An 81,651-nucleotide genomic window follows, 5' to 3' on the forward strand; every position below is an offset into this window, starting at 1 on the left:
CCCCCGGATCATCAACCGCAACAGGAGGGGGAAGTCATGCCGGACCCGAAGGCCGGAGGCCCCGTTGCGGAGCCACGAAAACGGTAACGGGGGGGGCGGGGGCCATCCCCGTCCTGAACTGCGGCGGAGTGGCTTGGACACCACCGCCCGGACGGGCCCGGACGGAGATGAACGAGACCAGAACCGAGACCGAGGACGACACCGCCGGGACACCCCTGCCACCACCCGGACACCGGGTGTCGGCGGTCCGTCCGGGGCGAGCGCCCGTCCACGTACAGACCTCGGTCCCGCCCGGTTCCTCGCTCCGGGCGCTGTCCCGAGCCCGAAGCGGACGGAGGAAGGCCCGGACTTTCCGAGTCGCGGAGCGACGGGACGGCCTACCATCTGGACATCCGCCGGCCGACTGCAACGGCCGGTCGAGCCGCCATCGTTGTCGAAAGCCACCACCGTGCCATGGACATCAACACCAGGCAGTTGCGCTACTTCGTCGCTGTCGCCGAGGAGCTGAACTTCACCCGTGCGGCAAGCCGGCTCCATCTCGCGCAGCAGTCGCTGAGCGCTCAGATCAGACAGCTGGAGCAGGCCGTCGGCGTGACGCTGTTCCGGCGGACGACCCGGAGCGTCGAACTGACGTCCGCGGGCGTGGCGCTCCTCGGCGACGCGAGGTCGATGCTGGCAGCGCTCGATCGCTCCGTCCGCGACGCGCGGCAGATCCAGGCCGACGAATCGCGTGTACTGACGATCGGTACCGGCGAGGGCGGGGCGCTGACGCTCACCGAGGCGGTTCTCGCCGAGTTCCGGGCGCGTCATCCGGGTGTGCGGATCGACCTCAAGGTCTACAGCTACGCCGACCCCTCCGCCGGGCTCGCGGACGGGTCCGTCGACATCGCCTACCTGCGGTTGCCGATCACCGGCGGGGACTGGCTGCGCAGCGAAACGCTGTTCGTCGAGCCCCGGGTGGTGATGCTGCCGACCTCGCACCGGCTGGCCGGGCGCAGCGTGCTGGGCGTGGCCGAGCTGGTCGCCGAGCCGATCATCGGGCATGTCTGCGCCGATCGGGCGTGGATCGACTTCTGGTCGCTGGCCGAGTACCGGAACGGAACACCGGCGGACTTCGTGGGGGCGGCAGCGTCGGTGCTGGAGGAATCACAGTGCGTCGGAGCCGGTCTGGGATGCGTCGTCACCGTGGCGTCGGCACGGTGGATGCCTTCGGTCGGCGTGACCTTCGTGCCGCTCGCCGACGCGCGCGGCAGCGAACTGGCCGTCGGCTGGCGCGCCGATCACGAGACCGACCTGATCCGCTCGTTCGCCGCCGTTGCACGGGCGGTCCGCGACACGAACCCGAAGGCCGTGAACGCGCTGGTGCATCCGGACATGAACGATCGGGCGCCGCCGACTTCCGGCCTCATTCACAGTCAGAGCGAGTGAGTCCGCGCGAACTGAGTGTTTCCGCCGACGCGTGCCGCGCTCCTACGGTCGGCACATGCGGAGACGGGTTCTTGACACAGCGTCCGTACGCCCGAGAGTCACCGACCTGATCGGAGGCGCTCCCGATGTGGCGTAACTGGGCAGGCAATCAGACGTGCCGGCCGGCGGTCATGGCCGACCCCGCGACGAGAGCGGACGTGGCGCGGGCCGTGGTGCGGGCGGCCGCGGCCGGCCATGTGGTGCGCGTCGCGGGAGCATCGCATTCGTTCACCGACGCGGTCGTCACGGACGGAGCTCTGCTGTCTCTTCGGCACTGCAACCGCGTGCTGGACATCGACCGCGCCACGCGTCGGATCAGGGTCGAGGCGGGCATCACGCTGCGCGAGCTGAACCAGGTGATGGCCGAGCACGGTCTGGCCTTCCCGAATCTCGGTGACATCGAAGCGCAGTCGATCGCGGGCGCGACGGCCACGGGCACCCACGGGACCGGCGCACGCCTGCAGAACCTCTCGGCCGCCCTGCACTCCATCGAACTGGTCACCGCCGACGGCACGCCGATCGAGGTCAACGCCGAACAGGATCCGGACATCTGGCGTGCCGCGCGGGTCGGCGTCGGCGCCCTCGGCGTCGTCACCGCGGTCACGATCCAGGCGGTACCCGCGTTCACCCTGGAGGCGGTCGACCGGCCGATGGCGGTCGAGGAGGTGCTTGCCGATCTGGACGAACTGCTCGCGACGAACGATCACTTCCAGCTGTTCACCTTCGCGCACAGCCCGCTGGCGATGACGTCGGCGCGCAACCGGACCGGCCTGGAACCGAGGCCGGTCTCCCGCACCCGCGCGTGGGTCGAGGACGAGTTCGTGCAGAACCACCTGCTGCGCACCGTGTGCGAACTCAGCAGGTTCGTTCCGGGGGCGAACGCCCCGCTGCAGCGTCTGGGTTCTCACCTCGCGGGCTACTCGCACCGGATCGACCGCTCCGACCGGATCTTCACGACGCCGCTGCGGGTGCCGTTCGTCGAGATGGAATACGCCGTACCGCGTGAGCACACCGCCGAGGCGGTGCGGGCGGTGCGGGAGCTGGCGCGGCGTCCCGAATTCCAGGTGACCTTCCCGATAGAGGTGCGGTGGGTCGCCCCCGACGACGCGTACCTGTCCCCGGCGGCCGGGCGCGAGACCTGCTACATCGCGCTGCACCAGTACCACAAGCTCGACTGGGAGCCGTATTTCCGGGCCGCGGAAGCGATCTTCGACTCCTTCGGCGGTCGGCCGCACTGGGGCAAGCAGCACTTCCAGACCGCGGAAACCCTGCGCCCGCGCTACCCCGAATGGGACAGCTTCCAGGCGGTGCGCACACGGCTCGACCCCGAGGGGCGGTTCGCGAACGCCTATGTCCGTCGCGTGCTGGGAGAGATATGAACACGGCGCTGCTGCACACGCGTTGTCCCGAGCTGGAGCGCACGCTGCCGTTCCTCCGGCTCGGGGACGGCCCGACCCCGGTGCGAAAGCTCACCGGGACCACCCGGGACGACCTGTGGTGCAAGGACGAGAGCGGATACGGCCGGGGCGGCTGGGGTGGCAACAAGGTCCGCAAGCTGGAATGGCTCCTGCCCGAGGTACGACGGCGCGGGGCGCGCACCGTCCTGACCGTCGGAGCGACGGGGACGAACTGGGGCCTGGCGGCGGCCCTGTACGCGCGCGAGCTCGGCATCGACACCGTCCTCGCCCTGATCGACCAGCCCGAGGACGAGCACGTGCGCGAGCAACTGCGCAGGCTGCGGTCGTCCGGCGCGACCATCCACCTCACCCGCACCAAGCTGTTGACGATCGCCGCCGCACCGTGGCTGTTCCTGCGGCACGCGCACGGACTGCGGCTGCCCTACTACCTGCCCGCCGGCGGCTCCGCACCGATCGGTGTGCTCGGCTACGTCGAGGCGGGACTGGAACTCGGGGAGCAAGTGGCGGCGGGCGAGCTGCCGGAGCCGCGGCACATCGTCACCGCCGTGGGCTCGGGCGGGACCGTGGCCGGCCTGGCCCTGGGTTGCGCGCTCGCCGGACTGCGGTCGCAGGTGCTCGGCGTCGTGGTCAACGACACCCTGCCGCTCGCCGCGAGCGACCTGAACCGGCTCGCCGATCAGGCCGCGACCGTGCTGCGCGAGCGCGGAGCGGCATGCGACATTCCACCGCTGAGGCTCGCCTCGACCCGCGCCTACCTGGGCAACGGTTACGGCCACCCCACCCCCGAAGCCGCCGCCGCTGCGGACGTCGCCGCGGCCGCCGGACTGCGGCTGGACCCCGTGTACACCGCCAAGGCGTTCGCCGCCGCACTGACAGCCGATCTGGACGGCCCGACGCTGTTCCTGAACACCTACGGCCCGAGGCAATGAAGGAGGCAGTTCGTTTCGAGGGGCGACGCCGACCAAGCAGCGAGGGCGGACTTCCGCGGGTCGGCGACTGCCGCACGAACTACAACCACGGAACGTCGAAGGGCCCCGCCGGTTTCCCGGCGGGGCCCTTCGACGTATTGCCCGGTGAGAGCAATGGCGGAGGATACGAGATTCGAACTCGTGAGGGGTTGCCCCCAACACGCTTTCCAAGCGTGCGCCCTAGGCCACTAGGCGAATCCTCCGCGGCAAACAATACAAGACGTTGAGGAGTGCTCGCGAACCCGTTCCCCCGGAGATCGGTTCGAGCTCGCTCAGAGGTCGTCCCGCGGTCGTCCGGGGAGGTTCCGGAGGTGGGGGGAGTGGACCGGTGGGGGTGGGGATCGGCTAAGGTGGGCGTCAGCCCCTCACGTGGCGCTATCTGACTGAACTCCCCCAGGGCCGGAAGGCAGCAAGGGTAGGTCGGCTCTGGCGGGTGCGTGGGGGGCCCTTGTGTTTCCGGGGTTTTCCGGGGGCCCAAGGCTTGCGGCCCGGGCCGTCTCGCGGTTCCGGGGCTTGCGGTTCCCAGGCGTGCGGGGCGGGGCTTCGACCGGTCCGGGGCCGGTTGTCGGTCCGCCCGGATAACCTCGTATGTGTGTCGTCCCTTGCGCTGTACCGCCGCTACCGCCCCGAGTCGTTCGCCGAGGTCATCGGGCAGGAGCATGTCACCGACCCGCTGCAGCAGGCGCTGCGGAACAACCGGGTCAATCACGCGTACCTGTTCAGCGGTCCGCGTGGCTGTGGCAAGACGACCAGCGCGCGCATCCTCGCCCGCTGCCTGAACTGCGAGCAGGGGCCGACGCCCACGCCGTGCGGGGAGTGCCAGTCCTGCCGGGACCTCGCGCGCAACGGACCGGGTTCGATCGATGTGATCGAGATCGACGCCGCATCGCACGGTGGTGTGGACGACGCCCGTGATCTGCGGGAGAAGGCGTTCTTCGGGCCCGCGTCGAGTCGTTACAAGATCTACATCATCGACGAGGCGCACATGGTCACCCCGGCGGGGTTCAACGCCCTGCTGAAGGTGGTCGAGGAGCCGCCGGAGCACCTCAAGTTCATCTTCGCGACCACCGAGCCCGAGAAGGTCATCGGCACGATCCGGTCGCGTACGCACCACTATCCGTTCCGTCTCGTGCCGCCGGGGACGCTGCGCGATTACCTCGCCGAGGTCTGCGGCAGGGAGAACAGCCCCGTAGAGGACGGCGTGCTGCCGCTCGTCGTGCGGGCCGGGGCCGGTTCCGTGCGTGACTCGATGTCGGTGATGGACCAGCTGCTGGCCGGCGCGGGCGACGACGGTGTGACATACGCCATGGCGACCTCGCTGCTCGGCTATACGGACGGCTCGCTGCTCGACTCGGTCGTGGACGCCTTCGCGGCGGGCGACGGGGCCGCGGCGTTCGAGGTCGTGGACCGGGTGATCGAGGGCGGCAACGACCCGCGCCGTTTCGTCGCGGACCTCCTGGAGCGGCTGCGCGACCTGGTGATCCTGGCCGCCGTGCCGGACGCCGGGGAGAAGGGGCTGATCGATGCCCCCGCCGATGTCGTCGAGCGGATGCAGGCCCAGGCGTCCGTCTTCGGCGCCGCCGAGCTGAGCCGCGCCGCCGACCTGGTCAACGAGGGGCTCACGGAGATGCGCGGGGCGAACTCGCCGCGGCTCCAGGTCGAGCTGATCTGTGCCCGGGTGCTGCTGCCCGCCGCCTTCGACGACGAGCGTTCGCTGCAGGCCCGGCTCGACCGGCTGGAGCGGGGCGCCTCCTTCGCGACCACGGGCCCGGGGCCCGCCATGGGGTACGTACCCGGCCCGGAGGCGCTGGCCCACGCGCCCGCGCCCGCAGCCCCCGTCGTGCAGCCCGGCACGGGGCCGGCCGTCGCGCGCGCGGCGGTACGGGGCGAGGCCCCGGCCCCGGCTCCCGCGCCGGTCCAGGCGGCGCCGCCCGCCCCCGCCCCGGCGCCGCAGGCGGTCCCCGTGGCACCGCAGCCGCCCGCCGAGGCGGCCCCGGCCGCCGCGGGCGGTCAGCGCCCCGGTGCCTGGCCCACCGCCGCCGCCCCGGAATCGGGACGGCGCCCCGGCGGCTGGCCGACCGCTTCCGCCCCGGGCCAGTCGCCCGTCCCGCAGTCCGCCCCGGCCGCCGCGCCGACCCAGGCCGCGCCCTCGGCACCGGTGCCCGGCGCCGCCGAGCCCAGCCCGGGAATGACCCAGGGCGCCGGCCAGGTGCGGAACATGTGGCCGGACATCCTGGAGGCGGTGAAGAACCGGCGCCGTTTCACCTGGATCCTGCTCAGTCAGAACGCCCAGGTCACCGGCTTCGACGGCACCACCCTCCAGATCGGCTTCCTCAACGCGGGCGCGCGTGACAACTTCGCCAGCAGCGGCAGCGAAGAGGTGCTGAGGCAGGCACTCGCCGAGCGGTTCAACGCGCAGTGGAAGATCGAGGCCGTCGTCGACCCGTCGGGCGGCGCCGGTGCACCTGTGCAGGCCGGCGGGGGCCGCCCCGCCGCGCCGCCCGCACAGCAGTACCAGGCCCCCGCGCCCCAGCAGAGCTACGAGCCCCGGCCGGCCGCTTCTCCGCACCAGCAGCACCAGCCTCAGCCGGGCCACGCGCAGCAGTCGGGTTCCGCACCTGCTGCGGAGCCCGCTCCGCAGTCGTATTCCGGGCCACCCCAGCAGCAGTACTCCGCGCCCGAGCCCCCGCGCGCGGTCGCTCCCGAGGACGACACCCCCGAGGCCGACGACCCGGACCTCGTCGACTCGGCGCTTTCCGGGCACGACCTGATCGTCCGCGAGCTGGGCGCCACGGTCGTCGAGGAGTTCACCAACGAATAGCGGCGAGCGAATAACGGCGAGCGAATGGCGGCCGGCAGCGGCGGGCGGCGGGCGGCGGCAGGAGCACGCTCCGGCGGTCCGGGGGTGTCCACGTAGCGGCGTCCGTCAAGGGCGCCGCGCCCCGGCGGCTAGGCTGCACCCCGTGAAGGTCCTCGTCATCGGCGGCGGCGCCCGCGAACACGCCCTGTGCCGCTCTCTGTCCCTCGACCCCGACGTCACCGCTCTGTACTGCGCTCCCGGCAACGCCGGTATCGCGGAGGTGGCCGAACTGCACCCGGTCGACGCCCTCGACGGCGACGCCGTCGCGCGCCTCGCCACCGACCTGGGCGCCGAGCTGGTGGTCGTCGGCCCGGAGGCGCCGCTCGTCGCCGGGGTCGCCGACGCCGTGCGCGCCGCGGGCATCCCCTGCTTCGGCCCCTCCGGCGAGGCGGCCCGGCTGGAGGGCTCCAAGGCGTTCGCCAAGGACGTGATGGCCGGGGCAGGCGTCCCGACCGCCCGTAGCTACGTCTGCACCACCCCCGCCGAGATCGACGCCGCCCTCGACGCCTTCGGCGCCCCGTACGTCGTCAAGGACGACGGTCTCGCCGCCGGCAAGGGCGTCGTCGTCACCGACGACGTCGAGGCGGCCCGCGCCCACGCCCTGGCCTGCGACCGCGTGGTCATCGAGGAGTTCCTCGACGGCCCCGAGGTGAGCCTCTTCGCGATCACGGACGGCACCACCGTGCTGCCGCTCCAGCCCGCGCAGGACTTCAAGCGCGCCCTGGACGACGACGAGGGCCCGAACACCGGCGGCATGGGCGCGTACTCCCCGCTCCCGTGGGCCGACCCCAAGCTGGTCGACGAGGTCATGGAGTCGGTGCTCCAGCCGACCGTCGACGAACTCCGCCGCCGCGGCACCCCGTTCTCCGGACTGCTGTACGCGGGCCTCGCGATCACCTCGCGCGGCGTCCGGGTGATCGAGTTCAACGCCCGCTTCGGCGACCCCGAGACCCAGGTGGTCCTGGCCCGTCTGAAGACCCCGCTGGCCGGTGTCCTGCTCGGCTCCGCCAACGGAACGCTCGACGAGCTGCCCCCGCTCAAGTGGCGCGACGACGCCGCCGTCACCGTGGTCATCGCCTCGCACAACTACCCGGGCACGCCGCGTACGGGCGACCCGATCGAGGGGCTCGACGACGTGGTGGAGCAGGACGCCCCGCACGCGTACGTCCTGCACGCGGGCACCAGGCGGGAGGGCGACACGATCGTCAGCGCGGGCGGCCGGGTGCTGTCCGTGACCGCGACCGGCAAGGACCTCGCGGGCGCCCGGGAGCGCGCCTACACGGCGGCGGCCCGCATCCGCCTCGACGGCTCGCACCTGCGTACGGACATTGCCCGGAAGGCCGCGGAGGGCTGAGCCAGCCCTCCGGGGCTCCGGAGGACCGGGGGCGGACCGTACGCCTCCCCGCAGGCACCTACCGACGTTCCTGCGACGCGCTGACAAGCACCGACGCGCCGCTGCCCCATGGACAGCGGCGCGTCAGCACCTTTACCCAAAGCCATTCCATCGAGTGACGGCTGCGCCATCCGGATGACGCCCGCCGAGGCCCCAACTAGGGTGCGGCGCAAGCATTCCGGCACTTGGCCCACTGGCATTGCGATGTCAGTGACGGGTGCCACAGTGGGGGAGTGAACAACACCGCCGCGGGGGCAGAGGGGGTGACGTCCGGCCGTGTCCGGTACCGGTACAAGTGAGGAGCTGGGTGCGCTGAGTGCGCGTGCCCGAGCTCACGCCCTGCTGCGCATCCGCGGCAGGGCAGCGGCCGTGGCGATCCTGCCGGCGGCGGTGGCCGTCGTGCTGCTTGTGGCGGGTGCCCAGGGCCTCGCCGTGGGCAGCGGCTGGGACACGGCGCGCTGGGTGGTGACGGCCTTCGCGGTCGTCGTGCTGCTCATCGCCGCAGCGGTCGCGGTCGCGATCGTACGGGCGAGGCCGGCGGTCAGCCCGACCGTCCCGCTCCCCGAGAAGGCCGCCCCCGATCTCTACCGCCTGGTCAGGGACCTGGCCGACCGGCTCGGGGTTCCCGCGCCCTCGGCGATAGCCCTGACGCCCGACTGCGACAGCTGGCTGGAGGACCGCACCCACCCCTCGGCGCAGCTCCTGGCGGGTGCCGGCGCCGATCCGGCCGCGCGTTCCGCGGCCCGGTCCCGCCGCCGGGTCCAGGCGGCTCCGGTGCTGGTCATCGGTTCGCCGTTCCTGTGGTGGATGCGGGTCGCCGAGCTACGGGCGGTGCTGGCCCCGGTCGTCGCGGGCACCGGCCCGTCCGCGCATCCCGACATAGCCGCCGCCCGCCGTTTCGTACGGGGACTCGACGGCGCGGTCGCCGACGCCGCCGCGCCCGTGCCGGGTCCGCTGGCCGGGCTGCGCAGAGTGCCCCGCGCCTTCGTCGGCCGGATCGCCCGGCTGCTGCTGCTCAGCTGCCGGGGCCACGCCGCCGAGATGGAGCGGAGCGTCGCCGCCGCCGCGTCGTTCCGTGCACAGGGTGTGGATTACGGTCTGCGGATCGTCGCCCAGGAGCAGGTCGGCCTCGCCTACGCGGGCTGGGACCGGCTGCTCACCCGGGTCGCCCTGCCCGCCTGGCGGATGGGGCGCTGGCCGTCCCGGCTGGACGCGGGCGTGGTGTCCGCCCTCACCGAGCTGTCCCGGCGCGACCGGCTCGCCGACGGATTCGCCTCGCGCCTCGGCGAGCGTCCCGCCTGCGACCTCCTGGAGGAGCCGGGCGCGGCCGACGAGGCGGCGTCGCTGCTGGCGGCCCGCCTGTTCCACGGCGGCCCGGCCTGTACGGGGCCGGACTGGTCGCCGGTCGACTGGCAGCAGTACCCGGAAGAGGTCGTCGACCGTAAATGGCGCACCGAGGCCGCCCGTCTGCACCGCGTCCTCGACGCGATGACCCCCGCGCCCACCCCGGCCTCCGCGCCCACCCCGGCCTCCGCACCCGCCCCGGCCGACGCATCCGCCCCGGCCGACGCATCTACCCCGGCCGACGCACCCACCCCGGCCGACGCATCCACCTTGCCCACGACAGGTTCCGCGGCCCCCGACCGCCCCGATGCCCCCTCCCGTCCCGTCGCCTGCTCCATCGACGCCGGGATGCCCACGCTGGCCCGCGTCGTCGAGCATCTGGCAGGCCGGGCCGGAGGCGGCGAGGAGCTTGCCGCGGGGATCAGCGCCGCAGTGGCCCGTGAGGAGGCCGTGGCCCAGCAGCACCGGACCGCTGCCGCCACCGGTCGGGCGGGCGCCCCGGCCGCCGCCGGACCGGGCGGGGACGTCCTGGACCTCTGGGGCCCCGACCCCCTCCCGCTCTTCCCGCTCCAGCCGCCCCGCACGGGTACGGAGCTGCTCGCCGACCACGTCGCGGCCATGGTCTGCTGCGCCGCGGTGGACACGGCGGGCGCGGCGCCCGGCCTCGACTGGCTCGACGGCCCCGCACTGCTGATCGACGGCGAGCGTCGGGCGGACCTGGGCAGTCCGGTCCTGAGCCTGGTCGAGGACGGGGACGCGGAACCGCTGCGGTCCTGGCTCGCTTCCATCGGTGTACGCACCGACAAGCCCGTCCGACTCGTCTGAGCCACAGACCCCGGCTGTCACGCCACAAGCACCACAAGCACCACAAGCACCACGGACACCCTCAACGTCCGGAATAGCACGTTCCGTTCACGTCAATTCGCGACGAACGGTGACGGAGTGCGTGCGTTATGTGATGTGCTGTGGATCGACGCTGACAGTCGGCGCATTGCTGTTGGCGCACTGATGACGCATGGCCACGGGCGATCGACCGCCGGAGACCGCCCGTCGGCCACCGACCATCCACTGCTGTCTCGGGGGACTTGAGGGAGGGAAACGGTATGGGGGCGGAGCAGATTCGACGATGGGAGTCGGGTGCCCTCGCGCATGCCGTCTCCGACCCCTTCGGCCAGGGTCCCCTGCCCTGGCTGCGCGGCAGCGAGAACTACTTCGACGACACCGGGCACGTCGTCCCCTGGTACGCCGACCCCGCCCTGGCCCGCTCCCCCGACGGCGGCACGCGCACGGCCGACGACGTGCACCGCCAGATCAAGGGCTTCATCTCCACGGGCGCCGCGGCCCCCGGCGAGGCGATCGACTTCCACATCACCGTGGACCCGCCCCAGCAGTTCTCCGTGGACATCTACCGCATCGGTCACTACGGCGGCGACGGCGCCGCCCAGATCACCACGAGCCCCCGGCTCTCCGGCATCGTCCAGCCCGCGCCGCTCACCGCCGACCGCACGGTCTCCTGCCACCACTGGTGGCAGTCCTGGCGGCTCCAGATCCCCACGTACTGGTCGATCGGCGCGTACGTCGCCGTGCTCACCACCGTGGACGGATACCGCTCCCACATCCCCTTCACGGTCCGCGACGACCAGCCGGCCGATCTGCTGCTTGTCCTGCCGGACATCACCTGGCAGGCGTACAACCTCTATCCGGAGGACGGCCGTACCGGTGCCAGCCTCTACCACGCCTGGGACGAGCAGGGCTGTCTCCTGGGCGAGGAGGACGCCGCGGTCACCGTCTCCTTCGACCGCCCCTACGCGGGCGCCGGCCTGCCGCTCCACGTCGGTCATGCCTACGACTTCATCCGCTGGGCCGAGCGGTACGGCTACGACCTCGCGTACGCCGACACCCGGGACCTGCACGCGGGCCGCGTCGATCCGGCCCGCTACCGGGGCCTGGTCTTCCCCGGCCACGACGAGTACTGGTCGGTGCCCATGCGCCGCACGGTCGAGAGCGCTCGCGACGGCGGCACCTCGCTGGTCTTCCTCTCCGCCAACACCATGTACTGGCAGGTCAGCCTCTCCCCGTCGCCTTCCGGCGTCCCGGACCGCCTGCTCACCTGCCGCAAGCGCCGAGGCCCCGGGAAGCCCGCCCTGTGGCGCGAGATCGACCGCCCCGAGCAGCAACTCCTCGGGATCCAGTACGCGGGCCGGGTCCCCGATCCGCACCCCCTGGTCGTACGGAACGCCGAGCACTGGCTCTGGGAGGCGACGGGCGCGGGCGAGGGCGACGAGCTCGACGGCCTGGTCGCCGGCGAGGCCGACCGCTACTTCCCCCGCACCGCGCTCCCCGAACACGAGAACCGCATCCTGCTCGCCCACTCCCCGTACCTGGACAGCGAGGGCGTCAAACGCCACCAGGAGACATCCGTGTACCGGGCACCGTCCGGGGCGATCGTCTTCGCCTCGGGCACCTTCGCCTGGTCCCCGGCACTGGACCGTCCCGGCCATGTGGACGCCCGCATCCAGCGGGCCACCGCCAACCTCCTCGACCGCATCTGCAAGCGCGACTGAACCCGGCTCGCCGCAACGTGGGCCGGGGCCACGGAAGTCGGCGCCACGGACGCCCCCGCTCCATCCCACCGCACCCCGATACGGGAGAATCGGAACGACTCCTGGATCAACCTACGCGGAGGCAGCGTGTCCGGATTTGTAGAAAAGCCCGAGCCGGTGCAGGTTCCGGGCCTCACCCACCTGCACACCGGCAAGGTGCGCGACCTGTACCGGAACGAGGCGGGCGACCTCGTCATGGTCGCCAGCGACCGCATGTCCGCGTACGACTGGGTCCTGCCGACCGAGATCCCGGACAAGGGCCGCGTGCTCACCCGGCTCTCGCTCTGGTGGTTCGACCAGCTCGCCGATCTCGTACCGAACCACGTCCTGTCCACGGAGCTCCCCGCCGGGGCCCCCGCGGACTGGGCCGGCCGCACCCTGATCTGCAAGTCGCTGCGAATGGTCCCGGTCGAGTGCGTCGCCCGCGGCTATCTCACCGGTTCCGGCCTCGCCGAGTACAACGAGTCCCGCACGGTCTGCGGTCTCGCGCTGCCCGAGGGACTCGTCGACGGCTCCGAGCTCCCGGCACCGATCTTCACCCCCGCCACCAAGGCGGCCGTCGGTGACCACGACGAGAACGTGAGCTTCGAGGAAGTGGTCCGCCAGATCGGCGCGGAGACGGCCGACCGGCTGCGCAGCGCCACGCTGGACGTCTATGGCAGGGCACGTGACATCGCGCGCGAGCGCGGCATCATCCTCGCCGACACGAAGTTCGAGTTCGGTTTCGCGCCCACCGCCGACGGCGGCGAAGAGCTGATCATCGCGGACGAGGTGCTGACCCCGGACTCCTCGCGCTTCTGGCCCGCGGCCTCCTGGGAGCCGGGCCGGGCCCAGCCCAGCTACGACAAGCAGTTCGTACGCGACTGGCTGACCTCGTCGGCCTCCGGCTGGGACCGCAGGAGCGAGCAGCCGCCGCCGGCGCTGCCCCCGGAGATCGTGGACGCGACCCGGGCGAAGTACCTGGAGGCGTACGAACTCCTCACCGGTACCCCCTGGCAGTAGGACTGCCCGGCGAACACGAAGAAGCCCCCGGCCGGAAGGCCGGGGGCTTCTTGCTGAACCGAGCGGACGACCAGGTTCGAACTGGCGACCTCAACCTTGGCAAGGTTGCGCTCTACCAACTGAGCTACGTCCGCAAGCGCCGAAGCGCGAGAACCACTATACCCATCCGCGCTGCCGTGCGAGACGCACCGCGGCATGGCGATTCTCCGCTCCGAGCTTCGAGGCGGCCGCGGAGAGGTAATTCCGGACCGTTCCCTGCGACAGCGAAGCCCGCTCCGCGATCTCCGCGACGGGCGCCCCGTCCGCCGCCAGCTCCAGAACCTGGGTCTCCCGAGCGGTCAACGGAGAGTCCCCGGCGGAGATCGCGTCGGCCGCCAACTCCGGGTCCACGTAACGGTTTCCGGCATGCACGGTGCGGATGATCCCGGCCAGCTGCCGGGCACTGACGGTCTTCGGCACGAAGGCCCGCACGCCCGCCGCGAGTGCCCGCTTGAGGTGTCCGGGCAGGCCGTGGCTGGTCACGATCATCGTCCGGCAGTCGGGCAGTTCGGCCCGCAGGGATGTGGCGACACTCACACCGTCGGCGCCCGGCATCTCCAGATCGAGGACCGCCACATCGGGCCGGTGGGCCCGAGCCATGGCCAGCGCCTCCGGGCCGGTCGCGGCCTCCGCGACCACCACGAGGTCGTCCTCCAGGGCCAGCAGCGCGGCCAGCGCGCCCCGGATCAGGTGCTCGTCGTCGGCGAGCAGCACCCGTACGGTCGTCATCGTCGTTCCTCCTGAAGGGCGGGTGCCTCCCGGGCGGCAGGCGGCTTGCCGAGGCGGGCCGGAGACGCCGCCGGGCCGAGCGGGGACGCCGCCCCCGGGCCGAGCGGGGACGCCGCCCCCGGGCCGAGCGGGATCGTAGCCGTGAGCCGGAACAGGCCGTTCCCCGCCGGGCCCGCGTCCAGCGAGCCATCGACCACCCGCAACCGCTCCCGCAGCCCCGCGAGCCCGGAACCGCCCGGTCCGGAGCCGTCGCCCGCCCCTGAGCTCCCGCCCTGCCCCGCGTCGGCCACCTTCACCCCGTCGTTCTCCACCAGCAGCACGACCTTGTCCGCCGAGGCTCTGAGCCGGATCGTGCAGTGGCGTGGATCGCCGTGCCGCAGCACATTGGTCGCCGCCTCCCGCACGACCCAGCCGAGCGCCGACTGCACGGGCGTGGGCAGCCGGTCGCCGGCGTCGCCCGTCACTTCGCACCCGATCCCGGCCGCGCTCAACACCCCTCGGGCACCGGCCAGTTCCGTACTCAGATCGGCCTCCCGGTATCCCCGTACGACATCGCGCACCTCCTGCTGCGAGGTGCGGGCTATCCGCTGCACCTCGACCATCTGGTCCGCCGCCTCCGGCCTGCCGCGCTGGGCCAGCTCCACGGCCAGCTCGCTCTTCAGCGCGATCACGGCGAGATTGCGGCCCAGTACGTCGTGCAGGTCCCGCCCGAACCGCAGCCGCTCCTCGGCGACCGCGAGCCGGGCCTGAAGATCCCGGGCCTCCTCGGCCTGCCACATCACACCCAGGCTCCAGGCACTGGGCCGTACGGAGATCAGGACGAGCACGCAGCCGAAGAGCGAGGTCGGCACCACCCCGGCCAGTGTCCCGCCCCGCACCCCGACCGCGGCGAAGATGCCGACGCCCAGCGCGGTGACGGTGAGCGACTGGATCAGGAAGGTGCGGACCGGCACCAGCAGGGTCTGCGTTATCGCGAACGCCACCGGTGCGTTCGAGATCATGAGGAGCAGCCCGGCATCCTCGATGCCGTCCACACTGGCCATCGTCGCCAGCAGCCCCAGGCTCACCATCAGCAGCACCAGGGGCGGCAGCTGCCGCCGCCGGGGGAAGACGGCGGTGCCGAGATAGTGCGCATACGACAGCTGGACGTTGCGGTTGCTCAGCAGGCACTGCACCAGGCTCACGAGCAGCAGTGCCACGCCCAGGGCGATCGGCAGCGGCGCATGGCGGATGTCCGACTTGAAGGGGGGCAGCTGCCACGACAGGGTGAAGAGCCAGGGCACCACCGAGAGGGTCACCCGCGAGTACAGATCGATCCGCTCCAGCTTGCTGCGCTTCTGCCACCTGCGGCGCCAGCCCCGCATGAGCACCGACACGGCACGTCCCCCCTCAGCGTCGCGGATCCCAGCGGAACCACCGCTGCACAGCAAACACGGCGAACCCGGTCCAGGCCAGCCCGGTCATGGCAGCCACGAGCAGGTCGGAGCCGCCGGTCCCGCCCAGCCAGCCCGTCCGGACGAGTGTCATCACCCCGGTCACCGGCAGCAGTTCGCACACGGACGCCATCGGGTCGGGCATGATCTCCAGCGGCACGAAGAGCCCCGAGCCCATCATCGATATGAAGAACAGCGGGAGGGTGGTGAGCTGCGAGGTCTGCACGGTACGGGTCACCGCGGAGGTGGCCGCGGCCAGTGCCGCCAGCAGCACCGCGCCCAGCAGCAGGCCCGCCAGGAGCAGTTCGGGCCGCTGCGGCGCGGCGAGGCCGAAGAAGGCCGTCCCCGCCACCACGATCACCACTGTCTGGGCCAGGGCCAGGGCGACCGACGGCAGGGCGGTCCCGATGAGGATCTCCCGGTCGGTGACCTCGCCGGTGCGCAGCCGCTTCAGGACGAGGTCCTCGCGCCGCGCCACATAGGACGAGACCAGGTTCATGTAGACGGCCTGCATCAGCACGATGCCGATGCCGCCGCTGAGCGCGGCCGCGGCGACGGACAGACCGGTCCCGTCGAGAACGGACTGCTTCAGCGTCGACTTCATCGCCAGGACCATGGCGGCGGGCATCAGCAGCGAGACGAACACCGCCGTCCGGTTGCGGGCGAGCAGGGCGACTTCGGCGCGCCCGAGAGCGGTCAGCCGGCCCCGGAGCGTCGTGCCGGCCGCCGCGCTCGTTCCTGACGCACCAGGCGCACCAGTCGCACCAGTCGTGCCGGTCCTGCCGGTCGTCGTGGTCGTCATCACGCAGCCACCTTTTCGGATTCCGACGCGCTCTGCGCGATGTCGAGAAACGCCTCTTCGAGCGAGGCCGAGCGGGCATCGAGGCCGAGCAGCCGGACGTCCGACTCCCTTGCCCAAGTCAGCAGTTCGTCCAGTGACTCCTGCAAGCGGTGGGTACGGATCTCGATCCGGTGGCCCTCTGCGGCGGCTCGCAGCCCCAGCGGAAGCCGGGCCGCCGGCACTCCCTGCGGCAGCTCGAACCGGATGCGGGCGGGGCGGGCGGCCGTCACCTCGGCGGTGGTGCCCGCCGTCACTATTCGCCCCTGGTGCATGATCGCCAGCCGGTCGGCGAGCGTCTCGGCCTCTTCCAGGTAATGCGTGGTGAGCAGGACGGTGGTGCCGCCGTCCCGCAGCTCGCGCACCAACTCCCAGGTGTCCCGCCGCCCTTCGGCGTCGAGCCCGGTGGTCGGCTCGTCAAGGAACAGCACCTCGGGCCGTCCGAGCAGGGCCAGCGCCAGGTCGAGACGGCGCCGCTCGCCGCCGGAGAGCTGCTTGACCCGCACCCGCGCCCGGTGGCCGAGCCCGACCAGCTCCAGCGCCTCACCGGTCGGGCGCGCGCCGCTGGTGCAGCCCGCCCACATCCGGACCGTCTCGGTGACCGTCAGGTCGGACGGGAAGCCGCCCTCCTGGAGCATCACCCCGATCCGCGGCCGGACGGCGGCGCGCTCGCGGAACGGGTCGTGGCCGAGCACCCGGACCGTGCCGGCGTCGGGCCTGGCCAGGCCCTCCAGCAGCTCGACGGTGGAGGTCTTCCCGGCGCCGTTCGTACCGAGCAGGGCGAAGAGCTCGCCGCGCGCCACCGAGAAGGAGACACCGGCCACGGCCTCGAAGCCGCCCGCATAGCGCCGCCGCACACCGGCCGCCTCGATCACCGCACCGGAGGTGGCCGCGTCGGCCCCGGACGCGGAGACGGATGCGGATGCGAGTGCGGGTGCGGGTGCGGAGACGGAATCGGGTGTGGAGATGGGGGAGGGGACGGGGGCGGGTGCGGAGGCGGAAGTGACTGCGGCGGGTGCCGCAGTCCGGTCCGCGCGGTTGCCTGGCATGTCGTCGCTGGTCATGACTACAGGTTTCCGCGCGATCGGCGACGCGATCAGTGCGAGCTGTCATCACTGCTCATGACAAACGTCATGTGAGGGCAGACACGATGAAGGCCCTGGTCGATATCGACCAGGGCCTTCAATTCGATCAAGAGCGGACGACGAGATTCGAACTCGCGACCCTCACCTTGGCAAGGTGATGCTCTACCAACTGAGCCACGTCCGCATTGCTGCCGCTCATTGTACTCCTCGAAAGGAGTTCATCGGGCGGTGCGAGCATCACTCTACCCGATCCACCGGAGTGGTCGATAAGAACGATGCAGAGCGGGTGACAGGAATTGCACACTGCGCCTTCCCCCTGGAAGGGGGATGTTCTGCTACTGAACTACACCCGCACGCTGCGTGAGGTTCGGCTTTGCGGCCTTGCCCCTCGGCGTGCTCCAGACTTTAGCCGACCTGCAGGGGTGTAGCGCAAGTCGGTGCCCGCAAGGTGTCGCCGAGGGGGGTGCCGGGGGCCCTGTCGGCCGGTCAACTCGCTTCGCGGAACGCCTCGTAGACCTTCTTGGGGATCCGGCCGCGGGCCGGTACTTCCATCTGGTGCGAGCGTGCCCAGGCGCGCACGGCCGCCGGGTCGGGAGCGAGGGAGGTGTGCCGGTACGACACGGGGGTCTTGCCACGCTTGCCGGCGTTTGTCTGCTTTCGGCCCGCCGCCATGTACGGCGCGAGGGCCTTGCGCAGTTTCTTTGCATTGGACGTATTGAGGTCGATCTCGTACGACTTCCCGTCCAGGGCGAAGGTGACCGTTTCCGCCGCTGCTCCCCCGTCGATGTCGTCGGAGAGCGTGACCACTACGCGCTGAGCCACGGATATCGGTCCTTTCCTACGGTATCGGCGCGTCCGGTGTGCGCTGATACCGGCCTTCCGGCTGGTAGGCGGATACGGCGTCGACGGTTGCCGACTGTTTAGGGTCGTTGCTGCATTCCCCGGTAATCATTTGTACAGCGATGGGTGCCGCATTGTGAAGTCCGCGCAATTACCTCCGCGTGTCAGCCTTCTATGTGTGCTGGTGGTGAGGATTTTTTTTGCAGGACTTTCCCCATGTGTTGTCGCGTCCGATATCTGGGCGTGATCAAGGTTCTTGATATCTACCCGCGTAGAATTTCTGGCCAGGTAGGCTGAGGGGACCTGCGGGGGTCTGGGGAACCCCCCGGAGAAACAGCCGCACCACACCACCACCGGGAGTGCCAGTGGCACGCGTCGTAGTCGACGTCATGCTCAAGCCCGAGATCCTCGACCCGCAGGGACAGGCGGTGCAGCGTGCACTGCCCCGTCTCGGCTTCGAGGGAATCGCGGACGTACGTCAGGGAAAGCGTTTCGAGCTGGAGGTCGAAGGGCCGGTCGACGACGCCGCCCTCGGCCGTATTCACGAGATGGCCGAGACTTTCCTCGCCAACACCGTCATCGAGGACTTCACCGTGAAGGTGGAGAAGGCCGAGGAGTCGAAGTGACTGCTCGTATCGGAGTCGTCACCTTTCCCGGCACGCTCGACGACAAGGACAGCCTGAGGGCCGTGCGGGTCGCGGGCGCCGAACCCGTATCGCTGTGGCACCGCGACAAGGACCTGCACCAGGTCGACGCGGTCATCCTGGCGGGCGGCTTCTCCTACGGCGACTATCTGCGGGCCGGAGCCATCTCCCGCTTCTCGCCGGTCATGGAGACCGTCATCGAGCAGGCGAAGGCGGGGATGCCGGTCCTCGGCATCTGCAACGGATTCCAGATCCTGACCGAGGCGCATCTGCTGCCCGGCGCGATGCTGCGCAACAACCACCTGCACTTCATCTGCCGCGACCAGAAGCTGCGCGTCGAGAACGCGGAGACCGCCTGGACCTCGGACTACTCCGCGGGCCAGGAGATCTCCGTACCGCTCAAGAACATGGACGGGCGTTACGTCGCCGACGAGCGGGTGCTCGACGAGCTGGAGGCGGAGGGCCGGGTCGCCTTCCGCTACCTGGACATGAACCCCAACGGCTCGCTGCGGGACATCGCCGGCATCACCAACGCCGCGGGCAATGTCGTCGGCCTGATGCCGCACCCGGAGCACGCCGTCGAGCCGCTGATCGGAACCGGCCGCACCGACGGTCTCGGTTTCTTCACCTCGATCATCAAGAAGCTGGTCAACGCATGAGCCTGGATACGGTCAAGCACGCGGCCGAGACCCCGGACGTCGCGCAGCCCTGGAAGGAGCTCGGCCTCAAGGAGGACGAGTACGCCCGGATCCGCGAGATCCTGGGCCGCCGTCCCACCGGCGCCGAGCTCGCCATGTACTCCGTGATGTGGTCCGAGCACTGCTCGTACAAGAGCAGCAAGGTCCACCTCAAGCAGTTCGGCGAGAAGGTCCCCGTCAACGACGCGATGCTCGTCGGCATCGGCGAGAACGCCGGTGTGGTCGACGTCGGGCAGGGGTACGCGGTCACCTTCAAGGTCGAGTCGCACAACCACCCCTCGTACATCGAGCCCTACCAGGGCGCGGCCACCGGCGTCGGCGGCATCGTCCGCGACATCCTCGCCATGGGTGCCCGCCCGGTCGCCGTCGTCGACCCGCTGCGGTTCGGCGCGGCCGACCACCCCGACACCAAGCGCGTCCTGCCGGGCGTCGTCGCGGGCATCGGCGGCTACGGCAACTGCCTGGGTCTGCCGAACATCGGCGGCGAGGTCGTCTTCGACGCCTGCTACCAGGGCAACCCGCTCGTCAACGCCGGCTGCATCGGCGTGATGAAGCACGAGGACATCCACCTGGCGAAGGCCTCGGGCCCCGGCAACAAGGTGATCCTCTACGGCGCCCGCACCGGCGGCGACGGCATCGGCGGCGTCTCCGTGCTGGCCTCGGAGACCTTCGAGTCGACCGGCCCGGCCAAGCGCCCGGCCGTCCAGGTCGGCGACCCGTTCCAGGAGAAGCTCCTCATCGAGTGCACCCTGGAGATCTTCAAGGAGAAGCTCGTCGCGGGCATCCAGGACCTCGGCGGCGCCGGGCTCTCCTGCGCCACGTCCGAGCTGGCCTCCGCCGGTTCCGGCGGCATGCGCGTCGAGCTGGACACCGTGCCGCTGCGCGACTCCTCCCTCTCGCCCGAGGAAATCCTCATGAGCGAGTCGCAGGAGCGCATGTGCGCGATCGTCGAGCCGCAGCACGTCGAGCGCTTCCTGGAGATCTGCGAGAAGTGGGACGTCATCGCCACCGTCATCGGTGAGGTGACCGAGGGCTCCCAGCTGGAGATCTTCTGGCACGGCGAGCAGATCGTCGACGTGCCGCCGCGGTCCGTCGCCCACGAGGGCCCGACGTACCACCGCCCGTACGCCCGCCCGTCCTGGCAGGACGCGCTCCAGGCCGACGACGCGGGCAAGCTGGCCCGGCCGGCGAACGGCGCGGAGCTGCGCGAGCAGGTCCTCAAGCTGGTCGCCTCGCCGAACCAGGCGTCGAAGTCCTGGATCACGGATCAGTACGACCGGTTCGTGCAGGGCAACACCGTGCTCGCGATGCCCGAGGACGCCGGCATGGTCCGGATCGACGAGAAGTCGAACCTGGGCGTGGCCATGGCGACCGACGGCAACGGCCGGTACGCCAAGCTCGACCCGTACACCGGCGCGCAGCTCGCGCTGGCGGAGTCGTACCGCAATGTCGCCGCCTCCGGCGCCAAGCCGCTGGCCATCTCGGACTGCCTGAACTTCGGCTCGCCCGAGGACCCGGACGTCATGTGGCAGTTCGCCGAGGCCACCCGTGGTCTCGCGGACGGCTGCCTGGAGCTGGGCACCCCGGTCACCGGCGGCAACGTCTCGCTGTACAACCAGACCGGTGAGACGGCGATCCACCCGACGCCGGTCGTGGCCGTGCTCGGCGTGATCGACGACGTCAACCGGCGTACGCCGGTCGCCTTCGCGGAGGAGGGCCAGCTCCTCTACCTGCTGGGCGACACGCATGAGGAGTTCGGCGGCTCGGCCTGGTCCGAGGTCGTCCACGGTCACCTCGGCGGCATGCCGCCCAAGGTCGACCTGGGCCGCGAGAAGCTGCTCGGCGAGATCCTGATCTCGGCCTCCCGCGACGGCATGATCGACGCGGCGCACGACCTCTCCGACGGCGGTCTGGTCCAGGCGGTCACCGAGTCCTGCCTGCGCGGCGGGAAGGGCGCCCGGCTGGTCGTGCCGGACGGTCTGGACACGTTCACGTTCCTCTTCTCCGAGTCGGCGGGGCGCGCGGTCGTCTCGGTGCCGCGGAGCGAGGAGCTCCGCTTCAACGACATGTGTGGTGCGCGGGGTCTGCCCGTCGCCCGGATCGGTGTCGTGGACGGCGCGCAGATCGAGGTCCAGGGTGAGTTCAGCATTCCGCTGGACGAGCTGCGCACGGCGCACGAGGCGACCATTCCGGCTCTGCTCGCCTGAGGTACCCGTTCCTGACGAGGACGGCCCCGCCCTGTTCATGGGCGGGGCCTTCCTCGTATCCCAGGGTGCGGGAATTCCGGCGGAATTCCGTTTCATCGCTGGAGCGGCGTGAGTGGCCGGGTGCATGGCTGCGGTGTGGGGAATTCGGCGGTATCGGCCGCCGCCGCAAGGTCCGGCTCCGGCTCCGGTTCCGGTTCCGGTTCGCGCCGGGACGGCAGCCGGGTCGCCAGAACGGTCGCCAGGAGCATCACTCCGGTCGCGGCCCAGAAGACCACATTCGTCGAGGCGACAAAGGCGTCCAGCGCCTCCTGGCGGGTGTGGCCGGTCAGCCGGCCCATGGTGCTGGTCGTGCCGCCGGGGCCGCGGGCCGCGTAGACCCTGCTGAGCACGGTGCCGAAGAGCGCGGCACCCACCGCGCCGCCGAGGGTCTGGAAGAACCGGACGCCCGTCGTCGCCACGCCCAACTGCCCGGCCGGCGCGGTGTCCTGGACCAGCTGGATCAGCTGGCCGATGAGCTGCCCGAAGCCGATGCCCATCAGCAGCAGCGCGGCGCGCACGGTCCACAGGCCGGTGTCGGTGGAGAGCGTGGCGAGCAGGGCCAGGGCGGCGGACGCGCAGGCGGTGCCGCTGAGGACGAAGGTCTTCTGCGACCAGCCGGCCCCGGCCAGCCTGTCGGAGAGCAGTCCGACAGCCGTCATCCCGATCGCCATCGGGATGAGACAGAGCCCGGCCGACGAGGCGGCGATCCCCCGCACGGCCTGGAGATAGATCATCACGTAGACCATCGAGCCCATCATGGCCGCGCCGACCAGGCCCTGGATGGCGAAGCCGTACCGGAGCTCGCGGATCCTGAACAGGCCGAGCGGCAGGACCGGTTCGGCGGTGGTGGCCTGGCGGCGTACGAAGAGGACGAGCGTGGCGACGGTCGCCACGAGGAGGCCGACGATCAGCGGGGACGACCAGGCGTGGTCCTTGCCTCCCCACTCGGTGACCAGCAGCAGCATGGTGGAGAAGGCGGCCGCGAGCCCGGCGCCCAGGAAGTCGATCGTGCGGCGGGTGGTCCGCACGGGCAGCTTCAGTACCTTGACCGCCGCGGCCAGGACGGCGAGGCCGATCGGCAGATTGACGTAGAAGATCCACCGCCAGTCGGCATGGTCGGCGAGGGTTCCGCCGAGCCACGGCCCGAGCGCCATCCCCGCCCCCGCGATGATCCCGCCGACGCTGCCGCCCTTGCCGCCCTTACCGCTGTCCTTCTCCTCGGGGCCCTTGAGCTCACGCAGCACGACCATGGTGACGCTCATCAGTCCGCCGCCGCCGATGCCCTGGAGCGCGCGGGCGGCGATCAGCCAGCCCATCGAACCGGCCGTTCCGCACAGCGCCGAACCGGCGAGGAAGGTGGCGACGGCCCCGATGAAGACCTTCTTGGCGCCGATCACGTCGCAGAGCTTCCCGTAGAGCGGCAGCGCGGCGGTCGCGGCGAGCTGATAGGCGGCGATCAGCCAGGGGATCTTGTCGACGCCGTGCACCGGGTCGAGATCACTGACGATCGGCACGGTCGCCGCCGAGACGATGTTCGTGTCGAGCACGGCCAGCAGGATCGTGGCGATGCAGAGCACGAACCCCATGACGCGCTGACGGTGGGTCATGGCTGCTGATCTGGCTGTGGACATGACGGGGCTCCCCCTCCGGAGCGGCATGGTGCCGCTGTGACCGGGCACCACCATGGCCCATGAAAATGTATCGAGTCAAGAATTAATCCGGGATTAACATTCATCCTGGTACAGTGATGCCATGACCGAGGGGATGAGCCTGCGCGAGCGCAAGAAGCTCCAGACGCGGCACCGCCTGCTGGCCGCGGCCACCGAACTCTTCGCCGAGCGCGGCTTCGACAAGGTCTCGGTCGCCGAGATCGCGGAGGCGGCCGAGGTGTCGAAGATGACCGTCTTCAACTACTTCGCCGGCAAGGAGGACCTGGTCCTCGCCCCCATGGAGGAGCACGTCGGCGATGTCGCGCGCACGGTACGGGACCGGGCCCCCGGCGAATCCGCCCTGGCCGCCGTGCGCGGACAGTTCCTGGCCGCCGTCGAGCGGCGCGATCCCTCGGTCGGAATGAGCGACCTGCCGGTGGTACTCGGAGTACGCCGGCTGATCCAGGAGACCCCGGCGCTGCTCATCCGGGCCCACGCGTTCTCCATGCGCTCCTTCGACCTGCTCGCCGAAGTGCTGGTCGAGGAGGGGGAGGAGCCGGCCATCGCGCGGGTCGCGGGCGCCCAGCTGATCGGCACCCGCAACGCCCTCATCCACGCGAACCAGCAGCGGCTGCTGGCGGGAGAGCCGGCGGACGCGATCGCCGCGGACGCCACCGCGCTCGCCGAGCGCGGATTCGCCCTGCTCGCCGGCGGCCTGGGCGACTTCGCGATCCGGCGCTGAGGCCGTCGGGACAGCCCTTAGGCTCGCGGACATGCCGCCGTCCCAGAAACGTGCCCGTCGCTACGACCCGGTCAAGACCCGCGCCGCGGTCCTGGCCCAGTTCGCCCATGTCCGGGAAGCCGTCCGCACCCTGACGCCCGGACAGCTCGCGCAGCCGACCCGGCTCGGCGACTGGACCGTGCGCGAACTGGCCGTACACCTGACCATGGCGCTCTCCGGCGTCACCCGGCTCCTGGAGCTGCCGGAACCCGCCGCGGCGAAAGCCGGCCTCACGCTCGTCCAGTGGCCGTTCGCGACCGCTGACAAGGCGGCCGGCATCGCCGACGACACCAGGACGCTCGCCGTGGACCGCCCCGACCTGGAGGCGTTGTACGAGGAGGTCGTGGGGCGGTTCGAGGAACTGGTGCCCGGGGCCGGCGACGAGCGGCTGGTGGCGACGCGGGTCGGGGTGATGCGGCTGGCCGACTTCCTCGTCACCCGTACCGTCGAACTCGTCGTGCACACCGACGACCTGAACGAGGCGGCCGGCCTCGACATCCCGTACGACCGGCAGGCGCTCGCCGCCTGCACCCGGCTGCTCGCCGACGCCCTCGCGGAGAAGGCGCCGGGCGGCTCGGTGGAGGTGCGGGTCCCGCCGTTCGCCGTCGTCCAGTGCGTGCCGGGCCCCAGACACACCCGGGGTACGCCGCCCAACGTCGTCGAGACCGACCCGCTCACCTGGATCCGGCTCGCCACCGGGCGTACGGAGTGGGCGAGGGCGCTCGACGAGGCGAAGGTCGGCGCCAGCGGGGAGCGGGCCGACCTCGGCGCCCTGCTGCCCCTGATGGGCTGAGGGCGTACGGGATCGGCCACCGCGCGCCGTCCCTCTCAGGCCCCGTCGGATAGGGCAGCAGTCCCGCGCCGCCCCTCTCAGGCCCCCGTCGGATACGGCAGCAGTCCGGCGCCGCCCCTCTCAGGTCCCCGTCGGATACGGCAGCAGTCCGGCGTCGGTCCGCTCCCAGGACGCCCGCAGCTCGGCCAGCAGCTCCGGCTCCGCGGCCGCCCGGTCGGCCTGCTCGCGCTGGTCGTGGGCGAGCTGGAACAACTGGTCCTTTCCGCCCCGGCCCCGGTAGTACTTCCAGTCGCCCCGGCGCAGTGCCCGCTCCCCGCGCACCCGCCAGAACAGATCGCGCTCCCGGGGCCGCTCGCCCCGCAGCAGATATCCGGCGAGGCTGACGCCGTCCAGCGGATACGCCGGGTCCGGCCGGGCGCCGCCGAGCTCCAGCAGGGTCGCCGTCCAGTCGGGCGAGAACACCGGCAGGTCGCTCACCTGGTGCGGATCGATCCTGGCCGGCCAGCGCAGCACCGCCGGAACCCGGATGCCGCCCTCCTGGAGCGAGCTCTTGTTGCCGGAGAGCGGCCACTGGTACGAGAAGCGCTCGCCGCCGTTGTCACTGGCGAAGAAGACGAGCGTGTCCTCCTCCTGCCCGGAGTGCTTCAGCGCCTTCAGCACCTCGCCGACCGAACGGTCCAGGTCCTCCACCATCTGCTTGTACTTCTCGACCGAGCCGCCGTCGGCGTGGAAGAGCCCCCCGAGCCCGCCCTCCTTGATCCTGCGGACGATCTCCGCGCTCTCGGCCGTGTCGCCCTCCGCGATCCACGGCCAGTGCGGGGTGGTGAAGTTCAGATTGAGCAGCCAGGGCCTGTCCCCGTGGTCGCGCTGTACGTACTCGCTCGCCCGTTCGGTCAGGATCCGGGTGTAGTAGCGCAGGTCCTTGTACTCGGCGTCGCCCTCGTACAGGTCGTACTCGCCGCCGAGGCCGAGCTTGGAGTAGTACTCCAGCGCCCCGCCGAAATTCCCGAAGAACTCGTCCCAGCCCGACCTGGTGGGGCTGTGGTCGGGCAGATGACCGCAGTGCCACTTGCCGATCAGCGCGGTGGCGTACCCGGCGCCGCGCAGCAGCGACGCGAGCGTGGGATGGGTGGGTTCGAGCCCCACCGACCGGTCCGCGATGGGCTCGGCGAGCCCGCCCTTCGTACGGCCCGGATAGCGCCCGGTGTAGAGGCTGAACCGGGTGGGGGAGCAGGTGGCGGACCCGGAGTAGGCGTCGGTGAACCGCACGCCCTGGCGCCCGAGCCGGTCCAGGTGGGGGGTTCGGATGTGCGGTGACCCGTACGAGGACAGATCGGCCCAGCCGAGGTCGTCGCCGAGGATGAACAGGATGTTGGGCCGCCGGGCGTGCTTGCCGCGGGCCGCCCGGAAGGGCCGCTCCGGTACGTGGCCGGCCACGGGTTCGGCGGCTGCCGCGGGGGCGGCGGCCGGGAGGCCGACGGCGGCGGTGGCGGCGGTCGCGCCGACGGCGGTCCCGAAGGCCCGCCTGGTCAGAGATCGATCGGAACCGCTGGAGTGGTTGTTCGCAGGGCGAGAAGGCATGACTGCTCCGGTGCAGGACTCGGCCGCGCGCGGCGGCGAAGGTGGGCAGGGCGGCGCGCGGCGGAGAGGCGGGAGCCGTGAAAGCCGTGTCGAATCACCGCGAAGGCGGGAGAACGGGAAACACGGAGGCAGAGGCAGCCGAGAGCGCGCCGGTGGAGTCAGGCGCAGCGACAGATGGCGCTCGCGACACGTCCCAGATCGACGTGGCGGCGCTCCACGAGCGTGACCGAGTGGTCACCGAGGGGCCGGGTCTGCATGGTGCAGGAGCCTGCCAACCAGGCATGCGCCTGTCAACGGCGGTCTCGCCCTGCGGACCCCGTGGACCGAAAGGCCGCACCTCGTGGATCGGCGGGCCGCATCTCGTGCACGAAAGGCCGCGCCTCGTGGACCGGCGGGCCGCACCTCGTGCGCGAACGGCCGCACCTCGACCGGCAAGCCGCATCTCGTGCGCGGAGGGCCGCATCGCGGGCATCGAGGACCGCATCCCGGGCATCGCGGTGTGAGGCTCGCCACGAAACGCGCGTTCGGTCGGACTTCCCGCCGGACCGCCCACCGCCTCACCGAGCGCCACCATCCGGCCCGGCGGACCCCGTGGCCCGAGTGGCCGGAACCCGACGGTAACCGGGCGCTGATCCGGGCGACCGCCGCCCCATGGCCCGATCCGCACCCCACCCGACCCGGCGAATGATCACTCCGCGTGACCGGCGGGAACACCCCTAGAACCGTTCCTGGGAGCGCTTCCCCGGTGGTCCGGCCCGGTATCTCGAATTCGGACCAGTGGTCGATCTCGCCTACACTCGGTGGCGTGCCTCGTGGTGATGGACGACTCAACCACGACCTGCTCCCCGGAGAGAAAGGCCCCCAGGACGCTTGCGGCGTCTTCGGTGTCTGGGCTCCGGGCGAAGAGGTCGCCAAGCTCACCTATTTCGGACTGTATGCCCTGCAGCACCGTGGACAGGAGTCCGCGGGTATCGCAGTGAGCAACGGGTCCCAGATCCTGGTCTTCAAGGACATGGGACTGGTCTCGCAGGTCTTCGACGAAACGTCTCTGGGATCTCTCCAGGGCCATATCGCGGTCGGTCATGCCCGCTACTCCACCACCGGTGCCTCGGTGTGGGAGAACGCGCAGCCGACGTTCCGTGCGACCGCGCACGGCTCGATCGCCCTGGGTCACAACGGCAACCTGGTCAATACGGCCGAGCTCGCCGAGATGGTCGCCGCCCTTCCCCGCAAGGACGGCCGCGCCACCCAGGTCGCCGCGACGAACGACACCGATCTGGTGACCGCGCTGCTCGCCGGCCAGACCGACGAGGACGGCAAGCCGCTCACCATCGAGGAGGCCGCCGCCAAGGTGCTTCCCGGGGTGAAGGGCGCCTTCTCGCTGGTCTTCATGGACGAGCACACCCTCTACGCCGCCCGCGACCCGCAGGGCATCCGCCCGCTGGTCCTCGGCCGGTTGGAGCGCGGCTGGGTGGTGGCCTCCGAGTCCGCCGCCCTCGACATCTGCGGTGCCAGCTTCGTACGCGAGATCGAGCCGGGCGAGCTCGTCGCCATCGACGAGAACGGCCTGCGCACCTCGCGGTTCGCGGAAGCGAAGCCCAAGGGCTGTGTCTTCGAGTACGTCTACCTGGCCCGCCCCGACACCGACATCGCCGGGCGCAACGTCTACCTCTCCCGGGTGGAGATGGGCCGCAAGCTGGCCGCCGAGGCCCCGGTCGAGGCCGATCTGGTCATAGCGACACCGGAGTCCGGCACCCCCGCGGCCATCGGTTACGCGGAGGCCAGCGGCATCCCGTTCGGCGCCGGACTGGTGAAGAACGCCTACGTCGGCCGGACCTTCATCCAGCCCTCCCAGACCATTCGGCAGCTGGGCATCCGCCTCAAGCTGAACCCGCTCAAGGAAGTCATCAAGGGCAAGCGCCTGGTGGTCGTCGACGACTCGATCGTCCGCGGCAACACCCAGCGCGCACTGGTCCGGATGCTCCGCGAGGCCGGTGCCGCCGAGATCCACATCCGGATCTCGTCCCCGCCGGTGAAATGGCCCTGCTTCTTCGGCATCGACTTCGCGACCCGCGCCGAGCTGATCGCCAACGGCATGACGGTCGACGAGATCTCCACGTCCATGGGCGCGGACTCGCTCGCGTACATCTCGCTCGACGCCATGGTCGAGGCGACGACGATCGCCAAGCCGAACCTGTGCCGCGCCTGCTTCGACGGTGAGTACCCCATGGAGCTCCCGGACCCGGAGCTGCTCGGCAAGCAGCTGCTGGAGACCGAGCTGGCAGCAGGCCCTGCGGCGACCGCCGCGGCCGACGCCCTGCGTCGGCCGTGACGGCCCAGCCGTATCCCTCCGGCCACCAGCCCCGTATTTCCACACGAAAGATCCCAGGCAATGTCTGAGACAACAGGTGCTTCCTACGCGGCAGCGGGCGTCGACATCGAGGCCGGCGACCGTGCCGTCGAGCTGATGAAGGAGTGGGTGAAGAAGACGCAGCGCCCCGAGGTCGCGGGCCTCGGCGGCCTCGGCGGTTTCGCCGGACTCTTCGACGCCTCGGCCCTCAAGCGCTACGAGCGGCCGCTGCTCGCCTCCGCCACCGACGGTGTCGGCACCAAGGTCGACCTCGCCCGCAAGATGGGCGTGTACGACACCATCGGCCACGACCTCGTCGGCATGGTCGTCGACGACCTGGTCGTCTGCGGCGCCGAGCCGCTCTTCATGACCGACTACATCTGCGTCGGCAAGGTGCACCCCGAGCGTGTCGCGGCCATCGTGAAGGGCATCGCCGAGGGCTGCGTCCTCGCGGGCTGCGCCCTGGTCGGCGGCGAGACGGCCGAGCACCCCGGCCTCCTCGGCCCGGACGACTTCGACGTCGCCGGCGCCGGAACGGGCGTGGTCGAGGCCGACCGGCTGCTGGGCCCGGACCGCATCCGTAAGGGGGACGCCGTGATCGCCATGGCGTCGTCCGGTCTTCACTCCAACGGGTACTCGCTCGTCCGGCACGTGTTCTTCGACCGGGCCGGCTGGTCGCTGGACCGCCAGGTCGAGGAGTTCGGCCGCACGCTCGGCGAGGAACTCCTGGAGCCCACCAAGATCTACTCGCTGGACTGTCTGGCGCTCACCCGCACCACCGAGGTGCACGGCTTCAGCCACGTCACCGGCGGCGGCCTGGCCAACAACCTGGCCCGGGTCATCCCGGACGGACTGCACGCCACGGTCGACCGCTCCACCTGGACCCCCGGCGCGGTCTTCGACCTGGTGGGCAAGGCCGGACAGGTCGAGCAGCTGGAGCTGGAGAAGACGCTGAACATGGGCGTCGGCATGATCGCGATCGTCCCGGCCGAGTCCGTGGACGTGGCCCTGACGACCCTGGCCGACCGCGGGATCGAGTCCTGGGTCGCGGGCGAGATCACCGAGCGCGGGGCACACACCTCGGGCGCGGAGCTCGTCGGCGGGTACGCGCGATAGACACGAGGCGGGCACACCGGGGCGACCCGATGACCGCTACCTGCCCGGCCGCCGGAACTCCAGCAGTTCCGGCGGCCGGGGAGAAGCCCCGGAGGACCGGGTCCCGCACGAGCGGCCGGACGACCGGGCCGGGACAGCACAGAACCCGGTCCGGGACAGGCCCGGACCGGGTTGATGTGTCAGCGCGAGGTCAAGCGCCGCGGCGCTGTGACGACGGACCGGACTTGTCGTCCTCGTCCTCGTCCTCGTCGTCGTTGTACAGATCCGCGTACTGTGCGTACGGGTCATCTTCCTCGTCGTCGTCCTCGAACGGCTCTGCGTTCGGTGGTTGACTCGAAGGCGATGCGCCCAGCTCATTGGCCAGACGCGACAGGTCAGTCCCGCCGCTGCTGTACTTCAGCTGGCGGGCGACCTTTGTCTGCTTGGCCTTTGCCCGGCCGCGCCCCATGGCTCGACCCCCTCGGTGACGGGGCTCGACGGCCCCAGAGTCTTGACACGCGTTCATGTTTCAGGACGGACCCTCGGATGAGAGACCGTGCCCGTAGGGCTTTAACGGTACCTGCTTCCGCGGCCATACGGTACGCCGCCCGCATCACGCGCCCCGGAAGGAGACCGGCGAGGAGCCCCGTCCTCGCTGGTCAACTGCGATTTTAACCTCTTCTTGGCACGCGACCCGCCGACCGGCGTGAGTCTTGTCTCGCCGGTCGACGGGTCGGGGGACCACGGGGCGGTGCGGACGCGCGGTGACGCGTCCGTCACCTTCAGTGGCGGCGCGCTTCGGCCATCCGCTGCTCGGCGATCCGGTCGGCCGCGGCGGCCGGCGGAATGCCGTCAGCCTTCGCACGTGCGAATATGGCCAGCGTGGTGTCGAAGATCTTCGACGCCTTGGCCTTGCACCGGTCGAAGTCGAAGCCGTGCAGCTCGTCGGCGACCTGGATGACCCCGCCCGCGTTCACCACGTAGTCGGGCGCGTACAGGATCGAACGGTCCGAGAGGTCCTTCTCGACGCCGGGGTGCGCGAGCTGGTTGTTGGCCGCACCGCACACCACCTTGGCCGTGAGCACCGCGACGCTCTCGTCGTTCAGCGCACCGCCGAGCGCGCACGGGGCATAGATGTCGAGACCCTCGGTACGGATCAGCGCCTCGGTGTCCGCGGCGACGGCGACCTCGGGGTGCTTCTCGGTGATCCGGCGTACGGATTCCTCCCGCACATCCGTGATCACGACCTCCGCACCGTCCGAGAGCAGATGCTCGACCAGGTGGTGCCCGACCTTGCCGACCCCCGCGACCCCCACTTTTCGGCCACGCAGCGTCGGGTCGCCCCAGACGTGCTGCGCCGAGGCCCGCATGCCTTGGAAGACACCGAACGCGGTGAGGACGGAGGAGTCGCCGGCGCCGCCGTTCTCCGGGGAGCGGCCGGTGGTCCAGCGGCACTCGCGGGCGACGACGTCCATGTCGGTGACATAGGTGCCGACGTCGCAGGCGGTCACGTAGCGCCCGCCGAGCGAGGCCACGAACCGGCCGTAGGCCAGCAGCAGTTCCTCCGACTTGATCTGCTCGGGGTCGCCGATGATGACGGCCTTGCCGCCACCGAGGTCGAGACCGGCCATGGCGTTCTTGTAGGACATGCCGCGCGAGAGGTTCAGCGCGTCCGCGACGGCCTCCTCCTCGGAGGCGTACGGATAGAAGCGGGTGCCGCCGAGGGCCGGGCCCAGGGCGGTCGAGTGGATGGCGATGACGGCCTTGAGGCCGCTGGCACGGTCCTGGCAGAGCACGACTTGTTCGTGGCCCCCCTGTTCCGAGTGGAACAGGGTGTGCAGGACGCCGTCGGTCAGATCGGTCACTGTGGTGACTCCCAAGTACGAAGCGGCGAAGACCCTCCTGAAGGTGGGGAGGGCCGCGGACCGGCCGGCATGGCCGGTCCGACAGGGCAAGAGCGTAAGTCCTACCTGGACGTAGATCTGTTTCCGTGCTCAGGATCACCCCCCTGCGGAGTACGGGCGTGACACGATCTGCTGCATGTCGGTGGTGTCTTCGGTGCTCGTCCCTTATGCGTCCTACCTCCGGGTGTACGAGCCGCTGGCCGCCTTCCCGGAGCCCGAACGCACCCACTGGGCCCGGTACGCCGGGCGGGCCCGGACCCCCACGGCCCAGGACGAACTGCGCCGCTCGCTCGCCGACTTGGCGGCCACGCCGCCCATCGCCGTGCCGGTGCACGAGAGCGCGGACGCCTTCGTCGCCGAGGTCGACGGGGTGGTGTGCGTCTGTCCGTGGCGGACCAGGCTGCGTGGCTGGCTGGCGCTGGAGGAGCTGGCGGAGATGTTCCCGGGGCCGGTGCTCGACGCGGTGCTGCCGCCGGTGGTGCGGGGGCAGGCGGCCGCGGACCACGAGCGGTGGGCGGAGCGGAATCCGGACGCCAGGCCGTGGATCCGTACGTCGGTGTGGCAGGTGCCGGTGCGGTGGTTCGTGCTCTTCTCCGACGAGGAGCGGGAGTACGCGGCGGCGGGCGAGGACGGTGCGGCGCCCGTGCTGCGGTACCGGACGCCGATGGTGCAGGCCCGTCGCCGGCTGGCCCGTGCGCTGAGGGCGCTGCGGGACTCGGTGGACGAGGGGCCGCTGACCGAGGGGCTCGTGGACGTGGGGCGCTGGCTGGAGGAGTTCCATCCCCGGGCGCTGGTCGAGCTGGACTACGCGGGCCTGGTGCACGCGCTGCCAGCGAAGGAGCTCGCCGGGGACCGGTCGGCCGCCGATGTGGCCGAGGGCATCGCGGCGCTGCAGGCCGGTGACACGGAGGGGGCGAGCGAGGCGTACGGCCGGCTGGCGGAGCGCTGGCGGGCCGTGAGAGATCGTCAGTTCGCGAACTGACCGGGCGGTTTCTGCGTCTGTCCCTGTGTGCTGTGTGACGCGTGTGAACAAAGAGGCGGAACGGTACTTCTGTGGTCCTAGGACCTACGTCCCGAACCGGGCCTTTGCCTCAAGCGTGATGGATAGCACTAACTGGGCTCTTGCGCCCTTCCCTACTCCTCATGCCAAAATAGGACAAGGAGCCCGGGGAGGGCTCCGTCCGTCCAACTAAGGGCGGAATGCTCAGCATTGCACTCTATGGGGGGTCTGATGGCTCCTGATCGCTCTGTGACTGATCGTCACGGCGGAGTGACTGTCCGCTATGGCATGGTCCATCGGCTTCCGTCGCTGATGAACACCTGGGAGGGCAATTCCATCGGTTTGGCCGACGTGGCTGGACGGATGGTGTAGTTGTAGTGCCGAGGACAAGCCGTTCGTCCTATAACCGACTCGGCCCGCGTCCGCCATTTCGGGCAACGCGGGTCAAGGTGCAGAATTTAGAGGAAAGAACCGAGATGGTTCGGTTCTCCCGAGGAGGCCGCTCATGACCGCTCGCACCCCTGATGCCGAGCCGCTGCTGACCCCGGCTGAGGTTGCCACGATGTTCCGCGTGGACCCGAAGACGGTTACCCGCTGGGCCAAGGCCGGCAAGCTCACGTCCATCCGCACGCTCGGTGGACATCGCCGGTACCGCGAGGCAGAGGTCCGCGCACTGCTTGCGGGTATTCCGCAGCAGCGCAGCGAGGCCTGACACACCCCCTGTCGCCGCGCAACAACCGGGCTTCCGGGTCCCCCAACCCGTACAGGCCCACCCATAGCTCCAAATGACGGGCGCCCGCCCCAACGGGCGCCATACCTGTGCAATACGGGTGCGTCGTTCGATCGCGCTGGACTCCGCCGGGTCCAGCGCGATCTTTTTGTGCCCGCGCGACATCGGGGCGGGGTCGCGCGGGCCCTCGCCGGGCGCCGGAAACCGCGCGTCCGGTCGGGTCCGGCCGGGGTGCCGTGCGGGCTTGAGCGGGTCTGTGCGGGAGCGTTCCGTACCGCCCGGGAAGGCCGGGGCGGCGCACTCCATATGGTCCCCCGGCACTCCCGTCCAGGTGGTGCAATTGCACATATTAAATTCGCCAGTTGTAGGAAGGGTGTAAAGTCACCCCTTCTCAAAACTCTTTCGGTGACTCCCGTCACACTGCGCGAGTCTTGCCAAGTACGAGCCTGCCACCGCCGGGAAGCGGAAAGCCCCGCCATTGGTCACTCGCCCGAGGGACTTTCGTCCTCGGTCCCGGGGGCGCCCTCCAGGGGCTCTGTGCGCGGGGCCGGCGGTTCGGGGGCGGAATAGGTCCGGCGGGCCGTCACGGGCTCCATGGCGAGCCGCAGGAGCCGATGGCAGACCGCGCAGTGGCGGGTGAGATGGCGGCGGCCGGAAGAGGCGGCCAGGTGGGCGCGCAGGAGCGCGCGGGTCTCGTGCGTGGCGGACGTCGTCATGCGCGCCACCTCCCGGTGGACCGCCGCCCCGCACCGGGAAATCAGGGGCGGCCTCTGCTGTCTGAGTACTCGTCGGCGGCTGCCCGAGTCAAGACGCGCGAAAGCCCGGATCCAGAAGGATCCGGGCTTTCGTTACTGCGGTCCTGACGGGATTTGAACCCGCGGCCTCCACCTTGACAGGGTGGCGAGCACTCCAAACTGCTCCACAGGACCAGGTTTTCGCTGCCTTCCTTGCGGCTGGCTGCGAAACCAGACTGTACAGCAGGTCAGAGGGTGCGGTCGAACTCACCCTGGGTGGCGGCTCCGTCACCGTTGCGGAAGCCGCCCGTCCGGGGCCGTCTCACGGCGCCGCCGCGTCGATCGCCTTCACGATCCGCTTGTCGGAGACGGGGTGGGCCGTCCCCAGCGCGTGGGCGAAATAGCTGACCCGGAGCTCCTCGATCATCCAGCGGATGTCCAAGACCTCCTGCGGTACGGGCCTGCCCTGCGGCATCTGTTCGAGCAGCCAGGCGTACTCGTCCTGCATCTCGTGGACCTTCTCCATGCGCGTGGTGTCGCGCTGGACGGCCGTCGGCATCTGCTGGAGCCGGCGGTCCACGGCGACCAGGTAGCGCATCAGGTCGGGCAGCCTGCGCAGCCCGGTCTTCGTGACGAACCCCGGCGGCATCAGGGCCGCGAGCTGGTCCCGGGCGTCGGTGACGTTGTTGACCAGGACCAGGCTGCTGGTGGCCTTCAGGCGCCGCTCGCAGGCCTGCCAGGCGGCCAGCACCTGCTGGACCTGCTTGACCGTGTGCTCGGTCAGGGCGACGAGATCGGTGCGCACCTTGTCGTACAGCTTCCGGAACGACTCCTCGTCCCAGGCCGGGCCGCCGTGCGCGCCGATCAGCCGGTCGGCGGCCGCCGTCGCGCAGTCCTCGAAGAGGGCCTGGATGGAGCCGTGCGGATTGCGGGACAGGGCCAGCTTCTGCTGGTTCGTCAGCTTGTCGGAGGCGAACTTCGCCGGGTTCACCGGCACGTTCAGCATGATCAGCTTCCGGGTGCCCAGCCACATCGCCTGCAGCTGCTCGGCCTCGGTGTCGAAGAGCCGTACGGCCACGGTGTCGCCCTGGTCCACCAGCGCCGGGTACGCCTTCACCGGCTGGCCCGCACGGCGGGTCTCGAAGACGCGGTTCAGCGTGCCGATCGTCCAGTCCGTGAGGCCCGAACGCTCGATGGACTCGCCGGAGGGGCCCGCGGTGGCCGCGGCGGCCTTGGAGAGCGCCTGACGGGCCTTCGGGCGCAGCTGGAGCTTCAGCGCCTCCAGGTCCTTGTCCTCGGACACCTTGCGGCGCCGCTCGTCGACGATCCGGAACGTGATCTTCAGGTGGTCCGGGACGCGGCTCAGGTCGAAGTCGTCGGCCGAGACCGGGACGCCGACCATCCGCTGGAGCTCCCGGGCCAGCGTGACCGGCAGCGGCTCCTGCAGCGGTACGGCCCGGTCCAGGAACTTGTCCGCGTAGTTCGGCGCGGGGACGTAGTGCCGGCGGATCGGCTTGGGCAGCGAGCGGATCAGCTCGGTGACCACTTCCTCCCGCAGGCCGGGGATCTGCCAGTCGAAGCCCTCGGCGGTGACCTGGTTGAGCACCTGGAGCGGGATGTGGACGGTCACACCGTCGGCGTCCGCGCCGGGCTCGAACTGGTACGTGACCTTGAACTTGAGCTTCCCCTGGCGCCAGGAGTCCGGGTAGTCGTCCTTGGTGACGGCCCCGGCCTTCTCGTTGATGAGCATCGAGCGCTCGAAGTCCAGGGCGTCCGGCTCGTCCCGGCGCTTGTGCTTCCACCAGGAGTCGAAGTGCGCCCCGGAGACCACGTGCTCGGGGATCCGCTGGTCGTAGAAGTCGAAGAGCGTCTCGTCGTCCACGAGGATGTCGCGGCGCCGGGCACGGTGCTCCAGCTCCTCGACCTCGCCGAGGAGCTTGCGGTTGTCGTGGAAGAACTGGTGGTGGGTGCGCCAGTCGCCCTCGACCAGGGCGTTGCGGATGAACAGGTCGCGGGAGGTCTCGGCGTCGATCCGGCCGAAATTGATCTTGCGCTGGGCGACGATCGGCACCCCGTAGAGCGTGACCCGCTCGTACGCCATCACCGCCGCCTGGTCCTTCTCCCAGTGCGGCTCGCTGTAGGTGCGCTTCAGCAGGTGCTGGGCCAGCGGTTCGATCCACTCCGGCTCGACCTTGGCGTTGACCCGCGCCCACAGCCGGGACGTCTCGACCAGCTCGGCCGACATCACGAACCGCGGCTGCTTCTTGAAGAGCGCCGAACCGGGGAAGATCGCGAACTTGGCGCTGCGGGCGCCCAGGTACTCGTTCTTCTCGGTGTCCTTCAGACCGATGTGCGAGAGCAGCCCGGCCAGCAGCGAGGTGTGCACCGACTGCTCGGGGGCGTCCTCCTCGTTGAGGTGGATGCCCATCTGCTTGGCGACCGTACGCAGCTGCGCGTAGATGTCCTGCCATTCGCGGATGCGCAGGAAGTTCAGGTACTCCTGCTTGCACATCCGGCGGAAGCTGGAGGAGCCGCGCTCCTTCTGCTGCTCGCGGATGTACCGCCACAGGTTCAGGAACGCCAGGAAGTCGGAGGTCTCGTCCTTGAAGCGGGCGTGCTGCTGATCGGCCTGGGTCTGCTTCTCCGAGGGCCGCTCGCGCGGGTCCTGGATGGAGAGCGCGGAGGCGATGACCATGACCTCGCGGACACAGCCGTTGCGGTCGGCCTCGATGACCATGCGGGCCAGGCGCGGGTCGACGGGCAGCTGGGAGAGCTTGCGGCCCAGCTGGGTGAGCCGCTTTTTCGGATCCTTCTCCTCCGGGTCGAGCGCACCGAGCTCCTGGAGGAGCTGGACGCCGTCGCGGATGTTGCGGTGGTCCGGCGGGTCGATGAAGGGGAACTTCTCGATGTCGCCGAGGCCGGCCGCGGTCATCTGGAGGATGACGGAGGCCAGGTTCGTACGGAGGATCTCCGGGTCGGTGAACTCCGGACGGGTCAGGAAGTCGTCCTCGGAGTACAGCCGGATGCAGATGCCGTCCGACGTACGGCCGCAGCGGCCCTTGCGCTGGTTGGCGCTGGCCTGCGAGATCCGCTCGATCGGCAGCCGCTGGACCTTGGTGCGGTGGCTGTAGCGCGAGATCCGGGCGTTGCCCGGGTCGATCACGTACTTGATGCCGGGGACGGTCAGTGAGGTCTCGGCGACGTTGGTCGCCAGGACGATCCGGCGCCCGGTGTGCCGCTGGAACACGCGATGCTGCTCGGCGTGCGAGAGCCGGGCGTAGAGGGGGAGTACCTCGGTGTGGCGGAGGTTGCGCTTGTTCAGTGCGTCCGCGGTGTCACGGATCTCCCGCTCGCCGGAGAGGAAGACCAGGATGTCGCCGGGCCCCTCCGTCTGGAGCTCGTCCACGGCCTCGCAGATCGCCGTGATCTGGTCGCGGTCGGAGTCCTCGCCCTCCTCCTCCAGGAGAGGGCGGTACCGCACCTCGACGGGATACGTACGCCCGCTGACCTCGACGATCGGCGCCTCGCCGAAGTGGCGCGCGAACCGCTCGGGGTCGATCGTCGCCGAGGTGATGACGACCTTCAGATCCGGGCGCTTGGGCAGCAGCCTGGCCAGATAGCCGAGCAGGAAGTCGATGTTCAGCGACCGCTCGTGGGCCTCGTCGATGATGATCGTGTCGTAGGCGCGCAGCTCGCGGTCCGTCTGGATCTCGGCGAGCAGGATGCCGTCCGTCATCAGCTTCACGAACGTCGCGTCGGGGTTCACCTGGTCGGTGAAGCGGACCTTCCAGCCGACCGCCTCGCCCAGCGGCGTCTTCAGCTCGTCCGCGACGCGCTCGGCGACCGTACGGGCCGCGATCCGGCGCGGCTGGGTGTGCCCGATCATGCCCCGGACGCCGCGCCCCAGCTCCATGCAGATCTTCGGGATCTGCGTGGTCTTGCCGGATCCGGTCTCCCCGGCGACGATCACGACCTGGTGGTCGCGTATCGCCTCCAGGATCTCGTCCTTCTTCTGACTGACCGGGAGCTGTTCCGGGTACGACAGGGCGGGCATCCGCGCGGCACGCACCGAGAGCCGCTCGGCCGCCTTTGCGGCCTCGGCGGCGATCTCGTCGAGCACGGACTGCCTGGCCTCGGGCTTACGGATGCGGCGCGCCCCTTCGAGACGGCGGCCGAGCCGGTGCGCATCGCGGAGCGAGATCTCTCCGAGCCGGTTCTGGAGATCAGCGAAGGAAGTAGACATACGGAGCCCAGGATCTCACCCGGGCCCGAGGAACGGCGAACATATTTCGTGCGGTCCGGGTCACCACCCGGGCACCGCGCGGAGCCGCGGGATCACAGCACGTACCATTTCGGGCAGCTGACCACCCGTTGCCCCCGTCCGGAAAGGCCGGTCGCCGTGTCCCGTACGCAGTGGTGCTGCCTGACGGCGGTGCTCGCGGTGATGCTGGGGCTGTTCTGCGGACCGGCGACGGCGGTGACCGGCGGCGGCGCCTCGCCCGCCGCCATGGCCGTGGCCGCCACCACGGCCGGCCCGGACGGCGCCGCGGACACGGACGCCCCGGTGGTGGCGGCTGACTCCGACCGGCACCCGACGCCGGGATGCGGCAGGACACGGAAGCCCGACGACGCGCCGGCGCTCCCGGGCCGGGCCCGTGCCGCGTACGACCAGGCCCCCGGCCTCGCCGAGTGGGGCCTGCCCGCCGCCATCGGGCAGGGACCGGTCCACCCACCCGTGCGGCTGAAGCTGCGCACCCCCGCGCCCGCCGCCCCCACGCCCGTCGAACTCTCCGTGCTGAGGGTGTAGCCGGCCCGCGTCGCCCGGCCACTCTCTTCCCTTCCGCCTCACCAGCACGGAGTCCCGCATGTCCAAGTCCCCGTCCGCGTCCTCGCGCAAGCCCTCTTCCCGGAAGCCGGTGATCTACGGCGCCGGTGTCGTCCTCGCCGCCGCGCTGCTCGGCTTCGTCTCCTACAAGGCCACCGCCCCCGACCATTCGGGTTCCGGTTCCTCCTCGGTCGCCGAGGTCACCGCCGACCCGGACGCCGGCGTCTACCCGGAGCTGGCGAAGCTCGCCCGCCGCGACGCCGGCGACAAGCTCGCGCAGGGCCGCGCCGACGCACCCGTGGTCCTCATCGAGTACGCCGACTTCAAGTGCGGTTACTGCGGCAAGTTCGCCCGCGACACCGAGCCCGCCCTGGTCAAGAAGTACGTGGACAACGGCACCCTGCGCATCGAGTGGCGCAACTTCCCGATCTTCGGCGCCGAGTCCGAGGCCGCCGCCCGCGCCGCCTGGGCCGCCGGGCAGCAGGACCGCTTCTGGCAGTTCCACGCCGCCGCGTACGCCGAGGGGGCCAAGGAGAAGGGGTTCGGCAAGGACCGCCTGAAGGAACTCGCCCGCCAGGCCGGCGTCGCGGACCTCGACCGGTTCGCCCGCGACGCGGACAGCGCCGCCGCCTCCGCCGCCGTCGGCAAGGACCAGGAACAGGGGTACGGAATCGGCGCGACGTCCACCCCGTCGTTCCTGATCAACGGCCGCCCGATCTCCGGGGCCCAGCCCATGGAGACCTTCACCTCGGCCATCGAGGCGGCGGCCGAGACGGCCCGCAACACCGAGGACGCCAAGAGCAGCAAGGACACCGAGAGCGGCAAGGGCTCCCAGGGCTCCGGGGACGACGCGAAATGACCGCTGACATCGGCTACTTCGCGGCCTTCCTCGGCGGGCTGCTCGCCCTGGTCAGCCCGTGCAGCGCGCTGCTGCTGCCCGCCTTCTTCGCCTACTCCATCGATTCCGCCTCGCGTCTGCTGGCCCGTACCGGCATCTTCTACGCCGGTCTGGCCACCACCCTGGTGCCGCTCGGCGCCGCCGGCTCGTACGCCGGACGGCTCTTCTACCAGCACCGCGACGCGCTGGTCCTCGGCGCGGGCTGGCTGATCATCGCGCTCGGCGTCGCGCAGATCGTCGGCCTGGGCTTCGCCTCGCGCCGGATCGCCGCCCTCAGCGGCCGGATCCGCCCGACCACCGCCGTATCGGTCTACGCGCTGGGCGCCGTCTACGGACTGGCCGGCTTCTGCGCGGGCCCGATCCTCGGCAGCGTCCTCACCGTGGCGGCGGTCAGCGGCAGCCCGGTCTACGGCGGACTGCTGCTCGCGGTCTACGCCCTGGGCATGGCGGTCCCGCTCTTCCTGCTCGCACTGCTCTGGGAACGCTTCGACCTGGGCCGGCGGGCCTGGCTGCGCGGCCGCGCCTTCCGGCTCGGCCGTTTCGAACTGCACACCACGACCCTGTTGTCCGGGCTCTTCTTCATCGCGCTCGGCGCGCTGTTCCTCGCGTACGACGGGACGACGGCGCTGCCCGGCCTGCTGGACGTGGACGATTCGTTCGCCGTGGAGCAGTGGGCCCAGCGCATCGGCGAGCACGTGCCGGACGCCATGGCGCTGGTGGCCGTGGTCGCGGTGGTGCTGCTGGTTCTGGCGGTACGGGCGTGGCGCGGCCGGCAGGGCGTGAACCCGGCGGACCGGGAAGAGGTCTGACACGGCGAAGGCCCCGTCCGGTGGACGGGGCCTTCGGGTGGTGGCTGGGGCCGGGATCGAACCGGCGACCTATCGCTTTTCAGGCGATCGCTCGTACCAACTGAGCTACCCAGCCACGCAGCTCATAAGGGCTGCAGCGGTCCTGACGGGATTTGAACCCGCGGCCTCCACCTTGACAGGGTGGCGAGCACTCCAAACTGCTCCACAGGACCAAGCTAATGTGCGAGACAAGTCTCGCACACGGTTAAGCGTGCCCCCAACGGGATTCGAACCCGTGCTACCGCCTTGAAAGGGCGGCGTCCTGGGCCACTAGACGATGAGGGCTAAGGGCCCACCTGCGCGCTTTCCAGCGCGTCGGGGACGTGAGAAGCATATGGGATGGCGGCGGCTATCGCCAAAACGGTTTACCGGGAGCGCCCGGCAGGGGTGCGCGCCCCGGGGCGGAGACGTTCGTACGGGCCGTCCGGACCGGGGCGCCGGGACCGGCGGTACGGGACAATGGCGGGGTGCTGGAGATGACGCGCGAAGAGTTCGAAGAACTGGTCGCCGAGGCGCTGGACCGGATCCCGCCGGAGCTGACGCGGCTGATGGACAACGTCGCGGTGTTCGTCGAGGACGAACCCGACCCGGGGGATCCCGAGCTGCTCGGGCTGTACGAGGGGACGCCGCTGACCGATCGCGGCGAGTGGTACGCGGGGGTGCTGCCGGACCGGATCACCATCTACCGCGGGCCGACCCTCCGGATGTGCGAGTCCCGCGAGGACGTCGTCGCCGAGACCGAGATCACGGTCGTCCACGAGATCGCCCACCACTTCGGCATCGACGACGCGAGGCTGCACGCGCTCGGCTACGGGTGAGCGGACCGCTCGCCGCCGGACCGCTCCCGGCCGGACCGCCGCCCGCCCGGTGGTGTGTGCGTGCGGAATCGCGGTGGGAGGCGTGCGGGTGGTGTGCGGGACGGGAGCGGGGGCGTGTCCCCGGTGGGGCAAAGGGAGTTGGGCACGGAGCCCCCTCTTCTCCCGTACCGCTCCGCCCCCTCTTCGTACCCCCGGAGGTGCCTCCCGTGCGCCAGTTGTCCGTCCCCGTCCGATGGGCGGCCGTCGTCGCCGCGACCGTCGCCGCGTCCACCGGCTGCATGAGCATCGGCGACGACGGGGGGAAACCGGCTCCGTCGCCCTCTCCGTCGCCCGAGCACGCGGGGAGCGCCGCCCAGCCGGACGGCGGCACCGTGGCGGGTACCGGCAGGGTCCGTGGTGGGGGCAGGGCCGAGGCGCACTCCGAGCGGGAGGCCGCCGAGTCGCCGGAACCGAGCGGCTCGGCCGGGGCCCCGGCCGAGCCCGGTGACGTACGGCAGGGCGGGGAGCGGGAAGGGGACGCGGAGCCGGGCCGGGGTGGTCCGGTGCCGACGCCCTCCGCCTCGCAGTCCGGCCCCGGGGTGCCGGAGCAGCCCACCTCGCCCGCGCCGTCCGGGCCGGCGACCCCCGAGCCGCCGGACACGCCCGAGCCGGAGCCCTCCGAGACCTCGCCGCAGCCGTCCGCCTCGCCGGCCGCACAGCTCCGCAGTGAGGCGATGGGGGCGTCGAGGGCGTCGCGTCCGCTGCGGACTCCCGAGGTATCGCCGCAGGTGGGACCGGTTTAGCGAGGGGAGGGAGAGGGCCGGTTTGCGCGATGTGGGGTGGAGTGCGTATGGTAGTAGATCGTTTGATCCCATTGCCCGGCGCCGAAACAGAAGCGCGCCGTGTGGCGCGTACTCTCCCTTGCCGTGGCTGGACCGCATTGAGGCGGTCGAAATTGCGAATCACGGAGTTACGGGCGCGTGCCGAGACTCCGGAAGGTTTCGCATTTCGCATGTCAATTTCCAGTTCTGACCACACCGTCATGCCCGAGAACATCGAGAACGACGAGCTCGTCGAGGCCGCGGAGGCCGTGATCGCCGAGTCCGCCGGTGCCATCGAGGCGGACGCCCCCCGGGCCGAGCAGGCCGACACCGACTCCGCCGAGGCCGACGCGGACGCCGAGCCGACCATCACCTTCGCCGACCTGGGCCTGCCCGAGGGCATCGTCCGCAAGCTCGCGCAGAACGGTGTGACGGCGCCCTTCCCGATCCAGGCCGCGACCATCCCGGACGCCCTGGCCGGCAAGGACATCCTGGGCCGTGGCCGTACCGGCTCCGGCAAGACCCTCTCCTTCGGTCTGCCGACCCTGGCCACGCTGGCCGGCGGCCACACCGAGAAGAAGAAGCCCCGCGCGGTCATCCTCACCCCGACCCGTGAGCTCGCGATGCAGGTCGCGGACGCGCTCCAGCCGTACGGCGACGTGCTCGGCCTGAAGATGAAGGTCGTCTGCGGCGGTACGTCGATGGGCAACCAGATCTACGCGCTGGAGCGCGGTGTCGACATCCTCGTCGCCACCCCGGGCCGGCTGCGCGACATCATCAACCGGGGCGCCTGCTCCCTGGAGAACGTCCAGGTCGCCGTCCTCGACGAGGCCGACCAGATGTCCGACCTGGGCTTCCTGCCCGAGGTCACCGAGCTGCTCGACCAGGTTCCGGTCGGCGGTCAGCGCATGCTCTTCTCCGCCACGATGGAGAACGAGATCGGCACGCTGGTCAAGCGCTACCTGGACAACCCGGTGAGCCACGAGGTCGACAGCGCCCAGGGCAACGTCACGACCATGACGCACCACGTCCTCGTCGTGAAGCCGAAGGACAAGGCGCCGGTCACCTCCGCCATCGCCGCCCGCAAGGGCCGCACCATCATCTTCGTCCGCACCCAGCTGGGCGCCGACCGCATCGCCGAGCAGCTCGTCGAGGCGGGCGTCAAGGCGGACGCGCTGCACGGCGGCATGACGCAGGGCGCCCGTACCCGGGTGCTCGCCGACTTCAAGGACGGCTACGTCAACGCGCTCGTCGCGACCGACGTCGCCGCCCGCGGTATCCACGTGGACGGCATCGACCTGGTGCTGAACGTGGACCCGGCCGGTGACCACAAGGACTACCTGCACCGCTCGGGCCGTACCGCCCGCGCCGGCAAGTCGGGTGTCGTCGTCTCGCTGGCGCTGCCGCACCAGCGCCGTCAGATCTTCCGCCTGATGGAGGACGCGGGCGTCGACGCCTCGCGCCACATCGTCGGCGGCGCCGGCGCCTTCGACCCGGAGGTCGCCGAGATCACCGGTGCCCGTTCGCTGACCGAGGTCCAGGCCGACTCCGCGAACAACGCCGCCAAGCAGGCCGAGCGCGAGGTCGCCGACCTGACCAAGCAGCTGGAGCGCGTCCAGCGCCGCGCCGGTGAGCTGCGCGAGGAGGCCGACCGCCTCGTCGCCCGTGCCGCCCGCGAGCGGGGCGACGACCCCGAGGCCGCCGTGGCCGAGGTCGCCGCCGAGGCGGAGGCCGCGATCGAGGCCGCCGTCTCCGTGCCGGAGCAGCCCGCCGCCCGTGACGACCGTCGCGACGACCGGGGCAACTTCGACCGCCGGGACAGCCGTGGCGGCGACCGCGGTGGCTACCGCTCCAACGACCGCCGGGACGACCGCGGTGGTGACCGTGGTGGCTTCCAGCGTCGTGACGACCGTGGCGGCCGTTCCTTCGACCGCCGTGACAACGACCGTCCGTCGTTCAACCGGGACCGCCGTGACAACGACCGCCCGTCGTTCAACCGCGACCGTCGTGACGACCGCCCGTCCGGTGGCTTCCGCCGTGACAACGACCGCCCGTCGTTCAACCGGGACCGTCGTGACGACCGTCCGTCGGGCGGCTTCCGCTCCAACGACCGTCGTGACGACCGCGGCGGCCGCTCCTTCGACCGCCGTGACAACGACCGCCCGTCGTTCAACCGCGACCGTCGTGACGACCGTCCGTCCGGTGGCTTCCGCTCCGGTGGCAGCGACCGTCCGTTCAACCGCGACCGTCGTGACGACCGTCCCTCCGGCGGCTTCCGCTCCGGTGGCGGCGACCGTCCGACCGGCCGCCGCGACGACCACCGGGGCACCGGCACCAACACCGGTTCCTTCGGCCGCCGCGACGACAAGCCGCGCTGGAAGCGCAACGGCTGAACGCGCATCGGCTGAACGCGGTGAGGACCTGCTGAGGGTCCGCTGAAAGGTCTGCGGAAAGCGGGCCCGCTCTTCACGAGCGGGCCCGCTTTTCTTTTCACTTCCCTCACATGGGTAACCGCTGCTAGCATCCGGCCACTTGCACAGGGGGCGGGGCCGGGGGGCTTTGCGAGCATGACGTGATTCCTTTGCGGCGGGCTGCCGTTGATCACCTGTGCCCTTTCATGCCTTCGGGCATTTCGGGGAGGACTGACCCTTTTGGCTCGCCTTGCTTCTCCACGCGGTCGTGGCGCCCGGCGCCGTGTCGCCGCGCTGGCCGTTCTCACCGTGGCCGCCACCGGTCCCGGTTCGATGCAGAGCGCTGTAGCGGCGGATACGCCGACCCCGGTGCAGACCAGCGGAGTCTGGGGCATCGACTTCGCCGGTGGAGTGCTGAACACCGTGGAAATCGCCCCGAGCGGGCCGCAGTTCGTGTTCGCGCGGCAGGTCGCCGCGGACGGGGCGACGGTGGGCGCGCCCACCTCGATGGGATACGCCGACACCTACGCGACCGGTGCGCATATCCAGCGTGTGCCGTGCGACGCCGGTTCCTGCGTACCGCTGCGCGCCACCGGCAACGGCCATGTGGGGCGCTTCTTCGTCGAGAACGGGCAGGAGCGCGCCCAGATCTGGCTGACGGCGAACAGTTTCCACAGCTTCGGCGAACCCGCTGTGACCGGCGGTCGGTTCGTGGACGCGACCGGACGTTACTTCGTCTACGACGCGGCGTCGACGGGCAAGCAGTACGTCGACGCCGTCGGCGAGTACCGCAGTGCGGATGTGCGGATGACCCGGTCCGTCACCGCCGCCTCGGTATGGGGATCGGCGCTGTGGACGGCGAGTTCCACCGCCGGAGCGATCACCGCCACCGACCTCGAACAGAAGAAGGTCGTCGCCACCACCGCCACCGGCGCCCCGTGCGTGATCAAGGAACTCCGGACCGTCGGCCGCTGGATCTACTGGAACTGCGGCACGGGCGGCGTCGCCGGGGTGTACGACCGTACGGCGAAGAAGAGCTTCACGGTGCCGTCCGGCGACGCGCTCGTCGGCGACGGCTATCTCGTCCGGCACGACCGCACCGCCGGGAAGCTGGTGCTCACCGACTTCCACACCGGGACGGCCGCACCGCCCCGGGAGATCGCGGACCTCCCCGCTGGCACCACCGCCGACCAGCGCCGGCTGACCTGGGCCGTGGACAAGTTCGGCGGCGACATCGCGTACGTCGGCCCGGACAAGGCGATCCGGATCGTGCCGAGCGGGGTGCCCGCGCAGCCCCTGGCGAAGATCGAGTCGGATCTCGACTCCGGGTACATCGATCTCAAGGACACCAGCGGCGGCCAGCGGTGGGAGAGCACCTGGCAGCTGAACAGGCCCGTGACCTGGACCTTCGTGGTGAAGGACGCGCACGGTCGCACGGTGCGCAGCATGTCCGGGGGGCCGGGCGCCGAGGTCGACGTCGCGTGGGACGGCAGGACCGACGCGGGCGGCTATCCGTTCAACGGGAACCACACCTGGACGTTGACGGCCAGGGCGACCGAGGGCGAAGGCACGTACACCACCGGCGGAAGGATCTCGGTCGGCGGCGGCCTCCAGGGCCATCACGACCAGGGCGGCTTCGACTTCGGCGAGCTGGTCACGCTCAACTCGGTGGGCGAGCTGACCCTGCACTACACCGAGGGCAAGGGGAAGTTCGACTGGAAGCGCTCCGGTGCCGGCTGGCCCAAGGGCACGGTGGCGGTCCCGTTCGGGGACATGGGCAGCGACCGGTGCGCCGAGATGCTCGTACGGATGCCGGGCGGGGAGCTGCGCCGGTACGCCGGGAAGTGCGGATCCCCGTACACGCCGAGCAGCAGCCACACTTCCCTGGGCACGGGGTGGAACGCGTACAACGTGCTGACCGTGCCCGGTGATCTGACCGGTGACGGCCGGCCCGACCTGCTCGCACGCAAGGCGTCGACCAGCGACGTCTACCTCTTCGCCAATGACGGTCACGGCAAGCTGACGGCCGGGGTGAAGATCCGCTCGTCCTGGACCGGCTACTCGAAGGTCGTGGGCGCCGGTGACCTCGACGGCGACGGGTACGGCGACGTGCTGGCCCATCACAAGGACGGCACGCTCTACCGCTACGACGGCACCGCCACCGGGAAGCTGAAGGAACGTGTGAAGGTCTTCGGCGCGTGGGGGACCTCGTACGACACCATCGTCGGGGTGGGCGACATCAGCGGTGACGGGAAGGCCGACATCGTCGAGCGGGACCGCTCGGGCAACCTCTTCCGCAACAACGGCAACGGCAAGGGATCGTTCGGCTCACGCACGAAGATCGCCACCGGCTGGCAGGGCTACAAGGGGGTCTTCTGATGACTTCGACGACCGAAGGACGTTCGGCGCGGGGCCGGTTCGCGGTGCCGGGGGCGGGCAGGGCGCTCACCACCCTGGCCGCGGCCGGAGCCGTGCTCGCCGGGCTGCTGGGTTCCGCGCCGCAGGCCCGCGCGGCCACGACGGTCCCGTCGTGGCTCATCCCGCTCCACTACGCCGACGAAGCGGACGGTTCCCACCGGGCCTGCACGGGCATCACGCTGTCCAGGACCCGGACCCTGGCCACGCCCGACTGCTTCACCGGACGCAGCCACGCCGACATGGAGTGGGAGTACGACCTGTCGAGCGGTCAGCTGTCGAGCGGCGGCAGCGATCCGCGCTATCGCAGCCACCCGACGTACGACGCGGCCACCCGCCGGGGGGCCGTCTCGGTGGCGATCCGGGCGACGCCGGCCTCGTACGGCAAGCCGGTGCTCGCCTCGTCGGCCGACACGGCGCTGTACGCGGAGGGCGCCAGGGCGACGTTCTACTCGTGGGCGGGGCTGGATCTGACCGACGCCCCGCGGGTCCGCCACAGCGAGCAGGTGGTGCTCAGGTCGGCGGCGTCCTGCGCCGCGCTGCTCGGCCGTACGCTGCCGGGCGGCACGCTCTGCACCGTACCGGCCCCGGGCGCGCCGCCCGTCGCGGACGAGGACCAGTGCTTCGGTGACGCGGGCGGGGCGCTCGTCGGCGGCGGCAAGCTCATCGCCGTCTCGGCCACCCGGGCCACCGGCTGTGTGGCGGGCGGGGTACGGCTCTACACCCGGATCTCCTCCTACCGGTCCACGGTCGTCGACTGGACCCGCGACGTCGACCTCGACGAGCGGATCAGCGGCTCGGTCCTGGCGCGGGAGCCCGGCGACCTCATCGACCTCTGCACGACGGACCAGCAGGGCAGGCTCAGCGACTGCTACGTCGACAGCATCGGCTCGATGATCGACTGGCGCGACCAGTTCGACTTCATGACCGAGCTGGGCGACCTGGGCGGCGACGGCAAGGGCGACCTGCTCGCCCGTACGCCGGGCGGCACGCTGTACCGCATTCCCAGTGCCCTGAGCCACAGCGATCTCGGCAAGGCCGGGAAGGTGAAACTGGGCACCGGTTGGTCCAAGTACAACCGGATCGTGGCCGCCCGGGACCTCAGCGGGGACGGTCTCCCCGACATCCTCGCCCGGGACGCCTCGGGCGTGATCTGGCTCTACCGCGGCAAGAGCGACGGCTCCCTGGCGGGCCGTACGAAGGTCACCACCTGGAAGAGCTACACCGCCATCGCCGGACGCGGCGACCTGTCGGGCGACGGGCGCGCGGACATCGTGGCGCGGGACGGAGCCGGGGTGCTCTGGCTCTACCGGGGCAACGGCAAGGGCGGTTTCGCGCCACGGACGAAGATCGGCTCGGGCTGGGGCAAGTACAACGTGATCGTCGGCAGCGGGGACATGGACCACAACGGACGGCAGGACATCCTCGCGCGGACGCCGGCGGGTGCGGTGTACCTCTACAACGCGAACCACACCGGGGGTTTCTCGGCGCCGAGGAAGCTGGCCGACACGCGCTGGAAGAAGTACACGAAGATCACCTGAGCGACGCCGGGGCACGAGGGGCACGAAGGGGCTGCGTCCCTCCCTCGTGCCCCGGCACGTTTTCCCAGTCGTGACCCCGGCGGCCGCATGTGTGCCCCGGCACCCGGGAATTGCTGGGTGCATGACAACCGACACAGGCGAGGACCGACCACCACCACCGGGCGTCTCCGACGAGGAGCGCCTCGCGCAGCTCGGGTACACGCAGACGCTGGCCCGGCGCATGTCGGCATTCTCCAACTACGCCGTCTCGTTCACGATCATCTCGGTGCTCTCCGGCTGCCTCACGCTCTACCTCTTCGGCATGAACACCGGCGGCCCCGCCGTCATCACCTGGGGCTGGGTCGGAGTCGGCCTGATGACGCTGTTCGTCGGCCTGGCGATGGCCGAGATCTGTTCGGCGTACCCGACCTCCGCCGGCCTCTACTTCTGGGCCCACCGGCTGGCCCCGCCGCGCTCGGCCGCGGCCTGGGCCTGGTTCACGGGCTGGTTCAACGTCCTGGGCCAGGTCGCCGTCACCGCCGGGATCGACTTCGGGGCGGCGTCCTTCCTGGGTGCGTACCTGAACCTCCAGTTCGGCTTCGAGGTCACCCCCACCCGTACGATCCTGCTCTTCGCCGCGATCCTGCTGCTGCACGGCCTGCTCAACACCTTCGGGGTCAGGATCGTCGCGTTCCTGAACAGCGTGAGCGTCTGGTGGCACGTCATCGGCGTCGCCGTCATCGTCGGCGCCCTGACCTTCGTACCGGACTCGCACCGGTCGGCGTCCTTCGTCTTCACCGAGTTCGTCAACAACACGGGCTGGGGCAGCGGCTTCTACGTCGTGATGATCGGGCTGCTGATGGCGCAGTACACCTTCACCGGCTACGACGCCTCCGCCCATATGACGGAGGAGACCCACGACGCGGCGACGGCCGGCCCGAAGGGCATCGTCCGGTCGATCTGGACCTCCTGGATCGCGGGCTTCGTCCTGCTCCTCGGCTTCACCTTCGCCATCCAGTCGTACGACGGGGCGCTGAACTCGCCGACCGGCGCCCCGCCCGCCCAGATCCTCCTGGACGCCCTCGGCGCCACCACCGGCAAGCTCCTGCTGCTGATCGTGATCGGCGCCCAGCTCTTCTGCGGCATGGCGTCGGTGACCGCCAACAGCCGCATGATCTACGCCTTCTCGCGCGACGGGGCCCTGCCCTTCTCCCGCGTCTGGCACACGGTCAGCCCCCGCACCCGCACCCCCGTCGCCGCGGTCTGGCTCGCCGCGGCCGGCGCGCTCGCGCTGGGGCTCCCGTACCTGATCAACGTCACGGCGTACGCGGCGGTGACCTCGATCGCGGTGATCGGCCTCTACATCGCCTACGTCATCCCCACGTTGCTCCGCCTGCTCCGGGGCAGCGACTTCGACCCGGGCCCCTGGCACCTGGGCCGCTGGTCCCGCCCGATCGGCATCGTGGCGGTGGTCTGGGTCCTGATCATCACGGTGCTCTTCATGCTGCCGCAGCTCTCGCCGGTCACCTGGGAGACGTTCAACTACGCGCCCGTCGCGGTGCTGGTGGTCCTGGGCTTCGCGGCGACCTGGTGGCTGGCATCGGCGAGGCACTGGTTCCTCAAACCGGATCACAAGGGCACGATCATCCCGGACGACCCCGTCTGACGGACCGGGAATCCACCGTGACGGGGCCCGGTAACCGATACCCGATCGGCGGCCGGGCCCCGGCGGGCTATGCTCAGGGGTGATTCGCCGAGGGCCGTTAGCTCAATTGGCAGAGCAGCGGACTTTTAATCCGTTGGTTGTGGGTTCGAGTCCCACACGGCCTACCGCCGGCAGCGCGGGGGAACCCCCTGTGACCTGCTGCTCAGCGCCTCGATCGGTTTCATCCGGTCGGGGCGCTCCGTTTTCCCCGGCCTCGTGCGTGAGCGGATGGCCCCCAGGCGACGCCGAGGGCGGCCTTCTTCCTGCCCCGCGCATACGGAGCCGTCGTCGATGCCCCGGTACTCCCAGGTGCTGCGGCAGACCGCGAGTATTTGCTGGTCCGTCATGGCGTGCTGGTTCGTCACGATTCGCTTCCCCCCGCAGGCTCGGTGGTGGTCAGGATCCGCCCCACCTGTCCGCTGAAGGCGTGCCACACGGCCCGGCCTCCCGCCAGTTCGGCAGGCAGATGCGAGTCCCGAGCGGCCTACGCGCGCGGGCCGGCGCCGTGCAGCGGATTCGGCAACGCCCTCGCCGCGCACCTGACGCCCCGCCGCCCCCGAACCGTGGTCGCCGCCATCGCCGAACGCATCACCCGCATGGTCCTGGCCCCTTCGGCCGCCGCCCCGACGCCGCGGGAGTACGCCGCATGAGCCCCTCCGCCGCCCCCGTCGGCGCGGCCTCGGCGATGCTGCTCGTAGGCACCTCGACGGCCGTCTCCGATCCGGGCGGATTGCCTAGGCCGCCGGCGCCGGTCGGATGTTCTGGTTGGCGTGGAAGAAGTTGTGCGGGTCGTAGGTGCGCTTGATGGCGGCCAGACGGTCGTAGTGGTCGCGGTAGGTGGCCCGTATCCGGTCCGGCCTCTCGCCCGCGCCGATGAAGTTCACGTACGTACCGCCCATGGAGTGCGGGTGCAGCTCCTCCCAGTAGTCGACGCACCACTGCCTGATCCGCTCGGCGTTGTCCGGGTCCGGGTCGATGCCCGCGATGACGCCGGACCAGACCGCGTCCCGGTAGGCCCAGGCCGTGTCGTCGGGACCGAGCCGGTGGGCTGCCGCGTCGACCGGGTACAGGTGCGTGGTCGACAGGGCGGTGGGGAGGTTCTCCGTGTACTTGGCGTGTACGTCGACGGCGTCGTCGGTGATCCGGTCGAAGAAGTTGCCGCGCCAGTACCACTGCAGACCCGGGGGAAGCAGTTCGTCGAACATGGACTGCAGGACGGTGTACGGCATCGGGGCCACGAAGTGGAACGCCGGCCGGCCGGCGTCCTCGACGGCTGCGAGGGCGGCCCCGACGAGTCCGGGGTCGCCGGTCCAGCACCACACCACGCCGCACATCTTCTGACCGTGGATCTCCTCCGGGAACGGGGGCCCCGGCGGCACGGTGAGCGCGGCGAAGAAGCCGTTGAGGTCCTCGGGGGCCTGCGGAAGGAAGTCGCGGTACCAGCGCAGTACGTCATGGACCCGGTCGACCGGCCAGAGCGTGATGGCGACGCCCACCGTGTCCACCGGATGCAGCCGGAAGGTGAAGGAGGTGACGACGCCGAAGTTCCCGCCACCGCCGCGCAGCGCCCAGAACAGGTCGGGGTGGTTGGTGCTGTCGGCCCGCACCGACGTGCCGTCCGCCAGGACCACGTCCGCGGCCAGCAGGTTGTCGATCGTCAGGCCGTACTTGCGGGTGAGGTAGCCGTGGCCGCCGCCGAGGGCGAGGCCGCCGATGCCGGTGGACGACAGGATTCCGGAGGGGGTGGCCAGCCCGAAGGCGTGGGTGGCGTGGTCGAGGTCGCCGAGCGTGGTGCCGCCGCCGACCGTGGCCGTCCGCGCGGCGGGGTCGACGTGCGTCCAGCGCATGGGCGAGAGGTCGACGGTGACGCCGTCGTCCACCAGGCACAGGCCCGCACCGCTGTGGCCGCCGCCGCGGACCGCGAGCGTGAGGCCCGCGTCCCGTACGAAGCCGACGGCGGCCATGACGTCCGCCGCGTCGGAGCACCGCACCACCGCCGCCGGCCGTCTGTCGATCATGGCGTTGTGGACGGTGCGGGCCTCGCGGTACTCCGGGTCCCGGGGGCCGACGACGGGACCGCGCAGTGCCGTCCGCATCGCGTCCAGGGTTTCGAGCGTGGTGCCGTTCATGGCCGGGCCATCTCCTCGTACGTCGAGATGGGGACCGCCCCCGTTCGGCCGCCCGCCGTGGCTGATGTCTCAAGCCTCCCCGCGGTCCTGGCGCGTTGCCAGTGGGCCGGACCGCGTGGAGGGAGACATGCACGCCGGGGCGTGGCCGGAGCGGGTGTCAGACCAGGAGCTTCGTCTTCGCCCGCTGGTACTCCTCGTCCGTGATGGCGCCCCGGTCCCTCAGCTCGGCGAGCTTCGCCAGGTCGTCGACGTGGCTCTTGTGTTTCGTGGCCTCGGCGCCGCCCGCTTCGGAGGTGCCGGCGGCCTCCCGTACGTACGCCTTGAAGGCCGCGTCACGTTCCTGGGCCTCCTTGATGTCCCGCTTGCTCATGGACTTGCCGCGCGCGATCACGTAGATCAGCACGCCGATGTACGGCAGCAGCAGCGTGAGGATCAGCCAGCCGGCCTTGCCCCAGCCGCCGAGGTCGTGGCTGCGGAAGATGTCCGTGATGACCTTGAACAGCAGGAACAGCCACATGACCCAGAGGAAGAACCAGAGCATGGTCCAGAAGAGGTCGAGCAAGGAGTAGTCGTCCATGTGTCGCTCCCAGATCAGCGCGAGTTCATCGCGTCGGAGATCAAAAGGTAAAACAGTCATATCACCGCATACCTGCCTCCGCTCGCCGGTCGCCGGACGCCCGCGGGCACCGTTCCGCAAGGCGGGCGCGGAGTCGGGCGCGGAGTACCGTGGAGATGTCGAGGGAGGCTCGGGCCTCCAGGAGGCGGGGTCGCCTCGTGTCCATGAAGCGGTGCGGGACACCGCACGAGAAGCGGCGTGAGCGGGCGTGCGCGGGGACGCTCGCGAGGGCGACGCATGCACAGGGCAGATGAGTCCGCCCGGAGCCCGGTCGGGGCGGTCGGCCGTGTCACCGTGCCGATTCCGCCCGATGGGCCGGGCGAAGTACTGGTGGCCGTACGGGGTGGGTCCGAGGCCTACACCGCGTGGTCGGCGACGTCGATCGACAGGGACGCGCGCGTGGTGGTCGTCGACACGGTCTCGGCGCGCGGCGTGATCGTGGAACGCCTGCCGCCCTGAGCCGGAACGGACCGGAGCCGGCGGATCCGCCGGGGCCGTTGCGGCAGTCGGAGCTGTCGGAGCCGCCGCGGACGCCGCGGAACCGTCGCGTACACCACCGACGCAGTGACGTACGGCAGGAGTCTTCCCATGTTCTTCTGGCACGTTCCCGCCCCCAACGAGGCGATGCTCATCTCCGGTTCCAAGGGCAGGCAGACCCTGGACACCCAGTTCCGGATCGTCACCGGCCACGGCAGTTTCGTGCTCCCGGTGAAGCAGAAGGCGCGGATGCTCTCCCTGGCACTGCGCGAGGCGGAGATCACCGAGGACTGCGTGACGCAGCAGGGCATCCGCCTCAACGTCCGGGCCGTGGCCGTCTTCAAGGTCGGCGACGACTCCGTGTCCATCGCCAACGCGGCCCGCCGCTTCCTGACCGAGCAGGACCAGATGGAGGAGCTCGTCGGGCGGATCTTCGCCGGGCATCTGCGTTCCATCGTCGGCGGACTGACCGTGGAGCAGATCATCCGTGAACGCAACCGGGTCTCCCAGGAGGTCATCGCGGGCAGCCACGGCGAGATGGAGAAGCTCGGCATCGTCGTGGACGCCCTCCAGATCCAGGAGATCGACGACGCCACCGGCTACATCAAGAACCTCGCGGCCCCGCACGCCGCCGCGGTCGCCAGCCAGGCCCGGATCGCCGAGGCCAAGGCCGACCAGGAGGCCAGCCAGCGCGAGCAGCAGGCCGCCGCGCTCAAGGCGGAGTACGAGCGCGACACCGCGATCAAGCGGGCCGGCTTCCTCGCCGAGACCGAGCAGTACAACGCCCGCGCCGCGCAGGCCGGGCCGCTCGCCGGCGCCAGGGCCTCGCAGGAGGTCATCGAGGAGCAGACCGCACTGGCCGAGCGGCAGGCCGCGCTCGCCGCGCAGCAGCTGGAGGCGGAGGTCCGGCGCCCGGCGGACGCCGAGGCGTACCGGCAGCGCACCCTGGCGGAGGCGGCCCGGGACCGGGTGAAGTTCGAGGCGGACGGCAACGCGTACACCGAGCGGACCCTCGCCCAGGCGCAGGCCGACGCCAACAGTGTGCGCGCCGCGTCGCTGCGTGACGGCAACCAGGAGCTCATCGCGGCCAACCGCATCGTGGAGAACCTGCCCGCCCTGGCCGACGCGGCCGCCCGGGGGATGTCCGGCGCCGACCTCACCGTTCTCAACGGCACCAACGGTGTCAACGAGTTGGCGGCGGGCGTCGTCGGTCAGGGGCTGGCGATCCTCCACTCGCTGCAACGGGGCGTGGACCCGGTGAAGCGTCAGGAGGACGGAATGAAGGGCGGGCGGACCCGAGTGGTCAAAAGGGCTCCGGAGATGCCGTAGAGTTGTCTTCACCGACGCGGGGTGGAGCAGCTCGGTAGCTCGCTGGGCTCATAACCCAGAGGTCGCAGGTTCAAATCCTGTCCCCGCTACTGAAGGATCAGGCCCGGCACGCATGCAGCGTGCCGGGCCTGATTCGTTTCGCTGTGCCCATGTCCCCCGTTCCCCCCATTGGCCGAAGAGGAGTCGCCGCACCGTTCCGATCCGGCGAGCCTGAGGGTGGGGCGCGGTACCGTCCGCAGCCGCGCGCGTACCGGGCAGGAGACCACAGGTGTGGAAGCGGGAGAGGCGGCGCGGCAAGCATGCCGGGGGCGGCGCCGGTACCCGGCGGTTCGTACGGATGCTGCCGGCTCTGATGATTCTCGGCGGGCTGGTGTTCGACGCCCTCACCCCGCCGACCTTCACCGCCATCCCGCTGTTCGTGGCCGCTCCGCTGATCGCCGCCCCGTTCTTCTCGCTGGCCAGCACCGTTTGCACCGCTGTCGCCTCGATGCTCGCCGTCATCGCGCTGCGGCTGTACACCAGCTCGTTGCCGGAAGCCGTGCCGTTGATCGAGCTGCTCACCCTGGCCACCGTTTCGATCCTCGCGGTGGTGATCAACGGGGTCGTGCGGCGCGGCAACGAGCAGCTGGCCTCCGCGCGGTACATCGCGGAGACGGCGATGCGCGCGGTGCTGCCGAAGCCGTCCGACCGGATCGGCGGACTGCATGTCGCGGCGCGGTACGAGGCGGCTCAGGCGGACGAGTTCGTCGGCGGTGACCTGTTCGCCGTGGCGGACACCCCGCACGGGGTGCGGCTGGTGGTCGGTGACGTACGGGGGAAGGGGCTCGACGCCGTCGAGACGGTGGCGGTGGTCATCGGGGCGTTCCGCGAGGCGGCCGAGCAGGAATCCTCGTTGGAGGGGGTGGCGGGGCGGCTGGAGCGGGCGCTGGCGCGGGAGGAGGCGCGGCGGGGCGGGCTCGATGTGCTGGAGGGCTTCATCACCGCCGTGCTGGCCGAGATCCCGTACGGGCTGTCCCGGGTGCGGATCGTCAACCGGGGGCACCCCGAGCCGATCCTGCTGCATTCGGACGGGGCGCTGGAGGTGCTGAAGCCCTCCGTGCCCGCGCTGCCGATCGGGATGGGGCTGGGGGTGTGGCCGGAGTGCACGGACGAGTGGGAGCTGCCGGCCGGGACGACTCTGCTCCTCTACACGGACGGCCTCTCGGAGGCGCGGGACGCCGAGGGGGTCTTCTACGATCCGGCGGCCCGGCTGCGCGGGCGGATCTTCCCGGGGCCCGAGGAGCTGCTGTCCGCCCTGACCGATGACGTGCGGCTGCACACGGGCGGCGAGACGACCGACGACATGGCGTTGCTCGCGGTCGCACGCCCGGCCGAGGGGCAGCCGGACCGGCGGAGGACCGTGCGGATCGTCGGTGCCGAGGAGACGTGAGGGGTGGGCGGAGGAATGAGGGGGTGCGGGAAACGTGAGGAGACGTGAGGTGTGGGCGGGGGTGGTGGTGTGATGGGGTGATGCCACCGTGCGTAACTGAAAGGCACCGCTCCGCATAACGTTTGACGCAACGTCAGAAACGGGGTAGTGGCTGAGGGTCGGTCAACTCGTCCGATTCCGCCCGCTTGTGCCCCGTAAAGTCCAGGCCAAAGAAGTGAACGATCAGTGGGAACGGCTTGGAATACGGCCCCGGTGTCTATTAACGTTCGATAACGCAGCGCGGTCGTCCCAGCCGTCATCAGTGGCGGCGCCGTGCGCGAGCGCCGAATTCCGCAAGGGAACCGGGGAACCACCTACATGGGGTGAATCGGACACCTGTGTCTCGTGAGAGGCAGAGGGGCCCGTAGGAGACCTTCCTGCTCCGAACCCGTCAGCTAACCCGGTAGGCGAGAAGGAAGGAAAGGAGTGCGCCCCCGTGGCGTCCAACAAGCCTGCCCCCGAGGCCCCGTCCCGGTTCGATCACGACTACGGCACCGGGCCCGAAGGCAACTTCACCGGTGGGTTCACCAGTGAGCCCGACCGTGGCTGGGACGAGTGGAACCCCACCGAGGAGTCCGTCCGCCCGGTGCGCGGCAAGCACCGCGTCGCCAAGCAGCGCAACGGGCTCGCCCGCAGTTCCACGGTGCTGGGTGTCGGCGTCATAGCGGCGGTCGGTGCGGGTGGCATGGCCTCCGCGCAGAGCAAGCCGCCGGTCTCCATCTCCATGCCCGACGCCATCACGGACAACCTCCCCGACGCCAAGTCCCTTCCCGGCGTGGGCGCCCTGTTCTCCGGCGAGTCCGAGACGGACAAGTCCGAGGTCGCGGCCGCCGCCGCCCCGCTCACCACCGCCGGCATCACCACCGCCGAGGCGGAGCAGGGCACGACGGACGCGGGTGAGGCGCTCCGCGCCCGCATCCTCCAGCAGGCCGAGCAGCAGCAGGACGCCGCCGACGCCGAGGCCAAGGCGGCCGAGGAGAAGAGGGCCGCGGAGAAGGCGGCCGCCGAGGCCCAGAAGCAGCAGGACGAGGCCCAGGCCAAGGCCGCCGCCGAGAAGAAGAAGGCGGAGGAGGAGGCCAGGAAGAAGGCGGAGGCCGCCCGGCTCGCCAAGCTCGCCGCCAGCTACGCCATCCCGACCTTCTCGTACACGATCACCTCGACCTACGGCCAGGCCGGTTCGATGTGGTCCTCCGGCTACCACACCGGCCTCGACTTCGCCGCCCCGACCGGCACCCCGATCAAGGCCGTCCACGGCGGCACGATCAAGTCGGCGGGCCTGGCCGGCTCGTACGGCTACCGCACCGTGCTGGAGCTGGAGGACGGTACGGAGATCTGGTACTGCCACCAGTCCTCGATCGGCGTCAGCGTCGGCCAGAAGGTCACCACCGGTGACACCATCGGCCGGGTCGGCGCGACCGGCAACGTGACGGGCCCCCACCTCCACCTGGAGGTCCACACCGCCGACGGCACGGGCATCGACCCGATGGCCTGGCTCCGCAGCAAGGGCCTCAACCCCTGAGAACCCCGGCAGTCCTGACGCTCACCCCCCGACGTCAGGGCTGCCGGTCTTTTGTGGGCGGCCTGCCATGAGTGATTCGGAATAGCGCGCCATCCGGAATCCGTTGATCCACTTATGACTTCTCTTCGTAAGCTGGGCCCTTCCGACCTCCAGGTCTTCCCGCTCGCTCTCGGTGGCAACGTCTTCGGCTGGACCGCCGACGAGGCGCAGTCGTTCGCGGTGCTGGACGCGTACGCCGCGGCCGGCGGCAACTTCATCGACACCGCCGACGGGTACTCCGCCTGGGTCCCGGGCAACGAGGGCGGCGAGTCCGAGACCGTCATCGGCAAGTGGCTGGCCGCGCGCGGCAACCGCTCCGACATCGTCGTCGCCACGAAGGTCAGTACCCACCCCCGGTACCAGGGGCTCGCGCCCGCCAACATCAAGGCCGCGGCCGAGGAATCGCTGCGCCGGCTCGGCACCGAGTACATCGACCTCTATTACACGCACTTCGACGACGAGACCGTGCCGGTCGAGGACATCATCACCGCCCTGGACCAGCTGGTGAAGGAGGGCAAGGTCCGCGAGATCGCCGCCTCCAACATCGGCCCCGCGCGGCTCCAGGCGTCCCTGGACTTCTCGGAGCGCGAGGGGCTGGCCCGTTACGTCGCCCTTCAGCCGCACTACAACCTGGTCTCCCGCGACACGTACGAGGGCGAGCTCCAGGACACGGTGGCCCGCGCCGGGCTCGGCGCTGTGCCGTACTTCGCCCTGGCCTCCGGATTCCTCACCGGCAAGTACCGTCCGGGCACGTCGGTGGAGAGCGCGCGGGCGGAGGGTGCCCGCGCGCACCTGGAGTCGGAGCGCGGGCAGAAGGTCCTGGCAGCGCTGGACAAGGTCGCCCAGGAGCGCGGTGTGGAGATCGCGACCGTCGCGCTGGCCTGGCTCGCCTCCCGGCCGACCGTGGCCGCGCCGATCGCCTCGGCCCGTACGGTCGAGCAGCTGCCCGCGCTGCTGGCCGTCGCGGACCTCACCCTGACCGAGCAGGAACTGGCCGAACTCACCGAGGCATCCGCCTGACCGTGCGGCCGGCCTGGTGCGGTGGCTGCTACGGCAACAGGTAGGGGTTGTAGCCGGGACCGGGACCGGGCACGGGGGCGTTGCGGTAGGCGCCGTACTGCGCGTGCGGAGGGAACGGCTGGGCGTACGGGGGTGACGGCAGGCGGTGGGGACGCAGGAGGCCCGCCGCCTGAGCCGCGTACGTCAGGGCGGGGGCGGCCACCTCCCTGCGCTGCCAGAGGTGGTGCAGCAGCTCCAGCTCGCGATCGGTGAAGTCCGGGCCGGCCGCCCCGCGGCGGGCCTGAAGACGCAGCGAGGCCAGTGAGGTCGCGAACGATTCGTACTCGGCGACGGCCTGGGCGGCCGCCTTCCCGTGGGCCTTCGCCGTTGCTTCCACCTGCGCCGCTGTCTGCGCCGCTGCCTGGGCGGAGGGCCAGGGGGCGGGGCCGGGCGCGGCTCCGGGGGACCAGCCCGGTCCGCCCGGTCCGTACGGCCCGTACGGGATCGTCCGGCTCCCCCGGGCGGCGACGGCGTACTGGCGGCGTGCCGCGTCGCGGGCCAGGCCGCGGGCCCGCATCGAGGAGAGGGCGAGCGGCTCCGCCGGACTCAGCCAGCCCGCCGCGGCGTAGGCGGGCAGCTCGGCGGCGAGCGTGCGCAGCTCCCGTCGGCGCGACCAGATCGCCAGCCAGGTCACCAGGCCGAAGACCGGGACCATGAACACCGCGTACACGGCGTAGAAGCCGTACGGGCTGAAGACCGCCGACCCGTTCCACAGCGAGTGCATGCCCATGGCGAGGACGAGCCCCAGCAGCGGCAGCAGGACGCGGCGGACCCGCCGGCGCCGGGCGCTCGCCGCGGCGAGCCCGAAACCTATGCCGGTCAGCACCGTGAAGAGCGGGTGCGCGAAGGGCGACATCACCGCCCGTACGAAGAACGTCGCGGCCGTCACCGATACGACGCCCGAGGTGCCGATCTGCTGGTCCTCTCCGAAGGCGTTGCCGAGGTAGAGGATGTTCTCCGTGAAGGCGAAGCCGGCCGCGGTGATGCCGGCGATCACGACACCGTCGACGATCCCGTTGAACTCCCGCCTTCGGAACAGGAATATCAGCAGGACCGCGGCGGCCTTGGCACTCTCCTCGACGACCGGGGCTATGACCGTGGCGCCGAGGGTGTCGGCGTTCGACGGGTCCGCGGTGGTCGTGGCTATCCAGCGGGTCGCGAAAGAATTCGCCAGGATTGCCACCAGGGCGGCGGCGAACGCACCCCAGGCGAAGGCGAACAGCACATTCCGCCAGGGACCCGGATCGACCCGGTCGAGCCAGCGGAACGCCGCCAGCAGGAGCGGCACGGGCAGCACGGCGAGGCCGAGGCCGACGAGGAAACCCTGGGTGCCCGTCTGATCGCGGACCAGGGCCAGGATCGCCAGACCGCAGAGCGCGAGCACCGTGAACACCGCCACGAGGCGGAACGTCCGGCTGCGCCACACCATGCCCACCCGGCGCGGCCGGTAGCGCCAGTGCCGGCGCTCCGGCACGGCAGCCAGGATCTCGCCGACCCGCTCCTCCTCAAGGAGCGGGACGGCCGGCTGCGACTGCCGCTGCTGGACAGACCCGTCGGACACCACGCAATGACCCTAACCAGCGGCACTGACACCTGACCATGGGGCGCCCGCGCCCACGGCCCGTCTCAGCTGCGGGCGAAGAGCAGGTCGTGCACGACATGGCCCTTGTCCAGGCCCTGCCCCTCGAACCGGGTCAGCGGCCGGAACGCGGGCCGGGGCGCGTAGCCGCCGTCCGCCGCGGTGTTCTCGAAGAGGGGGTGCGCGGTGAGCACCTCCAGCATCTGCTCGGCGTACGGCTCCCAGTCGGTCGCGCAGTGGATCACCGCCCCCGGCTTCAGCCGCTGCGCCACCAGGTCGAGGAACTCCGGCTGGATCAGCCGTCGCTTGTGATGGCGCTTCTTGGGCCAGGGGTCGGGGAAGTACACCCGCAGCCCGTCCAGCGAGTCCGGCTTGAGCATCTCGCGCAGCAGGATGATCGCGTCGCCGTTGGCCACCCGGATGTTGGACAGGCCGTTCCGGTCCGCGAGGCCGAGCAGATTGCCCTGGCCCGGGGTGTGCACATCCACGGCGAGGATGCCCGTGCCGGGATCGTCGGCGGCCATCTGCGCGGTGGCCTCACCCATTCCGAAGCCGATCTCCAGCACCACCGGGAGCCCGTCGAACAGCTCGGGCAGGTCGAGGACGCGCTGCCCGTCGATGTCCAGGCCCCACTTCGGCCAGAGCCGCAGCAGGGCGTCCTCCTGGCCGGGCGTGACACGGCTGCGGCGCGGCTGGAAGCTGCGGATCCGGCGCTCGTGGTGCGAGCCGGCCGGGTCGATGGCGGGGCCGCCCGGGAAGCGCGGCTCCTGGCGCAGCCTGCGCTGCCGCTCGAAGGAGGCGGCGCGCAGATCGTCCGGAATTCCGGCAGCGGACGAGGAGAGGCGCCCGGAGGAGCTCTCGGGGGAGTCCTCGGGGAGGCTCTCGGCTGGGTGCTCGGAGGCGTTCATGGGCTCAGACACAATGCCCCGATTCTACGGCGGGCGGTCTCCACCCCGTCTCCCGTGCCCGGAGCAGCGCCCTGCGTGCTACCTCCCGCCCGATGGGCAGCGAGGCCGTCGCGGCGGGCGACGGCGCGTTCAGCACATGGACGGTGTGCGGGGCCTCGCGGATGAGGAAATCGTCCACCAGGGTGCCGTCCCGCAGCACGGCCTGGGCCCTGACCCCGGCCGGGGCCGGTCTCAGATCGTCCTCCGTCACCTCCGGCAGCAGCCGCCGCACGGCCTCGGTGAAGGCGTGCTTCGACAACGAACGGCGCACCTCGCCCGCCCCGTACCGCCAGTGCCTGCGGGCGATCTGCCAGGTGCCGGGCCAGGCCAGGGTGTCCGCCAGCTCGCGCGGGTGCACGACCGGCCAGCCGTACCCCTCGCGGGCCAGCGCGGGCACCGCGTTCGGCCCGACGTGGACGCTGCCGTCGTGGCCCCGGGTCAGATGGACCCCGAGGAACGGGAACGCCGGGTCGGGCACCGGATAGACCAGGCCGCGCACCAGCTCCGGCCGCGCCAGCTCGTAGTACTCACCCCGGAAGGGCACGATCCGCATGCCCGGGTCGTCGCCCGCGAGCCGGGCCACCCGGTCGCAGTGCAGCCCCGCGCAGTTGACCAGCACCCGGGCCCGCACCACCGGGCCGTCCGCCGTACGCACGGCCACGCCCCAGGGGCGCCGGTCGATCGCGGTGACCTCCGCCCCGTAACGGATCACTCCGCCGGCCCCGCTCACCTCGGCGGCCAGCCGGGCCGCGACCGCGCCGAAATCGCACACCCCGGTCGACCCGACCCGGATCGCGGCGAGGCCGCTCACCTGCGGCTCGTACTCCGTGATCTGGGCGGGGCCCAGCTCGCGCACCGGCAGCCCGTGCTGCCGGCCGCGCTGGACCAGGGCGTGCAGCCGGGGCAGCTCGGACCGCTCGGTCGCGACGATCAGCTTGCCGGTCACCGCGTGGGCGATGCCGTGCTCGGCACAGAAGTCGACCATCTCGGCGGCGCCGCGCACCGCGTAGCGGGCCTTGAGCGAGCCGGGGCGGTAATAGATGCCGCTGTGGATCACTCCGCTGTTGCGCCCGGTCTGGTGCCGGGCCGGGCCCCACTCCTTCTCCAGGACCGTCACCCGGGTGCCCGGAGCGGTGCGCGTGATCGCATACGCCGTCGACAGCCCGACGATCCCGCCGCCGATCACCAGCACATCGCAGTCGTACGCCGCGTGCGTCATCATCACGCCACCTCCCACCCCGATAGTGCACTGACCCACTGACAACGCACTCAAACCAGCGTGGCCCAGCGTGGCGCCGAATCTTTACGGCCCGGCTGCTGGAGCGCAGGGTTCCGTTTACGTGGAGGCCATGCAGGGTCCTGCCTGCGCGGGATTCCGTCTACGCGGGCGCCACCAGCAGGGGCCTGGCTCGCTCGCGCAGCTCGGCGACGCGCGGCTCGTGACCGTACGGTTCGAGCCGGTGCAGCAGATCCCGTACGTACTCCGTGGTCCGGGCCGAGGAGATGCGGCCCGCCACCTCCACCGCCCGGGTGCCCGCGGCGCAGGCCGCGTCCAGGTTGCCCGACTCCAGCTCGGCCACCGCCGACACCACGAGCCTCAGCCCGTGCGAGCGGACGAACTCCTCGGTGGGCCGGGAGAGCGCCTGCTCGGTGAAGCGCCGCACCTGCCGGGGCGCCTTCAGGTCGAGGTGGCACTCCGCGGCATCGGCCGCGAACCTGTCGTACGAGTAGAAGCCGAGCCAGGACGGGTCCGCGTCACCGTCCCTGGAGCGCTCCAGCCAGCTCTCGGCGGCCTTCAGCGCGGATCCCGCAGCGGACGCGTCGTTCGCCTTGGCATGGGCACGAGCCTCCACCAGGCGGAAGAAACTCATGGTGCGGGCCGTGGCGAGTCCCCGGTTGCGCTCGACGGCGGCCTGCGCGAGGTCGACCCCTTCGTCGGCGAAGCCGCGGTAGGTCGCCTGGAGCGACATGGACGCGAGCACGTAGCCGCCCAGGGGCACGTCGGCTGCGGCCCGCGCGAGCCTCAGCGCCTGGATGTAGTAGCGCTGCGCGGCCTCCTGCTGGCCGGTGTCGAAGGCCATCCATCCGGCGAGCCTGGTCAGTTCGGCCGCTGCGCCGAAGAGCGCCCGGCCCACCTCGTCGCTGTAAGAACCGAGCAGCAGCGGTGCGGCGTCGACCCGTAAACACTCGGGGACCATGGAGGAGCGCCAGTCCCCGCCGCCGTACTTGGAGTCCCAGCGGCGGGCGTCCTGGGCCGCCTCGCGCAGCTTGGAGACATCGCTGTGGCCGACCCGCAGCGGGGAGATGTCGCTGGCGGGGCCGGAGGTGGCGCCCGTAGTGGTGATGATGGCGGTGGATGTGGATTCGGGTGCCGGTACCGACGTCGATACCGGTGCCGGTGCGGCTTCCGGGCGGGGCTGGGCGGGGATGGCGGGGGCCTGCCGCGTGCCCAGTGCGCCCAGCGTTCCGAGCGCTGTCCGGGCCGCCTGTGCGTTCAGCGCGGCCGAGGCGCCGGGCGGCACCGCCGTCGTGCTCTGTGCCGCCTTGCCCGGCGGGCCCTGCGCCCCCGCGCTGCTGTGTGCGCCCCGTGCGCCCTGGCTGTCGAAGGCGGGTGCCCCGGCTGCCTTCGCGTCGCGCTCCACCGTCGCGTCGGCGGGGGATATCAGCCAGCGGGACGCGGGCGTCGCGTACGCGCTCACCGAGAACGAGCCCGCGAGCGACTGCCAGATCCCGCCGCTGCCCGCCCGCCGCCCGGCCAGATCCAGCCGGTACAGCTCGGTCGCCGAACGGACCGCCTCGCCCACGTCGCGCGGGAAGGCCAGCCCGACCTCCGGCGCCGGGTCGGCGTCCGCGAGCCCGATCTCGTGCAGCGGGACCGGCCGGCCGAGCTTGGCGCCGATCGCCGCGGCGATGAGATGGGGCGCGGCGCCCTGCGGCACCATGCCCTTGGAGACCCACCGGGCCACCGAGGTCTTGTCGTACCGAAGTGTCAGACCGCGCTGCGCCCCGAGGTCATTGACCCGCCGGGCGAGCCCGGCGTTGCTGATTCCCGCGAGGGCGAGAACGGTTCCGAGCTTCTCGTTCGGTCCGCGTTGCTCCCTGGACATGCGCCACCCCTCGACACACAGACGGCCGCCGCGTCACCGTTCTCGGCGCGCGGCATTCGTACCGTGTCCTCCCCAGCGACGGCCCCCGGCACTCCGGCCGCACACGCATATGGCCGAGCCCCGAGGAATATGCCTCCTGCAGAGAACCTCAGTAAACCCAGCGTAGTTCGCCGCATCCCTACCGTTAAGGGGCAGACGTCCGTATGGCGGGATTGTTGTCCGTGAAGAGGCGGGCGGCGGACCGGACAGGGATCGGGTGGTGCCCGGAGGGGGATCGGACGCGGACCGGAGAGGGCCCGGAGGCGGTCCCGGCGCCGGGCCGGCGGGGCCCGGAACGCCGCCCGGCGGCGCACGGGAACGGCACGTGGGGGGCGTCGTCCGTGCGTGGTGCCAGGGGCCGTGCGCCGCGTCGCGGACGTGCTCCTGGTGTGTGGCCGTGCGCCCGGCCGTGCGCTCTCGTCCGGCTGTTTCGGAAGCGTTTCCATGGGTGCTGCGTGGGTCGGCCCACTGCACAGGACCCAGTGGGCTGGGGGACACTGCCGCCTCATTCCCCGCAGGCGGCGGACCGGTCCGGGAGGTGAACGACACCTCCCGGACTGTGCGTCGGCGGCCCCGGCGGAGATCCTTCGCGGCTGCCGCGCGGTTTCGCGAGGCACGGGAGAACACCGGAGGACACCCGGGAACGATCGCGGAACGAAGCGGGGCGAAAGGGGACTTCCGGTGCGGCGAGTGCCTCGTTGGAAGGTTCCAACCCGCTCCAAGAATGGCCGGATGTCATCGGTCGTCCGAGGTTGGGTCGTCCGTTTCGCGGACATCTCGCCGACCGCTGGAGGATTGTCCGTCGACGGCCCGCGAGCGGTCCGGGGTGGCTCGGGCGCGGCTTGAGCGTGGCCGGATTTCGGCTGGTGGATTCTGCTCGTACGGGGAAGGCAACGCGCCCGGTGCGTACGTGAGTTGGTGGCCGAGAGGCTTGGCGGTGGCCGAACGCGGCGCCCCGCCGTCGAAAGGGCGTCCGCTTCCCGGAGGGTGGGTACACGCCCGGGGCCGGCCCGGTCTTCCGCCCGGCTTCGGGCCCGGCCCGGCCTTTGCCAGGGGCGCATGCCCTTCCGACGTGCGCCGTCCGTAGCCCCTCCTGCGCGCCGTTGTCGTGGCAGCATGTTCGCAACGGCGCCGCGCGTTACCGGTGTTCACCCGATACCTTCCTGCTGCGCCGTTTTGTCCACAGCCTGTGGAGGCGGCGATGCGTTGGTTGGTGGGGTGGAGCAGTATCGCCGCGAGCTTCGGCACGGCAGGGGCGGTCGGACCCAGTGACGAGGGGCGCACGATGCACCCCGTGGGCTCCCAACTCCTGTGGGGCGACCCGGATCCGCTCTGGGCCGTGGGGGACTGGCGCCCCGACGAGATCCGGATCACCACGGTCGAGACCGCCGAGGGCGCCCCCACCGCCCGGATGGCCGTACTCGGCTGCTGCAGCGCCACCGACGAACAGCTGCGCTCCGGCCTCCTCGCCGCCCGCGGCGGCGCCCTGCGCCACCTCACCTCCTGGCCCGGCAGCTACACGACCGTCGTCCAGATAGGCCGCCGGATCACCGTCATCGGCGACCTCGCCGGTGCCCGCCCGGTCTTCTACACGCCCTGGGCGGGCGGCACGGCGTACGCCACCGCCGCGCTCCCGCTCGCCGACCTCATCGAGGCCCAGCTGGACATCGGCCACCTGGCCGCCCTGCTCGCCTGCCCCGAAACACCGGAGGCGCTGCGCGACGGCACCCCGTACGCCGGGGTGAAGCGCATCCCGCCGGGCCACGCCCTCATCCTCCGCGAGGGTTCGCGCGAGATCACCGGTTACGAGGCGGTGGCCTCGCTCGCCGTGGCCGCGCCCCAGCTCGACCCGGTCAGCGCCGTCGACGGCGTACGCGACGCACTGGTCGAAGCCGTACGCGCCAGGCTCCTGGCCCCGCGCCACGCGCCCGAGACCCTGCCGCCCGATCCCGGCCCGGTCCCCGGCATGGGCCCCGCCGAACGGCGCGCCGCCCGCGGCGCACCGGTCCCCGGCATCGGCGCCGACTTGTCCGGAGGCAGCGCCTCCGCCACCCTCGCCCTGCTCGCCGCCGGACTCCCGGGCCTGCCCGGCACCCTCCTCGGCCACGGCACGGGCGCGGGGGAGCGACTGCTCGCCGTCACCCTGAACGACCTCACCGCGCGCGGACACGAGGACGAACTCGAACGCGCCCGCGTCATCGCCGCCAACCCGCGCCTGCACCATGTGGTCGTCGCGGCCGGGGAGGAGGCCCTGCCCTACGCCGACCTGGGCGGCGGCGGCCCGCTCACCGACGAACCCGCCCCGTCCCTCGTCGTCGCCGAGCGCCACCGCCGACGCCTCGCCTCGGGCAGCGCCGACCACTTCGTCGGCGGCGGCGCCCGCCAAGTGCTCGACGCCCACCCGGCCCGCCTCGCCGACCTGCTGATGGACCGTCGCCGACGCCATCTGCTGCGCCCGGTCGCCGCGCTCGCCAGGGCGGAGGGCCCGAGCGCGCACTCCCTGTTCGTCCCGCTCACCGTCTACCGGGCGGCCCGCCGCCTGTCCCGTACGTCGTACCGCACCGGCCTGGAAGCGGCGGCCGGCCGGCTGCCGGACGCCAACCGGAACGCCCCCGACCTCGACACCCCCGCCGACGCCTCGCTGGCCGCCCTCGCCTGGTCGCGGCCCGGACCCGCCGCCCGCTGGCTCACCGGGGAGGCGCTCGCCGAGGTGTCGGTCCGGCTCCAGGAGGCGGCCATCCGCCCCGTCTCCGTCCAGCGCCCCGGCGAGGCCCGCGCCAGGGCCGCCCTGGCCCGGTACGCCGCCGACCACCGGATCCTGGAGCAGGCCGCCGAGAACCGCAGCCAGCGGCTGCACGCCCCGTACCTCGACAACCAGGTCGTACGCGCCGCCCGCGCGCTCCCCGAATCGCTCCGGGTCCAGCCGGGCGCCCGCGCCGCGATCCTGCGCCGGGTGCTCGCGGGTGCGGGCATCCACGATCTGCCGCCGGGCTGGGGCACCCCCTCCCTCGCCACCTCGAACGCGACCGCCCGCACCGGCCTGCGCGCCGCCCTCCCGGAGCTGATCGCCCTCTTCGACGCCCCGCTGCTCGCCGACGCGGGCCTGGTCGAGGCCCGCGTCGTACGGAAGGCCCTGCGCGCGGCCTCCGAGGGCGAACCGCTCCCGCTGGACGGCCTGGCGCACCTGGCGTCCACGGAGCTCTGGCTCCGCCGCCTGGTGTCGCGGCGCGGCACCTGCTGGACGGGCACGGCGGCGCCCCGCCAGCGTGCGGTCGCCGGCGGTGTCGTCCCGGCCAGGCGGACGCTGCAGCGGTAGGCGCGGAGGCGCGGGTACGGGTACGGGTACGGACGCCGCGTCGAGGGGACGAGGGACGGGGCGCTCACCGTGGTCGCGGGACACAATGGCCCGGTGCGGTATCTGATCCTGGGCGCCACCGAGGCGCGAGACGAGAAGGGCAGTGCCCTGCCCGTGAGCGGTACGCGGCTGCGCGCTCTCCTCGCCGCGCTCGCACTGCGCGCCGGACGCCCCGTCCCCGTCGCCGACCTGGTCGACGACGTATGGGCCGAGGATCCCCCGCACGACGCTCCCGCCGCGCTCCAGGCCCTGGTGGGCCGGCTGCGCCGGGTGCTGGGCAGGGACGCGATCACGAGCGCCCACGGGGGCTACCGTCTGACGGCCGGGCCCGACGAGGTCGACCTGCACGTGTTCGAGCGGCTCTCCCGCCAGGGGGCCGAGGAGCTCGAATCGGGCGATCCCGTGACGGCCGCGCGCACGCTCCGTACCGCGCTCGCCCTGTGGCGCGGCCCCGCACTGGCCGACCTGCCGGAACGGGACCACGGCCACGCCCTGCGCCCCGAGGCCCACCGCCTGGCCGCGCTGGAACGCCGTATCGAGGCCGATCTGCGGTGCGCGGCGACGGGGCCGGACAGCGGCGCGGGGCCGGGGCCGGGTGCGGAGCAGCGCGCCCTGGTGCCCGAGCTCATGGAGCTGACGGCCGCCCACCCGTACGACGAACGCTTCCGGGCCCAGTTGATACGCGCCCTGCGCGCCGAGGGCCGCCAGGCCGATGCGCTGGTCGCCTACGAGGACGCCCGCCGCGCCCTCGCCGACGGTCTCGGGGCCGATCCCGGACCGGAACTGGTCGCGCTGCACCGGGAGCTGCTGGCCCCGCCGCAGGTGCCGTCCGCGACGGCGGCGCGAGCGGTGGCGCGGCCGGTGGTGCGGCCGGCGGCGATGCGCCCGCAACGTCCGCCCGACGAGTCCGGCCCCGCCGTCGTGCACGGCAATCTTCGGCCCCGGCTGACCTCGTTCGTCGGGCGCGAGCCCGAACTGCGGTCCATACGCGCCGATCTGACCCGTTCCCGCCTGGTCACCCTCACCGGCCCCGGCGGCTCCGGCAAGACCCGGCTCGCCGAGGAGGCCGCGGCGCACGACGGGCAACCGGCGCCCACGGTGACGGACGCCTGGATCGCCGAGCTCGCCTCCGTGGACGACCCCGCCGACGTACCCGGAGCCGTACTCTCCGCTCTCGGGCTACGCGAGACGGCCCTCCTCCGCGACAGCAACCGCGACGGGCAGCCGCCGCGCACCGACCCGGCCGACCTCCTCGTCGAGCACCTGGCGCACTGCTCCCGCATCCGCCCCTTCCTGCTCATCCTGGACAACTGCGAACACGTCATCGAGGCGGCCGCCACCCTCGCCGAGACCCTGCTCACCCACTGCCCGCAGCTGCGCATCCTCGCCACCAGCCGCGAACCCCTGGGCGTGCCCGGCGAATCCGTACGCCCGGTCGGTCCGCTCCCGCCCGACCCCGCCCACCGGCTGTTCGCCGAGCGCGCCCGCACTGTACGACCCGATTTCGCCCCCGATTCCGACCCCGGGCACGATGCGGACGCCGTGGCCGAGATCTGCCGACGGCTCGACGGGCAGCCGCTCGCCATCGAGCTCGCCGCCGCCCGGCTGCGGATGCTCAGCCCGCGCCAGATCGCGGACCGGCTCGACGACCGGTTTCTGCTTCTGACCGGCGGGAGCCGGACCGTACTGCCGCGCCAGCAGACACTGCGTGCCGTCGTCGACTGGTCCTGGGACCTCCTGGACGAGGACGAGCGCACGGCGCTGCGGCAGATCTCCGTCTTCGCGGGCGGCTGGGACCTCCAGGCCGCGGAAGCCGTCCTCACACCTGGGGTCTCCGCTCCTGGGTTCTCCGCACCTGGCGTCTCCGCGCCCGAGGTCTTCGCACCTGGCGTCTCCATGCCCGAGGTCTCCGCACCCGGGCCGATCCCCGCCGGAGCCGTGCCGTCCGGAGCCGTGCCGTCCGGGCTCGTCCCCGCCCGGCTCTCCACCGCCGACCTGATCGGCGCGCTCGTCGACAAGTCCCTCGTCGTCGCTGCCCCGACCGCCACCGGCGAGATGCGCTACCGCCTCCTGGAGACCATCCACGAGTACGCCACCGAACGTGCCGCCGAGGTCCCGGAGATCCGCGCCGCCGCCGCGAGCGCGCACACCGCGTACTTCCTCGCGCTCGTCGAGCGGGCCGAGCCCCGCATCCGCTCCGGCGATCAGCTGCTCTGGATCGAACACCTGGAGACGGAACTCGACAACATCCGGGCAGCCCTCCACCGGACCGTCGTCACCGCCCCGTCCGAAGCGGAAGCCGTACGGCTGGTTCTCGGCATGGGGTGGTTCTGGTGGCTGCGCAACTTCCGTTCCGAGGGCCGCACCTGGGCCGAGCGTGCCGTGGAGCTGGGGCCGGAGCCGGACGGTCCCGACGACCCCCTTTACTGGCCGCGCATGCATCTGGAGATGCTGTGGTACTTCCTCGCCGTGGAGGCCGGGCCCGCCGAGGCCGTCCACGGTGACGACCGCTTCCGGGCGGTGATGGACCGGGTGGCCGAGGCGTTCAGGCCCCCGGGCCCGCAGTCCGCCCGCTTCCCGGGAATGCTCTGGCCGATGGCCCTGTTCGCGACCCGGACGACCACCGAGACCCACGCGCTGATCGACTCGGTGGTCGACAACGCCCGGACCCACGGCGGCGCCTGGGAGTACTGCCTCGCCATGATGTTCCGTACCCACATGGTCGTCGACATGCCGGGCGGCATGCCCGGAGTCGACGCCGATCTCGCGGAGCTGCGCGAGCTGAGCCGCCGTGTCGGCGACCGCTGGATCCGCGCGCAGGTGGCGAGCGCGGCCGCGGAGGCGGGCGTGATGCGCGGACGGTTCACGCAGGCCCGGACGGCGTACGAGGAGGCGCTGCTGCTGTCCCGCGAGGTCGGGGCGTACGCCGAGGCGCCGTTCCTTCTCGCCCGCGTCGCGGAACTCGCCTACCGGACCGGGGACATGACGGACTTCGAGCGGACCCTGAGCGAGGCGGCGCGCGAGGCGGACCGCTACCAGGTGCACGACGCCCGCGCCTACATCCACTTCCTGCGCGCCACCGCGGCCCTGGAGCGGGGCGAGATCGCCCGGGCGCGGCAGCTGGTCACCGAGGCGGCGTACGCGATCGGGCAGGGCAGCCCGCCGTCGCACTTCAGCGCCGAGGTCGAGGGGCTGGCCGCCCGGATCGCGGTGCACGAACCGGGACCCGGCCGTGGCCCGGCGGCGGGCGTACGGGGCCTGACCGCGGCCCTGCGCGGGGCGCGGGACGCCCAGTGCGCCGAACTCGTCACCGGGCATCTGGCGGACTGCGTGGCGGCCGTGCTGCCGAAGGTGGGCCACCACCGGGCCGCCGTACGGATCCTGGCGGCGGCGGACGGCTGGCGCCTGTTCGGCCCCAGGACCGAGGCGCAGCAGGCCGAGGTGGACGAGGCCGAGCGGGAGGTCCGCGAGGAGCTGGGCCCTCAGTTGTACGAGTCCGAGCGCGCCGCGGGCCGCGGACTGACGCTCGACGACGTCATCGGACTCCTGACCCGCATCACCGAGGAGCTCCCGCAGGCGCCGGGGTGCGCGGACGTCCTGGAGCGCGGGGACGCTCCGGGGCACGTGGAAGCGCCGGGTTTCACCTCCGGCCTCGTCCCGGACCGGCTCACCGGCAACTGATCCTCGAATTCGCCCAGTCGGCGAGGGCCATGACTCCACCGGGGCGGGCGCGCTCGACGACGAGCCGGATGCTCTTCTGACCGGCGATGCCGACGCCCACCGGCACGGCCGGGTCGTCGCCGTTCATCACGGGTGACTGCCAGAGCCGCGCCCCGTCGCCGTTGAAGACGGAGAAGCGCACCGAACCGAGCCCCATCGTCATGTCGTCGATCCCGACCATCGCCTCGTACCGCGTGCACTGCCTGTTCAGCTGGATGGTGACCGAGGAATTGCTGTTGACGGTGACCCCGTGCGCGTACGTCGTGCCGCCGATCGACACGTTGGAGCGCTGCCAGACCCAGCTGCTCTCGCCGAGCACCACCTCCGGTTCGGTGTGGTCGCCCAGGACCGAGTAGCTGAGTTCGCTGACCTGATAGACGGTCGGCGCGGGGGGCGGAGTCATGGTTGGCGTCGGCGTGGGCGTGGGCGTGGGTGTCGGCTCGGGCTTCGGCGCGGGTGGCTTCGGCTTGGGAGCGGGCTTCGGGGGTGGTGTCGGTTTCGGCTTCGGCCTGGGCGGCGGTGTCGGCGCCGGAGGCGCGGGCGGAGCGGGCTTCGGAGGCGGTGTCGGCTTCGGCTCGGACCGGGGCGGTGGTGTCGGCGCCGGGGGTGCCACGACAGCAGGTTTCGTCGTGGGCCTGGCCTCGGGCTTCGGCTGTTCGTCGCCGACCAGGGCCCAGACCAGCCCGGCCGCGGCGGCCACGACGACCGCCGCCGCGATGCCGGCCTTCGCCGGGGCACCGAGCCCCTCCGAGGCCGCGGCGCCACCGGCCGTGCCTCCGGCGGAGCTGCCTCCGGTGGCCGCCGCGGCGGCACCCGCGCCCGCGGCGCCCGCCGCGCCTCCGGCGACGATCCCGGCGGCCTTGAGGCTGTACCCGGCGGCGAACCAGCCGATGACCGCGACCGGCAGCAGCGCGGGAATCCCGGCGTTGACATGGGCCAGTTCGCCTGCGGCGAGCCGGCACTTCGAGCACTCCTCCAGGTGTCCGCGCAGGCCGCGTTCGGCCCGCATACGGAGCCCGCCACGGGCGTACGCGCCCAGCCGGTCGGCGTAACGCGCACAGTCGCCGCCCGCGGTCAGGGCCTGGCTCACATGCGCCTGGAGATAGGCCTGCTTGAGGCCCTCGCGGGCCCGGCTGGCCAGCACCGCCGTGGCATTGGCGGTCAGCCCGAACAGCGGGGCGATCTCACTGGGCGACTCCTCCTCGACGGTGGTGTGCCACAGCACCGCCTGCCAGCGCTCCGGCAGACTGCGGAACGCCCGCATGGCCATCGACTGCTCTGCCTCGTGCATCGCCAGCACATCGGCGCCGAGATCGAGCGTGTCCGCGTCCGACACCTGGGAGGCCTGGGACGCCTGCGCGGCGAACACCGCGAAGTCGTCGACCAGATGCTCCCGCTTCGCGGTCTTGGTCCAGGCGGCGCCGACATGGCGGACGGCCGTCATGAGGTAGGCCCGTACGGCCTCCTCGGGCCCCTTGCCCCGCCGTACCGCCTGCAGTGTGCGGGCGAAGACCTCGGCCGTCAGGTCGTCGGCCGTGTGGGCGTCCCGGCAGCAGCTGCGCGCGTAGCGCCGCACCGCGTCGGAGTGCCGTCGGAAGAGTTCCTCGTACGCGAGGTCGTCGCCGTCCCGCATCTGCCGGATCAGATCGGCGTCGGAGGGTGCGGTGCCGGAGGCGCCGCTGCTGCCGCCCTCCCGCTGCATGGGCACCGCGACGTCGGCCTCGGGGCCGGGATCGGCCGGCGCCGGCCACGGACCCGGCAGGACGGTGCCGCCCTCGGCGTCACCGCTCGACCACCCGGGTCCGGCCTGACTGGGTACCTGCCTGGCGGCCGGCGCACCGGTCTCCGTGACACCGCCCACGACGGAGACGTCGTCGAACGACTCTTCCTGCTGCCCGTCACCGCTCATCGCGGTAGCCCCCGTATGCGCTGTCGGACCCGAATATCGGGCAAGAGTGCCACATGGCGCAATCACGTCGGCCTCTGAGCCCTCGCAACCACTCATCCGGGGCGTTTTTCCGAATGCGAGTACTAACAGCCATTCATTCGGGGAAAGCTGGGTAATCGCTTTCTGCGTACGCGAGTTGCCGCCGCAGCCCGTGATTCGAGAGCGCCGGACGTGCCGGGGCGCGCTGAGGCGGGAGGAGGGCACGCATTCCGGCAGCGCGCGAGACGGCCGCGAACGCCGGTGCGACGAAGTTCGGGTGATGCCGGGCCATCGGCAAAGAGCCCATCAAAACGGGCCACATCAACCATTCGTGCCGCCCGCCCCCACCGCCCCGGACCGCGGCAGCAGCCCGACGCGGCACGCAGCACGCACTCCGGCAGCACCCAGCACACAAAACGCGGCACGCAGCTCGCACTCCGGCAGCACGCAGCACACCAAACGCGGCACGCAGCTCGCACTCCGGCAGCACGCAGCACACAAAACGCGGCACGCAGCTCGCACTCCGGCAGCACGCAGCACACAAAACGCAGCTCGCAGCTCGCCGGCCGAAGCGCGCCTGGCGTCGGGCGCAGCGGCACCAGCCACCGCGCCCGAACACCACAGTGCCGTGGGCCCACCGGCCCCTGCGCACGCTCCGATCAGGCGACTCGGGACTCGGGACTCGGGCGATCCAGGAGACTCAGGCGACCGGCCGGGAGCGCAGCCCCTCAAGCAGGATGTCCAGGAGCCGGCTGGAAGCGGCGGCCTGCTGTGCCGCGTCAGGCAGCGAAGGCGCCGCCGTCGCTATCACCAGCAGCACATCCGCGACCGTCACGTCACGACGCAGTTCACCGGCTGCCCGTGCCCGGTCCACCAGGCGGCCGACCACCTCCAGCAGCTCGCCGGCCCCCGTGTCGTGGTCCGCGACACCGGCCTCCGCGGCCGAACGCTCGTCGGCCGCCCGGAGGTCGGCCTGGCCGGCGCCCTGCCGTTGCTGAGGCACCCGGGCCTCGTCCCGATCGGCGCCCGGTCCCGAGCCCGCAGTGGTCACCGACTCCCCGGCCACCGCCAGGTCATTGCCACCGGAGCCACCGGAACCGTCGTAGCCACCGGAGCCGTCCGGGTCGGCATCGACGCCGACCCGCAGCACCTGCGGCGGCAGCAGCCGCCCCGCACCCGAGGCCACGGACGTACGCAGGAAGCGCGACAGCGCCGACCACGGCTCGTCCTCCTGGCCGAGCGCGGTCCGGGCCTGATCCGTCAGCCGGGAGGTCTCCTCCTCGGCTATCCGCCTGACCAGCACGTCCTTGCTCGGGAAGCGTCGGTACACCGTGCCGACTCCGACCCTGGCGCGGCGCGCCACGTCCTCCATCGGAGCCCCGTACCCCAGCTCGCCGAACACCTCGCGCGCGGCCCGCAGGACATGTTCCAGATTGCGCTGCGCATCCACGCGCAGCGGAGCCGAGCGTCCATTGGCTCCGGAGACCCCGGCAGCCCCGGTCGTGCCGGCTGCCCCATCGGCTCCGCCGGATCCGACCGTGCCGACCGAACTCGCCGGCACCGCCCCGACCATGGCCACCGCTCCGTTTCCCGCCGTCCCGTTTCGCCCTGCTCCATCGGACGAATGGGACGAAACCGCGGTCGAAGCCTGCCAAGAATCCTGAATATGCATAACTGTTCCCCCGGTTATGACGTCTCCCCCCGGAGACTTCCCGCCGTTTGAGCCGGGGAGTGGATCATCGTCCCCATCCGACACCCCCGACGACATACGAACATAGTTGAGCCCGGCTCAATTCAGAAGGGGGTAGTTCCGCACGGAGCGCCCCCCGATCGGCGCAAGGACCGGTTGGTCACTGATTCGGCCCCCGTCCGGAACCACCGCCTCAACCCCTGACCTGCGCGGCTTGCACATCCCCGCCGAGCCCTGCGGCCACCGCCCGTCCAGAACCTCCGGTCACACAATTTGTCGAGCCTGTGGACAAACCATTGAGCACGTTGCGTCATGGGGTGGTGATGGCTTCAGATTCCGGGGGAACACCCCCCGGCCCCCCACCGGGTGTGCGCATTCTCGTCGTCGGTGGCGGCTACGTCGGGATGTACACAGCGCTGCGTCTCCAGCGGAAGCTGAAGCAGAGACTCAGGAGCGGTGCGGCCGAGATCGTGGTCGTCACCCCCGAGCCCTATATGACGTATCAGCCGTTCCTGCCCGAGGCGGCCGCCGGTTCGATCTCACCGCGCCATGTCGTCGTGCCGCTCCGCCGCGTCCTCGCGCACTGCAGGATCGTGATCGGTGAGGCGCAGTCCATCGACCACGCCAAGCGCACGGCCACCGTCACCACCCTCGCCACGGGCGAGGACGGCACCGGCGCGGTCGAGATCCCGTACGACGAACTCGTCCTCGCCCCCGGCTCCGTCTCGCGCACCCTCCCGGTCCCCGGCCTCGCCGACCACGGCATCGGCTTCAAGACCGTCGAGGAAGCCATCGGACTGCGCAACCACGTCATCGAGCAGATGGACATCGCCTCCGCCACCCGCGACCCCGCCATCCGCGACGCCGCGCTCACCTTCGTCGTCGTCGGCGGCGGATACGCGGGCGTCGAGGCCCTCGCCGAACTGGAGGACATGGCCCGCTACACCTCGCGGTACTACCACAACATCAAGGCCGAGGACCTGAAGTGGATCCTCGTCGAGGCGTCCGGCCGCATCCTCCCGGAGGTCGGCGAGGCGATGGGCACGTACGCCATCCGTGAGCTGCGCGGCCGCAACATCGACGTACGCCTCGACACCCGGCTGGAGTCCTGCGAGGGCCGGATCGCCGTCCTGAGCGACGGTTCCCGGTTCCCGACCCGCACCCTCGTGTGGACCGCGGGCGTCAAACCCGCGCCGGTCCTCGCCGCGACCGGTCTGCCGCTCGACGAACGCGGCAGGCTCAGGTGCACCGCGGAACTCGCCGTCGAGGGCGTCGAGCACGCCTGGGCCGCAGGGGACGCTGCGGCCGTCCCCGACCTGAGCGCCGCCGAAGCGGGCAGGCAGACCGCGCCCAACGCCCAGCACGCGGTGCGCCAGGCCAAGGTCCTCGCCGAGAACATTCTCGCGTCCCTCGCCCGGCAGCCCCTGAAGGAGTACCGGCACAGCTACGCGGGTTCCGTCGCCTCGCTCGGCCTCCACAAGGGCGTCGCCCATGTCTACGGCCGTAAGCTCAAGGGCTATCCGGCCTGGCTGATGCACCGTACATACCACCTCAGCCGTGTCCCCACGTTCAACCGGAAGGCACGAGTCCTTGCCGAATGGACCCTCGCCGGGCTCTTCAAGCGCGAGATCGTCTCCCTCGGTTCGCTGGAACACCCGCGCGCCGAGTTCGAGCTCGCCGCAGGCGGCGGACGCCCCGGTCCGAACGGCCCGCCGGGCCGGGACACCCCGCCGGGCCCCGGCAACTCGCCGGGGCCGGATGCCGGCTCCGGGCCCGACGGCCCGATGGGGAACGGCGGCTGACGGACCGTCGACCCGCCCGTCCACCCGCCAAGCGGCGGACCGTACCGACAACTGTCAGTACGGTCCGTCACACTGGACGTGTGACCATAGGTGGGCCCACATCTGCACAGAGTGACCCGGCCGGCAGTGACCGACAGTGAGCAGCCCGCGAGAGCGGACCAGACCGACACACGAGGCCAGAAATTCCGTGAACTTCACGCGCTGGAGCGCCCGCCTACCTGGAACGCAGCGCCGCGCCGCCGCACGGGACGACCGCAGTTCCGTGCCCTCGGCCCGCGCCGAGTACGCACGGCCCGGGACGGGCCCCCGCCCGCCGGACGGCGACGCGCAGGCCGGTACGGGCCCCGATCCGCTGGACGATGCGCAGGGTGCGGCTCCCCGGCCGGCCGGCCCCGCCCTGGAGGGCCTCTCCGCCCGGGACATCCTCGGCCGGCTGCCCGCCCTGGTGGCCCTGGTGTACGGCCCCGACCACCGGATCGCGTACGTCAACGACGCCTACGCCGCCGCCTTCGGGCCCCGCCCGGCCGGCGCCACCGCCGCCGAGGCGATGCCCGAGCTCGACGAGCTGAGCCTGCTGCCCCTCATGGACCAGGTCCTGCGCAGCGGCACTCCCCGTACGGTCAAGTCCCGCAAGGTCCGCAGCGGCAATTCGTACACCGTGACCTGCACCCCGGTGCACCGGGACAGCGATGACGGCACCCCGCCGAACAAGACCAGCAGGACCACCAGGAGCGGCAAGTGCGACAGGGGCCGAGGCAGCGGCCTAGGGGGTGAGCGCGGTGTGCTCGTGTACGCCGCCGATGTCACCGACCACGCCGAAGCCGCCGAACGGCTCCGTGCCAGCGAGCGCCGCCACCGCGAAACGGCCGTCACCCTCCAGCGTTCCCTGCTCCCGCAGGAGCTGGAGCAGCCCGACGACCTCCGGATCGCCGCCACGTACCAGCCCGGCGGCACGGACGCCGCGGTCGGCGGCGACTGGTACGACGTCATCACCCTCGGCGCGGGCCGCACCGCCCTGGTCATCGGGGACGTGATGGGCCGCGGGGTGCGGGCCGCCGCGGTCATGGGCCAGCTCCGTACGGCCGTACGCGCCTACGCCCGGCTCGACCTCCCGCCGCACGAGGTGCTTCAGCTGCTGGACGGCCTCGCCGCCGAGATCGACGCCAGCCAGATCGCCACCTGCGCCTACGCGGTCCACGACCCCAACGAGGGCCGGCTCGTCTACTCCTCCGCCGGCCACCTCCCGATCCTGGTGTGCCACGAGGACGGCACGGTCCACCGCGCCGAGGACCCGACGGGGCCGCCGCTCGGCACCGGCGGCTGGATCCACACCTCGGGCACGATCGAGCTGCCGCCCGGTTCCACCGCCGTCCTCTATACGGACGGCCTGGTGGAGCGCCGCAGCGAGGACATCGACGAGGGGGTCGCCGCGCTGGAACGCGCGCTCTCCGGAGCCAAGGGTTCACCGCAGGTGGTCTGCGACCGGCTGATCCGTTCGCTCGGCGTGACCGCGGAACACGACGACGACGTGGCGGTACTGGTGGTCCAGCACCCGGCCCGCACGGGGGCGAGCGCGGAGCTGTTCCACAACGCCTCGCTCGATCTGCTCGGCGGTATCGAGGCGGCCCCGCGCGCCCGCGCCTTCGCGACGGGGGTCCTCACCTCGTGGCGTTTCCCGGTCGAGCTCTGCGACCTGGGCGTCCTGGCCGCCGGTGAACTCGTCGCGAACTCCCTCAAGCACGGCACCCCGCCGATGCGGCTGGGTCTGCGGCGCACCGACCGCCGCCTGATCATCGAGGTGACCGACGGCGACGACCACCTGCCGCGCCGCCGCCGGGCCGACCCGGCGGACGAAGCGGGCCGCGGCATCTCGATCGTCGCGACGATCGCCTCGTCCTGGGGCAGTCGCCGCACACCGGGCGGCGGCAAAGCGGTCTGGTGCGAATTCGCCCTGTCGCAGTGAGGGCCCTGTCGCCGACAGGGCCCGGCCGCTCAGTGGGCAGTGGCCGCCGCGGAGACGGAGGCGGCGGCAGGGGCGGGAGCGGAGGCGGGCTCGGCGTCCGGCAGTGACACGGCCACCACCCTGGAGGGCACCGTCTCCAGCGAGGGCTGGTCCTGCACGGGAGTGAGCCGCCGGCCGAGCCGCAGCGCCAGCACCGTGATGCCCAGCGAGAACAGCACGAACGTCACGATGTACGGCCCGTGCAGCGTCGCCCCCATCGGCCCGCCGACAGCCGGACCGACCGCCAGCGCAAGCTGCTTGCACAGCGCGAACGCGGAGTTGTACTGACCGACCATCGACTCCGGCGCCAGATCGGCCACCAGCGGGGCCACGGTCGGCGACAGCATGGACTCACCGAGCCCGAACAGCGCGTACGTGGAGATCATCGCGGCCGTCGCCATGGTCTGGCTGCCGTGCCCCAGCCCCGCGTAACCGGCCACGATCCAGGCGAACGCCCAGATCAGACCGACCGCCGCGATGACCCGGCTGCGCCTGCGGCGCTCGACGAGCCGCAGTACGACGAACTGCGCCACGACGATGACGGCGGTGTTGGCGGCCAGCGCGATGCCGAGCGTCGAGGGCTGCATCCCGGCGGCCTCGGTGCCGTACGCCGCGAGTCCGGACTCGAACTGTCCGTAGCAGGCGAAGAACAGCACGAAGCCCAGCACGCACAGCTGCACCATGGCCCGGTGCGAGAGCAGCGCCCGCATCCCGCCCGTCGCCCTGGCCCCGTCGGTCGGCCTGGCGTCCGTGATGGCGGGCGTACGGGGCAGCCGCACCGTGCAGGCGATGACACCGAGCACGACGAACATCGCGGCTTCGATGAGGAACAGCAGGGTGAAGGTCTCCGGCCGCTTCGTGTCGACGATCTGCCCGCCGACCAGTCCACCGATGCCGAGCCCGAGGTTCTGCAGGAAGAACTGCATGGCGAAGGCGCGCGTACGGGTGGCGGTGCTGGAGCACCGCACGAGCATGGTCGCGAGCGCCGGCTGCATGACCGCCGTACCCGCGCCGAGCACCGCGGCCGACAGCACGGACGCGGTCACGCCCGACGAAAGACCCAGGGCGACGGCGCCCAGGGTGGCGATGCCCGAGGCGACGACGAGTACGGGCAGCGGCCCGCGCCGGTCGATCGCACGCCCGGTGAACGGCAGAACGGCCAGCGCCGCCATGGCGAAGACCGCCAGTACGACTCCCGCGGTGCCAGCACCAAGATCACGTACCTGTGCCACATAGACGTACAGATACGGAACGGTGAACCCCAGCCCGAACGCGCTCAGCGCGCTCCCCAGCTGGATCCGCCGCAGTGCTGCACCCATCTCCCTGGTCACACTCACCTACCTCAAGGTCTCGAAGCGATACGCCGAGCCATCCGAACGACTCGAACCCGAAGACTTTAACACTAAAATTAGAACCTCAACAATACAGATCGAAGGACTTCGACGGCTTTGGAAGGCGTGCCATACTTCCCGCCATGCCTGACACCCCCGAGCAGCCCGGACCACAGGAGCCGAGCCTCGACGAGCAGATCGCCGCCTACCAGCGCGAGTTCCGTGACCTCGACCCGCAGGTCGAACAGGTCGTCTCGGCCCTGGGCCGCCTGAACCGCCGGATGAACGTGGCGTACGGACGCCAGCTCGCCGCCCTCGGCATCAGTAACGCCGAGTGGGAGGTCCTCAAGACCCTGGTCCTGGCCGGCTCCCCGTACCGTCTGGGCCCGGGAGAGCTGGCGAAGCGCCTGGGCCTCACCCCGGCGGCGATGACCCACCGCATCGACCGCATGGCGGGCGAGGGCCTGGTCACCCGCGACCGGGACGAGAACAACCGGGTCCGCGTGATCGTCGAGCTGACCGACGAGGGCCGTACGAAGTGGCTGGAGGCGATGCGGATGGCCACCGACTTCGAGGAGGACCTGCTCCAGGACCTCACGGCCGACGAGCGAGGCGGCCTCGGAGACATGCTGATCCGCCTCCTGCGCCGCGTGGAGCACGCCCAACCGGACGCCGGCGGACGCCTCACCGACCTGGGCTGAACCGCGTCCGACACGTGGGAAAAGGGCTTGACCTGGCGGGGTTGACACACCCCCAGCCGATCCGTAAGGTTCTTCGAGTTGTCACGGAGCCGGAACGGTTCTGCGACAGCCGATCCCGCCGCGAATGCGGCAACCCAACTCAGCACGATCTCCCACTCGGGACAATTTCGGCATGCCGAAATTGATTTCGAAGACCCGATTATGAGTCGCCGGGAGAATCCGCTAGAGTTTGGAACGTCGGAACGGCCCAACGGCTGGGAAGACAAGCCCCGCTGACTGGGAATCAGGCCCGAAAGGATCTGATAGAGTCGGACTCGCCGGAAAGGGAAACGCGAAAGCGAAGAACTGGAA

General features: G+C 71.4%; 57 protein-coding genes, 10 tRNA genes, 1 other RNA gene and 1 riboswitch. Of the genes, 39 read left to right on the top strand and 29 right to left on the bottom strand.

What is annotated here, in order from left to right; all coding sequences use genetic code 11:
• The first annotated feature begins 453 nt into the window (after positions 1-453).
• The 3 genes from ACFYY1_RS36385 to ACFYY1_RS36395 all read left to right on the top strand — a co-directional run bounded on the left by ACFYY1_RS36385 (position 454) and on the right by ACFYY1_RS36395 (position 3,814).
• Positions 454-1,428 carry a LysR substrate-binding domain-containing protein gene (locus ACFYY1_RS36385; RefSeq protein ID WP_388593323.1) on the top strand — a complete coding sequence of 325 codons (975 nt, stop codon included), beginning with the start codon at positions 454-456 and terminating at the stop codon, positions 1,426-1,428.
• Positions 1,429-1,553: 125 nt separating this feature from the next.
• Positions 1,554-2,846: a D-arabinono-1,4-lactone oxidase gene (locus tag ACFYY1_RS36390; RefSeq protein WP_388593326.1), complete on the top strand. Its 1,293-nt coding sequence runs from the start codon at positions 1,554-1,556 to the stop codon at positions 2,844-2,846.
• Positions 2,843-3,814, top strand: coding sequence for a 1-aminocyclopropane-1-carboxylate deaminase/D-cysteine desulfhydrase (locus tag ACFYY1_RS36395; protein ID WP_388593327.1), 972 nt, complete (start codon positions 2,843-2,845; stop codon positions 3,812-3,814). The genes ACFYY1_RS36390 and ACFYY1_RS36395 overlap by 4 nt, the downstream gene beginning before the upstream one ends.
• Positions 3,815-3,968: 154 nt before the next feature.
• On the opposite strand, the gene ACFYY1_RS36400 is transcribed toward ACFYY1_RS36395, so the two are convergent.
• A tRNA-Ser gene (locus ACFYY1_RS36400) sits at positions 3,969-4,056 on the bottom strand.
• A 153-nt stretch (positions 4,057-4,209) separates the two neighbouring features.
• Here ACFYY1_RS36400 and ffs point away from each other — a divergent pair.
• From ffs to ACFYY1_RS36430, 6 genes are all read left to right on the top strand, one after another.
• Positions 4,210-4,306, top strand: an RNA gene (ffs, locus tag ACFYY1_RS36405) — signal recognition particle sRNA small type.
• Positions 4,307-4,445: 139 nt separating this feature from the next.
• Complete coding sequence (locus ACFYY1_RS36410) at positions 4,446-6,674, top strand: DNA polymerase III subunit gamma and tau (protein WP_388593330.1); 2,229 nt, start codon at positions 4,446-4,448, stop codon at positions 6,672-6,674.
• A gap of 142 nt (positions 6,675-6,816) precedes the next feature.
• On the top strand, positions 6,817-8,067 hold the full coding sequence (gene purD / locus ACFYY1_RS36415) for a phosphoribosylamine--glycine ligase (protein ID WP_388593332.1): 1,251 nt from the start codon (positions 6,817-6,819) through the stop codon (positions 8,065-8,067).
• 315 nt (positions 8,068-8,382) lie between these two features.
• A complete protein-coding gene (locus ACFYY1_RS36420; RefSeq protein ID WP_388593334.1) occupies positions 8,383-10,275 on the top strand; it encodes a hypothetical protein in 1,893 nt (630 codons plus the stop codon).
• A gap of 278 nt (positions 10,276-10,553) precedes the next feature.
• Entirely contained in the window at positions 10,554-12,014 is a 1,461-nt protein-coding gene (locus ACFYY1_RS36425; protein ID WP_376627046.1) for a N,N-dimethylformamidase beta subunit family domain-containing protein, read from the top strand.
• 126 nt (positions 12,015-12,140) lie between these two features.
• Positions 12,141-13,055 (top strand): phosphoribosylaminoimidazolesuccinocarboxamide synthase, encoded by a 915-nt coding sequence (locus tag ACFYY1_RS36430; RefSeq protein ID WP_388593336.1) that lies wholly within the window; start codon positions 12,141-12,143, stop codon positions 13,053-13,055.
• Positions 13,056-13,116: 61 nt separating this feature from the next.
• Here ACFYY1_RS36430 and ACFYY1_RS36435 read toward each other — a convergent pair.
• From ACFYY1_RS36435 to ACFYY1_RS36470, 8 genes are all read right to left on the bottom strand, one after another.
• A tRNA-Gly gene (locus ACFYY1_RS36435) sits at positions 13,117-13,189 on the bottom strand.
• A gap of 22 nt (positions 13,190-13,211) precedes the next feature.
• A complete protein-coding gene (locus ACFYY1_RS36440; protein ID WP_388593337.1) occupies positions 13,212-13,823 on the bottom strand; it encodes a response regulator in 612 nt (203 codons plus the stop codon).
• A complete protein-coding gene (locus tag ACFYY1_RS36445; protein ID WP_388593419.1) occupies positions 13,820-15,193 on the bottom strand; it encodes a sensor histidine kinase in 1,374 nt (457 codons plus the stop codon). Before ACFYY1_RS36445 ends, ACFYY1_RS36440 begins: the two co-directional genes overlap by 4 nt.
• 19 nt (positions 15,194-15,212) lie before the next feature.
• Entirely contained in the window at positions 15,213-16,058 is an 846-nt protein-coding gene (locus ACFYY1_RS36450; RefSeq protein ID WP_388593338.1) for an ABC transporter permease, read from the bottom strand.
• Positions 16,058-17,158 carry an ABC transporter ATP-binding protein gene (locus tag ACFYY1_RS36455; protein ID WP_388593339.1) on the bottom strand — a complete coding sequence of 367 codons (1,101 nt, stop codon included), beginning with the start codon at positions 17,156-17,158 and terminating at the stop codon, positions 16,058-16,060. Before ACFYY1_RS36455 ends, ACFYY1_RS36450 begins: the two co-directional genes overlap by 1 nt.
• A gap of 132 nt (positions 17,159-17,290) precedes the next feature.
• Positions 17,291-17,363: transfer RNA gene (locus tag ACFYY1_RS36460), tRNA-Gly, on the bottom strand.
• Between the two features lie 97 nt (positions 17,364-17,460).
• Positions 17,461-17,532, bottom strand: a tRNA-Gly gene (locus tag ACFYY1_RS36465).
• A gap of 133 nt (positions 17,533-17,665) precedes the next feature.
• Positions 17,666-18,001: an Lsr2 family protein gene (locus ACFYY1_RS36470; RefSeq protein ID WP_388593341.1), complete on the bottom strand. Its 336-nt coding sequence runs from the start codon at positions 17,999-18,001 to the stop codon at positions 17,666-17,668.
• 383 nt (positions 18,002-18,384) lie between these two features.
• On the opposite strand from ACFYY1_RS36470, the gene purS reads away from it, so the two are divergent.
• Genes purS through purL form a run of 3 tightly spaced genes read left to right on the top strand, consistent with a single transcriptional unit; the run spans position 18,385 to position 21,568 of the window.
• Positions 18,385-18,645, top strand: coding sequence for a phosphoribosylformylglycinamidine synthase subunit PurS (gene purS, locus ACFYY1_RS36475; protein WP_037695153.1), 261 nt, complete (start codon positions 18,385-18,387; stop codon positions 18,643-18,645).
• Positions 18,642-19,322, top strand: coding sequence for a phosphoribosylformylglycinamidine synthase subunit PurQ (gene purQ, locus ACFYY1_RS36480; RefSeq protein WP_072488574.1), 681 nt, complete (start codon positions 18,642-18,644; stop codon positions 19,320-19,322). The genes purS and purQ overlap by 4 nt, the downstream gene beginning before the upstream one ends.
• Positions 19,319-21,568, top strand: coding sequence for a phosphoribosylformylglycinamidine synthase subunit PurL (gene purL / locus ACFYY1_RS36485; RefSeq protein WP_388593343.1), 2,250 nt, complete (start codon positions 19,319-19,321; stop codon positions 21,566-21,568). The genes purQ and purL overlap by 4 nt, the downstream gene beginning before the upstream one ends.
• 92 nt (positions 21,569-21,660) lie before the next feature.
• On the opposite strand, the gene ACFYY1_RS36490 is transcribed toward purL, so the two are convergent.
• Complete coding sequence (locus tag ACFYY1_RS36490) at positions 21,661-23,238, bottom strand: MFS transporter (RefSeq protein WP_388593345.1); 1,578 nt, start codon at positions 23,236-23,238, stop codon at positions 21,661-21,663.
• A gap of 121 nt (positions 23,239-23,359) precedes the next feature.
• Here ACFYY1_RS36490 and ACFYY1_RS36495 point away from each other — a divergent pair, with 121 nt between their 5' ends.
• Together ACFYY1_RS36495 and ACFYY1_RS36500 are read left to right on the top strand one after the other, a co-directional pair.
• Positions 23,360-23,998 (top strand): TetR/AcrR family transcriptional regulator, encoded by a 639-nt coding sequence (locus tag ACFYY1_RS36495; RefSeq protein ID WP_388593346.1) that lies wholly within the window; start codon positions 23,360-23,362, stop codon positions 23,996-23,998.
• Between the two features lie 31 nt (positions 23,999-24,029).
• Entirely contained in the window at positions 24,030-24,830 is an 801-nt protein-coding gene (locus ACFYY1_RS36500) for a sterol carrier family protein (RefSeq protein WP_388593347.1), read from the top strand.
• A 120-nt stretch (positions 24,831-24,950) separates the two neighbouring features.
• Here the strand turns inward: ACFYY1_RS36500 and ACFYY1_RS36505 are convergent, their stop codons facing one another.
• Entirely contained in the window at positions 24,951-26,411 is a 1,461-nt protein-coding gene (locus ACFYY1_RS36505) for a sulfatase (protein WP_388593349.1), read from the bottom strand.
• Positions 26,412-26,569: 158 nt separating this feature from the next.
• Positions 26,570-26,668, bottom strand: coding sequence for a putative leader peptide (locus ACFYY1_RS36510; RefSeq protein WP_388593351.1), 99 nt, complete (start codon positions 26,666-26,668; stop codon positions 26,570-26,572).
• Between the two features lie 548 nt (positions 26,669-27,216).
• Between ACFYY1_RS36510 and purF the strand changes: the two genes are divergently transcribed.
• Positions 27,217-28,743, top strand: a complete 1,527-nt coding sequence (gene purF, locus ACFYY1_RS36515) for an amidophosphoribosyltransferase (protein ID WP_358946441.1) — start codon at positions 27,217-27,219, stop codon at positions 28,741-28,743.
• A gap of 60 nt (positions 28,744-28,803) precedes the next feature.
• Positions 28,804-29,877 carry a phosphoribosylformylglycinamidine cyclo-ligase gene (gene purM, locus ACFYY1_RS36520; protein WP_388593353.1) on the top strand — a complete coding sequence of 358 codons (1,074 nt, stop codon included), beginning with the start codon at positions 28,804-28,806 and terminating at the stop codon, positions 29,875-29,877.
• A 190-nt stretch (positions 29,878-30,067) separates the two neighbouring features.
• On the opposite strand, the gene ACFYY1_RS36525 is transcribed toward purM, so the two are convergent.
• Complete coding sequence (locus ACFYY1_RS36525) at positions 30,068-30,325, bottom strand: DUF3073 domain-containing protein (protein WP_072488579.1); 258 nt, start codon at positions 30,323-30,325, stop codon at positions 30,068-30,070.
• Between the two features lie 313 nt (positions 30,326-30,638).
• Complete coding sequence (locus ACFYY1_RS36530; RefSeq protein ID WP_388593355.1) at positions 30,639-31,721, bottom strand: Leu/Phe/Val dehydrogenase; 1,083 nt, start codon at positions 31,719-31,721, stop codon at positions 30,639-30,641.
• A gap of 175 nt (positions 31,722-31,896) precedes the next feature.
• Here ACFYY1_RS36530 and ACFYY1_RS36535 point away from each other — a divergent pair, with 175 nt between their 5' ends.
• Together ACFYY1_RS36535 and bldC are read left to right on the top strand one after the other, a co-directional pair.
• Complete coding sequence (locus tag ACFYY1_RS36535; protein WP_388593357.1) at positions 31,897-32,742, top strand: hypothetical protein; 846 nt, start codon at positions 31,897-31,899, stop codon at positions 32,740-32,742.
• Between the two features lie 523 nt (positions 32,743-33,265).
• Positions 33,266-33,472, top strand: coding sequence for a developmental transcriptional regulator BldC (gene bldC, locus ACFYY1_RS36540; protein WP_003949541.1), 207 nt, complete (start codon positions 33,266-33,268; stop codon positions 33,470-33,472).
• 500 nt (positions 33,473-33,972) lie between these two features.
• Here bldC and ACFYY1_RS36545 read toward each other — a convergent pair whose 3' ends face one another.
• From ACFYY1_RS36545 to hrpA, 3 genes are all read right to left on the bottom strand, one after another.
• Positions 33,973-34,206, bottom strand: coding sequence for a DUF6274 family protein (locus ACFYY1_RS36545; protein WP_388593359.1), 234 nt, complete (start codon positions 34,204-34,206; stop codon positions 33,973-33,975).
• A 138-nt stretch (positions 34,207-34,344) separates the two neighbouring features.
• Positions 34,345-34,419, bottom strand: a tRNA-Asp gene (locus tag ACFYY1_RS36550).
• Between the two features lie 127 nt (positions 34,420-34,546).
• Positions 34,547-38,467, bottom strand: coding sequence for an ATP-dependent RNA helicase HrpA (gene hrpA / locus ACFYY1_RS36555; RefSeq protein ID WP_388593362.1), 3,921 nt, complete (start codon positions 38,465-38,467; stop codon positions 34,547-34,549).
• Between the two features lie 156 nt (positions 38,468-38,623).
• Here hrpA and ACFYY1_RS36560 point away from each other — a divergent pair, with 156 nt between their 5' ends.
• The 3 genes from ACFYY1_RS36560 to ACFYY1_RS36570 are packed head-to-tail and all read left to right on the top strand — an operon-like array spanning position 38,624 to position 40,756.
• Positions 38,624-39,031: a hypothetical protein gene (locus tag ACFYY1_RS36560; protein ID WP_388593365.1), complete on the top strand. Its 408-nt coding sequence runs from the start codon at positions 38,624-38,626 to the stop codon at positions 39,029-39,031.
• A 58-nt stretch (positions 39,032-39,089) separates the two neighbouring features.
• The gene (locus ACFYY1_RS36565) at positions 39,090-39,908 is read left to right on the top strand and encodes a DsbA family protein (protein ID WP_388593368.1); all 819 of its coding nucleotides are present in this window, start codon (positions 39,090-39,092) and stop codon (positions 39,906-39,908) included.
• Positions 39,905-40,756, top strand: coding sequence for a cytochrome c biogenesis CcdA family protein (locus ACFYY1_RS36570; RefSeq protein ID WP_388593369.1), 852 nt, complete (start codon positions 39,905-39,907; stop codon positions 40,754-40,756). Before ACFYY1_RS36565 ends, ACFYY1_RS36570 begins: the two co-directional genes overlap by 4 nt.
• A 38-nt stretch (positions 40,757-40,794) precedes the next feature.
• On the opposite strand, the gene ACFYY1_RS36575 is transcribed toward ACFYY1_RS36570, so the two are convergent.
• From ACFYY1_RS36575 to ACFYY1_RS36585, 3 genes are all read right to left on the bottom strand, one after another.
• Positions 40,795-40,871 (bottom strand) — tRNA-Phe (locus ACFYY1_RS36575).
• A 22-nt stretch (positions 40,872-40,893) separates the two neighbouring features.
• A tRNA-Asp gene (locus ACFYY1_RS36580) sits at positions 40,894-40,968 on the bottom strand.
• 39 nt (positions 40,969-41,007) lie between these two features.
• Positions 41,008-41,080, bottom strand: a tRNA-Glu gene (locus tag ACFYY1_RS36585).
• 182 nt (positions 41,081-41,262) lie between these two features.
• On the opposite strand from ACFYY1_RS36585, the gene ACFYY1_RS36590 reads away from it, so the two are divergent.
• The 7 genes from ACFYY1_RS36590 (at position 41,263) to ACFYY1_RS36620 (ending at position 50,589) form a co-directional block, all read left to right on the top strand.
• Positions 41,263-41,613, top strand: a complete 351-nt coding sequence (locus ACFYY1_RS36590; RefSeq protein ID WP_206433537.1) for a metallopeptidase family protein — start codon at positions 41,263-41,265, stop codon at positions 41,611-41,613.
• 206 nt (positions 41,614-41,819) lie between these two features.
• Complete coding sequence (locus ACFYY1_RS36595; protein WP_388593370.1) at positions 41,820-42,395, top strand: hypothetical protein; 576 nt, start codon at positions 41,820-41,822, stop codon at positions 42,393-42,395.
• Positions 42,396-42,634: 239 nt separating this feature from the next.
• Positions 42,635-44,806 carry a DEAD/DEAH box helicase gene (locus ACFYY1_RS36600; protein WP_388593371.1) on the top strand — a complete coding sequence of 724 codons (2,172 nt, stop codon included), beginning with the start codon at positions 42,635-42,637 and terminating at the stop codon, positions 44,804-44,806.
• A gap of 387 nt (positions 44,807-45,193) precedes the next feature.
• On the top strand, positions 45,194-47,203 hold the full coding sequence (locus ACFYY1_RS36605; protein ID WP_388593373.1) for an FG-GAP-like repeat-containing protein: 2,010 nt from the start codon (positions 45,194-45,196) through the stop codon (positions 47,201-47,203).
• Positions 47,203-48,780: an FG-GAP-like repeat-containing protein gene (locus ACFYY1_RS36610; RefSeq protein ID WP_388593376.1), complete on the top strand. Its 1,578-nt coding sequence runs from the start codon at positions 47,203-47,205 to the stop codon at positions 48,778-48,780. The genes ACFYY1_RS36605 and ACFYY1_RS36610 overlap by 1 nt, the downstream gene beginning before the upstream one ends.
• Positions 48,781-48,901: 121 nt before the next feature.
• Positions 48,902-50,425, top strand: a complete 1,524-nt coding sequence (locus ACFYY1_RS36615; protein ID WP_388593378.1) for an amino acid permease — start codon at positions 48,902-48,904, stop codon at positions 50,423-50,425.
• A gap of 91 nt (positions 50,426-50,516) precedes the next feature.
• A tRNA-Lys gene (locus ACFYY1_RS36620) sits at positions 50,517-50,589 on the top strand.
• 609 nt (positions 50,590-51,198) lie between these two features.
• Here the strand turns inward: ACFYY1_RS36620 and ACFYY1_RS36625 are convergent.
• Together ACFYY1_RS36625 and ACFYY1_RS36630 are read right to left on the bottom strand one after the other, a co-directional pair.
• A complete protein-coding gene (locus ACFYY1_RS36625) occupies positions 51,199-52,593 on the bottom strand; it encodes an FAD-binding oxidoreductase (protein ID WP_388593379.1) in 1,395 nt (464 codons plus the stop codon).
• A 157-nt stretch (positions 52,594-52,750) separates the two neighbouring features.
• Positions 52,751-53,170: an SHOCT domain-containing protein gene (locus tag ACFYY1_RS36630; protein ID WP_388593382.1), complete on the bottom strand. Its 420-nt coding sequence runs from the start codon at positions 53,168-53,170 to the stop codon at positions 52,751-52,753.
• A 276-nt stretch (positions 53,171-53,446) separates the two neighbouring features.
• Between ACFYY1_RS36630 and ACFYY1_RS36635 the strand changes: the two genes are divergently transcribed.
• From ACFYY1_RS36635 to ACFYY1_RS36660, 6 genes are all read left to right on the top strand, one after another.
• Entirely contained in the window at positions 53,447-53,668 is a 222-nt protein-coding gene (locus ACFYY1_RS36635) for a hypothetical protein (protein WP_388593385.1), read from the top strand.
• A gap of 129 nt (positions 53,669-53,797) precedes the next feature.
• On the top strand, positions 53,798-55,015 hold the full coding sequence (locus ACFYY1_RS36640; RefSeq protein ID WP_388593387.1) for an SPFH domain-containing protein: 1,218 nt from the start codon (positions 53,798-53,800) through the stop codon (positions 55,013-55,015).
• Positions 55,016-55,030: 15 nt separating this feature from the next.
• Positions 55,031-55,104 (top strand) — tRNA-Met (locus ACFYY1_RS36645).
• Between the two features lie 179 nt (positions 55,105-55,283).
• Positions 55,284-56,444, top strand: a complete 1,161-nt coding sequence (locus tag ACFYY1_RS36650; protein WP_388593390.1) for a PP2C family protein-serine/threonine phosphatase — start codon at positions 55,284-55,286, stop codon at positions 56,442-56,444.
• Positions 56,445-56,755: 311 nt separating this feature from the next.
• Positions 56,756-56,908: riboswitch (cyclic di-AMP (ydaO/yuaA leader) on the top strand.
• Between the two features lie 11 nt (positions 56,909-56,919).
• Positions 56,920-58,002 (top strand): M23 family metallopeptidase, encoded by a 1,083-nt coding sequence (locus tag ACFYY1_RS36655; protein WP_388593393.1) that lies wholly within the window; start codon positions 56,920-56,922, stop codon positions 58,000-58,002.
• A gap of 114 nt (positions 58,003-58,116) precedes the next feature.
• Positions 58,117-59,061, top strand: a complete 945-nt coding sequence (locus ACFYY1_RS36660) for an aldo/keto reductase (RefSeq protein WP_388593395.1) — start codon at positions 58,117-58,119, stop codon at positions 59,059-59,061.
• A gap of 28 nt (positions 59,062-59,089) precedes the next feature.
• Here ACFYY1_RS36660 and ACFYY1_RS36665 read toward each other — a convergent pair whose 3' ends face one another.
• The 4 genes from ACFYY1_RS36665 to ACFYY1_RS36680 form a co-directional block, all read right to left on the bottom strand.
• On the bottom strand, positions 59,090-60,661 hold the full coding sequence (locus ACFYY1_RS36665) for a PrsW family intramembrane metalloprotease (RefSeq protein ID WP_388593421.1): 1,572 nt from the start codon (positions 60,659-60,661) through the stop codon (positions 59,090-59,092).
• 65 nt (positions 60,662-60,726) lie between these two features.
• On the bottom strand, positions 60,727-61,599 hold the full coding sequence (gene trmB, locus ACFYY1_RS36670; protein WP_388593398.1) for a tRNA (guanosine(46)-N7)-methyltransferase TrmB: 873 nt from the start codon (positions 61,597-61,599) through the stop codon (positions 60,727-60,729).
• Positions 61,592-62,848, bottom strand: coding sequence for an L-2-hydroxyglutarate oxidase (gene lhgO / locus ACFYY1_RS36675; protein WP_388593400.1), 1,257 nt, complete (start codon positions 62,846-62,848; stop codon positions 61,592-61,594). The genes trmB and lhgO overlap by 8 nt, the downstream gene beginning before the upstream one ends.
• Before the next feature lie 157 nt (positions 62,849-63,005).
• Positions 63,006-64,733 carry a sporulation protein gene (locus ACFYY1_RS36680; protein WP_388593402.1) on the bottom strand — a complete coding sequence of 576 codons (1,728 nt, stop codon included), beginning with the start codon at positions 64,731-64,733 and terminating at the stop codon, positions 63,006-63,008.
• A gap of 1,240 nt (positions 64,734-65,973) precedes the next feature.
• On the opposite strand from ACFYY1_RS36680, the gene ACFYY1_RS36685 reads away from it, so the two are divergent.
• On the top strand, positions 65,974-68,088 hold the full coding sequence (locus ACFYY1_RS36685; protein ID WP_388593405.1) for an asparagine synthase-related protein: 2,115 nt from the start codon (positions 65,974-65,976) through the stop codon (positions 68,086-68,088).
• A gap of 93 nt (positions 68,089-68,181) precedes the next feature.
• Positions 68,182-71,808: a BTAD domain-containing putative transcriptional regulator gene (locus ACFYY1_RS36690; RefSeq protein WP_388593406.1), complete on the top strand. Its 3,627-nt coding sequence runs from the start codon at positions 68,182-68,184 to the stop codon at positions 71,806-71,808.
• On the opposite strand, the gene ACFYY1_RS36695 is transcribed toward ACFYY1_RS36690, so the two are convergent.
• Together ACFYY1_RS36695 and ACFYY1_RS36700 are read right to left on the bottom strand one after the other, a co-directional pair.
• Positions 71,795-73,756, bottom strand: coding sequence for a sigma-70 family RNA polymerase sigma factor (locus ACFYY1_RS36695; protein ID WP_388593408.1), 1,962 nt, complete (start codon positions 73,754-73,756; stop codon positions 71,795-71,797). The genes ACFYY1_RS36690 and ACFYY1_RS36695 overlap by 14 nt on opposite strands.
• A gap of 718 nt (positions 73,757-74,474) precedes the next feature.
• On the bottom strand, positions 74,475-75,446 hold the full coding sequence (locus tag ACFYY1_RS36700; RefSeq protein WP_388593411.1) for a TetR/AcrR family transcriptional regulator: 972 nt from the start codon (positions 75,444-75,446) through the stop codon (positions 74,475-74,477).
• A 341-nt stretch (positions 75,447-75,787) separates the two neighbouring features.
• On the opposite strand from ACFYY1_RS36700, the gene ACFYY1_RS36705 reads away from it, so the two are divergent.
• Together ACFYY1_RS36705 and ACFYY1_RS36710 are read left to right on the top strand one after the other, a co-directional pair.
• Positions 75,788-77,266: an NAD(P)/FAD-dependent oxidoreductase gene (locus tag ACFYY1_RS36705; RefSeq protein ID WP_388593414.1), complete on the top strand. Its 1,479-nt coding sequence runs from the start codon at positions 75,788-75,790 to the stop codon at positions 77,264-77,266.
• Positions 77,267-77,453: 187 nt separating this feature from the next.
• Positions 77,454-79,229, top strand: coding sequence for a SpoIIE family protein phosphatase (locus tag ACFYY1_RS36710; RefSeq protein WP_388593416.1), 1,776 nt, complete (start codon positions 77,454-77,456; stop codon positions 79,227-79,229).
• Positions 79,230-79,258: 29 nt separating this feature from the next.
• On the opposite strand, the gene ACFYY1_RS36715 is transcribed toward ACFYY1_RS36710, so the two are convergent.
• Positions 79,259-80,587 (bottom strand): MFS transporter, encoded by a 1,329-nt coding sequence (locus ACFYY1_RS36715; RefSeq protein WP_388593423.1) that lies wholly within the window; start codon positions 80,585-80,587, stop codon positions 79,259-79,261.
• A 155-nt stretch (positions 80,588-80,742) separates the two neighbouring features.
• Between ACFYY1_RS36715 and ACFYY1_RS36720 the strand changes: the two genes are divergently transcribed.
• Positions 80,743-81,300, top strand: coding sequence for a MarR family winged helix-turn-helix transcriptional regulator (locus ACFYY1_RS36720; protein WP_266731022.1), 558 nt, complete (start codon positions 80,743-80,745; stop codon positions 81,298-81,300).
• The last annotated feature ends 351 nt before the right edge of the window (positions 81,301-81,651 follow it).

This window comes from Streptomyces sp. NPDC001890 (assembly GCF_042891445.1).
Classification (GTDB): domain Bacteria; phylum Actinomycetota; class Actinomycetes; order Streptomycetales; family Streptomycetaceae; genus Streptomyces.

Excerpts from the sequence above, each read along its gene's own strand:
- ACFYY1_RS36385 (WP_388593323.1), top strand. The coding sequence starts at position 454 with ATGGACATCAACACCAGGCAGTTGCGCTACTTCGTCGCTGTCGCCGAG.
- ACFYY1_RS36390 (WP_388593326.1), top strand. The coding sequence starts at position 1,554 with ATGTGGCGTAACTGGGCAGGCAATCAGACGTGCCGGCCGGCGGTCATG.
- ACFYY1_RS36395 (WP_388593327.1), top strand. The coding sequence starts at position 2,843 with ATGAACACGGCGCTGCTGCACACGCGTTGTCCCGAGCTGGAGCGCACG.
- ACFYY1_RS36425 (WP_376627046.1), top strand. The coding sequence starts at position 10,554 with ATGGGGGCGGAGCAGATTCGACGATGGGAGTCGGGTGCCCTCGCGCAT.
- ACFYY1_RS36440 (WP_388593337.1), bottom strand. The coding sequence starts at position 13,823 with ATGACGACCGTACGGGTGCTGCTCGCCGACGACGAGCACCTGATCCGG.
- ACFYY1_RS36450 (WP_388593338.1), bottom strand. The coding sequence starts at position 16,058 with ATGACGACCACGACGACCGGCAGGACCGGCACGACTGGTGCGACTGGT.
- ACFYY1_RS36455 (WP_388593339.1), bottom strand. The coding sequence starts at position 17,158 with ATGACCAGCGACGACATGCCAGGCAACCGCGCGGACCGGACTGCGGCA.
- purL (WP_388593343.1), top strand. The coding sequence starts at position 19,319 with ATGAGCCTGGATACGGTCAAGCACGCGGCCGAGACCCCGGACGTCGCG.
- ACFYY1_RS36490 (WP_388593345.1), bottom strand. The coding sequence starts at position 23,238 with ATGTCCACAGCCAGATCAGCAGCCATGACCCACCGTCAGCGCGTCATG.
- ACFYY1_RS36495 (WP_388593346.1), top strand. The coding sequence starts at position 23,360 with ATGACCGAGGGGATGAGCCTGCGCGAGCGCAAGAAGCTCCAGACGCGG.
- ACFYY1_RS36500 (WP_388593347.1), top strand. The coding sequence starts at position 24,030 with ATGCCGCCGTCCCAGAAACGTGCCCGTCGCTACGACCCGGTCAAGACC.
- ACFYY1_RS36505 (WP_388593349.1), bottom strand. The coding sequence starts at position 26,411 with ATGCCTTCTCGCCCTGCGAACAACCACTCCAGCGGTTCCGATCGATCT.
- ACFYY1_RS36510 (WP_388593351.1), bottom strand. The coding sequence starts at position 26,668 with ATGCAGACCCGGCCCCTCGGTGACCACTCGGTCACGCTCGTGGAGCGC.
- purM (WP_388593353.1), top strand. The coding sequence starts at position 28,804 with ATGTCTGAGACAACAGGTGCTTCCTACGCGGCAGCGGGCGTCGACATC.
- ACFYY1_RS36525 (WP_072488579.1), bottom strand. The coding sequence starts at position 30,325 with ATGGGGCGCGGCCGGGCAAAGGCCAAGCAGACAAAGGTCGCCCGCCAG.
- ACFYY1_RS36535 (WP_388593357.1), top strand. The coding sequence starts at position 31,897 with ATGTCGGTGGTGTCTTCGGTGCTCGTCCCTTATGCGTCCTACCTCCGG.
- bldC (WP_003949541.1), top strand. The coding sequence starts at position 33,266 with ATGACCGCTCGCACCCCTGATGCCGAGCCGCTGCTGACCCCGGCTGAG.
- ACFYY1_RS36545 (WP_388593359.1), bottom strand. The coding sequence starts at position 34,206 with ATGACGACGTCCGCCACGCACGAGACCCGCGCGCTCCTGCGCGCCCAC.
- hrpA (WP_388593362.1), bottom strand. The coding sequence starts at position 38,467 with ATGTCTACTTCCTTCGCTGATCTCCAGAACCGGCTCGGAGAGATCTCG.
- ACFYY1_RS36565 (WP_388593368.1), top strand. The coding sequence starts at position 39,090 with ATGTCCAAGTCCCCGTCCGCGTCCTCGCGCAAGCCCTCTTCCCGGAAG.
- ACFYY1_RS36570 (WP_388593369.1), top strand. The coding sequence starts at position 39,905 with ATGACCGCTGACATCGGCTACTTCGCGGCCTTCCTCGGCGGGCTGCTC.
- ACFYY1_RS36600 (WP_388593371.1), top strand. The coding sequence starts at position 42,635 with ATGCCCGAGAACATCGAGAACGACGAGCTCGTCGAGGCCGCGGAGGCC.
- ACFYY1_RS36610 (WP_388593376.1), top strand. The coding sequence starts at position 47,203 with ATGACTTCGACGACCGAAGGACGTTCGGCGCGGGGCCGGTTCGCGGTG.
- ACFYY1_RS36615 (WP_388593378.1), top strand. The coding sequence starts at position 48,902 with ATGACAACCGACACAGGCGAGGACCGACCACCACCACCGGGCGTCTCC.
- ACFYY1_RS36625 (WP_388593379.1), bottom strand. The coding sequence starts at position 52,593 with ATGAACGGCACCACGCTCGAAACCCTGGACGCGATGCGGACGGCACTG.
- ACFYY1_RS36630 (WP_388593382.1), bottom strand. The coding sequence starts at position 53,170 with ATGGACGACTACTCCTTGCTCGACCTCTTCTGGACCATGCTCTGGTTC.
- ACFYY1_RS36635 (WP_388593385.1), top strand. The coding sequence starts at position 53,447 with ATGCACAGGGCAGATGAGTCCGCCCGGAGCCCGGTCGGGGCGGTCGGC.
- ACFYY1_RS36640 (WP_388593387.1), top strand. The coding sequence starts at position 53,798 with ATGTTCTTCTGGCACGTTCCCGCCCCCAACGAGGCGATGCTCATCTCC.
- ACFYY1_RS36660 (WP_388593395.1), top strand. The coding sequence starts at position 58,117 with ATGACTTCTCTTCGTAAGCTGGGCCCTTCCGACCTCCAGGTCTTCCCG.
- lhgO (WP_388593400.1), bottom strand. The coding sequence starts at position 62,848 with ATGATGACGCACGCGGCGTACGACTGCGATGTGCTGGTGATCGGCGGC.
- ACFYY1_RS36680 (WP_388593402.1), bottom strand. The coding sequence starts at position 64,733 with ATGTCCAGGGAGCAACGCGGACCGAACGAGAAGCTCGGAACCGTTCTC.
- ACFYY1_RS36685 (WP_388593405.1), top strand. The coding sequence starts at position 65,974 with ATGCGTTGGTTGGTGGGGTGGAGCAGTATCGCCGCGAGCTTCGGCACG.
- ACFYY1_RS36695 (WP_388593408.1), bottom strand. The coding sequence starts at position 73,756 with ATGAGCGGTGACGGGCAGCAGGAAGAGTCGTTCGACGACGTCTCCGTC.
- ACFYY1_RS36700 (WP_388593411.1), bottom strand. The coding sequence starts at position 75,446 with ATGCATATTCAGGATTCTTGGCAGGCTTCGACCGCGGTTTCGTCCCAT.
- ACFYY1_RS36705 (WP_388593414.1), top strand. The coding sequence starts at position 75,788 with ATGGCTTCAGATTCCGGGGGAACACCCCCCGGCCCCCCACCGGGTGTG.
- ACFYY1_RS36715 (WP_388593423.1), bottom strand. The coding sequence starts at position 80,587 with ATGGGTGCAGCACTGCGGCGGATCCAGCTGGGGAGCGCGCTGAGCGCG.
- ACFYY1_RS36720 (WP_266731022.1), top strand. The coding sequence starts at position 80,743 with ATGCCTGACACCCCCGAGCAGCCCGGACCACAGGAGCCGAGCCTCGAC.